Origin of the sequence: Janthinobacterium sp. 1_2014MBL_MicDiv (assembly GCF_001865675.1) — a bacterium.
Classification (GTDB): Bacteria; Pseudomonadota; Gammaproteobacteria; order Burkholderiales; family Burkholderiaceae_D; genus Janthinobacterium.
Genome location: NZ_CP011319.1, coordinates 2047600 through 2162942 on the forward strand (window position 1 = coordinate 2047600; position 115343 = coordinate 2162942).

The window sequence follows — 115343 nt, forward strand, 5'->3', positions numbered from 1 at the left end:
CGCTGCGATCCGGCTACCCTGGACGCGTCGCTGAGCCAGTTCATCGAACGCCGCCGCGACCTCGATTTCCCGTGGTTCCCCGCCCGCGTCGTCTGCCATGACATCCTGGGCCAGACGGCCCTGGTCGACCTGGCCGGCCTGCGCGACGCCATCGCGGCCCAGGGCGGCGATCCGGCCCTGGTCAACCCCGTGGTCCCCACGCAGCTGGTGGTCGACCATTCGCTGGCCGTGGAATGCGGCGGTTTCGACCCCGACGCCTTCGCCAAGAACCGCGCCATCGAAGACCGCCGCAATGAAGACCGTTTCGACTTCATCGACTGGACCAAGAAGGCGTTCAAGAACGTCGACGTGATTCCGCCAGGTAACGGCATCTTGCACCAGATCAATCTTGAGCGCATGTCGCCCGTGATCCAGGTACAGGATGGCGTCGCCTATCCCGATACCCTGGTGGGCACGGATTCGCACACGCCGATGGTCGACGCGCTGGGCGTGATCGCCATCGGCGTGGGCGGCCTGGAAGCGGAAAGCGTGATGCTGGGCCGCGCTTCGTGGATGCGCCTGCCCGACATCATCGGCGTCAAGCTGACGGGCAAGCCGCAGCCGGGCATCACGGCCACCGACACGGTGCTGGCGCTGACGGAATTCCTGCGCAAGCAGAAGGTGGTTTCGTCCTACCTGGAATTCTTCGGCGAAGGCGCTTCGCACCTGACCCTGGGCGACCGCGCCACGATTTCCAATATGGCGCCGGAATTTGGCGCCACGGCCGCCATGTTCTACATCGACGCGCAAACCATCAAGTACCTGAAACTGACGGGCCGCGACGACGAACTGGTGAAACTGGTGGAGTTGTACGCGAAAGAGACGGGCCTGTGGGCCGACAGCCTGGCCGACGCCCAGTACGAGCGCGTCCTGAGCTTCGACCTGTCGTCCGTCGTGCGCAATATCGCCGGTCCGTCGAACCCGCACAACCGCGTGCCGACGTCGGAACTGGCCGCGCGCGGGATTTCCGGCGTGGTGGAAAACGAGCCGGGCAAGATGCCGGACGGCGCCGTCATCATCGCGGCCATCACCAGCTGCACGAATACGAACAACCCGCGCAACATGATCGCCGCGGGCCTGATTGCGCGCAATGCGAACCGCCTGGGCCTCACGCGCAAGCCATGGGTGAAATCGTCGCTGGCGCCCGGCTCGAAAACCGTGGAACTGTATCTGCAGGAAGCGGGCCTGATGCCGGAGCTGGAACAACTGGGCTTTGGCGTCGTGGCGTTTGCCTGCACCTCGTGCAACGGCATGTCGGGCGCGCTCGACCCCGTCATCCAGGACGAGGTGGTGTCGCGCGACCTGTACGCCACGGCCGTCCTGTCGGGCAACCGCAACTTCGACGGCCGCATCCACCCGTACGCGAAACAGGCTTTCCTCGCCTCGCCGCCGCTGGTGGTGGCCTACGCGATCGCCGGCACCATCCGCTTCGATATCGAGAAGGACGTGCTGGGCATCGCCCCGGACGGCAAGCCTGTCCTGCTCAAGGATATCTGGCCGTCGGACGAGGAAATCGACGCCATCGTCGCTTCCAGCGTCAAGCCCGAGCAGTTCCGCAAGGTGTACATCCCGATGTTCGCCGCGCAGGTCGACGATGGACAGAAGGTCAGCCCCCTGTACGACTGGCGTCCGCAGACGACGTACATCCGCCGCCCGCCGTACTGGGAAGGCGCGCTGGCCGGCGCCCGCCCCTTGAAAGGCATGCGTCCGCTGGCCGTCCTGGGCGACAACATCACCACCGACCACCTGTCGCCATCGAACGCCATCATGCTCGATAGCGCGGCCGGAGAATACCTGGCGAAAATGGGCTTGCCCGAGGAAGACTTCAACTCCTACGCCACGCACCGGGGCGACCATTTGACGGCGCAGCGCGCCACGTTCGCCAACCCGACCCTGAAGAACGAGATGGTCATCGAGGATGGCAAGGTGAAAGCCGGTTCGCTCACACGCATCGAGCCGGAAGGCACGATTTCGCGCATGTGGGAAGCCATCGAGGTGTACATGGAACGCAAGCAGCCATTGATCATCATCGCCGGCGCCGACTATGGCCAGGGGTCCTCGCGCGACTGGGCCGCCAAGGGCGTGCGCCTGGCCGGCGTGGAAGCCATCGTGGCCGAAGGCTTCGAGCGCATCCACCGCACCAACCTGGTGGGCATGGGCGTCCTGCCGCTGGAGTTCCTGCCTGGCGTGAATCGCAAGACCCTGGGCCTGGACGGCAGCGAAACCTATGACGTCGTGGGCGAGCGCACGCCGCGTTCCACCCTGACCCTGCTGATCCACCGCAAGAACGGCGACACGGTCGAAGTGCCCGTAACCTGCCGCCTCGATACGGCGGAAGAGGTGTCGATCTACGAGGCCGGTGGCGTGCTGCAGCGCTTCGCGCAGGATTTCCTGGAGTCGTCGAAAGCCGCATAAATCGGGTAGGTCGGATTAGCGTGGCGTAATCCGACAATATTTGTGAAAAACCCGCCAGCAATGTGTCGGATTACGCGTGGCGATGCCCCGCTAATCCGACCTACCTCTTTCCAGAAAATGACATGAGCCATACTCCCCAAATCAAAATTCCCGCCACCTATATGCGTGGCGGCACCAGCAAGGGCGTGTTTTTCCGCCTGCAGGACTTGCCGGCCAGCGCCCAAGTGCCGGGCGCGGCGCGCGATGCGCTGCTGCTGCGCGTGATCGGCAGCCCTGACCCGTACGGCAAGCAGATCGACGGCATGGGCGGCGCCACCTCGAGCACCAGCAAGACCGTGATCCTGGCGACAAGCACGAAACCGGAGCATGACGTCGATTACCTGTTCGGCCAGGTCTCCATCGACAAGCCGTTCGTCGACTGGAGCGGCAACTGCGGCAACCTGTCGGCCGCCGTCGGTTCGTTCGCCATCGCCAGCGGCCTGGTGGACGCCGCGCGTGTGCCGCAAGACGGCATCGCCACGGTACGCATCTGGCAAGCCAATATCGGCAAGACCATCATCGCCCACGTGCCCATGACCAATGGCGAAGTACAGGAAACGGGCGACTTCGAACTCGATGGCGTGACCTTCCCGGCCGCCGAAGTGAAACTGGAATTCCTCGATCCGGCGGCGGAAGAGGAGGGTGGCGGTGGTGCGATGTTCCCCACTGGCAAGCTGGTCGACGACCTCGAGGTGCCCGGCATCGGGACCCTGAAAGTCACGATGATCAACGCCGGCATCCCGACCATCTTTGTCGATGCGGACGCCATCGGCTACACGGGCACGGAACTGCAGGACGCCATCAATGGCGATGCGGCCGCGCTGGCCCGCTTCGAGACCATCCGCGCGCATGGCGCGCTGCGTATGGGTTTGATTTCCCACCTGGATGAAGCGGCCAAGCGCCAGCACACGCCGAAGGTGGCGTTTGTCGCCAGGCCGGCCGGCTATGTGTCGTCCAGCGGCAAGCGGGTGGAGGCGGGCGAAATCGACCTGCTGGTGCGCGCCATGTCCATGGGCAAGCTGCACCACGCCATGATGGGCACGGCGGCTGTCGCCATCGGCACGGCCGCGGCCATCCCCGGCACCCTGGTGAACCTGGCGGCGGGCGGCGGCGAAAAAAGCAGCGTGCGCTTCGGCCACCCGTCCGGCACCCTGATGGTGGGCGCGGAAGCGGCGCTGGTCGATGGCGCATGGAGCGTCACCAAGGCCATCATGAGCCGCAGCGCGCGCGTGCTGATGGAAGGCAGCGTGCGCATTCCCGGCGACGCCTTCGGCGCATAAGCACCCTGGCCGGGCCGCGTTGGCCCGGCTGGCCATTTATCTCGAGAATAATTGATTTTTTCGCTATTCAAAACCTGAACGGCAAGGAAAATGGAAGGGCGCGCAAGGGGTGCGGTTTTGCCGCGTGAGGCCGCGCTGCGCGCACGTCCATCCTGACTGGTGAAATCCATGCTATTCAATTCCTGGGTCTTCCTGCTTGCCTATCTGCCCGTCACGGTGGCCGGATTCTTCATCCTGGGACGGCGCAGCGAATCATGGGGCGCCGCCTGGCTCGCATGCGCCTCGCTGTTTTTCTATGGCTGGTGGGACTACCGCTACCTGCCGCTGCTGACTGGATCCGTCGTCTTCAATTATGGCTGCGCCGCGCTGCTCGGGCCAGGGCGCGCAAGCCACCGCAAAGCCTTGCTGGCGGCGGCCATCGCCGCCAATCTGGGCCTGCTCGCCTACTATAAATACGCGGGTTTTTTTGTCGCCGGCGTGGCGGAACTGCTGGCGCAGCCGATGCCCGTCCTGCATGTGGTGCTGCCGGTCGGGATCTCGTTTTTCACCTTCACGCAGATCGCCTTCCTCGTCGATACCTACAAGGGCAAGGCGCAGGAAAGCCGCTTCGTCCACTACCTGCTGTTCGTCACGTACTTTCCCCATCTGATCGCAGGCCCCGTGTTGCACCACAAGGAAATGATGCCGCAGTTCGCCGCGCGGCGCACGTTCCGCCTCTCCGAACGCAATATCGCCATCGGCAGCACGATCTTTTTCATCGGCCTGGCGAAGAAGGTGCTGGTCGCCGACAATATCGGCGCTTATGCGGCGCCCCTGTTCAACGATCCCGTCGCGCCATCGCTGCTGATCGCCTGGAGCGGTGTGCTGGCTTATGCCTTCCAGCTGTATTTCGATTTTTCCGGCTACTCCGACATGGCCATCGGCCTGTCGCGCCTGTTCGGCGTGCGCCTGCCGCTGAACTTCGATTCGCCATACAAATCGCGCAATATCGCGCAATTCTGGCGCCGCTGGCACATGACCCTGTCGCGCTTCCTGCGCGATTACCTGTACATCCCGCTGGGCGGCAAGCGCTGCGGCCCCGTGCGGCGCTACCTGAACCTTATGGTGACCATGGTGCTGGGCGGCCTGTGGCATGGCGCCGGCTGGAATTTCATCGTCTGGGGTTTCCTGCACGGCGCGTACCTGGCCATCCACAAGGGCTGGAGCGCGCTGGCGCGCACACTGCGCCTGCCGGTCGGCACGCGCGCCGGCAACGTGGCGGCCACCATCCTCACCTTCATCGCCGTCTGCGTTGCCTGGGTCTTTTTCCGCGCGCCCGACATGGCCAGCGCCCTAACCATCGTGCAGGGCATGGCGGGCGGCTTCGGCCTGGCCTTGCCCGATGCGCTGGCGCGCCAGCTGCAACCGCTGCAGCCCTTGCTGGCGTCGCTGGGCGTGTCGTTCTACCTGGGCGGCGGCACGGCCTTCATCGAAAGCTGGACGTGGATCGCCATCGCCGCGCTGCTCGTCTTTGCCATGCCGAATACGCAGCAGATCATGCGCCGCTTCGAGCCGGCCCTCGATTTTCAGCATGCTGCCGCGGCGCGCGGGCATGGCGTGGCGCGGCTGCTCACCTGGCGCGCCTCGCCCGCATGGGCCGCCGCCATCGCCTTGCTGGCGCTGGCCAGCATGCTGGCCTTGAGCCGTCCCGCCGAATTCCTGTATTTCCAATTCTAGGGCGGATATATGACGAGATCCCCCTTCAAGTCTTATCTGGTCGCGCTGGCGCTGCTGCTGTGGACGGGCGCCGTTGCCGTCTGCGCCTTCGTGGTCATCGTCGACCCGTACGGGCTGTACGGCGTGGTCCGGCGCGACAATTTCAATGCCGTCAAGCCGGGCCTGACCCGCTACCAGAGCCAGATCAAGCACGAGCATGCGCTGCGCCTGCGGCCGCAATTCATCATCCTCGGCAACTCCCGCGCCGAGATCGGTTTCGACCCGCGCGCCGGCGCCTTTTCAGGGCATGGCGGCGCCGGCTACAACCTGGCCATTCCCGGCACCGGGCTGGCCACGTCCGCCCGCCAGTTCGCGCAACTGGTGCAGGCGGGCGTCAAGCCGCGCACGGTCATCGTCGGCATGGAATTCATCGATTTTCTCAATCCGGCGGCCGCGCAGCCTGCGCGCCCCGTGACGGCGGCCGCGCCGCCCGCGCATGGCGGCGCATACTGGCGCTTCGATGCGCTGTTCTCGCTGGCGACCCTGCGCGATGCCGCGCATACCTTGCGCATCCAGCATGACGGGGAAGCGGCCACCATCTCGGCCGATGGCTACAATCCCTTGCTGGAATATGGCGCGCATGTGCGCCAGGATGGCTACCACAAGCTGTTTACCCAGCGGGCGCAGGAAAACGCGGCCAGTTTCCGGAAGAAATCCACGCGCGGCCTTGCCAACGAAGACTTCCAGGCGCTGCGCGCCTTCCTGCTGGCGATGGCGGCCACGCAGGCCGATATCCGGCTGGTGATTTATCCGTATCACGCGCAATTGCTTGCCATGGTCGAGGCGGCGGGCCTGTGGCCCCTGTTCGAGCAGTGGAAGACCCGGCTGGTGCGCGAAGTCGGCATGGTAAAGGAGCAGTACCCGGCCGCGCGGCTCACGCTGGCCGATTTCAGCGGCTTTGGCGTTTACAACTGCGAGCGCATACCGGCGGCCGCTGAGCGCGGCGCGGCCACGCGCTGGTACTGGGAAGCCGGGCATTTCAAGAAGGCGCTGGGCGATATCGTGCTGCAGCGCGTGATGCGGCAAAACACGCTGGCAGATGGCCGGTTCGGCATGGCGCTCGATGGCGCCACCCTGGCCGCCAACCGCGACAGGATCGCGGCCGAGCGCGTCGCCTGCGCGGCGGCGCAGCCGGGGCTGTTCCTGTCGTCAAGGCAGCTGTTTGCCGCGCGGCGCAGCCGCTTTAAGGAATCAGGAGTACAAGGGGAGTGATGGTGGAGGAGGCACTGGGTCGCAGATAGCAGAAATACGCATACGCAGGAAAATAGACCAAATCAATTATATGCATACCGGAGGAGACATGGATTTCGCGGCATTTTATCAACGCTCGATCGACACGCCTGACGCTTTCTGGCGCGAGGAAGCGGACAGGATCGACTGGCATACCCCGTTTTCGCAAGTACTCGATTACTCGCGTCCGCCATTTGCCAGATGGTTCGTGGACGGCACCACCAATTTGTGCCACAACGCCGTTGACCGCTGGGTCGATAGCCAGGGCGACGCGGCGGCGCTGATCGCCATTTCCACCGAGACCAATACCGAGCGCACCTACAGCTACCGCGAGCTGCAGCGCGAAGTGGAGCGCTGCGCCGCCATCCTGCAATCGCTGGGTGTCGCCAGGGGCGACCGGGTGCTGATCTACATGCCGATGATCGCCGAGGCGGCGTTCGCCATGCTGGCCTGCGCCCGCATCGGCGCCGTCCATTCCGTCGTCTTCGGCGGCTTTGCCGCCAACAGCCTGGCCAGCCGCATCGACGACGCGCAGCCCAAGCTGGTGTTTTCCGCCGATGCCGGCTCGCGCAATGGCAAGGCGATCGCCTACAAGCCGCTGCTCGACGAAGCGATCCGCCTGGCCGCGCACCAGCCGCGGCACGTGCTGCTGGTCGACCGCCATCTCGTGCCGATGGAACTGGTGCCGGGCCGCGACGCCGATTACGCCGCGCTGCGCCAGCAGCACCTCGATGCGCGCGTGCCCGTCACCTGGCTCGAATCGAACGAACCCTCGTACGTGCTGTACACCTCGGGCACGACGGGCAAGCCGAAGGGCGTGCAGCGCGACGTGGGCGGCTATGCGGTGGCGCTGGCGTCGTCGATGCAGTACACGTTTTGCGGCAAGCCGGGCGAAACCTTCTTCGCCACCTCGGATATCGGCTGGGTGGTGGGCCACTCCTACATCGTGTACGGGCCGCTGATCGCCGGCATGGCCACCATCCTGTACGAAGGCTTGCCGATTTGCCCCGATGCGGGCATCTGGTGGAGCATCGTTGAAAAATACAGGGTCACGCGCATGTTTTCGGCGCCGACGGCCATCCGCGTATTGCGCAAGCATCCGGTGGAACTGATGCGCAAGCACGACCTGTCGTCGCTGAAGGCGCTGTACCTGGCGGGCGAGCCGCTGGACGAAACCACCTCGCAATGGATCGCCGACGAGCTGAAAGTGGACATCATCGACAACTACTGGCAGACGGAGACGGGCTGGCCCATCCTGTCGGTGGCGAAAGGCGTGGCGGACACGCCGACGCGCCTGGGCAGCCCCGGCCTGGCCATGTACGGCTACCGGGTCAAGCTGCTCAACGAGGCGACGGGCGGGGAGTGCGGCGCCAACGAGAAGGGCGTGCTGGTGCTGGAAGGCCCGCTGCCGCCCGGCTGCATGCAGACCGTGTACGGCGACGACGAGCGCTTCGTCGACACCTACTGGTCCACCTTCAGCGAGCGGCAAGTGTATTCCACGTTCGACTGGGGCCTGCGCGACGCGGACGGCTACTACTTCATCCTGGGGCGCACGGACGACGTGATCAACGTGGCCGGCCACCGCCTGGGCACGCGCGAAATCGAGGAAAGCATCTCCAGCCATCCGAACGTGTCGGAAGTGGCCGTGGTGGGCATGGAGGACAAGCTCAAGGGCCAGGTGGCGATGGCTTTCGTCATCCTGAAAAACCCGCAGGGCGTCGACAGCATCGAAGCGAAGGCGCTGCTGGAACGCGAAGTGATGGCCGTCGTCGACCGCCAGCTGGGCGCCGTGGCGCGGCCCGCGCGCGTGCTGTTCGTGTCACAGCTGCCGAAGACGCGTTCGGGCAAGCTGCTGCGCCGCTCGATCCAGGCCATCTGCGAAGGGCGCAGCCCGGGCGACCTGACGTCGATCGAAGACCCGTCCTCGCTGCAGCAGATCGCCGCCGCACTCGCTTGACGGCGCACGACGATACCGGAATTTATCAATCGGTAAATTTCGGTATCAAATCCGGTCGCTTTCCTTGCGCACGACGCGCCCGACGATCAGGCATTCGTTGCCGCGGCACAGCTTGCGGTGGTATTTGCGCTGGTCCGGGTTGTCCGACGTCAGCCACCATTCGCCGATATCGCGCGCCATGCGCTTGACCACCGGCTCGCCTTCGTAGTTGATGGCAAACACCACGCCGTCGGCTGGCCGGCTGTCGGCCGTGTTGATGATCACCACGTCGTCCTCGTACAGGGCCGGCTCCATGCTCTCGCCCTTGACCTTGATGGCCACCAGTTTTTCAGGGTGGTAGCCGTTGCGCTCGACCCAGCTGCGCGGCACGCTGATGGTGCTGCCGTCGTGCGTTTCCGGCTCGATGGCAAAGCCCGTGATGCCGGCCGACAGGCGCAGCTTGACCTTGCGGATCGGGTAGAAGCGTTCATCTTCGCCATCTTCCACCACCACGGGCTGTGCGCCGGCCAGCGCGCGCGCCGCCATGGCCGCCTGGTCGGGCGCCGCGCCCTGGTCGAAGTACATGGCTTCCAGTTGCAGGTCGGCTTCCAGCTTGCGCGCGATCTTTTCGCTGAAGGCGCGGCCTTCGCGGTAGGTGGGCGAAAGGATTTGCGAGATGCGCGCCTCGCTCCAGCCGCTGGCATCGGAAATTTTCTTGCGCGTATTGTCGTAGCGCTCGCGTATCAGGGCCAGCAGGCGATCGCGTCTGTATTGATACATATTCATCTCCACATTAAACCTGAAATTTACCGTTTGATAAATTACCAAATGCTTGACTTTAACATTAGCGATTGATAAAGTCTACCTGTTGCCTGTCGCAAATTCGCACAAGAGCGTCTGCCGGCTGGCGACACCACGGGAGGTCAGGCAGATGTTGAACAGCAGTCAGATAGTTGAAAGCAGGGCGGCGCCGCGGCAGGGGCGCCAGTTACAGGGACGCAGCAAGAAGTCGCAGCTGCATATCGCCCGCATCGCACAGTACATCCGCGAGCAGGGCCAGGCCAGCGCGGCGCAATTGTCCGCCTTGCTGGGACTCGATGCGGGCACCATGAGCCGCTATTTGCGCCACATGTGCGGCATGGGGCAGATCCACCTGGCGCAGCGCCACTGCACGGAACCGGGGCGCCAGCGGCCCGCCCTGTATGCGCCGGGCGAGCAGGACGACGAAGTCGACGGCTGGGCCGAATTGCCGCCGCAGGTGCGCCGCACGGCCAGCTGGCCACGCGGCACGGCCAGCCGTGATCCGCTGGTGGCGGCGCTGTTCGGCCCGGCGAGTAACTAATACAAGCATCAACGAGGAGAAATCATGGGGTTTGCAGAAAAATTCATCGCATCGCTGTCATCGCAGAATTTGCGCGACGATGCCGTCCACCACGACCTGGATGTCATCGCGGCGGCGGCGCTGGCCGGCGACATGGGCGCCTTGCTGTGCCGCGTCAAGTATGCGGATGGCACCGTCAGCCGCCTGTTCGAGGGCAATGCCGGCAACCTGGCGCAGCTGCTGCGCGCATGGACGGCGGCCGTCACGGCAAAAGGCCGCGCGCGGCGCTGGGTCAAGGCGCATACGGCCTGGGATGCGCAGGCGGCCAATACGTTGTACCGCCGCGTGGCCGAGGCCTCGCTCGCGCACTGGCTCGACAGCAAATGCAAGGTATGCCATGGCACGGGAATCGTCGCCGCCGTGCCGGTGGGCATGCCTGTCGTCTGCAAGGCCTGCCATGGCGGCGGCGAGGCGGCCATCAGCTGCTCCGGCGGCTTCGAGCTGGAACGCATCAAGGACATGGTCAGCGAACTGGAAGGTATCTTCCAGTCGCACGGCGCACGTGCCATGCGCCGGCTGGGACACTGAAAAAAATTCTGCAATATGCCTGGCGATGAAAAAAACACCCCTACAATAGAGTCTCGTTCAGGCAGTAACAGCAGCAACACATGTCGTACCGCAGCACCGCAAGACCACATGCTTCTCCACTCGTAATAGACGCACCTCTGGTGCGACACCGATAGGGGAAATCAGCGCAGCGAACCGCCTTCATGGCCCACTTCGCCCATCTTTCGTCCGGCACGGCCCCGTGCCGTCCGGACGCCAGCCCGCCGCCTCACCGCGAGCGGGCTTTTCATTTGTCTTCCTGATTATTGGCAGTTCCCTCCCAAGACCGCATCTGCGGTCTTTTTTTTCATCCCACGAAAGGTATTACTTATGGCATCGACAGCAAACGGCATCGACAGCTTGATCGTTATCAGCAAACAAACCGCGGAAGGCAGCAAGGCCGCAGCCGGCGGCGGCCAGATCTATCCCCGCGTCACGGCCACCTTCGACACGGAAGCGGACAAGTACGCGAGCGCCGAAATCGACGCCAGCCAGCAGCAGGGCGATACCCGCCTGGGTAACTTCCGCACCTCGGGCGCCATCAAGGCGGAAGCGGCGTGCGGTACGTATGCGCCGCTGATGGCCGCGCTGCTGCGCCGCGACTTCACGGCCGGCGGCGTCGCTGCCGCGCAGACCACCATCGCCGCCGTCGCCACGGGCCTGATCCGCAGCGCCGGCTCCTGGCTGGCCGACGGTTTCCGCGCCGGCAGCGTGGTGCGCATCACCGGCATGACGGCGCCAGCGGCCGCCAACAACGCGAAGAACTTCTTCGTGACCTCCGTCACGGCCACCAACCTGAATGGCCAGTTCATGGATGGTTCGGCGATGATCGTCAAGGCGGCCGGCGACTCGGTCGGCGTGGCGGCAGCGGGCAAGCGCAGCTTCACTCCACTGAGCGGCCACACCACCGACTGGTTCACGGCCGAAGTGCAGGACCCGAACATCGGCGTGCACCGCAGCTTCGTCGATCAACTGGTCAGCAAGATGGATATCGCCGTGCAGCCGAACGGCATCACCAGCCTGGACTTCACCCTGATGGGCAAGGCGGAAGGCCCGACCACGGCCGTGCCGCATTTTGCCGCGCCCCTGGCCGCGCCGGGCACCGGCAAATTCTCGGGCGCCACGGCGATGCTGTCGGTGAACGGCATTCCGTCGCAGATCTGCACCGGCATGTCGGTCTCGCTCGATGGCCAGGTCAAGGTCGATCCCGTGATCGGCTCCAAGTACGCCACGGCAGCCTCGCGCGGCAAGGTGATGGGCTCGGGCCAGTTCACGGTGCTGCTGCAGGACGCCACCTACCTCGACTACTTCAAGGCCGAGACGGAAATTCCGCTGGCCTACGCCATGGCGTCGGGCACGGCGCCGACCGCCGACGTGCTGGCGCTGGCCATGGGCCGCATCAAGATCACTTCGGCCAAGATCGACGATGGCGAGAAAAACAAGATCGTCACCTGCGCCTTCGACGTCCTGCGCTACAAGGGCGCCGATGCGCAGCATGAAGCGACCACGCTGACCATCCAGGACAGCGCGCTGTAAGCGGCCAACGCCTGCTTTGGGGCCGCCATCAGGCGGCCCTTTTACCTTTTATCCCATTGAATTCATTCAGAAAGCGGCACACATGAACAACGCACAAAAAATCCAGGCAGGTTTCGACATTGGCAACATCAACGCGGTGGCCGCTCCCGTCACGTTCGACGTGCCCGTCATCTTCGACGCGGACGGCGAAGCGGTGGCCGGCCTGACCATCGTCGGCAAGAACAGCGAGCAATACCGCGTGGCCAACAATGCCGTGCGCGCCGAAGGCTACAAGAAATCGGCGCGCCGCAAGACGGCCATCGACGCTTCCACCGACGAAGGCGCCGAACTGCTGGTGCAAGCCATCGACGGCAACCAGAAGCGCCTGGCGCTGGCCGTGGTCACGGGCTGGTACGGCTTCACCAGCAATGGAGCGCCCGTGCCGCTCGACGCCGCGCTGCTGGAAGCGGCCTTCGAGAAGTACCCGACCTGGCAGGAAAAAGTCACGACGGCGCTGGAAAACGAGTCGAATTTTTTGAAACTCTGACGGCCAGCCTGCTGCGCTACGCCGGCCACCAGTTCGAGCGCGGCGCGCGCGCGGCCGATGGCCACGCCAAGGGCGAGCATATCGACGCCGCCCGGCGCCATCCGCTGTACCGCGCGCCACCGGAACCGGAGGCGCCGAGCATGCCGTTCGAGCTGGCCCACGTGTGGGAGTGGTTTGCGCAATTGAACCGCAAGCGGCAGAACGGCATGGCCGTCAATCCCATCGCCAGCACGGAAATCCTCGCCTGGCAGGCGCGGCACGCCATCGCCATCGAGCCGTTCGAGCACCAGTTGCTGGACCAGCTCGACGCGCTGTTTTTGTCGCACCAGCATGAGAAGGCGTAGCAGTGCGCCACCGCGCACCACGCCGCCGGCAAGCCTGCTGGCATTTTCCAACCAGGCCGCCATGCGCGGCCTTTTTTATGGGCCAACCATGCCAGAGATAACTGAGTTAAAGATTGCCGTGAACACGGCGGAAGTAAAGGCGGGGACGCAGGCGGTGAGCGACCTGGCCGCCGCCAATTTGAGCCTGGAGGAGCGTACCCGCTCGGTCAATAGCGAAATCAGCCTGAGTACCTTGGCGCTGCGCGCGCAGTTGGCAATGACGCGCGAGCAGGCGCTTGCGGCCAAAGCGCTCGGCACATGGTATGAGAATCAGCGCGATGCAGCGACAGCGGCTCAAAAGCGTGTCGATAGTCTGGGGAGTGGGTATCTGCCCGCGGCTGCGGCCGCAACGGGTGCGAAAAAAACGGGAGCGGCACAGCAAGCAGTCAGCTACCAGACCTATATCGATGATGTCGCACGTCCATTGCGATTGCAGTCCGATGCCGCGCCGGATGTCAAAAAGGATGTGCCCAAAGCCAAGGCCGATCCGGCGCGCCGGTTCAGCGATGCTGAATGGAAGGAAGCCGCTGCGACAGCGACTTTATTTGGCAGCAAGCTGGAAAAAGCGTTTGGTAATGTGGGCAAGGCGATAGGCGGCATGACGTCTGCGCTGGTGACTTATCGAAAGGCCCAGGATGAAATCCAGTTCGAGCTGGCCGCGTCGGTAAAGACAGCCAATGCTTCTACTGGTACCGATAGCGAGAAAGCGGCAAAGATTGCCACTGCTACCGAAAAGGCGGAAACCGCCCAGGCCCGGGCGAAAGTTACTGGTCTGAAGGAGATGAGTTCCGCCGCCAAGGGGTATTTCAAAGAAAATTCTACAGGTTACAAGGTTATGGAAATGGCCGAAAAGACCTTCCGCGCGGTCGAACTGGCGATGGCAGTCGAAGCCATGGCCAAAAAGATCTTTTTCAAGGAAGGTGAAGTCGCGGCCAACCTGTCGTTGAATACGGCAAAGGCCGCTGGCGAGGCGGGAGCATCCACGCTGTCGGTGGGGTTGGCCGCGGAAGAGGCGAGTGCGTGGGGCGTTACCGCCGTCGTCAAGGCGATCGCCTCCTTGCCTTTTCCCTTGAATATCGCTGCTGGAGCGGCGACGCTCGCAGCCGTGCTGGCGATTGGCGCCAAGGTCATGGGTGGTATCGGAGGTGGTGGAGGGGTGGATACGACGGCCAAAGACCGCCAGGCAGCTGCGGGAACTGGCACCGTGCTGGGTGACAGCAGCGCCAAATCCAACTCCATTGCCAAGTCGATCGAACTGGCGAATCAAAATTCGGCAATCGAATTGTCGCATACGGCGGGCATGTTGCGTGCGCTGCTGTCGATCCGCGACAATATCGGCGGCATGGCGGACATGGTAGCGCGGACCAGTGGCTTGCGTGCCACTGCCATTGACGAGAAGGCGTACGGCGTTGGCTCGTCCTCCGGCGTGCTAGGCATCGGCGCTAAAAGTACGACGATCAAGGATAGCGGGATCAATGTCATTGCTGGCCAGACTGTCGGTTCTGCATCGGATGGCCAGTTCCAGGCGAAAGGGTATGCCGATGTCGAGAAGAAGAGTAGTGGTTTCTTTGGTATTGGCAGCAGTTCGCGTACCAAGCGCAATGATGTTGTTCTCGAAGGCACGTTGCTCAAGCAATTCAGCCTGACGATAGGTTCCTTGCGAGCCGGCGCCATGGAAGCCATCGATTTACTGGGCTTGAGTGGCAGCGGCGCGGTGGCGAAATTGAATGCGATGGCGCTCGATATCGGCCTGATCAGCTTCAAGGGGTTGAGCAGCAGCGAAATCAAAGATGAACTTGAGGCGGTTTTCAGCAAGCTAGGTGATCAGATGGCTACCGTGGTAGCACCTGAAATCAGCAGTTTTCAGAAAGCGGGCGAAGGCTATCTTCAGACGCTGACCCGCATCGCCACCAACTACGCCAATCTCGATTCCATCCTCGCCTCCATCGGCGCGACGTTTGGCGCCACCGGTATGTCGAGTATCAAGGCGCGCGAACGCCTGCTCGAACTGACGGGCGGCATTGATGGTCTGGCCGACAAGACCAATGCCTTTGCCGAGAATTATCTGACCGAAGCCGAGCGCCTGGCGCCGGTGCAAAAGCATGTGACGGAGCAAATGGCCGCCCTGGGTTATGCCAGCGTGACCACGCGTGCGCAGTTCAAGGACACGGTGCTGCAGCTGGCCAGTTCCGGCGCATTGGCCACCAAGACGGGCGCCGAGCAGTATGCGGGCCTGATGGCGTTGGCCGATGCGTTTGCGAAGACGCATGCGGCGACGGAAGACCTGAGCAAATCGGAGCAGGGCATTGCCGACGAACGCAAGGGAATTCAGGCGAAGCTCGACGAAATGACGATGACCTCGGCGCAATTGCGTGCCAGGGAGCGTACAGCGGTCGATGCGACGAATCTGGCCTTGTATGACCAGCTCCAGGCGCGACAGGACATCGCCAGCGCCTATGAAACGGAGTCGTCGGCCCTCAAATCCACCATCGACCGCCTGAAGACGTTCTCCGACAGCATACGCTCCTTCAAGGATTCGCTGCTGCTGGGCAGCCTGTCGACCCTGACGCCGATGCAGAAAATGGCCGAGGCGCAGCGCCAGTATGAGGAAACGCTGGCCAAGGCGAAGACGGGCGACGCGGCGGCGCAGTCGGCGCTCACGGCGGCGGCCACCGCCTACCTGACGGCGAACCAGGTGGTGAAATCGTCGAGCGATTCCTATGCCGCCGATGCGGCGCGGGTGCAGGCCGACCTGGCGGCGCTGGCGGCGATTGCCGGCACGCAGATGAGCGATGCGCAGAAGCAGTTGACGGCGCTCGACACGCAGGTGGGCCAGTTGATCAATCTCAACAAGACGGCGGTGGGCATCCAGGAAGCGGTCGATGCGCTGGGCGCCGCATTGCGGGCCGGCGGCAAGGCCGACATCACGCAGGGCATGCAGTTTGGTGCCGGCTTCGGCATGCCGCTCGCCGCCGCTTTTGACGAAGTGGTGGTCGATGCGCCGGCGGCGCAAGCCATGCAGCGCTACTTCAGTGCCGGCGACGGCGCCAACGAAGCGCTGGTGGCCGAGATCAAGGGCTTGCGCGAGGAAGTGCGCCAGCTGCGCGCCGACCAGGACCAGCAGACGGGCGCCATCATCAGCAGCAATTACGACGCCAATGAACGCGCCGCCGACAAGGTGTCGGCCGGCGCCTCGGAAGCGGCCCGGGCCTCGGTCTGGGCCAGTCAATCGAAAGCGAGCATAGTATGAGCGAAACCTTGAATGAGGCCATGAGCGACGCGCAGTTCACCGCGTGGCTGCGCAGCACCTCGGCGCGCCGCCTGGTGCTGATCGAGGTGGCCGTGCGCAGCGGCGCCACGGAAGTGACGCGCTTTCTGAGCACGGGCGCGTATGTCACGGCGCCCGACGATACGCCGCCCAACCTGGCGTACCAATCCATCGTCTCGACGGGCATGCAGTTCACCGAGCAGCTGTCGCTGGGCGGTGAGGCCAGCCTGTCGGCGGGCGATATCGAGATCCACAACCCGTCCGGCATCCGCGACGGCTGGCTCGATGACGTGTGGATGAACCGGCCGATCCGCGCCTGGATCGGCGACCCGCGCTGGCGCCGCGGCGACTTCCGCATGATCTTCAATGGCGTGGTGGCCGACATCGCGCCAAAAGGGCGCGACAAGCTGGCCCTGAAGCTGCGCGACAAGCTGCAGCGCCTGAACACGCCCGTCAGCGAGGCCAAGCTGGGTGGCGCGACGCCGAACAAGGACGCCGTGCTGCCGCTGACTTTTGGCGAGGTGCACAACATCACGCCGCTGCTGGCCGATCCGGCCCTGCTGCAGTACCAGGTGCACGGCGGCGCCATCGACGCCGTCATCGAGGTGCGCGACAACGGCCTGCCGGTGCGCATCACGGCGGACAACGCCAGCGGCAAGTTCACGCTGGCGGCGGCGCCCGCCGGGACGGTCACTGTTTCAGTGCAGGGCGACCGTCCGGCCGCCTACGCCAATACGGTGGCCGCGCTGGTGCGGCGCCTGGCGACTGCCTACGGCAAGGCGGGCGACCGCTTTGCCGACAGTGACCTCGACGTGGGCAATCTCGCGGCTTTCGATGCCGCGCATCCGCAAGCCGTCGGCCTGTTCCTGGCCGGTCGCACGAATGTGCTCAACGCTTGCCAGATGCTCGCGTCTAGCCTGGGCGCACAGCTGGTGATGTCGCGCCTGGGGCAGCTGCGGCTGCTGCAAATCAGCCTGCCGCCCGTCGGCTCGCCAGCGCAGGTGGGGCCGCAGCACATGGTGGCGGGCACCCTGACGCCTGTCAGCCGCAGCGCGCCGACGGCATCCGTCAAGCTGGGTTTCTGCAAGAACTGGACGCTGCAAACGGGTCTGCTGACGGGTATTCCGGTCCAGCACAAGGATCTGTTTGAAACGGAATGGCTGACGGCCACCCGCTCGGACGCCGGCGTGCAGGCCGATTACCGGCTCGACGCGGAACCGGTACAGCAGGACACCATGCTGCTGCGCCGCGTCGATGCCGAGGCCGAGGCGCAGCGCCGCCTGGCGATTGGCCGGGTGCCGCGCACGGTCTATGAATTCGACGGCACGGCGGAAATGCTGGCGCTGGAACTGGGGCAGGCCGTGACGGTGACGCATCCGCGCTTCGGCATGGACAAGGGTATGCCGGCCCAGGTCGTCTCGCTGGCGCCTGACTGGCTGACGGGACACGTGAAAGTGGGGTTTATCGTATGAGCACCATCCTCAATGACCGCGACGCGCTGCTGCAGGTGGCGTCGCCACGCCTGACGGCGCCGGAAGCGGGCGCCTTGCTGGTGTTGTCCGCGGACAGTCTGGTGTTTCACGTCGATACGGAAGGAGCCGGGGGCGCCGGGCGTGATCACCCTGACTGATAGGAAACGCTGTTTTTACCGGCAAACGCCAGCCCTTCGGTTATGTTTCAGACGCCTTTGCGCCTATTTCTGGTTCCGCCGACCCGTACTACATCTACCACATTAACCCGCTACATCCGCCGATGGCGTTTATCCAGCTTCTTTCGCCACAACGGTTTGCCATCTGCTCCATTTTGAATGTCGGAGCGAATACCTGGGAAATCGTTGTCAGTGGTGCCGTGTGGACTGTCATACCGACAGTCCAGTGTTTCTTGCGGCTGGTCGGGCAGGGAGCCTCGGGGCTCGTGGGTGTGCGCATCCGGGACAGCGCGGCAAGCCGGACCTGGGACAGTACGGAAAAAATGCTCGTCATCCGGCGCAAGCTCGACTGGCCTCGTTTCGCGACACCTCCAAAGGCGGCGCGGTGCAAAGCCAGGCACTGACGGGCATCGGCTCTCCGTATCTGATGTCCTCTGCCGCGCCCTGCCGCTCCGGGGGAAATGGCGCCAGGCTGAGCAGCGATGCGCGGTTTCGTATTACCGCCTACAGCCCAGGCTGGACTTTGTCCAACGGTGAGATTTCCAGGCTTTCCAGGGGACCACATCGTTCGTGTATCGGGATGACAATAATTCCGGCTGGAATGCCTTGCCCCAGAGGAGCGGTGCTACATCATTAACGGTGACGACTACTGAATGACTTCCATGAAAAATCTTCGCATTATTTACGACAACGCGGCAGACCGGGCAACGCTTGCCACCTCGACGGCGGCCGGCGACCTGGCGGCCGGCAATCTGCAAAGCGATATCAAGACCGACATCTATCGCTCGACGGGGACGCGGGCGACTTTTGTCCTGTCCTGGCCCGTGGCCGAACGCATCGGCTGCGTCGCCTTTCCATTTACCAATCTGACTTCAGGCGGTGCCATGCGCGTGCGCCTGTATGCCATGCCGGGCGATGGCGCGCCCGTGCTGGACACCGGCTGGGTGCGCGCGTGTGCACCGGCGCCGTTCGCGCCGCGCGACTTCGGCATTCTGCCGCTTGCCTTCAATGCCTATCGCTGGGGGGGCGTGGGCACCTGGGGCGGTGGCGGCGGCGCCGCGGCAGTGGCGTGGTTCGACCCGGCGCGGGGCCGGCACATGGTCATCGACCTGGACGATGGGCAGAACCCGCAAGGCTACCTCGAGGCTGGCCGCCTGGTGGCGGGCGACTATTGGTCGCCGCAATGCAATGCCGATTATGGCGCCGGCCTGCAGAACCAGGATAGCAGCGCGCATTTTCGTAACGAGGCGGGCGACTTGCTGACGCAAAAGGGAAACACGAGCAACAAGCTGACCCTGCAGCTCAGCCACCTGCAGGCAGATGACCGCATGCGCCTGGCGCGCATCCTGCGCGACAACGCCAAGCATACGCCCATGCTGGTCAGCCTGTTTCCAGAAAACCCCGATCCCGTGCTGGAGCAGGAATACACCGTGTACGGCAAGGCCAGCAATCTGGGCGCCGTGACGACACCGTATTTCGGCACTTATGCCTTTCCACTTGAAATCGAAGGAATTTGAATGTCCAAGAAATTTTATCCAGGCCAGCTCGATGTCGTCGAGAAACTCAACCAGATGGATGACGCGTTTGCGGCGGGGCCGTACAACGCCTTGCCCTTGACTGGTGGCACGATGACTGGCCCTATCACGACGCCCAGCTTTATCACCATGGCGGTACGGGGCCCGGGCCAGCAGCAAAATGTTGGTCTGAGCAATGGCTGGTGGCGTGTTGCCAAGTTCAATGTGGCCGCCTTGGGTGGCGAAGCCACTATCCGGATTTCCGGCGCGACTTCTTATTCCTCATATGAAACTAGCTCCAATGGCATCGAAACGGTGATCTTGCTGCGCTGCGATAACGACGGCAAGATTCGTGGCTCCTGGTACAGCACCGGCGATGGCAAGCATGCCGATATCCAGGGGGTCAGGATAGGCAGCGATGGCGTCATCTATGTGGGCGCGGTGCAGTTTTCCACGCTGTCCTGCTATATCGACTCAAATATGTGGTTTCAGCAAAAGCTGGAATTCCTGGGCACCGAGCCGCCCAAGGATTCGTGGGATGCCATCGCGGTGTATGCACTGAGCGTTGCTGGTGCACCAGCCATGACAGTGCGGCCGGGAGCCGTCGAGTTGCAGACTAATTCGACGTTGAATGGTCCTAAAACCATCCATGCAGGCTTACGCGGCGGACAGCAAAGCAGCCTGTCGGTGCCGAACGGCGGCAATCCATTGTTGGCAAACACATATTACGAAGTGGGCGCGCTGGGTGTCGGCGGCATAGCCGGCGCTGCGTTTCCCGGCCGCTTCCTCTGGTCCACCTCCGCAGGCACCGGCAGCCTTTATTCTCAAGGCTACAAGATGAATCTGCGGGCCTGGGACGAAAGCAGCGCTAATTTTTCCGCACCGTTGCTGGGTATCACCGGCACAGGCCAGGTGGCGTGGCCGGGCAATATGCGCTGCGGTCCCGCCTCCACGAGCGCGGCGGCGCGCGACCTCCATACGATTTACAAGGATACGACACCGGCGGGAGAGATACTGTACGTGGGCCGCACCGGCGAACCGGCGACGGCCACCCTGGCGGTGCTGGCTGGTGCCGGCACGGCATCATGGGCGGGGAGCACCGCCGTGCTGTATGTGGGCATCCAGACTACCGGCCGCAGCATCAATGCCGCCGGCACGATCAATGCCAGTGGCGCCGATTATGCCGAATACATGTTCAAGGCCCCTGCATGCGGCAGCGTCGCGGCAGGACAGGTGATCGGCGTCGGCGCGGATGGCAAGCTTACCGATCGCTGGGCTGACGCCATTTCGTTTGCCGTGAAATCCACCGATCCCTGCATGGTGGGCGGCGACAAATGGTCGCAACAGCTTGGCCAGCGTCCTGCCTCCGTGACGCGTGTCCTCGATGGCGTCGAATCGCAGCTGGTCAGCGAGGCGCAAGCTGCCGTTGATGCCATCTATGACGGTCTGACGCTGGTCTCGCCGGCTATTCCGGCCAGGCCCGCTGCGTACCGCGAAGTCGCCTTGCCTGGCGAAACGGACGAAGAGTGGGCGGCGCGTCAGGCACCGGGCCTGGCCTTTGACCAGGCACTCGAAGCGTTGCGCCAGACGGTCGACCGTATCGCATTTGCCGGCCAGGTGCCCTGCAATGTCCAGGGTGCCGTTCCCGGCCAGTTCATCGTGCCGGTACAGGATGGCGAAGGCATTGCCGGCATCGCCGTCAGCGAGGAGGATATGTCGCTCCAGCAATATATGCGCGCCATCGGCAAGGTCATCGCCATCGAAGACGACGGCCGTGCGCGCATCGTCGTCAAGGTCGCCTGAGTACGGCAATCCAATGTGGCCCGCTTCGGCGGGTTTTTTTTCGCCTGTGGCGTCCGGTTTTCCAGGCGACCTCCAACCCAGGTGCCAGCCAATAACAATGAAGTCGAGGAATTGAAATGGGTGATTTTTTTTACTATGGACAGAAGGATACGATCCAGCGCCTGAACGAGCTGGCCGGGCGCGGCGCCGTGGTGGCGTCGTATGCGCCGAAGGCAGGGATGTCGCCGCTGGGAGGACCGAACGGGTTTATGGATCCGGGCTGGATTGATCCCAATACTTCGATTGTGACCGCAAGCCCTATCAGTGTGGGCGTAACAAATAAATCGGGTTACTCCTACATCGGGCAGAACTTCCCAACTGGACTTTGGTATCGTATTGCCACATTTTCTGCTGATACAGATAGCAATGCACAACACCTGCGAATCGACGGCGTCTTGAACGACAACTGGGCAGCCGCTTTGAGCACTCCTTTTGTGATCTTGCTGGGCGTCAGGGGAGGATTTTATTACGACGCCACGTTTAACGGCATTGTCCCGACTAATATGAGGATACAAGTTTATCTTCAGGCGAACGGCACATATGAGGTATACCTGAACGCGAGAGCGTCAACGTATGGCACCGCCTCCTTCAATATGTTGGGTTTTACGACAACAACATACGCGAATCCTGCCTCTGTAGCAGCAACGCCAGCCGGAACGCTTGTCTATGATTCCGGCAATTCAGCAGCCTATCCGCCGCGCCAGCGAGGTATATCAAAAAACGGAACCAACGCGGCTCCGGCAATCGCGACACAGCTTAATGCAGGACTGTTTATTGGCGACTGGACGGCCGGCGGAGCCTACCTTCTTCCATGCCCTGCGGGTACGCCTGCTGGGCAAGTCAATAGTATCGCTGCCCTTGGCATCGGGGGACTGGCCAACTCTTATTCTGCGGGAAATTTTGGCTGGTTTGTTTCCGGACGGCATGGTGTTGAATCGTCTGACAAAGACGGATTTCGCCTGACATTGAGGGCCTACGCCAAAGATTCCAACACGACTTCCGCGGACATTGCGCGATTTCAGGGCAATGGCCAGGTGTATGTGCCCTTGTTAAAAGCGGGCAGCTCCAACATTGGGCCGCAACACAATATCAGCCGCAACGTTGCCGAGGGAGATCCGGTTTTGTACGTTGGCACCGATGCCGGCGCCTATCCATCCGTATGGATCGTTGCGTCAAATGGCCAGGCCGGATGGTCGTTTTCACCCGCAGTATTGTCTGTTGGTAAAAATAGTACAACAAACCGCAGTATTAATGTCCCCGGCACGGTGAATACTAATGGCAACGATTATGCCGAGTATATTTTCAAAAGCCACACCTGCGGAATCGTCGCTCCTGGCCAGATTGTCGGCATCACCGCTGACAATGAAGTCACTGACAGGTGGAACGGTGCAGTGATGTTTTCGATCAAGTCTACGGCCCCCTCGTTCGTCGGTGGCGATTCGTGGGGCACCGACATCGGGTCGCGCCCGTTGGCACAGGCTGGAGCCGAGCCGACCCAGCCTGTGCGTCGTGAGGACGTGCGCATGCAGCAGCCAGTTCCCGATTCCAATCCACCGGCATATGAAGATGTGCTCACCGAGCCCGGCGACACCGAAGACGAGTGGATCGAAAAGCAGGCTGTCTTCGCAGCTGCGCTGCTTGCCCACCATGCCGCTGTAAAGCAGGACGCCGAAGCCATGGCCGCCTTTGACGCAGCCCTGGAAGCCCGGCGTCAAAAGGTCGACCGCATCGCCATCGCCGGTCGCGTGCCGGTGAACGTGCTGGGCGCGCAGCCTGGCGACTACATCGTTGCGGTGCAGGATGGTGTCGGCATCAAGGGCCTCGCCGTGCACGAGGACGACCTGAGCGACAGGCAGTACCGCATGGCGGTCGGGCGCGTGATCTCGATCGAGCCCGATGGCAGGGCCTACGTGATGGTCAAGGTCGTGTGACATCGTGGCCATCTCTCCCCAACCCGCTCCGGCGGGTTTTTTCATTTCCACCACCTGAAAGGCAACCATGGCCATCGAAACCACCGCCGCCGGCGGCGCACTGATCAAACTGTTTGGCGTGCCCGTGCTGGCCGGCGCCGCCGCCACCTCGCTGGGCTTCATGTTCATGTGGCCCCAGTCGACGAAGGAGGCGTTCATCCGCTTTTGCTCCAGCATCATCATTTCCACCTTTCTCGGTCCGTTGCTCGTGGCGGCCGTGCTGTCCTGGTGGCCCAGCCTGTTCGATAGCGCGAAGACCGTGGCAGGCCTGTATGGCGGCGATCCTGCCACGGGCTTTCTCTTCATCGCCGCACCGCTGATGGTGGCGGCCGGCTTGCCCGCCTGGTGGGTGCTGGGCGCCTGCGTGCGCTGGTTCGACAAGCGCCGCGGCAAGGATATCGGCGAACTGGCGGCCGATGCGGCCGCTGTCGTCAAGGATGTGCGAGGCGTGCTGTGACAGGCGCCCAATTGATACAGATCATGCCGCTGGCCGGCCATCGCGCTAACCTGTTCCTGGCGTACTTGAATGCGGCGATGGCGGAATTCGGCATTAATACGCCGCTGCGCCAGGCGGCGTTCCTGGCGCAGGTGGGCCACGAGTCTGGCCAGTTGCGCTATGTGCGCGAACTGGCCAGCGGAGCGGCGTACGAGGGACGTGCCAATCTCGGTAATGTCGTCGCCGGCGACGGTGTGCGTTTCAAGGGCCGCGGCTTGCTGCAGGTGACGGGACGCGCCAATTATGCGGCGTGCGGCGTGGCGCTGGGGCTCGACTTGCTGGCCAGGCCGGATTTGCTCGAGCAGACGGCCTATGCCTGCCGCTCGGCGGGCTGGTTCTGGCAATCGCGTGGCTTGAACGGACTGGCCGATGCGGGCGACCAGGAAAAGGTGACGCGCCGCATCAATGGCGGCGTCAATGGCCTGGCCGAGCGCCTGGCCCTGTACCAGGCGGCGCGCAAGGTGCTCGCATGAAGCCGCCATTGGTCGTGCTGGCCATGCTGCTGTTGCTTGGGGCGGCCGTGTTTTCCGCCCAGCGCTGGGGCCGCGAGGCGGGCCGTGCCGCCTGCACCGTGCAAGTAGAGGCGATGCAAGCGGCGTCGCGGCGCCAGAATGATGCCTTGAAGGTGATGCGCGAGGAGGGCGCGCGCCGCTCTGCGCGGGTCCAGCAGGCGCTGGCCGGTGCGCAGGCCGGGCAGGCGGACGCGCAGGCGGCTGCGGCCCGCATCCTCGCGCTGCAGCCCGATGGCGACGCCTGCCGCGCGGCCGAGGCATTGATCGCCAGCGAGTTGCCATGAAGCCGTCGATGAGGCCATCGTCCAGGAGGGCACCAGACGTATCCGGCGTATCAGGCTCGCCGCGCGATGGCCTTCTGTTTGCCTGCCTGTTGTTTGTTGTCTTGCTCAGCGGCTGCGCGGCAGGGCCAGCGGCGCCGGAAATGTGGCCGGTAGCTCAGCCGTGCATCACGTCGCGCCCAGTGGCGCCGGCCTTGCCGCCGGTGCCGGCCCGCGGCATCTTTGTGCAAGTGCAAGCGCTGCTGGCGCGTGAACACTTGCATGCCGCCTATGCACGGCAACTGGAGGCGCTGCTGGATGCTTGCGCCAGCAACTGAGCAACTGAGCCGCTGGACTTCCATTTTCTGGATTTTTGCTTTCAGTTGTCTTCTGGCGCATGACGCCTGACAAAATCGTAGCGAGCAGAAGCAAGGCTTGGCCCCTCCGCTGGATCAAGAAGCACGACTGTACGAAGGTCGGGGGACGCCGCGTCAGTGAGCATCGCAGATCGTCAATTCCACATGCGGCAGGTTTTCATAGCGCATAGCGGTTCTTGGCCCACCTCCTGCCACCGGCTGGTGCGAAGGGCGCGCTGGCATGCCAGAAAACAGTGCGTCCGGTGCCTGACGTTGCGATGGTGACGGGTTTTCGCACAATGGCTGTATACAATTGGCCTGGCACGAAGCGTGCATGGCTTTCCTTGCCTGTCCCATCTCAAGGAGCTTCGCATGTCTCATCCGCCGCTGTCGTATTCCTGTCGTCCAGCATTCCTTTCCGCATCTATCCCCGACCATCGCGGTTGTTGCATGACAGGAATGGGAGCGTAAATGGCCTCGCCCCGCTTGAAGTCCATCCACCGCCGCAGTGCCGGCGCCACCGTGCCAGCCATATCGCCTGTCGATGAAATACTGCCTGCCGGCAAGCTATTTACCCTGGGGCTGCAGCATGTGCTGGTCATGTATGCGGGCGCCATTGCCGTGCCCTTGATCGTGGGACGTGCTCTTAAACTGTCGCCGGAGCAGGTGGCGGCGCTGATCAGCGCCGATCTGTTCTGTTGCGGCCTGGTGACCCTGATCCAGTCGCTGGGACTCGGCAAATACTTCGGTATCCGCCTGCCCGTGATGATGGGCGTGACCTTTGCCGCCGTCAGCCCCATGCTGGTCATGGCCGGCGATCCCGCCCTGGGCATCACCGGCATCTTTGGCGCCGTGATCGGCGCCGGCGTCGTCTCCATGCTGATCGCCCCCTTCATCAGCCGATTGCTGGCGTTGTTTCCGCCCGTCGTGACGGGCAGCATCATCGCCGTGATCGGCGTGTCGCTGATGCGCGTGGGCGTCAACTGGGCCATGGGCGGCCCGCCGACCATGGCGCAAATTGCCGACCCCGCTTTCGTCAAGATGGCCGCTGCTGCCACGGCGGCCGGCTTGCCTGCGCCAGCCGGGCCCGCGCCCATGATCGCCAATCCCGGCTATGGCGCGCTGGACAACATGGGTATCGCCTTCTTTGTGCTGGCCGTCATCTTGTTGGTGGCCAAGTATGGACGCGGTTTCCTGTCGAATATCGCCGTATTGATCGGCATCATCGCGGGCATGGCCCTGTCATTCGCGCTGGGCAAGGCCGATTTCGCCAAGGTAGCCAGCGCCCAGCTGTTTGCCATTGTCACGCCGTTCCAGTTCGGCATGCCCACGTTTGACCTGGTCGCCATCGTCACCATGAGCCTGGTGATGATCGTCGTCATGATCGAATCGCTGGGCATGTTTCTGGCGCTGGGCGACATGACGGACAGGCGCATCACGCAAGCCGACATCAGCCGCGGTCTGCGGGTCGATGGCCTGGGCACGTTGATCGGCGGCATCTTCAACACCTTCCCTTACACCTCGTTTTCGCAAAACGTGGGCCTGGTGGGCGTGACGGGCGTGCGCAGCCGCTGGGTCTGCGTCGCGGCCGGCATCATTTTGCTGGTGATGGGCGTGATCCCGAAGATCGCGCAGGCGGCCGAAGCCGTGCCCGCGTTCGTGCTGGGCGGGGCAGGGCTGGTCATGTTCGGCATGGTTGCCGCCACAGGCATCCGTATCCTGGCCGGCGTCGATTACAAGAGCAATCGCAACAACCTGCTCATCGTGGCCCTGTCGATCGGCTTCGGCATGCTGCCCCTGGTGGCCGAGCAATACGCGCAGCACATGCCGAAAGCCCTGTCGCCGCTGTTGCATAGCGGCATCTTGCTGTCGGCCATCGTTGCCGTGCTGCTGAACCTGTTCTTCAACGGGTTGGTGTCAAAGGAGGAAGCGCAGGACAAGGCCAGGTAGAGCAGCCACGGCAGCGAGTGACGACGATATGCCAATTGCCGGGCAAGATGGTGTAATCGGTATCACTTGTGCTAGAATCTTGCCGCGCTGCCCGGATGGTGAAACTGGTAGACACTGGAGACTTAAAATCTCCCGCCTGTAAGGGCGTGCCGGTTCGATTCCGGCTCCGGGCACCACGAACAAAAAACGCATAACGTCAAAAAATCTGCTTTCCTCTCTTTTCATCGGGGAAAGCAGGTTTTTTTTCGTCTGTCAGAAATGCAAAATGGCACGTAATACCGCCAAATGCTGCTACCATTTGCCCAAATTTACCAATGAATTTACCAAAATGGCAGCTCCAGTCAATATCCTGGAACAGGACCTCCGCGCCATCAAGCGAGTGACCAGGCCGATGTTCACCTTTACGTCGCCCCGTTGCACTGGCAATGTGCTCGCAGGCCTTGAACTCATGCACATGATCCACAAGAAGCCGTTTGCAATCGATAGCGCCGATGATATCTTGGTCGCCAACCAATTTTATGCACTCGCTGCGCAGGATCGGCTGATTTGAGGCATGGCAATATCTGCTTAAAAAATCTCCCTCAGATCAGCGACGGGATAAAACTGTTTACTTCGATCCACCAGATAAATCGAAATTGACTTGCGGCCCGCAGCAGCAACGAAGAAATCAGTCGAAGGAATGAATGCAGTCAATAGAAATATTTATGCAACATTTGCCTTGACATGTGTGGTGTGGTCGGAAATATAATGCCACATTAAGATATTTTCACTCTTTTATGGCGCCACTTCGAGAACTCATATTGAACATTGAACATTGAACATTGAACATTGAAGATTGATTCGATCAATAAACATGATGCCGTGCTGCTCTAGTTCTGCATGTTTTATCTCCTAATTATTTCAGGAAATTAAAAATAATTAAATGCACATCAAAATTTGTTGATTGTTGATTGTTGATTGTTGATTGTTGATTGTTGATTGTTGATTGTTGATTGGTAAAACTATGGAAGGCGCATTTTAAAATCTTGGAAATGTTTTATTCTGAAGAGAAAATGCGGATTCCACACTGGGAAATGTTGTGTAACGATAAAGGTGATCGATATAAGAGATGTTTTCGGTCATGGCGCGATGCCATCTGATTCGCCACGAAATTTGATAAATTAAAAATAGGATTAATAATGAAGCGTCTTTTTGTTTTTTTACTTGCTGCAATGTTGCCCATTTCTTCCTTTGCAGCCTACCAGTGTGACGTTAAAGTAATCAAGGTGCTAATTTATTCTAATGGAAATGTAAATGTTCTGCATTCAGGCCGCAATGACTATACCGTAGTTTGCAACTTAAATTCGACTTTCGGCGAAGTCTCCCCAACTACTTGTGCGATGTGGGCTGCAATGCTGCAGTCCATAAAGAAAAAGGATGGAAATGCAAATTTCTATTTTAACGGCGATGGTACATGCGCTACGATGAATACCTACGACAGCGCTCCAGTTCCAGCGTATATCGGGGATATCTGAACGTATTTTCCTGTTTGACGATCACCAAAATTGCCCGTCCCGCAGCATGACCGGCATATTTAGTAAGTGAAATGTCACCATAGAAGGCGTGATATGGTAATACGCGAAGGCGACGCTAATTTCGAAGGTGCTGTCGCGTTGTAGATCCGGGAACGAAATTTCCCCGGAATGGCGCTGCCGCCTTCAAACTGGACGGATCTGTCCTGCCAGCGAATAGAATTGGTCGGCGAATGGCATCACAACTGTGCGACCCATTGCGAACTGGCCCTGGCGGATCATGTGCATGAGCTCGATGCCTGCAATCACGGAGCCGGCGCAGTGGAATGATTTGAAGTTGAACATCGGTTTGGTGGCTCGCTTGATAGCACGGTGGTCCTGTTCCACGATGTCGTTGGGAGATTTGACCAGGCGCACGAGAATCGGCACGCTCCGGCTGGCATTGACCGCGTTGATGGCTTACTTGTTGGTTCCGCTCTTGTCTGTTAGTGGGATTAAATGGCATTAAATTGCCAATCGACGTTGCAAGTTGTTGATATGTCGTGATATTTGATTCCGGCTCCGGGCGCCACGGTTTGCAGACATGGCAAGATACGCATAAACCCGCACTTCTCCCACGAGAGTGCGGGTTTTTTGTTGCATTTGAGCTTGCGTGCGACGCCCGAATGGCCGAATAGCCGAATGCCGTCCGGCTCGCACCGAACGGCATTCTGTCTGCCTAATTTCTCTTGACGCGAGTCAAGTCAACCCAACCCTCAAAACGACGCCTTGAACTGCACCCCATATGTGCGCGGCTCGTTGACGATGCCGGTCAGGTTGTCGAAATCGATCGCGCCCAGCGACTGGATCTGGTTGGTGATGTTGCGGCCGTAGGCAGCGATTTCGTATTTGTCCCATTTGTAGCCGACCCGCAAGCCGCCTTCCAGCAATTCCTTGGCCTTGTATTCCTTCGCTTCATACAGGAAGAAGTTGTAGCTGGTGCGGTAGGACCAGTCCGTGTAGGCGAAGAATTCGCCGTTGGCGACGGGGATGCTGTATTTCAGGGTGAAGTTGGCTTGCCACTCCGGCGCGCGCGGCAGCGGATTGCCGTCGATGTAGGCCGTGCCTTTGAACGGACCCAGCGGGTCGGTGACGGTACAGCCGCTGGCCGGGTTGTTTTGCGCATTGCCGCAGCTTTGCACGAACAGCTTCTTGTCCTGGATTTCCGTGTGGTTGTAGCTGCCGCCCAGGGTCATGCTGAGCGAGTCGCTGAGGTTGGCCTGGAAGTCCAGTTCCACGCCCTGGCCCGTGGCCTTGTCCGCGTTGATCAGCTGGTTCATGTTGACGGCGCCGCTGCCGGCCGTCAATTGCTTGTCCTTCACGCGGTACTGGAACACGGCCAGGCTGAGGCGGGCGCGCTTGTCGAACAGGTCTTGCTTGATGCCGGCCTCGACGGACAGCGCTTTTTCGGCGCCGGCAAACGAAGGGCGGTCGGCCAGGCCGTTCAGCCGGCCCTGCATCGACGGCGCGCGGTAGCCGGTGGCGATGCGCGCGTAGGCGTTCGTTTCCGGCGTCAGCACATAAGTGCCGCTCAAGTCCCAGCTGACGTTGTGCGAGGTGTCGTTCAGGTTGAACGGACCGGCCGTGGTCGCTTCCACTCGCTTGGCCGAGAAATCCTTCTTGTCCGTCGTGTAGCGCAGGCCGGCGCGCAGTTTCAGCGCGTCGGACACCGTATAGTTGAGCGAGCCGAAGGCCGCGTAAGACTTCGAGCTCTGGTTTTGCGTGGCGTAGGCGCTGTTTTGCGGATTGCCCGGTGCCAGGCTGTTGAAGCTGATGCTGTCGATCTGGATGTCTTCCTTGAAATAGAACAGGCCGGCGATCCATTGCAGCGGTCCCTTGGCGCTGGACTCGGCGCGGAATTCCTGCGAAATCTGCTTGTGGTCCGGAATCACGTCGGCCGTTTCCACGACGAAGGGGATGAAACCCGGGCCCATCGGGGGCGCGTACACGGCGCCGTAGCCGCCGTCGACGTCGGCGCGGCTGTAGAAATCGAGTTTTTCATAACCGGTGATCGAGTGCAGGGTCACGCCGTCGAGGTCCCATTTCAGGCGCATGCTGCCGCCCTTGGTTTTCAGGTGCTGGCGGTTAATGCCGTCCGTGGGATAGGAGCCGTAGTCGAAATTGTCGACCAGGTCGTTGGTACCCTGTTTCAGGATGTTGGCGCGGAACAGCGTCGCCGTGCCATCGAGGTTGCGCGCGTGCACGTTGAACAGGGCGCTGAAGTCGCGCGTGGGCTTGACCAGCACCTGCAGGCGGGCGGCGCTGTCTTCATAGCCTTCGAAGTCGCGCGTGCCGGTGGGGCGCGGGTTGTGCACGCGGTCGTCGCGGCGCTGTGTCTGGCCGGAAAAGCGCAAGGCCACGGTGTCGCTGACGGGCACGTTGAACGCGCCTTCCAGGTTTTTCATGCCATCCTTGCCGAAGCCGCCGCTCAGGTAGCCTTCCGTCTTGAAGACGGGCTTGGCGGAATCGAACTTGATCACGCCGGCCGGCGAGTTGCGGCCGAACAAGGTGCCTTGCGGGCCGCGCAGCACTTCGACCTGGTCCACGTCAAACACGGGGAAACCCTTCAGCATGGCGTTTTCCTGCACCACGTCGTCCATCACCAGGCCCACCGGCTGCGAGGCGTTCAAGTCGAAGTCGGTATTGCCCAGGCCGCGGATGTAGAAGCGGGGGAAGGTGCGGCCGTAGTCGGACTCGACGGAAACGCTGGGCGAGCGGCTGTTGAGGAAGCGGATGTCGGCGCCGCCGGCCGTCAGCGTGTCGAGCTTGTCGCCCTTCAGGGTGGCGATCGACATGGGCACGTCCTTGATGTTTTCCGCGCGCCGCTGCGCCGTGACGATCACCGTTTCCAGCTGCCCCGGTCCCGCCTGCGCGACGGCAGCGGCGGGCGTGCCGGCGGTCGCCGCCGGAATGCTGTCCTGCGTCTGTCCCTGCGCCATCGTCTGCAAGGGGAAGGCGGCAGTGATGGCCAGGGCGATCAGGGTGTGGCGGACTGTGCTGGCATGCGGTGTCATCATGAAACGGCTCCTATCGGTCGAGGTTGTTCGAAAGGTCCAGGCAGGCGTTGCTTGGCTGGACGAAAAGTCATGCTAGCACGGAAAGTTTTGGTATTCATGCCATTTTCCAGGCGCAACAATTCATATGAAATTCGACTGAATAGGCGAATAAAATCGTATTTGTCGTCAATATCAGGCGGGTGCATAGTGGAGAGCCGGCAGGCGTGTCCGGCCCTGCATTGTGCTGTGCCTGGCGCCACTGTTCCCTGTGGCGGCGCAAGACCAGGGCGATCTGGCCGTGCCGATCACGTCGTCACGCTGGCAATACAACACGGATGCGGCGATTTTTTTTCGCTACGGGCTTGTTGTTGCCGTGCGACAGGCCAGACTCCCGATTGCGCTGCCAGTGCGCGCTGGCATGCCGGCAGCGCGTACTCATGGAGAGGGATGGGGCGCTCAGCCGGGAATCGGCGTGCCCTGATGAAAAGCCATTTGCCAGCGGCCATCGCGCCACTTCCAGAGCGAACTGCGCCAGCTGGCGCCGGCCGGCAGGGCGGCGCTGGCGTGCCGCAGGCAATGGTAGGTGACGAAGGCCGCGTCATCGGCCAGCCAGCGGACCTGGAACTGGCTGATGCTGCGCTGGCAGAATTGCTCCTCGGGCAGGTCGGCGAGGGTCGCCGCGCGCGTCCAGCGATTGCCCGAACTGCCGAACTCGACGAACTCGTCGGCCAGCAGCGCGGCCAGCCTGGCGCTATCGGCGCGCACGGCCTGGCTTTGCAGTGCCGTCTCCAGTGCCAGCAACTGCGCGGCCAGGTCCGCGCCGCCACGTCCTGCCGGTGGCGTCATCAGATGGGGAAGGCGCCCGCGCCCGAGACATTCAGGCAGGCAACCTTGTCGCTGGAAAAGTATTTGATCTGCCCCAGGCCGATCGCGTAGCAGCCATCGCTCAGCGGCGAGATGGGGCCCGTGAGTTTTTCGCCGTTGACGAGGGTGACCACCCACGGCGTGGTGGCCGGTTTGCCCGCGTGGGCCAGTGCGTGTTGTACGACATCGTTCATGGTGTCTCCCTTTTTTGTTGATCTACATGGCGGCCTGCTGGCCGTGCCGGATTTTCCCGCAATTCTACCGTTTCCTGGCGCCGTCCCGCATGTGCGCGCGGACGGCCGCCGCTTGATGCCGACGTTCCCGCTTTCCCGCTTGCCGGTCAGGGTTACCTGCGCCCGCTTTTTTTACACATTGACACTACAAAGGAAAACTATCGTGCCTACGCCTGATATCCGTCCAACTACGCGCATGGAGGCTGCATGAGCCATCTGCGCATCATCCACGACAATGCCGCCGACCGGGCCACGCTGGCGGCATCCAGCCAGAGCGGCGCGCTGGGCCCGGCAAACCTGCTGACGGAAGACCGCGCCCAGGTGCTGCGCTCGCTCGGCACCGCGCTGAGCATCAGGGCCATCTGGCCGACGCCGGAACTCGGCGGCTGTGTTGCGTTGCCGTTTTGCAACTTGACGCCCCTGGCCAGGATACGGGTGCGCGGCTATGCGCAGCCCGGCGACAGCGTCCCGCTGTTCGATACGGGCGCGGTGGCGGCGTGCGACTACGCACCGCTGGGCTTGTGGGACTGGGGCGCCTTGCCGCTGGGCGTGAATGCCTTCTCATATGGCGGCGGCACCTATGCGCGCGTCTGGTTTCCCATCACCAGTTTCCGGGTCCTGCTGATCGACTTGAGCGACCCGGAGAATCCGGCCGGCTTCCTGGAGGCGGCGCGCCTGGTGGTCGGCAGCTATTGGAGCCCGCAGAACAACGCCGCGTACGGCGCCGGATTGGCCCTTGTCGACACCAGCACGCAGTACCGCACGGCCGCCGGCCAGCAAAACGTGGAACTGGGCGCGCAGTACCGCAAGCTGACCCTGCCGCTGTCGAACATGACGGCGATGGATCGCGCCGGTCTGTGGCGCATCGTGCGCGGCAGCGGCCTGTCGCGGCCTCTTTTTGCCAGCCTGTTTCCCGACGACGAGGACCCTGAACTGGAACAGGCGCACCAGGTCTACGGGCGGCTGGCCAACCTGGCCGCCATCGCCACGCCGTCCTTTCAAACCTATGCCACCACCATCGACATCGAGGAAATCTGATGACTGATTTTTTACCAAGGAGAGACGGCCCTGAGCTGGCAGCTGACCCGCCTGGCTGGCCGCGCTGCCGTCGCCGGACCGCATGCGCCGGCAGCGTGCCGGTCAATGTGGCAGGAGTCCGGCCGGGCGACTACATCGTGCCGCTGCAGGACGGCACGGGCATGGGCGGCACCGCGGCGGATGCTGCCGGTATGTCGCTGGCGCAGCACCAGGCCGCCGTAGGCCGCGCGATCGCCATCGAAGCTGACGGTCACGCCTGCATTGTGGTCCAGGCCGTTTAACTGCCATGGAGGCCGGCCGCGCTTCGTGCATGTGGCGTGGCAGGCACCGATTATGAATACATTGAAAGAAAATATGATTACGACGCAAATGCAGTTTTCACTGGCGGGAGAGCAATAATGGCCGCACCGATCAATGACCGCGACCTCTTGTTGCAAGCCACGTCGCCCCGCTATGCACCCTCGCACGATGCGGGCGTGCTGCTGTCGGCCAGTTCCAGCCTGTTTGAGGTGACGCAAGGCGGCAGCGCCGCACCGGCCGAAATCGTGTTGACAGCGACCATCCTGGGCGCTTCGGGAAGCGTGCTTTTTTCTACCGCACCGGAAACGCCGCTGCGCGTGAGCGGCAATTCGGCCACCCTGCGCTATGCCGACATGGTGGCCAGCACGGTGACGGTCAGTGCCACGGCCGTGATTGACGGCCGCAGCCATGTTGGACGGCAAACCATTGCCATGTCGCGTCCTCTGGACCTGACACCGCCGCCGGCGCCATCCGGTTTGTTTACCACGGGTAAGGCTGCCACCATCGAATTGGGCTGGGCGCCGCCGCCCGCAAATTATCATCAGCTTGCCTATACCGAGGTGTGGCGTGCACCCGTGAATAATTTTGCCCAGGCGACGCTGCTGGCCCGTGCCGACGGCCGCAGCCATGTCGATCCGGTGGGCCCCGGCGCCACGCGCTACTACTGGATACGCTATGTCTCGTGGGCGAACGTGCCCGGTCCCTACAATGCCTCCTCCGGTACTGTCGGCGCCTCCGACATCGAGGTCGAGCATCTGCTGGGCGTACTGACCGCGCAATTGACGGAAAGCCAGCTGAGCAATCATCTGGGCGACCGCATTGCGCTGGTCGACGGACCGGCCACGCTGGCCGGCAGCGTGACCCAGCGCCTTGCTGCCGAGTCCCAGGCGCGTACAGCCGCCATCCAGATCGAGGCGACGACGCGCGCCACGCAGACGGGCCAGCTGTCGGCGCAGTACACGATCAAGCAGGATGTCAACGGCTATATCAGCGGCTACGGCCTGGCGACGACGGCCAATAACGCCACGCCGACCAGCCTTTTTGCCGTGCGCGCCGATACCTTCATGATCGCCAATCCCAGCGGCCCCGGCATCCCCGCCAGCATGCCCTTCATCGTGCGCGCGACGGAAACCGTCGTCAATGGCGTGACCGTCCCGATCGGGGTCTATATTGCGGACGCCTATATTCAGAATGCTTCGGTCACGAATGCCAAGATCGGCGGCGATATCTGGAGCAGCAATTACGTGGCCGGGCAGGCGGGCTGGTATTTGCAGCGGGGCGGCGACCTGTATGCGAACAATGTGCGTTTGCGCGGCAGCATCGCTGGCGGCACCTTTACTTCCTCTGCCTGGCCTGCTGCGGGAAGCGGCTTCTATCTGGGGCCGGAAGGCCTACGCCTGGGGAATAAAAATACGGGCGGTTATTTCCGCCTGGATAGCGATGGCGATATTTCCTCGCCACAGTTCCAGGTCGCTGCCGGCAATGCCACGTTTTCCGGTGCGCTGAAGGCCGCCTCGGGCAGCCTGGGCACGATCACTTCCGGCCGCCTGCAGAATGCGACGAATACGGCCTATGTGAACCTGGATGCCAGCGGCGACCAGATGTTCATCTCCATCGGCGACCAGATCGGCTTGCGGGCCAACGGTTCGGGCTACTTCTCGCGCGACATCGTGTCCGCGCCCAAGGTCGTCAAAAATGGCACGCTGGCGATCGATGTCGGCTGGGTCGGAAATATATCGGGCAATCTTGTGCCATTTACCGTGTATATCGATACAGGTCACGATTTTGCCGTCGGGTGGCATACCACCGCTGGTGATACCTTTCTGGCCAATGCCACCATTTCCTTCGGCGGCAGCAGTTCGGGGGGCGGCTGCAACGGGTTTGGCGAGTCGACGGTGGTCGTGGGCGATGGCCTGGCAACTGCCACAGGCTTGTATCCGATCGATAACCGTATTTATATACGATATACCTGGACGCCAGTCCAGGGCAGCGGCAGGATATACCCCGCAACTCTGGATTGGAAGCTGGTTAAAGTATGAGGGAAAGCGGCGGCTGGCAGGCTTGGCATGCCGCCGCATGCCTCACGCGTCGGCCAGCAGATTCTTCGGCAGGGCGACCGACACCAGCTTCCAGCGCCACAGGCCGTCGCGCGCCAGGGTCAGTTCGCCGATGTGGCTCTTGCTGTGGGAGCGCTGCACGACGACGCTGTCCCAGGACGTGTAGTGCAGCTTGTATTCGGGCTTGTTCTTGCGCTTGCGGCCGCTGATGTCGCTGACCTTGGCGATGGGATGTTCGTAGCGGTCGTTAAGCTTCATCAAGGCGACTATGCCTTCGGGCATCAGCATGGTGTCGAGCAGCGGGTCGATGACGTCCGGGTCGATGTCGTCGGCCACTTCCGGCGCGGAAAACAGGGTGTGCAGTTGGCTGCCCAGGCTGCCGCGCAACTGGTCCAGGTCGATATGCGCGGCCAGCGCCTGCGTATCCTCGTCCATGGTGGCTTCACGGATCTGGTTCATGGTGAAGTACGGGCTGCCATAGAAGACGCCGGCCAGCGCGACCAGTGCCACTAGGGCGAGAAGCAACATTCTTTTCATCGTGCAATCTCTCGGATGCCTGGCGACCCGGTGCGCCTGAAGTGTTGGCATTCTACATAATATTTCTCAAAATCAATATAGCGGTTTAGGTAATTGTTGTTCTAGATCAATATTTCTTTACATGAGCTCTGGCGGCAGGGTGATATCCGCCAGCCGCCAGTCCCAGATGCCATGGCGCCGCAGCAGGAACTGGCTGGCGGCGGGGCCGGCGCCGGAGCGCCGCAGCACCACTTCGTTCCACGAGCGGTAAGCCATGCCGAAGTCGTGGCGCTTGCCATCGGCGCCGTGCTTGCCGTGCAGGATCAGGACCGTGATGCCGGGCGGCGAGACGATGGTGTCGAGCATCTCTTTCAAGTCTTCCTCGCTGGCCGTTTCGCCGGCCGCACGCAGCTGGCGTGCCACGCTGGCGCGCACGGCGGGCAGGTCGGCGTGCTGCGCCAGGGTGTCCAGGCGCACGGATTTGGCGGCGATGCTGATGCGGTACATGGCGATGTAGGGGCTGACCCAGGTGAAGCCGATGGCGGCAACGGCAAAAATGATCGCGGTGGCGTACTTTCTTTTCATGGTCTGTGTCTTCGGATGAGCTGTGCCGCCGTGATTTTACCCGGCCAGGGCCGGCGGATGGTGTAGCATTCGTGCCGGCGCGGACCATCGCGCCGCCAGCTGTATTATTGAGGACAACCATGAATATCACTATCAATCAGGTGCTGCAGTCGTATATCGACCCGCTCACCGCCAGCGAATACGCGGCGCTCGAGCGCAGCCTGCTGGCAGAAGGCTGCCGCGACGCGCTGGTGCTGTGGAACGACGTGCTGATCGACGGGCATAACCGCTACGCCATCTGCCGCCAGCACGGCATCGAATTCAAGACCATCCAGAACACCAGTTTTACCTCGCTCGACGACGTCATGCTGTGGATGATCGACAATCACCTGGCGCGCCGCAGCGTGTCGGACTTCCAGCGCGGCGTGCTGGCCTTGCGCAAGAAGGAGATCGTCGCCGCGCGCAGCCCGGCGCCCGTCAGCGCGGCCGACGCGCCCGATGGCGAAAACGCGCCCAAGCCGGCCATGAGCACGCGCGAAGAGGTGGCCAAGGCGGCGCGCCTGAGCAGCAACCAGATCAGCCAGATCGAGAAGATCCAGAAGGCGGCCTCGCCGGAGCTGGTGGAAGCTGTCCGTTCGGGCACGATTTCCATCAATGCGGCGGCCACCGTGGCGTCCTTGCCGCCGGAAGAGCAGGTGGCGGCCGTCGCCGGCGGCAAGAAGCTGTTGCGCCAGGCGGCCAAGGAAATCCGCGAACAGCGCGCCGCCACGCGCACGCCGCGCGAACCGAAAGTCCACGTGCCGCAGGACACGCCGGAAACGGGCAACGAACCGTGGGCCGAGAACGCGGCGCAGGCGCCGTCCGAAACGGAGCGCCTGCGCGCCGAGATCGCCAGCCTGAAACAGCGGGTGGCGCAACTGCAGGCGGACAACGTGGAGCTGAACCAGCGCATAGCCGCCCTGATCGACGCATCGTAGGGCACCCGCTCACACCGCGCGCGTCGCGCCGTGCGGCGTGCCATGCTCACCGGCCCGGCGCCGCCGTATCCAGTACGGTGGCGCTTCCTGGCCACAAGGGGGCATCGGGCCGCACTGCGGCCCGCGACGGTTTTGTCAGGTGCCGTGACTGTATTTCTGGAGCCGTACATGCTACATCGCAGTGATTTTTTCGCCGCCATCGCCTGCGGCATCGTCGCCAGCGCCCCCGCGCTGGCCGCACCCGCTGCCTCCGCTGCCGTTCCTGCCGCCGAGATGGTCCGCTGGCAGGCGCAGGCTGCCAACGTCAGCATCGCGCGCGACACGTGGGGCATTCCCCATGTGACGGGCAAGAGCGATGCGGACGCCGTCTTCGGCCTGATGTATGCGCAGGCCGAGGACGATTTCCCGCGCGTGGAACTCAATTACATCAACGCCATGGGACGCCTGGCGGAAGTCGAGGGCGAGCAGGAACTGTACCGCGACCTGCGCATGAAGCTTTTCATCGATCCGCAGGAGCTGCAGGCGCAGTACCGCGCCAGCCCGCCGTGGCTGCAAAAGCTGATGCAGGCGTTCGCCGATGGCCTGAATTTTTACCTGGCCACGCATCCGCACGTGAAACCAAAGTTGATCACGCATTTCGAGCCGTGGATGGCCTTGAGTTTTAGCGAAGGCAGCATCGGCGGCGATATCGAATCCGTCAGCCTGGCGCAGCTCGAAGCATTCTATGGCCAGCAGGCCAGGCCCGCCGCCCTGGCGCTGGCCAGCCTGGAAACCGGGGCGGAATCCGGCATGGACCCCGAGCCGAGCGGCTCGAACGGCTTTGCCATCGCGCCCGCCATCACGCGCAATGGCCATGCGCTCCTGATGATCAACCCGCACACCTCGTTCTACTTCCGCCCCGAAGTGCAAATGACCAGCGGCGAAGGCTTGAACGCGTATGGCGCCGTCACCTGGGGCCAGTTCTTCGTCTACCAGGGCTTCAATGAACGCGTGGGCTGGATGCACACGTCCGGCGGCGGCGACGTCATCGACGAATACCTGGAAAGCATCGTCGACAAGGATGGCGCGTGGCACTACCGCTACGACGGCGCGCTGCGTCCCTTGAAGGCCGTGCCCATCACCTTGCCCTATAAACTGGCCGGCGGCGGCATGGGCAGCAAGACCATGACGGTCTACTACAGCCACCACGGCCCCATCGTGCGCGCGCAGGACGGTAAATGGGTGGCCGTGCGCCTGATGAACGAACCGTTGAAGGCGCTCACGCAGTCGTACACGCGCACCAAGGCGCGCGACTACGCGGCGTTCTACAAGACGATGGAATTGCGCACGAATTCGTCGAACAACACCGTGTATGCGGATGCGGACGGCAATATCGCTTATTTCCACGGCAATTTCATTCCCGTGCGCGACCCGCGCTTCAACTGGAAGCAGCCCGTCGACGGCAGCGACCCGGCCACCGAGTGGCAGGGCTTGCACACGGTGGCGCAAACCATCACCCTGTTCAACCCGAAGAATGGCTGGATACAGAACACGAATAACTGGCCGTATTCGGCGGCCGGGGCCAGCAGCCCGCGCCAGCAGGACTACCCCGCCTACATGTCCGTGTACGGCGAAAATGCGCGCGGCCTGCATGCGGTGAAGGTCTTCCGGAACCGCACGGGATTCACGCTCGACAGCCTGATCGCCGCTTCCTACGACAGCGAGCTGACGGCGTTCGAAGCGCTGCTGCCGCCGCTGTTCGCCGCCTGGGATGCGCTGCCGGAGCATGCCCCGCAAAAGCTGGCGCTGGCGCCAAAGATCGCGCTGCTGCGGGCCTGGGACTGGCGCTATGCGCTGGACTCCACGCCCACCTCATTGGCCGTGTTCTGGGGCCAGGAACTGGCGGAGCTGACGGGGAAACAGGCGAGGGAGCAGGGCGTGCCCGTGGTCGACTTCATGGCGACGGACAAGGTCACGGCGGCGCAGCGCCTGGCCGCGCTGGCGACGGCGGCCGACAAACTGCAGCGCGAGTTCGGCAATTGGCAAGCGCCGTGGGGCGAGATCAACCGCTTCCAGCGCCTGACGGGCGACGTGGTGCAGCCGTTCGACGATGCGAAGCCCAGCTTGCCCGTGCCCTACGCCTCGGGCAACTGGGGCGCGCTGGCCGCGTATGGCCAGAGCAGCAAGAGCACGACGCGCAGGATTTACGGCGAACGCGGCAACAGCTTCGTGGCGGCCGTGGAATTCGGTCCGCGCATCAGGGCGAAAAGCATACTCGCCGGCGGCCAGAGCGGCGACCCGGCATCGTCGCACTTCAGCGACCAGGCGGCCATGTACGCGCGCGGCGAATTCAAGGACGTGCTGTTTTATCCCGAGGACGTGGCCCGGCACCTGGAGCGCAGGTACCGGCCGGGGGAGTGAACGGTGCTGTTCATGGCAACAATGTGTCGGATTACGCTTCGCTAATCCGACCTACGGTATCGCCTGGCATGTAGGTCGGATTAGCGGCGGCACGCCGCGTAATCCGACACTGCTCACTTAAATCGCGTCGAGCGCCGTGCGCAGGTCGTGGCGCAGGTCCTCGATGTCCTCGATGCCCACCGAGAGGCGGATCAAGCCGTCGCCGATGCCCAGCCGGGCCCGCTGCTCGGGCGGAATGCTGGCATGCGTCATCAGGGCGGGGTGCTCGATCAGGCTTTCCACGCCGCCCAGGCTTTCGGCCAGGGCAAACACTTCGCAGCGCTCGAGGAAGCGGCGCGCGCCCGCCAGGTCCGTATCGAGGTCGATCGAGATGATGCCGCCGAAACCATCCATCTGGCGCCGCGCCAGCGCGTGCTGCGGGTGCGACTCCAGCCCCGGATAAAACACGGTGCGCACTTCCTTCTGCTGTTCCAGCCACTGCGCCAGCGCCAGGGCGCTCTGGCAATGGCGCTGCATGCGGATGGCCAGGGTTTTCACGCCGCGCAGGGCGAGGAAGCTGTCGAACGGCCCCGCGATCGCGCCCACGGAATTTTGCAAGAAGCCCAGCTGCTCGCGCCATTCCGCCTGGCGTTCTTCCCCGCCGACGATGGCGATGCCGCCGATGATGTCCGAGTGGCCGTTCAAATACTTGGTAGTCGAGTGCACGACGATGTCGAAGCCGTGTTCCAGCGGGCGCTGCACGAGCGGGCTGGCAAACGTATTGTCGGCCACGGCGATGATGCCCCGTTCGCGGCAGATGTCGGCGATCGCGCGCAGGTCGGCCAGTTTCAGCATCGGGTTGGTCGGCGTTTCGACCCACACCATCTTCGTTTCGGGACGCAGCGCGGCCAGCAGGTTTTCCGGCTTCGTCAAGTCCACGTAGCTAAAGTCATGGCCGGCCGAGCGGCGGCGCACGCGCTCGAACAATCGATAGGTGCCGCCGTACATGTCGTCGCCGGCGACGATATGGCTGCCCGCGTCCAGCAATTCCAGCACGGACGAGATGGCGGCCAGGCCCGAGGCGAATGCGAAGGCGGCGCTGCCGCCTTCGAGGTCGGCGACGCAGCGCTCGAGCGCCCAGCGCGTGGGATTGTGCGAGCGGCCGTAATCGAGGCCCTTGTGCACGCCGGGGCTGTCCTGCACGAAGGTGGAGGTGGCGTAAATGGGCGGCATGATGGCGCCCGTCGACGGGTCGGGCGACTGGCCTGCGTGGATGACGCGCGTGGCGAGATGGCTCTTGCGGGGTGTTTGCTGGCTCAAGATAGTGTCCTGCGTAAGTGGTTGAGAAGGTCGAAGCGGGTGATCAGGCCATAGAACGCGGCATCGTCGGCGACGACGGCCGTCAGGCCCCGGTCCAGGGTGGCGCGCAGGGCGGGCAGACCGCTAGACGGCGCCAGGGTTTCGATCTGCGTCGTCATGGTGGCGCCCACGAGGCCCGCGAAATGCGCGGCGTCGCCGGAGACGTGCAGCAGCAGGTCCGATTCGTCGATGATGCCCACCAGCTGGCCTGCCTCGATGACGGGGAGCTGCGCCAGGTCGCTCGAGCGCATGCGGTTGAAAGCCGTCAGCAGGGTGTCGCCTGGCGCCACGCTGACGACGTCGCCTTCGTCGTAGCGGCGTCCGATCAGGTCGCGCAAGTCGCCCGAGCGCGCCCGCTGCAGCAGGCCCTGGTCGCGCATCCAGCCGTCGTTGTAGACTTTCGACAGGTAGCGCGTGCCCGTGTCGCAGACAAAGGTGACGACGCGCTTCGGGCTCGTCTGTTCGCGGCAGTACTTGAGGGCAGCGGCCAGCAGGGTGCCGGTGGACGAGCCGCCTAAAATGCCTTCGGCGCGCAGGAGGGCGCGCGCGCTGTCGAAGCTTTCCTGGTCCGTGATCGTATAGGCCTTCGTCACGCTGCCCATGTCGGCGATCGACGGAATGAAGTCTTCGCCGATGCCTTCCACGGCCCACGAGCCGCTCGTGTCGCTGACCTTGCCCGTGTCGATGTATTCGGTGAGGATGGAGCCTTGCGGGTCGGCCAGCACGAATTCCAGCTTCGGCTGCGCCTTGCGGAAGTAGCGCGTCAGGCCCGTCAGGGTGCCGGACGAGCCGACGCCGACGACGATGGCGTCCACGTCATGCCCGCTCTGTTCCCAGATTTCCGGGCCCGTCGTCGTTTCGTGCGCCAGCGGATTGGCCGGATTGTTGAACTGGTCGGCGAAGAAGGCGCCCGGCAGTTCGCGCGCCAGGCGCGCCGCGTAATCCTGGTAGTACTCGGGATGGCCCTTGCCCACGTCCGAGCGCGTGGTATGCACTTCGGCGCCCAGCGCCTTCAGATGCAGCACTTTTTCCGTCGACATCTTGTCGGGCACGACTAAAATCACGCGGTAGCCCTTGATGCGTCCCACGAGGGCCAGGCCGATGCCCGTATTGCCGGCCGTCGCTTCGACGATGATGCCGCCCGGCTGCAGGCGGCCGTCGGCTTCGGCCGCCTCGATGATGGACAGGCCGATGCGGTCCTTGATGGAACCGCCGGGATTTTGCGATTCCAGTTTCAGGAACAGCTGGCACAGGCCCGTGTCGAGCCTGGTCACTTCGACCAGCGGGGTATTGCCGATCAGCTTGTATAACGCTGGCGGCTGGGGTGGGGATGGCATTCGATCATTCATGGTGGCTCCTGTCAGCGAAACAGCCGCTCCGGATTGTGTCCCGAGCCGCCTTCCGTGCAAAAGGGCGGAGTGTAGGCGCGGGACGGGGTGCTGCGAACGAATGTTTATCTGCTTGCATATGCGGCTTTCGCATATGGGCAGCGGCTTTCACCATGCGAGTATGCGCCGTTTTTTTGTGCCATGCAGCGCTGACGGCGCATGTATTAAGCTGCCGCAAGCTTGCCATTGCGATTTATAATCACGCCTCGAAAAGATACTAAATAGTATTGAAATTACTCAGACAGGGCAGGCGGCAGTGGCAAAACTTTATTTCCGGTATTCCGCGATGAACGCGGGCAAGTCGACGGCCTTGTTGCAAGTCGCACACAACTATGAAGAGCAGGGCCAGCAGGTGCGCCTGTACACGGCCGCCATCGACAGCCGCTACGGCGTGGGCCGCGTCACGTCGCGCCTGGGACCGCAGCGCCAGGTCGATATCTTCCATGCCGACACGAATTTCCTCGACGATATCCCGCAAGTGGCTTGCCTGCTGGTTGACGAAGCGCAATTCCTCAGCACGGCGCAAGTGCAACAACTGCACCAGCTGGCGCAAGTGAAGGGCGTGCCCGTCATCTGCTATGGCTTGCGCACGGATTTCAAGGGCGCACCGTTCCCCGGCTCGGCCTATCTGCTGGCGCTGGCGGACGATATCGAGGAGCTCAAGAATATTTGTACCTGCGGCAAGAAAGCCACGATGAATATCCGCGTGGACGAGCAGGGCCGCCGCATCAAGGAAGGCGAGCAGATCAGTATTGGCGGCAACGAAGCGTACCGCCAGGCGTGCGGGCGCTGTTTCTACGCGTAAGTTTCTACTCGCACACTTACTCGGCCACGGGCAGTCCCACGTCGGCGTCGTCCGACAGGGCCAGGTCGCCGCGCTCGAAGGCGGCCAGGATGTCGTTGGCGCGCGCCAGGTCTTTTTCGCGCACCAGCACGCGCGCGCCGCCGATGGCGGGCGCCAGCAGCAGGTTGGCCTGCATGTGCTGGTCGTCGGTGAGGATGACGTCGATGCCGGCCGCTTCCAGGCAGCCGCGGATGACGTGCGCATCCGTGGGGATCATCAGCCGGGCAATCAAAACATAGTCGTTGTGCATCGCGTCTCCTGGTGCATGGATAACTGCATCTTAGCACCAGGCGGCTGCGGGCCGTCGCTTACAGCTTGAACACGCCCACCACCTGCGTCAGGTCCTGCGCCTGTTCCTGCAGCGCTTCGGCGGCCGCGGCCGCTTCTTCCACGAGGGCCGCGTTCTGCTGGGTCACCTGGTCCATCTGGGCGATGGCCTGGTTGACCTGTTCGATGCCGCTGCGCTGCTCTTCGCTCGCCTGCGCGATGTCGGCCATGATGGCGCTGACCTTGCGCACACTGGCCACCACGGTATCCATGGTGGCGCTGGCCTGATTTACTTGCGTGTGGCCCAGGTCCACCGTGCTGGCGGAGGCCTGGATCAGGTCCTTGATGTCCTTCGCCGCCGCCGCCGAGCGCTGCGCGAGCGTGCGCACTTCCGTGGCCACGACGGCAAAGCCGCGTCCCTGTTCGCCGGCCCTGGCCGCTTCCACGGCCGCGTTCAGGGCGAGGATATTCGTCTGGAAGGCGATGCCGTCGATGACGCCGATGATGTCGGCGATCTTGCCCGATGAACTGCGGATCGCTTGCATGGTGCTGCTCACCTGCGCCACGGCCGCGCCGCCTTCGGCAGCCAGGGTCGACGATTCGCGCGCCAGGCTGCTCGCCTGTTGCGCGTGCTCCACGTTCTGCTTGACGGTCGAGCTCAGCTCTTCCATCGAGGCGGCCGTTTCTTCCAGCGAACTGGCTTGCTGTTCCGTGCGGCTCGACAGGTCAAGGTTGCCGCTGGCAATCTCGCCCGAGGCCGTGGCGATCTGCCCGGCGCTGCCGCGCACCTTGCCCACCACTTGCGACAGCTTGTCGCTGATACGGTTCATGGCGCGCAGCAGGCGGCCGATCTCGTCTTCGCTGCGCGTGTGCAGCTGGACCGTCAGGTCGCCGTCGGCGATCTGCGCGGCGGCCGCTTCGGCCTGCGCCAGCGGACGCGAGACGAGCACGCGCACCAGCCAGTACAGCAGCAGGGCGAAGACGAGCAGGGCGATGAAGCCGGAAATGGCCAGCTGGTTGCGCAACTGGCGCGCCTCGAGCGTGATTTCGTCCGTGAAGGTGCCGCCGGCGATGATCCACTGCCAATCCTTGAACTGGCGGTAATACAGCTGCTTTTCGCGCGCGCTGGCGCCCGTTTCGCCCGGCGCCGTCCACGTGTAGCGCATGGCGCCATTCTTTTGCGCCAGCATGTCCTGGATGAACAGGCGGCCGTCGCTGGCCTTGAAGTCGAGCGCGCTCTTGCCCTCGCTGTTCGGGTGCAGCACCATGTGGCCGTAATTGGCGCCCGGCGCCGTGTCGACGATATAGATGTAGCCGGTCTGGCCGATCTTGACCTGGCGAATCTTGTCTTTCAGCATGGCTAAGTTCTTGCTGATGTCGAGGCCGATGAACAGCACGCCCACCACCTTGCCGCCCGCATCGCGCACGGGATCGTACTGGGTGATGTATTGCTTGCCAAACAGGGTAGCCATGCCGATGAAGCGCTGGCCCGCGCGCAGCGGCGCATAGCTGGGGTGGTTATGGTCGAGCTGGGTGCCGATGGCGCGCGTGCCATCCTGTTTCTTCAGCGATGTGCTGATGCGCACGAACTCGTCGCCGTCGGCGGCGAAGATGGTGGCGATGGCGCCGGTCTGCGCCGTATAGCGGTCGACCAGGGCCGTGTCGAGGTTCAGGACCTTGGCGCCATTGCTGAGCGCGGGCGTGGCCTTGCCGGCCACGGCCACCAGGGCGCCCGTGTCGACGGCAAACGGGCCGGGAAACTCGGCCGCGAACAGGCGCGCGAAGCTGGCCGCTTCGTTGACCATGGCTGTATGGAACACTTCGGTGGTGGTCATCACGCTATCGAGTTCGCTGGTGACGGCCGCTTCGGCCCGCTGTTCCAGCACCGTGGACGTGCTGATGCTGATCAATGCCGTCAGGCTGGCCAGGATCAGGCTGACGAGGCAGAACGTGAAGACGGTGATCTTGCCGCCGACGCTCCAATGGCGCGGATGAAGGGAAAATGTTTGCATAAGGATGGTCGTATCAAGTCTTGGGTGGGCTAAGCAGCGCGCACACGCCATGCGCATCGCCGCGGGCAAGCAGGCAATGGGGGAAGGGCAATCTGCGGAAGCTGGTACGGCTGGAAAGGGGCAAGGCTGGGCTGTGGCGATGTCAACAGCCGGTCAAGCAGGGGGCGATGATAGCATGGCGCTTGCGTTTTGTTACTAAGTGTTTCCCGTAAGAATGATTAAATGCGCAAAAAACGTCACCTGGATCAAGAAAGGCAAAGATGGTGTATTGACTTTTTTGGCGATCTGCGGGGTATTTTCCGGTGGCGGCTTGCGCGCCGCTTGCAGGCGGCGGCCTCATCACGGATGTTTCACTTTGTAATTAATGGAACGGGGCCTTTAATCCGCGCTTAAGCTTCCGGGAAGAAACTGATATTCCATGGGAGACTGGTTGTTGGTATCCTGTAGAATAACTCCAGACCAGTCGTGTATTCCCCTTACTGTCTTGCTGGCTGGCGCATGCATATCAGCGCCGCCTGGAATTGATTTAAACTAATTTTCGGAGAAGCCGATGAAGAAGCAAATGATGCTGGTCACCCTGGCGCTTGCCCTGTCAGCCCACGCTGGCGCAGCCCAGACGGACAAGAGCGCCGCTCCTCCGCCCCCCTTGAAGCCGCTGGCACAGCAAACCCAGGCCGCCCTGTGGGCATCGCGCGTCTTGACGCGCGTCCACTACAAGGCCATGCCGCTCGACGACGCCATGTCGGAAAAGATCTTCGACCGCTACTTCAAGTCGCTCGACGCGGAAAAGCTGTTCTTCGTGCAGGCCGACATCGACCGTTTCGCGCCGCTGCGCACCAAGCTCGACGACGCCATCATCAACGAGGACTTGACGGCGCCGTTCGCCATCTACAATCTGTACCAGCAGCGTTTCGATGAGCGCATGGCGTATGCGCGTGAACTGCTGAAAACTAAATTCGACTTCACGGCCGATGAAAGCTACCAGTACGACCGTGAAAAAGCGGCCTGGCCGAAGAACGACGAGGAAGTGCGCGACCTGTGGCGCAAGCGCGTCAAGAACGACTGGCTGCGCCTGAAGCTGGCGGGCAAGGAAGACAAGGCCATCCGCGACACGCTGGACAAGCGCTACGAGAGCTACACCAGCCGCTCGCGCAAGCTCAATAGTGAAGACGTGTTCCAGATCTTCATGAACGCGTATGCGATGTCGATCGAGCCGCATACCAATTACCTGGGCCCGCGCGCCTCGGAAAACTTCGACATCGCCATGCGCTTGTCGCTGGAAGGCATCGGCGCCGTGCTGCAGACGCGCGACGAATACACGGTGGTGCGCGAAGTCGTGCCGGGCAGCCCGGCCGGCCTGTCGGGCAAGCTGAAAGTGGGCGACCGCATCGTCGGCGTAGGGCAGGGCGAAAGCGGCCCCATCACCGAAGTGCTGGGCATGCGCATCGACGACGTCGTGCAGCTGATCCGTGGCGCCAAGGATTCCGTCGTGCGCCTCGACATCCTGCCGGCCGATGCCGGCCCCGATGCCAAGCACGTGGTCTTGCCGCTGGTGCGCAAGAAAATCAGCATGGAAGAGCAGGCGGCGAAGAAATCGATCATCGAAGTGCGCGACAACGGCGTCAAGCGCCGCATCGGCGTCATTGCCCTGCCGACCTTCTACCAGGACTTCGAGGCGCGCCGCCGTGGCGACAAGGACTTCAAGAGCGCCACGCGCGACGTCAACCGCCTGCTGGGCGAGTTGAAAAAGGATAAGGTCGACAACGTCCTGATCGACTTGCGCAACAACGGCGGCGGTTCGCTGAACGAGGCCGTAGAACTGACGGGCCTGTTCATCGACAAGGGCCCCGTCGTGATGCAGCGCAATACCGAAGGCAAGGTCGACGTGGAAAGCGACACCAACGCCGGCCTGGCATGGGATGGCCCGATGGGCGTGCTGATCAACCGTGGTTCCGCCTCCGCTTCCGAGATTTTCGCCGCCGCCATCCAGGACTACGGCCGTGGTCTCGTCATCGGCGAAGGCAGCTTCGGCAAGGGCACCGTGCAGACCCTGTTCAACCTCGACCGTTTCGGCGGCAGCGAGAAGGCCCGTTTCGGCGAGCTGAAAATGACCATCGCGCAATTTTTCCGCATCAATGGCGGCACCACGCAGTTGCGCGGCGTCACGCCGGACATCAAGCTGCCCGCCATGTCGGACACGGAAAACTTCGGCGAATCGAGCTACGACAATGCCTTGCCGTGGGTGGCCATCAAGCCGGCGCAATACATGCCGACGGGCGACCTGAAGGATATCGTGCCGCTGCTGGACAAGAAGCATGAAGCGCGCGTGGCCAAGGACAAGGATTTCCAGTACTTGCAGGATGACATCGCCCTGGTCCTCAAGCAGCGCAAGGAAAACCAGATCTCGCTGAACGAAGCCGTGCGCCGCAAGGAGCGCGATACCCAGGAAGCGCGCGCCAAGGCCCGCGAAAAACGCCTGATCGCGCAGATTTCGAATCCTGCCGACGACCTGGTGGTGATTCCCGATCCGAAGGACGTGCTGAAGGGCGCGAAAGCGGCCAGCAAGACGGCCAAGCAGATCGCCGCCGTGAAGGGCGCCTTGCGCACGGACGATGGCTTGCAGGGCGACGAGCGCGCCCTCAGCGCCGAACTCGACGCCGAGACGGCCGCGAAGAGCGCCAAGGACGTGCTGCTGAACGAGTCGGCGCGCATCCTGGCCGATGAAGTGGCGCTGATCAAGGCCGATACGCGCCTGGCTGCGAAAGTCTTGCCATACGGCGCAGGAGCCGATGCCAAGTCGGCGCCGGTGGCGGCCGCCAACGCCAAGTAAGACGGCGCACGCCGCGAAAAGCCGGTTCCTTGCGGAGCCGGCTTTTTTTTCGTCGAAAATGAGCAGTTATATTCCTGGCGTATTTCTATTATTCCAACAATCAATTGGCATGATATGCCGCGATGCAGCATAATTCACTCGTCTCCTCTATTCTCCTCCAAGAAAATAGATTCAGCCCGCTCCCGTAGCGGGCTTTTTTTTTGTTCTTTTCGTTGCGACCTGTGCTTTGTTGATGAACCGGTTAATTTCCGCCGTGTGGCGGCCGATCAATGGCCGGCAGGGGGGGCATCCCGGTACACGAATACATCGGCTGCCAGCGGGCAGAAACGCGTCCCTAGATTCATATCAAAACAGCCTGCATTTCAGCCTTCAAGATTGCAGGGATTGGACTACAGTCAAGCGACAAGGTGACGGCGCCTATCCATTGAGTGAGTACAAGGTTGCCCAAGAAGCAGCACACATGCGACCGACGGTAGTCGCTCGGTAGGGAGGCGCAATGGCCGAAGAGAGCGCGGAAAGTAAGCAAGGCGCTGCGGTGCGCGATTGGCTGTCGCTGTGGACTGAGCGCGCTGGTTTTTTGCTTCCCATGCTGACGGCCTTGTCCGGCGTCTTCCTTTCCGAGCGCCAGGCCAAGGTTTTCGCCTATTGCGCTGCGGCTGTTCTGGCTGTTGCCTATGCTCTTTTTCTTTACTGGCGAAGCCGCCGTCGGCCGCCACCACTCCCGCCAACGCCTCCGGAAGCGCTGGATACCTCCATCTTGCGCTCCTTTCTGCCGTTCGAACAAGGCGACACGCTGATCGGCCGTCGTACTGATTGCATGGATGCAATGGTGATTTTGCAAGGCGCGGAATTTCGCTTTGGCGTGATCTGGGGCGAATCGGGTTGTGGCAAGACATCATTCTTGCGTGCTGGCCTGGTCGCGGAGTTGCGCCGGCGTGGTCATGCTTGCATCTACCTGGGACGGCCGTCCGACGATCCCGGCATGGCGATCGAACTCGCGTTCAGCCATCACGGCGGTACCGGGCGCCTGTTCGTCATCATAGACCAATTTGAGGAATACTTTCTCACGCACCCCAGCCATCATGCGTGTAGCGCGCTGGGAAACCGCATGCGAAAACTACTGGATGATCACCAGCACTGTTCGCTCGTGATCGCCATACGGCGTGACTTTTTTGCGCGATTGCAAAACTTCGCTCCCGATATTCCGGATCCAACGTCACCGCGGACGACGTTCGAGTTAATTAATTTGAGAACACATTCCGCGCGTCAAGTTCTTGCGCACGCGGCTGCCGACGAGGCTGTCCAGTTCGAAGCCGCGCTTGTGGACGCCATCATCGAAGACTTGGAGAGCAACGGCGAGGTATGGCCCGTCGAGCTCCAGTTGATCGGCACTCGTCTCAAGCGCGCGCATGTCCGGGAGAAGGCGGTGTATGTCGCACTGGGCCGCAAGGCTGGCGTGATTGGCACCTTTATTCGTGATGAGATTACGCGCCTTCCCAAGCCTGTCTTGGGTGAAATCGTTTTGCGCAAACTTTGTGCTCCTGGAGGCATCGCAAAATCACCTGTCGATATTACTTTTGACGCCATCGTCGAGGATGTCCGCGCGCGCGATGCGACCCTGTTGGCCGGCGGCGAGCTTGCAACGTGCTTGATAAAGTTGCAGGAAGCGCGCGTCGTTATCCGAACCGGGCCCGATACATATAATTTGACCCATGATGCGCTGGCGCCCCTGATTCAGCGAGGAACCACCGGCCTGCAAGGAGCGGCCGAGGCTGCAGACCGTTCCATTTCATTCTACCTTGGCGCATTTCGCAACGATAGCATGGTGCGCATTCCTATCCGGACTCTTCTACAAATCCGCCGCCATGCGACACCCCAAATCCTCGCCGATCGCCTTGTAAGGGAACTGATGGCGAAAAGTTGGCTCAGCGCTGCTTTCGCACTGAGCTGGCCAGCCGCCATGGCAGTCCTGGTACTGGTGGTGGGCGGCTATGTTTTCGCTTTCCGTAGCTGGTCGATAGGTACGGGGTCCGTGGCATTTGCTTCGGTTCCGCCGTCAGTGGTAATACGCTTCAGCACTCCTTTCACGCGTATCCTTCCTGGTACGGACAAGGTTGCTGTGGAAACATCGTTTGATATTGATCAGCTCGATCCAACGAATATAACGGCGATTACTCAGGTGCCGCGCGGGGATATCTGGGGTATTGGCGGCACGCAGGACGCCGTGGCGCATATCGCCGACGTCCTGGATCCACTCGAGAAAATTCGTTTCCTGCGCATTGCTGGAAAACCGAAAGAGGCAGCGGCCGCGTTCGCCGCCTTCAGTCGCGGAAAACAAGGTGCTTTTCGCTTGAGGGAAGCTTCCGATGCGATCGGACTAGCCGGCAGGGCGAATGACGAAAAGGACACGGACGAGGTTGCGGAAGTGCTTATCCGAATCCTGGGCGTCACGCCATCGCCACCTGACCTGCAAAGCCAGCTGGCTGCAGCTGCCGGCTTGTTGCGCATAGCGGAGACCCGGGCTGGCGTTGCTGACCGGATGACGCTGAATTTGCAGCAATCTTTGGCGATTTTCAGGCAGCAAAGCATCTACAAGAAGTCCACTAGGCTGGGGCCCCTTTTTGATGCGGAGACTTATCTGATCGAAGCGGCGATTGAGCAACTGCTGCTGAACGGCATCTCGCAACCGACGGAAGGCGATCTCAAAACACTTGAAATGATCATCGATGACTCAGAAAGCGCCCCGTTAGCGCGGGTCGGAGCATTCGGCCTACTGGAAAGTTATGCCGCTCGCAATGAAAGTCTTGCCTTGCCAGTATTAAGGTACTTGTTAAAGATCACGATACGGCAAACCGTTGAATTCGAGTGGTGGACGTATAGAGTCGTGGACATCCTCCAGATAATTCTTCGTAGCCACCCTCACGCGGCGGAGCACGCGTCAATAACGGAACTGCTGACGTCTGCGCAGGCCGCCTCTGCAAAAAACAATAACCTTGAGTCATCCTTGATTGCGCTCAGCTTGTTCGGGAGCGAAAACAGGCCTGCCTTCTCTGCAAGATTGATGGAAACGCTGAGGGAGCGACTTGGTAATCCAGAAACACGTATTCCCAATCGTGAAGTCGCGTTGATCGCATTGTCTCACTTGGTGGCGGCTAACCCTGGTCTTCAAAATTCGCAAACGACACGTCTGGTGGCCGATCTGCTGCATGAGGCCGATGTAACCGGAAGTCATCAGAATCAAGTTGGACGGCAGCCTCTCATATATGCTGCTGCAAAGCTCGCGGCGTCGGGGCAACTTGATACGGAATGTGCGCAGCTTGCATTGAACTTATTGGCGCACGTCCTCAATGATAACGATGCTAAGTTTCAAGACACTCCTGTGTATCCTCTCGACGTGGAGCTGAAGCATCTGTTAAGCGCCGGCGCTCGGTTGACCCCGCAGATGATGGACGCCGTCGTTAGAGTAATCGGATCCTCGTCCTTGCGAAGAAAGCAATTTGTAGCGGCGGAGATATTGATCGCTGTTGCCAGAACGCATCCTCAGGAAGTGCTGAGGCGCCAATCCACAGTTGACAAGGCGGTACTTGACCGGGAGTTTGATCGCACGAGTCGTCTGCTGGTTCTCGCTGCCTTCGGCCAGGCAGATGCCGTCACCGGTAGCGATGCAGAGCGGTTGGCGCGATGCAAGAACCTGCTCGCAGCGAGAGACAGGGTGGATGGCTGGCGAAGAGGCGCCTTTTGCGCGTTCTTTTTTGCGCTCGATCACCCCACGGCGCAAACGCCATTGCAGATTTATCTCAAGGACATGTCCGAAGGGGGTACCGGTGAACGCATGGCGGCGCGGATGACGCTGGAGATGCTGGTTACTGCGCAGCGCGTCGTAGAGGCAAGGAATAATTCCTCCCTGTTGCCGATGACGAGGGCAAGACTGCGGTATGACCTGGGCGATCAGGAGCGGCATGTGGCAATCGCGGCGCGGGCAGGCTTGATTGCGCTGGATAACGGTTTCTAGGCATCCCTCTATCATTTGTGATGTGCAAGATCAGTGCATAGGGGCGATGCCATCGATTCTCATGGTAGATATCAAGCTGTTCTTTTATGGCCGGCTTGCCGGCCGCACATCCGCGTTTTGTGCCAGCAAATCAGTGAGCCAGCCGGCAAACGCCTGCAGCTTGGGCGTGGCCAGGCGGCCTTGCGGCGTCAGCAGCGACATCGGCATCGGCGTTGGCGGACAATCGGGCAGCACGGCCACCAGCGCGCCGCTGTCGAGGTGCGGGCGCACCTGGTACAGGGCCGCCTGCGCCAGTCCCAGCCCCTGCAAGGCGCAATCGACGCTGGCGTCGGCATCGTTGACGGCGATGGGGCCGGCCATCTGCACGCGCACCTCTTCGCCGCCCTGCAGGAAATCCCAGTCGAAGGCGCGCCCCGTGCGGCCCGAGTAATGCATGATGCCCTGGTGCACGGCCAGGTCGGCCAGGGTCTGCGGCGTGCCGTGCTGCGCCAGGTAGGCGGGCGAGGCGCACGTGATGAAGCGCATCAGGCCGACCTGCCTGCCGATGAAGGCGGAATCCTGCAAGGTGCCCACGCGCAAGGCGCAATCGATGCCTTCCTGGGTCAGGTCGACCAGGCGGTCCGTCAGGCTCAGCTGCAATTGCACGTCCGGCCAGGCGGCGTGGAAGTGCGCGAGATGCGGCACGACCAGCCTGCGGCCCACCGTATTGGGCAGGTTGATGCGCAGCAAGCCGCGCGGCTTTTTCGCGTCGGGACCGCGAAACGCCAGTTCCGCCGTGTCGACGGCCTTCAGGATGTCGATGCAGTGGCGAAAGTACTCGGCGCCTTCCGGCGTCAGGGACAAACGGCGTGTGCTTCGCTGCAGCAATTGCGTGCCCAGGTAGGCTTCCAGCTTTTGCAGGGTGGCCGTCAGCGCGGCGCGTGGCAAATTTAATGTTTCGGCCGCCTTGGAAAAGCTGTTGGCCTCGACGATGCGCACAAACGTTTGCATGGCCTTGATCTTGTCCATCGTGATTGTTCATTTAATGTGAAAAGTGTAGGGCGATTATGCCCTAATTATCTTTGCCCCGGCTTTGCCTAGAATAGCGACATCCCTAACGAACCGAGGAAATAATATGCACAAGGCCTCTTCCCACGCTGGCGCAGCCGATATTTCACCAGGCATGGTGCTGCTGCTGGCCATCGCTTCCGGCCTCATCGTCGCCAACCTGTATTACGCGCAAACCCTCGTCGGGCCCATCAGCGCATCGACGGGCCTGTCGGCCAAGGCGGCGGGGCTGATCGTTACCCTGACGCAAGTGGGTTACACGCTGGGCCTGCTGTTTGTCGTGCCGCTGGGCGACTTGCTGGAAAACCGCCGCCTGATCGTCACGGCCTTGCTGGTGACGGCCGTGGCGCTGGTCGTGGCGGCCCTCTCCACGGGCGCCGTCGTGTTCCTGGCCGCCGCGCTGGCCATCGGCCTCGGTTCCGTGGCGGCGCAGGTGATCGTGCCGTTTGCCGCCCACTTGTCGCAGGAAGCGACGCGGGGGCAAACCGTGGGCAAGGTGGTCAGCGGCTTGTTGCTGGGCATCATGCTGGCCCGCCCCGTGGCGTCGCTGGTGGCGGCCCATGCCAGCTGGCACGTGGTGTTTGGCGGCGCCGCCGTGCTCATGCTGGTGCTGGCTGCCGTGCTGCGCCGCGCCTTGCCCGTGCGCCAGCCCGTGTCCAGCATGCGCTATCCGGCCCTCATGGCCTCGCTGTGGCATTTGCTGCTGGGCACGCCCGTGCTGCGCCGCCGCGCCGCCTACCATGCGGGCCTGTTTGGCGCCTTCAGCCTGTTCTGGACCGTCACGCCGCTGGTGCTGGCTAGCCCCGCGTTCGGCCTGTCGCAAACGGGCATCGCCATCTTCGCCCTGGTCGGCATGGCGGGCGCCATCGCCTCTCCGATCGCAGGCCGTCTGGCCGATGCCGGCCATACCTTGCCGGCCACGGCCGCCGCGTTGGCGCTGGGCATCGTCGCGTTTGCCTTGCCGATGTTCGCGCCAGAGTCGAAGCACGTGGCGCTGGGCTTGCTGGTCGTCGCTTCCATCGTGCTCGACATGGGCGTGGCGGCGAATCTCGTGCTGGGCCAGCGCGCCATCTTCAGCCTGGGCGCGGAAGTGCGGGGCCGCCTGAACGGCCTGTATTTCGCGCTGTTCTTCGCCGGCGGCGCGGCAGGCTCGGCCATCGGTGCCTGGGTATATGCCAGCTATGGCTGGCCGGCGACCTTGCTGGCTGGCATGGCGTTTCCGGGACTGGCCCTGCTGGTGTGGCTGGGTGAATTTCTGGTGCCGGCCGCACGCCGCACGGCCTGAAGAGCCTGATGGCGCCTCATTATCACTGGGGCGAATTTCCATCATCATGAATATAAAGTGGCGTGATATGCCGCGATGCCGCATCATGCACCTGTCTCCTCTATCTCCTCCAAGGAAATAGATTCAGCCCGCTTCCGTAGCGGGCTTTTTTTTTGCTTGCCTGAATCAGATCACCACCAGGTCGAGCGCGCGCATGAAATTGGCCGCCTGCGCATGCGTGATGACGGCGCCTTTCAGCAGGGACGCTTCGCTCAATTTGAAGCCATCGATATCGGCGCCGCGCAAGTCGGCGCCCTGGAACTTGGCCAGCTTGATCGTGGCGTTGCGCAGGCTGCCGCCTTCGAAGACGGCGTCGCGGAAATCGCAGCCGGCCAGGTAGGCATCGGAAAAATCGAGCTGTTTCAATATCGCCTTGCGGAATGAGAAGCCGCGCAAGTCGGCGCCCACCAGCAGGCTGTCCTCGAACGTCAGGCCCAGGTGGGCCACTTCCTCGAACGAGGCGCCCGTCAGCTTGCAGCCGCGGTAGGTGGCCGAGGCCAGCTTGGCGCGCCGCCATTTGCTGTTGTTCAAGTCGCAGCCTTCGAAGCCGGCGTCGACGGCGTCGACGGATTCGAAATCGGCGCTGCCGGCGCGGCAGCGGCGCCACGTGCTGCGCGCCAGCTTGCTGGCGAACAAGGTTGTCTCTGCAAACGTGCAGCGTTCGAAGGTGCAGCCCTGCAGATCGAGGCGCGACAGGTCTTCGCCATCGAACGCGCAATCGATGAAATGACGCACTGATTGGGCCAGTTGCTGTTCCATGCCGGCGCGGTCCAGGGTCATGCCAGTTGCTGCCGTGTCGTGTGTTGCCATCCGTTTTTATTCCTAATCAAAGCAGGGGAGGGATGGCGCGGCGGGAAAGATGCACGAACCAGACCATCTCCCCGGCTGGTGTAACAGCCAAGGGTCAGCGCCGTGGGTCCGCGTGGGCGGGAGCATGCCGGACGGTGCCGGGCACTTACCGGGTTACCAACCGGTGCGCTCATTTTCGATCAGCGCGTATTGTAGCGCGTCCGAATCGCGCTTGCCAGTGTGCGCAAGCCCGGGTTAGTATCGTTGCAGGCGCAGCCACTGCGCCAACGTCGCTCGGACGGATCCGGGCGCTTACGTACAGAGATAACCATGACCGACAGCCAAGCTCCGCGCAGCTTTTCGCGCATCAACCGCCTTCCCCCCTACGTTTTCAACATCACCGCCGAACTCAAGATGGCCGCGCGCCGCCGTGGCGAGGACATCATCGATATGTCGATGGGCAATCCCGATGGCGCCACCCCGGCCCACATCGTGGATAAGCTGATCGACACGGTGAAACGCCCCGACACGCACGGCTATTCCGCCTCGAAAGGCATCCCCCGTTTGCGCCGCGCCATTGCGCACTGGTACAAGAAGCGCTACGACGTCGAGATCGACCCGGACAGTGAAGCCATCGTCACCATCGGCTCGAAAGAGGGGCTGGCCCATTTGATGCTGGCAACACTCGACCGTGGCGACACGGTGCTGGTGCCCAACCCCAGCTACCCGATCCATATCTGGGGCGCCGTCATCGCGGGCGCCGATATCCGCTCCGTGCGCATGGGGCCGGGCGTGGATTTCTTTGCCGAACTGGAACGGGCGATACGCGAAAGCTACCCGAAGCCGAAGATGATGGTGCTGGGCTTCCCGTCGAACCCGACGGCGCAATGCGTGGAGCTGGAATTCTTTGAACGTGTCGTGGCGCTGGCGAAACAGCACGATATCCTGGTGGTGCATGACCTCGCGTATGCCGACATCACCTTCGATGGCTGGAAGGCGCCGTCCATCATGCAGGTGCCGGGCGCGCGCGACGTGGCCGTGGAATTTTTCACCATGTCGAAAAGCTACAACATGGCGGGCTGGCGCATCGGCTTCATGGTCGGCAACGCGGAGCTGGTGGCGGCGCTGGCGCGCATCAAGAGTTACCACGATTACGGCAGTTTTACCCCGGTGCAAGTGGCGGCGATTGCCGCGCTGGAAGGCGACCAAAGCTGCGTGACGGAGATCTGCGCCCAGTACCAGCGTCGCCGCGACGTGCTGGTGAAAGGCTTGCATGAAGCGGGCTGGATGGTGGAAAAGCCGAAGGCGTCGATGTATATCTGGGCGCATATCCCCGAGGCTTACCGCCACCTGGGTTCGCTGGAGTTTGCCAAGCTGTTGTTGCAAAAAGCCAGGGTGAGCGTGTCGCCCGGCATCGGCTTCGGCGAATATGGCGATGAATACGTGCGCTTCGCCCTGATCGAAAACGAGGCCCGCGTGCGGCAAGCGCTGCGCGGCATCAAGAATATGTTGCGTTCTGGCGACGAAAAAACCGGGGCGGCAGCATAAAAGTTTCCGCGTGGAATGATCTGTTGCCCCTAATATCACTGCTGCGTATTTCTGACATCACGAATATAAAGTGGTTTTATATGCTGCAACGCGGCATCATTCAACTGTCTCCTCTATCTCCTCCAAGGAAATAGATTCAGCCCGCTCCCGCAGCGGGCTTTTTTTTGCCTATTTTTCCGTGCCGTCCTGGTCCTCTTTGTCTTCCGTGCCGTCGTTGAGACCGTAGAACTTGACGCCCAGGTGGATGCGCTCGCGGCCCATGGCGACGCGGTGCTCGTTGCTGTCGCGCAGGGAATAGATGCAGCCGCAATACTCTTGCTGGTAGAAGTTCTCGCGCTTGCTGATCTCGATCATGCGGGCCGAGCCGCCACCCTTGCGCCAGTTGTATTCCCAGTACAGCAGATCCGGATAATGGGCGGCCGCGCGCACGCCGCTGCCGTTGATCTGTTTCATGTCTTTCCAGCGAGAAATGCCCAGTGAGCTGGTGATGACGGGGAAGCCGTGTTCGTGCGCATACAGGGCCGTGCGCTCGAAGCGCATGTCGAAGCACATGGTGCAGCGGATGCCCCGCTCCGGCTCGTTTTCCATGCCCTTGGCGCGCGCGAACCAGTTGTCGCGGTCGTAATCGGCATCGATGAAGGGGATGCCGAATTTTTCCGCGAAACGGATGTTCTCGTCCTTGCGCAGCTCGTATTCCTTCAGCGGATGGATGTTCGGGTTGTAAAAGAAGATCGTGAAGTCGATGCCGGACGCCAGCATCGCTTCCATCACCTCGCCCGAGCAGGGCGCGCAGCACGAGTGCAGCAGTACCTTGTTCTTGCCTTCCGGCCAGGCCAGCCTGGCGCGTTTGAAATCATCGTGCAAGGTGGCCAGGTCGGCCGGTGCCAAGGTGGTGTCGCTCAGGTCAGTCATGTCGGGTGTGCCCATGGATGCGTTCACATGAGTATTAATAATGGATGGATGAAATTTTACCATTATTTTTCATGGATGGAAGCTTCTATGATGTCTCCATACTTCACCAGGAGGAACTGCCACCATGACCGTCACGACACACAATCTGGGCTACCCGCGCATCGGCGCCAAACGCGAACTGAAATTCGCCCTGGAAGATTGCTGGAAGGGCAACAGCACGCTGGATGCGCTGGAAGGCCATGGCGCAGAGTTGCGCCAGCGCCACTGGCAAGACCAGAACGCGCTGGACCTGGCGCCCGTCGGCGATTTTTCCTTCTATGACCAGGTGCTGGACCTGAGTTTTACCCTGGGCAACCTGCCGCAGCGCGTGCGCGGTCTTGGCGGCGCAGCCCTCGATAACTATTTCCGCGTGGCCCGTGGCCGCTCGGCCAGCGACAGCGATTGCAGCTGCGTGCACGCCGGCGAAATGACGAAATGGTTCGACACCAATTATCACTACATCGTGCCGGAATTCGCGGCCGACACGCAGTTCAAGCTCGACAGCAGTCGCCTGTTGCAGCAACTGGCGCAAGCGCGCCAGCTGGGCGTGAAAGCCAAGCCCGTGCTGATCGGCCCCGTCACCTACTTGTGGCTGGGCAAGGCGAAGGATGATTCCGACAAGCTGGCGCTGCTGCAAGGCTTGCTGCCCGTCTACGTGCAACTGTTGCAGGAACTGGCGGCCCAGGGCGTCGAGTGGGTGCAGATCGACGAGCCCATCCTCGTCACGGAGCTCGACACTGCCTGGCAGCAGGCGCTCGTCACGGCCTACGGTGCCTTGAGCAAGGTCAACAATGTCAAATTGCTGCTGGCCACGTATTTCGGCAAGCTGCAAGACAACCTGGCGCTGGCGTGCGCGCTGCCCGTGCAAGGCCTGCACCTGGATGCCATCAACGCCCGTGATGAAGTGGGGCAGCTCATCGCGCAATTGCCTAGCACCAGCGTCTTGTCGCTGGGCGTGGTGAATGGCCGCAATATCTGGAAGACGGACTTGACGGCCGTGCTGGACTGGCTGGAACCCGTGCACGGCAGCCTGCAGTCGCGCCTGTGGATCGCGCCGTCGTGCTCCTTGCTGCATGTGCCGGTTGACCTGGACAGTGAGCAAACGCTCGACGCCGATATCCGCTCCTGGCTGGCTTTTGCCCGCCAAAAACTGGACGAAGTGCACACCATCGCTGGCGCCCTGAATCACGGCCGCGCTTCCGTGCAAGCGGCGCTCGACGCCAACCAGGCGGCAGTGCAGGCGCGCCGCCAGTCGCCGCGCGTGCACAATCCGGACGTGAAAACGGCCGTGGCCCGCATCGACGCCAGCCTGGGCCAGCGCGCCAGCGGCTATGCGGAACGGGCCGCCAAGCAGGCTGCGCTGCTGAAGCTGCCGCTGTATCCGACGACGACCATCGGCTCTTTCCCGCAAACGGCGGAAATCCGCCAGGCGCGCAGCCAGTTCCGCAGCGGCCAGCTGGACGAGGCCAGCTATAAAAAGCTGATGCGGGCGGAAATCGCCCATTGCGTGCAGGAACAGGAAACCCTGGGCCTGGACGTCTTCGTGCACGGCGAAGCAGAACGCAACGACATGGTCGAATATTTCGGCGAACAGCTCGATGGCTACACCTTCAGCCAGTTCGGCTGGGTGCAATCGTACGGCTCGCGCTGCGTGAAGCCGCCCATCCTGTTCGGCGACATCAGCCGCCCGCGCGCCATGACGGTCGAGTGGAGCACCTATGCCCAGTCGCTGACGGACAGGCCGATGAAAGGCATGCTGACGGGCCCCGTCACCATCCTGAACTGGTCCTTCGTGCGCGACGACCAGCCCCGCTCCGTGTCGTGCCACCAGCTGGCGCTGGCCATGCGCGCCGAAGTGCAGGACCTGGAGCAGGCCGGCATCCGCGTGATCCAGATCGACGAGGCGGCGCTGCGCGAAGGCTTGCCATTGCGCAAGTCGCAATGGGCCGAGTACCTGCGCTGGGCCGTGGAATCGTTCCGCATCACGGCCAATGGCGTGGCTGACGAGACGCAGATCCACACGCATATGTGTTATTCGGAATTCAACGACATCATCGCGCAGATCGCCGACATGGATGCCGACGTGATCACGATCGAAACCTCGCGTTCCGACATGGAATTGCTGGACGCCTTCGATGACTTCAAGTATCCGAATGAGATCGGCCCTGGCGTCTACGACATCCATTCGCCCAACATCCCGAGCCAGGAACAGATGGTCAAGCTGATGCGCAAGGCGGCCGAGCGCATTCCCGCGCAGCGCCTGTGGGTCAACCCCGATTGCGGGCTGAAGACGCGGGGATGGAAAGAGGTCATCCCTGCGTTGGCGAATATGGTGGCGGCAGCGAAAACCCTGCGCGGCGACAGCGTCGCATAGGCTTGTCAAGGGGCAGGGGAGGTCGGCATGGCTGAGATATAGAACAGGCGTATTTCTGTCATCACAACATACCATTGGATAATGATGCTGCGATGCGGCATCATTCTCTTGTCTCCTCTATCTCCTCCAAGGATGTAGATTCAGCCCGCTCCCGTAGCGGGCTTTTTTTTGCCTGTCTGCATAGACTACAGCACATTCGCCGCCACGGCCGAGCTGTAATTGCGCGCTAGCGCCGTGATGATGGCCGCGATCGCCTGCGGGTTGTCGGCGCCGCCGAAGTGTGCGGCATACAGCTTCTTTGCCGCCTCGATCTGCGCATTCGTCAGTTTCACGGCGTAAGCCATGCGCACGGTTTCAGGATTGTTCAGCGTCATTTTTTTACCTTGAGGACAGGGGTTTCGTTGGTGTCGTATGCCTTGCTCGCGCAAATAATTGCAATTACAATCATTGCATTTGCAATCGTATAGGCAATGTCTGCCATGCGCAAGCGATACCGACACAGGAGCCGCCATGCATATGCCCTCTTCATTTCCCCTTCCGCCACTGCCAGGCGGCGAGACGCGCCACGCCGCCCAAGCCTGCCTGGCCGCGCTCGCGCCGGCGCCAGGCTTGCCGCCAGCACACGCTTCGCCACGCCGCGCGCTGGGCGCCATGGCGGGCCGCCTGAAGCAGGGCGGCGCCATGGTCGCGCGCATGTGCCTGGGAGAGTCGCCATCAGCGGACGGCGACGCCTGGGCACTGGGCGCGTCCGCAGGCGCATGGTCCTTGCGCTACCGCCATGGAGCGATGCAGGGGGAAAAGCCGTTGCTGTACCTGTGCAGTCCCGCCTCGCTCCCGGCATTGCGCGGCGTGCTGGCCGAGTCGGGTGAGCGTGGCATCGTCTGCAACGATGCGGAAACGCAAGCCTCGCGCTGGCACAAGGGCGTGCAGCCTGCGCTGCCCGCCTGGCTGGTTGCGCAGCATAATTGCACGCCGTTCGACCCGGCTAACGGCGAGGAAGTGCGCGCGATCCTGCGCGCGGCCCTGGAAACCCTGTATGTGGCACGGCAGCCCGGCTATTTCTACCTGGCCACGCATGATGAGGATGCGGGCGATTCGACGGTGGCGGCGCCCTTGTCGGCCGCCGATGCGGCAGCGGCCGGCCTGGGCATGTACCGCGTGTCGCCGCCGGGGGCGGCGCCATGCCGGGTGCGCCTGTGCGGGGCGGGACGGATGCTGGCCGTCGTTGCCGATGCCGCCCGCCTGCTGGAGGAAGACTGGGGCATTGTCGCGCAAGTGTGGAGTTGCCCCAGCTATACGCGCCTGGCGCGCGATGCGCAGGCGGCGGAGCAATGGAACTGCCGCCATCCGCGCGCCGTCCCCAGGCTGGCCCATGTGCAGCGCTGCCTCGACGGCAGCGCCGCGCCCGTCATCGCCGTCACCGCTTATGGGCAGCATATCGCGGGCCAGATCGGCGCTTACGTGCGCGGGCGTTTCCTCGCCATCGGCGCCGACACCCGGATGGAAACGAGCGCGCCCTGGCTGGCCGTCACGGCGCTCAAGGCCCTGGCCGACGACGGCGCGTTGCCCGTGCAGCTCGTCGACGACGCGCTGCGGCGTTACGCCTTGCTCTGAGCGGCGCTGCGGGCCGCCTCGGCGGCGCGGGCCAGGGCGGCGCTGAAATCCTGCTGCTCGCCGCTGTCAAATTGCGCCAGGAACAGGTCCGCCACCGTGGCCTGGTAGACGGCCCACATCTTCTTGCGCAAGACCTTGCCATCTTCCGTGATGGAGACGAAGGCGGCGCGCCCGTCGTCCATCGAGCGCGTACGCGTCACCAGCCGGTCCGTTTCCAGCTTGTCCACCAGGCGCGTCAGGTTATAGCGCTCGATGGCCAGCGCATCGGCCAGCTCATGCATGCGGCGCGAGCCGTCCTGGCCGCTTTCCAGGCCCCACAGCACGTCATACCACGCATACACGGGCAAGTCGGCCGCGGCGAGGCGGCGCTCGATTTCGCGGATCATCAATCGGTGCGTGCGCACGAACGAGAACCACAGGTCGGGCGCCTGCGCCGATGTAGTGGCAGGCGCGGTTGCGGACTCAGTTGCAGACATAAATATTCCTCTCATTCGATCACAGTTGCAAATGCAATTATAGCGCTATACAATGGCCGGCATAACGATTGCAAATGCAATGATTGCATCGGCAATTATTCGTGTAGCTGAAATGCCCTTACCCAGGAGACCGCCATGCCCACATCCCTTGCTGTGCCCGATATCGATCCGCAGGAAACCCAAGAATGGCTGGAGGCGATGCAGGCCGTCGTCGCCGTGGAAGGGCGCCTGCGCGCCCATTATTTGCTCGACCAGCTCGTCGATTCCGATGCCGCGCAGCACGGCGGCCTGCATGGCCGCGTCACCACGGCCTATACCAACAGCATCGCCGCCGAACGCCAGGCCGCCTATCCGGGCGACCTGGCCATCGAGCGCCGCCTGAATGCCTACATCCGCTGGAACGCCATGGTGATGGTCTTGCGCGCGGCGAAACACTCGAACGTGGGCGGCCACATCGCCACCTACCAGTCGGCGGCCGTGCTGTACGACGTGGGCTTCGACCACTTCTTCCGTGGCCGCACGGACCAGTTCGCCGGCGACCTGGTCTACATCCAGGGCCATTCCGCGCCCGGCATCTATGGCCGCGCCTACCTGGAAGGGCGCATCACGGAAGCGCAACTGGACAATTACCGCCGCGAAGCGGGCCGCGAGGGCCTGTCCTCGTACCCGCATCCGCGCCTGATGCCCGACTTCTGGCAATTTCCCACCGTCTCCATGGGCCTGGGCCCGCTGACGGCCGCCTACCAGGCCCGCTTCATGCGCTACCTCGAGTACCGTGGCTTGAAGCAGCACCAGGGCCGCAAGGTGTGGGCCTTTCTCGGCGATGGCGAGATGGACCAGCCCGAATCCCTGGCCGCCATTTCGCTGGGCGGACGCGAGCGCCTGGATAACCTGATCTTCGTGGTGAACTGCAACCTGCAGCGCCTCGACGGTCCCGTGCGCGGCAACAGCAAGGTCATCCAGGAGCTGGAAGGCACGTTCCGCGCGGCCGGCTGGCATGTCATCAAGGTCATCTGGGGCAGCGGCTGGGATGCCTTGCTGGCGCGTGATACGAGCGGCTTGTTGCGCCAGCGCATGATGGAATGCGTGGATGGCGATTACCAGACCTTCAAGTCGCAGAATGGCGCGTATGTGCGCGAACATTTCTTCGGCAAGTATCCGGCACTGCTGGCGCTGGTGGCGCACCTGTCGGACGATGATATCTGGCAGCTGACGCGGGGCGGACACGATCCCGAGAAAGTCCACGCCGCATATGCCGAGGCCATGCGCACGCCTGGCCGTCCCACCGTGATCCTGGCGAAGACCGTCAAGGGTTTCGGCATGGGCGAGGCGGGCGAGGGGCAGAATATCAACCACCAGCTGAAAAAGATGAGCGCCGACGCCGTGCGCGCGTTTCGCGACCGCTTCGCGCTGCCCGTCAGCGATGCCCAGCTGGAAGAAATGCCGTATCTGAAACCGGCGCCGGACAGCGCGGAAGCGCGCTACTTTGCCGCCCGCCGGGCGCAGTTGGGCGGCTATATCCCGGCCCGCATCGGCAAGGCTGAGCCCTTGGCCGTGCCGCCGCTGTCCACGTTCGCCACCCAGCTCAAGGATAGTGGCGAGCGGGGTGCGTCGACCACCATGGCCTTCGTGCGCATCCTCGGCACCCTGCTGAAAGACCCCGCCTTGAGCAAGATCATCGTGCCCATCGTGCCCGACGAATCGCGCACGTTCGGCATGGAAGGCCTGTTCCGCCAGATCGGCATCCATTCCTACCTGGGCCAGCTGTACACGCCGCAGGACGCCGGGCAGCTCAGCTATTACAAGGAAGCCAAGGATGGGCAGATCTTGCAGGAGGGGATCAACGAATCGGGGGCCATTTCCTCCTGGATCGCCGCCGGCACCTCGTACAGCAACCATGGCCTGGCCACCATTCCGTTCTACATTTTTTATTCGATGTTCGGCTTGCAGCGCGTGGGCGACCTGGCGTGGGCGGCGGCCGATGCCCGCACGCGTGGCTTCCTGCTGGGCGCCACGTCGGGACGCACGACGTTGATGGGCGAAGGCCTCCAGCATGACGATGGCCACAGCCATGTGCTGTCGTCCGTCATTCCCAACTGCATCTCCTACGATCCCACCTATGCCTACGAGCTGGCCGTGATCATCCACGATGGCATGCGCCGCATGTTTGCCGAGCAGGAAGACATTTTTTACTACATCACCTTGCTCAACGAAAACTATCCGCATCCGGCCATGCCGGCCGGGGCCGAGGCGGGCATCCTGCGGGGCCTGTACCTGCTGGAGGAAAGCCAGGACGCGGCGGCGGCGCGCGTGCAGCTGATGGGCAGCGGCTCCATCCTGCGCGAAGTGCTGGCCGCCGCCGCGCTGCTGCAGCAGGATTTCGGCGTGGCGGCCGATGTGTGGAGCGCCACCAGCCTGACGCAAGTGCGGCGCGACGGCCTGGCCGTGCAGCGCTGGAACATGCTGCACCCGGACAGTGCGCCGCGCGTGCCGTATGTCGCGCAATGCCTGGCCGGCCGGCAAGGCCCCGTCGTGGTGGCCACCGACTACATGAAGATCGTCGGCGACCAGGTGCGCCCGTTTGTCACCGACCGGCATTTCGTCACGCTGGGCACGGACGGCTTCGGCCGCTCCGATACGCGCGAATCGCTGCGCACCTTCTTTGAAGTGGACCGCCATTTCATCGTGCTGGCCGCGCTGACGGCGCTGGCCGATGAGGGGAGGGTGGCGCGCAGCCTGGTGGGCGACGCCATCCGCAAGTACGGCATCGACGTGGAAAAGCTCGATCCCGCATCCGTGTAACCTTTTCAGGAGACTGATCATGAAGCTGTATTACGCAACGGGCACGTGCTCGCTGTCGCCGCACATCGTCGCCATCGAGGCGGGCATCGCGCTGGAACTGGCGCGCGTCGACATCAAGGCCATTCCCCGCATCACGGAAACGGGCGCCGATTATGCGCGCACCAACCCGAACCTGTACGTGCCGGCGCTGGCGCTTGACGATGGCACTATCTTGCTGGAGGGAACGGCCATCGTGCAATACCTGGCCGACCTGGCGCCGGCCAGCGGCCTGGCGCCGCCGCCGGGCACGCTGGCGCGCGTGCAGCTGCAGTCGTGGCTGGGCTTTATCGCCACCGAGCTGCACAAGGCCTACAGCCCCTGGCTGTTTCACCCGGAATACGGCACGCAGGCGCAGGACGTGGCCCGCTCGCGCATCGCCGCGCGGCTAGACTACGTGGAGCGCCAACTGGCGGCCGGCGGGCCGTATCTGCTGGGCGAGCGCTATTCGATCGCGGATGCCTATCTGTACACCATCCTCGGCTGGTCGGCATATGCCAGGGTGGATCTGTCGGCCTTTCCGCGGGTCAAACACCTGATCGCGCGCGTGGGCGAGCGTCCCGCCGTACGGGAAGCGCAGCGCGTGGAGGCCGGACGGCAAGCGGCGTGAGCCGGGGAGCCGCGAGGGCAGGGGCGCAGATATTGATAAATCATATTTCTATCATCACAACATACAATTGGATCAATATGCTGCAATGCGGCATCATGCTCCTGTCTCCTCTACTTCCTCACAGGAATTAGATTCAGCCCGCTCCCGCAGCGGGCTTTTTTTTGCCCGTTTTTTGCCACCCCATGCGGCGCACGCTTGCTTGTCATACGGGCATCGTATTGCTTTTGTGCATGCTAAACTGGGCATTCCCCAGAATAAGGCTGCCCCATGCTCGAACTCTTCCGCCATACCCTGGAATCGTCGCCGATCCTGGCCCTGTTTCTCGTCATCGGCGCCGGTTATGCGCTGGGGCGCGTCAGCGTGTTCGGCTTTTCGCTGGGCGTGGGCGGCGTGCTGTTTGCCGGCCTGGCGCTGGGCGCCTTCGCTCCCGGCTCCGTGCCGCCGCCGCTGGTCGGTTCCATCGGCTTGCTGCTCTTCCTGTATGGCATCGGCGTGCAGTACGGCACGCAGTTCTTCGCCGGCTTGCGCGGCGCGGGCCAGAAACATAACCTGATCGCTTTCGTTGCCGTCATGGGCGGCCTGGCCGTGTCCGTCTGGGGCGGGCAGTGGATCGACATTTCGCTGCGCATGGCCAGCGGCGTGTTTGCCGGCGCCATGACCAGCACGGCGGCCCTGCAGGCGGCGCTGGAAGCATCGCATGGCAATGGCGACGCGGCCGTCGGTTATGCCGTCGCCTATCCGTTCGGCGTCGTCGGTCCCATGCTGGGCCTGTACCTGGCCGGGCGCATATTAAAACCCGTGTTGACGCCGCCGCCCGCGCCCATCATCGTGTCGGAAATCACCATCGACGAAGCGCGCTTGGCGGGCGCCGCCCTGTCCGAACTGGCCGATGGCCCGCTGGCGGGCGTGCAGGTGATCGGCGTGCGCCAGGGGCACCAGAACCGCTTGCCCGATCCGTCCATGGTGATCGGCGTGGGCGATGCGCTGATGGTGTCGGGCACGGTCGAGGGCGTGGAAGCGGCGCGCACGGCGCTGGGCCACCTGGACCCGGGCCGTTTGATGAAGGACCGCAGCGATTTCGATGGCAATGAAGTGTTCGTCTCGGACGCGGAAATCGTCGGCGTGCCGCTGGGGGAATTGAACCTGGGCAAGGATTTCCCGTTGCAGATCGCCTTCATACGCCGTGGCGACGCCATGATACTGCCCCATCCCTTCCTGACCTTGGAATTCGGCGACAGGGTGATGGCCATTGCACCGGCGAAACATGCGGCCGACGTGCGCAAGCTGTTCGGCAATTCCATCACGGCCACGGCCGAGTTCAGCTATGTCTCGCTGGGCATGGGCATGGTGCTGGGCGTGCTGCTGGGGCTGGTACCGATACCGTTGCCGTGGATAGGCTCGTTCAGCCTGGGGCTGGCCGGCGGACCGCTGGTGATGGCGCTCATCCTGGGCCGCCTGGGGCGCGTCGGCAAGGTCAGCTGGCGCTTGCCGCTGTCGGCCAACCTGGTCATGCGCAACTATGGCTTGACGATTTTCCTCGCTTCCGTCGGCATGGCCTCCGGCTTGCCGTTCGTGCAGCAGGTGGGCGCCGATGGCTTGCCCATGCTGGCGCTGGGAGCCGTGACGGTGCTGGTGGTGGTGGCCCTCGTCGTGATTTTGGGCAAGGTCTTCCTGCGCCTGCCCTTTCCCGAGTTGCTGGGCATCGCGGCCGGCGCCACGGGCAACCCGGCCGTGCTGGTGTTCGCCAACCGCCTGGCCCGGTCGGACCGCCCGAACCTCGGCTACGCCATGATTTTCCCCAGCATGACCATCGTCAAGATCGTCGCCGTACAAGTGCTGCTGCATTTGTATGGCTGATGGCGGCCAGGAGCGGATATTTGAATAGCAATCTGGAGTATTGCATGAGTAAAATGGGGATTGGCCGCGTCGCTGCCTTTCATCCCCGGATGTGGAACGATGCAGTGAAAATGCAGGCCGCTGAATTCGAGTGGCTGCCTGCCGCGCTGGAAAACTGTAGCGATGGAGAATGGGAAAGTAAGGCTTACGTGAGCTATGCCTCTCGCACGCGACTGAACGAGCAAGGCTCCTTGTGCCAGTACAGGAAAGAGAAGGTCGCCTTGCCAAGCTGGCTTCGGATGAAGTTGAGGGCATCTATTGTCTCAACAATTAGTCACGAACATGATTCGTATGGGCCAAGAGCCGACGGTAGCTGGTACGGCGCAAATTTCTATGGATGGAAAAAGAGTGTTGATACTTCAAGAAGGCCAAGAAGTCGTTAAGACTGGCACATTTCTATATGACGGCCAAATCACGTGTGACGTCGTGATTGTGCGAGGGCCTATTTGCTATGGTTCCGGCGATTATGAAGATCTTCCAGAATTCGTGGATGACCATGAGCGGGAAACGTTCTACATTCATTACGGCAGTACAACTGAGCGCGACCGCTACACTGCTGGTGGGGGCGCTCATCCAACACTGTTGGCGGCGACGGCCATGGTAGAAGCGGCACCAGGATTTGGCCCCACCGTAAAATGGATGGACTGAATCCATGGTCTGGATACGGCGGCGGAAGCAGCCAGGGACTGTAACCGGCCAGAAGAGGACGCTGCATGATGGACGGAATTCCAAGCTAAACCGGATGCATGATATGAATCGCGAGAAAGCGTGCGCAGCCGTGCAGATGCCGGCCAGCCTGTCGGCCGAGCTGGCCGGATACGAGTGGGGGCGTGACACGGTAGGCGCATCGGGCGGAGCCGTGTACCGGCTCCACGGCAAGGCGCATCGTCCCGAACTGTTTTTGAAACACGGCAAAGATGCCATTGCCGATGACATCGCCGATGAAATGGTCAGGCTGCGCTGGCTGGGGGGATATGTCCCCGTGCCCGCCGTCGTGCATTTCACCCGCGCGGATGACGAGGCATGGTTGCTCATGACGCCGGTACCCGGGAAAACTGCTTACCAGATACTGGAAGCCTATCCCGAACGCAGAACCGCTGTCGTGGACGCTATCGCGGCTTTCCTGCGACAGATACATGCAATCCCCATTAGCGACTGCCCTTTTACGAGCGAGCATGGCTACCGCCTGGTTCGTGCGCGTACGCGCATCGATGCGGGTCTGGTGGACGAAGACGACTTCGACGACGAGCGTGAAGGCTGGACGGCGGAGCAGGTATGGGACGCCATGCAAGCCCTGTTGCCACTCGCGCCCGATCCGGTGGTCACCCACGGCGACTTTTCGCTCGATAATATGCTCATCGACGGGGAGGCGTTTGCCTGCATCGATGTGGGTCGAGCTGGCATTGCCGATCGCTACCAGGACCTCGCCATCGCCTGGAATTGCCTTGCAGAGTTCGGTGCACCGCTTCAGCAGAGATTCCTGGAGCAATATGGCGTCCCCAAGCCTGATCGGGACAAGCTGCACTTCCACTTGATGCTCGACGAGTTATTTTAAGGTCGCCCCATTGGTATCCGCTTTGGGGCGAAAGCCGCCAATGACGGCAGCCGGCCACTGCCGGCCACTTCCAGATGATTTCAGCCGATTCCCCTTGCCGCGCCCCGTGTAAAAGCACTGGCGCTGCGCCGATTCTGTTGTACAATCCTTGAGAACGGTCGTGCTTTTTTGTGCGCTGAGCTTCCTTGCGTGCAGTCATCACGGCATATCATAAGAACAAGGAGACAGACATGGACTTGCATTACACGGCCGGGGAGACGGCGTTCCGCGACACGGTGCGCGCCTTCCTCGACAGCCATCTGCCGGCGGACTTGCAGCGCAAGGTGCGCCAGCACCTGCGCCTGACCAAGGACGATTATGTGCGCTGGCACAAGATTGTTGCGCAGCAAGGCTGGGCCGCGCCGGCCTGGCCCGTCGAATACGGCGGCACGGGTTGGACCGCCGTGCAGCGCCATATCTGGGAAGACGAGTGCGCGCGCGCCGCCACGCCGCCCATTCTGCCGTTCGGCGTCAACATGGTGGCGCCCGTCATCATGGCCTTCGCCAACGCCGAGCAAAAAGCCTATTACCTGCCGCGCATCCTCAACTGCGACGACTGGTGGTGCCAGGGGTATTCGGAACCGGGCGCCGGCTCCGACCTGGCCTCGCTGAAAACCACGGCCGAGCGCGATGGCGACCACTACATCGTCAATGGCCAGAAAACCTGGACCACCTTGGGCCAGCATGCGGACATGATCTTTTGCCTGGTGCGCACGGACAGCACGGTGCGCAAGCAGGAAGGCATCAGTTTCTTGCTGATCGACATGAAAACGCCGGGCATCACCGTGCGCCCCATCATCATGCTCGATGAAGAGCATGAAGTGAACGAAGTCTTCTTCGACAATGTGCGCGTGCCCGTCAGCAACCTGGTGGGCCAGGAAAACAAGGGCTGGACCTACGCCAAGTACCTGCTGGGCCACGAGCGCACGGGCATCGCCGCCGTCGGACGTTCGCAGCGCGAATTGACCTTCCTCAAGCAGCTGGCCATGCGGCAGAACAAGCGCGGCGCGCCCTTGCTGCACGACCCCGCGTTCGCCGCCAAGGTGGCCCACCTGGAAATCGAATTGATGGCGCTGGAAATGACGGTCTTGCGCGTCATCAGCGAAGAGGGCAAGGGGCCGGGACCGCAGGCGTCGATGCTGAAGGTGCGCGGCTCGGAATTGCAGCAGCAGCTGACGGAACTGATGGTCGAAGCCATCGGCCCGCAAGCCTTGCCCTTCGACCCCGATTTTCTTGACGGCAGCGCGCCGCACAGCAGCGCAGGCGACGACCTGGCTGCGCCGCTGGCCGCGTATTACTTTAATTACCGCAAGACATCGATCTATGGCGGCTCGAATGAAATCCAGAAAAACATCATCACGCAGATGATCCTGGGCCTGTGAGGCGAGAGGGAGACGACATGGACTTCAATTTTAATCAGGAACAGCAGCAATTCGCCGATGCGCTCAGGCGCTGGGTCGACAAGGATTACCGCTTCGAGACGCGCCAGGCGATCATCCATTCGGCAACGGGCACGTCGGATGCGGCCTGGGCCACCCTGGCCGAGCTGGGCATGACGGCCTTGCCGCTGCCGGCCGGCGCGGGCGGTTTCGACGGCACGGCCGTCGACATGCTGCTGGTGATGCAGGAACTGGGACGCGGCCTCGTGGTCGAGCCCTACCTGGCTACCGTGCTGGGGGCGCGTTTCCTCACGTTGGCCGGCGGCCACGATGGCGTGCTCGAGCAGGTTGCCGGCGGCAGCCTGAAACTGGCGTGCGCGCTCGGAGAACAGCAATCGCGCCACGACTTGCACGATATCGCCACCACGGCCACGGCCAGCGGCGACGGCTTCGTGCTGGACGGCGTGAAAACCGTCGTCCTCCACGGTGCGCAGGCGGGCGCCTTGATCGTCTCGGCGCGCAGCGGCGGCCGCCAGGACGGCACGGACGGCATTTCCTTATTCCTCGTGCCGGCCGACGCGCCCGGCGTGACCGTGCGCGACTACCGCACCATCGACGGCCAGCGGGCCGCCACCGTGACCCTCGTGCAAGTGGTGCTCGGGCATGAGGCGCTGATCGGCCAGGCGGGGCAGGGCTGGCCCGTGCTGGACGCGGCGCTCGACTATGGCGCCACCCTGCTGTGCGCGGAAGCCGTGGGCGCCATGGACGCCATCTTTGCCGCCACCCTGGAATACCTGAAGACGCGCCAGCAGTTCGGCGCGCCCATCGGCAAGTTCCAGGCCTTGCAGCACCGCATGGCCGACATGTTCATCCACCTGGAGCAAGCGCGCTCGATGGCCATGCTGGCCGCCGCCAAGGCCGACAGCAACGATGTGGCGGAGCGGCGCCGTACCGTGTCCGCCGCCAAGGCGCGGGTGGGGCTGGCCGCCACCTTTGTCGGCCAGCAAGCCGTGCAATTGCATGGCGGCATGGGCGTCACCGATGAATTGCCCGCCGCCCACCATTTCAAGCGTTTGAGCATGATCGCCCTGACCCTGGGCGACGTGGAGCACCATATCGAGCGCTTTATCGCCCAACCGGGCTTTTTGCCGACGGAGACCGCATGACCGTATTGACCGAGATCCAACCCAAACATTGGTATTTTGAAGACTTTACGCAGGGCATGGAAATCGACCTGGGCCAGCGCCATGTGACGGAGAAGGAAATCATCGCCTTCGCCACGGATTTCGACCCGCAACCATTCCACGTCGACCATGCAGCCGCGGAAAAGACGATATTCAAGGGCGTCATCGCCAGCGGCTGGCACACCTGCGGCATGATGATGCGCCTGGTGGTGGACAACCTGCTCAAGCACTCGTCCAGCATGGGCTCGCCCGGCCTGGACAGCATCCGCTGGCTCAAACCCGTGCGCGCCGGCGATACCCTGCAGCTGACCTATCAGGTCAAGGAAGTGCGTCCGTCAAGCAGCAAGCCGGACCGCGGCATCGTCGTTTCCGTGTGGAGCGTGCGCAACCAGCATGGCGACGTCGTCACCACCGTCGAGGGCATGGGCATGTTCGGCCGCCGCCCGGCAGGAGTGGAGCATGCGTGATATCGCCGGCATCGCCGGCTTCCAGGCCTTGTCGGGACAGCACGTGGCCGTTTCCGACTGGCTCACCATCACCCAGCAGCGCATCGACACCTTTGCCGACGCCACCGACGACCATCAGTGGATCCACGTCGATGCGGAACGCTGCGCGCGCGAGTCGCCATATGGCGGCACGGTGGCGCACGGTTTCCTGACCCTGTCGCTGCTGCCGGCCATGCTGGCGGGGGCCATGCGCATGGCGGGCATCCGCATGGCCATCAACTATGGCCTCAATAAAGTGCGTTTTCCCGCCCCCGTGCCGGTCGGCAGCCGGCTGCGCGCGCGGCTCGACATTCTTTCCGTCGATGACTTGCCGGAAGGAGCGCAGGTGAACTGGGCCGTCACGATGGAGCGCGAGGGCGACAGCAAGCCCGTGTGCGTGGCGGAGTTCCTGATGCGCTGCTATCCGTAGCCGAGGCGGCTGGCCGGCAGCGTCGAACACGGGGCATGGCGCAGCGCTTGCCCGCAGGGGCTGCCGGCAGCCAGCAGGCAGCGGGGACTGAGCGGCGCCTGCGGCTGCTGCGAACAGACGGCGGCGCAAAACGCGGCATCGCCGCGCGGCAAGTCGCGGCAGTAATAGGGCGCGGAGGAGGGCATGCCTTCATGCCGCACCTGCCACAGCCCGGTATCCACGGGCGCAAAACTGACGAGGCGGAAATCCACGCTCAGTCCCGTGCCGAGCGCCTTCAGATACGCTTCCTTGCGCGTCCACAAGGGATAAAACAGTTGCCTGCGCTGGTCCGGCGCCAGGGCCGCCATGGCCGCGCGTTCGTCCGCGTGGCACAGCAGTTCGAGCAGGGGTTCGATATCGAACGGTGCCCCCGCGCACTGTTCCAGGTCGACGCCGACGGCATGGCGGGCAATGGCGAGCAGCATCGTGTTGCCGCTATGCGACAAGTTGAACTGCAGCGCTTGCCCGGCCAGTGCCGGTTTGCCGAAAGCGCCATGCCGGAAGGCGACGGCGGCGGGCGGCACGTCCAGGTAGTCAGACAGTATCTGGCGCAAGGCGCCCTGCGAGCGGCGGTAGCGCGTTTGCAGCGCAAGGCTGCGGAAACGCTGCGCCTTGTCGTTCTCCAGCGGATTCAGGCTGGCGGCAAAGGCATCGAGGTGGCTGTCATCGAGGTCGACTTGCCATAGCGCGATGTCCTGCCCTTCGAGCATCTGCATCGCTTATGCCGGCACCAGGCTGGCGCGGATGGTCGCCAGCACGGCCTCGGCATGCGTGTCGATGAAAAAGTGTCCGCCGTCATGCCAGGCGCTGTGGCTCATGCCAGCGGTTTCCAGCGCCCACGCCGCCACGCCGTCGGCGCTGACGCGCGCATCGGCGTGCCCCGCCAGTACCGTCAGCGGCATCGTCAGGCGCGGACCCGGGTGATAGTGGTAGGTTTCCACCATGCAGAAATCGGCGCGCAGGGTCGGTAGCAGCAACGCCATCAATTCGTGCTCGTCCAGCAGTGCCCGCGGCGTGCCATCGTAGCTGCGCAGTTCTTCCAGCAGGGCCTCGTCCGGCAAGCGGTGCAGCATGCGCGGGGGCGGGCGGCGCTGCGGTGCATTCGCGCCCGACACCAGCAGCCGCAGCGGCGGCGGCATCTCCAGGCGCGCCAGGCCGCGCGCCACTTCAAATGCCAGCAGGGCGCCCATGCTGTGGCCGAACAGGGCGTAGGGCTGGGGCATGGCGCGCAGTTCGCGGGCCAGCGCCCGCGTCAGTTCGGCTGCCAGCGGCAGCAGCTGGTCCGGCGGCGCTTCCCCCATGCGCCGGCCATGGCCGGGCAGCTCGATGGCGCACACTTCGATGGACGGCTCCAGCTTCGCTTGCCAAGTGCGGAAGGCGGCGGCGCTGGCACCCGCATGGGCGAAGCAATACAGGCGCAGTGCGCGGGCGGCATGCGGCCTGCCGCGCACCAGCCAGTTGCCATCCAGGCCAGCGCTCACTGCGCCCCGGCTTCCCGCGCGCCGCCATCCATGGCCTGGCGCAGGCTGAGCGGACGCATGTCGGTCCAGACCTGTTCGATATGCGCCAGGCATTCTTCCTTGCTGCCGCGCTTGCCGGCTTCGCGCCAGCCGGCCGGGATGGCCTTGTAATCGGGCCAGATCGAGTACTGCTCTTCCTCGTTGACGACAACGTAAAAACGGGTATCAGGTTGATCCCAACTCATGCTGACTCCTTTGAAAGGTAGGGGCGCCCGTGCGCGGTGAAATCATTCTAAATCTAAATGATTATGATTCCTATTTATATTTTATTGTTTTACTGATAAACTTTGAAAAAATCAGTTCAGCTTGAGTTAGTTCGAACATTGTTGGAAAGAATACGCAATATCGGTTTCTTACAGACACTCACAATCCCCGATCGCGACGATTGCAGGCGGATTCCAGGCGCACTCTACAAGAGACATCTCACCAAGGCCTTGCGGACTTGACCGCTCGCCAGGACGTTACGCAATCTCAGACGAAGGAGTTGGCATGCACTCGGCAACAAGCACTGTATTCGATGGTCAGCTGGAGGTGTCTCCGTTATTACCGGGAAGCAGTCTTCCCATGCTCGTCACGCCCGGACAGGGCGCGCGGTGGCCAGCAGCCATGCCGGCCATGCTGGCCGCCGCGCAAGCGCACCTCGACGTGGCGGGCGGCCTGCTGTTCCGCGGTTTCGGGCTGCATGGCGAGCAGCCTTTCCAGCAATTTGTGCGCGCGTTCGGGCATGAGCTGCTGACCTATGAATTCGGCTCCACGCCCCGCTCCGCGCTGGGCAAGGGCGTATATACGTCGACCGAATACCCGGCGCACCAGGTGATTCCCCTGCACTGCGAACAGTCCTACACGCGCCAGTGGCCGATGAAGATCTGGTTCCACTGCATCGTGGCCAGCGCGCAGGATGGCGAGACGCCGATCGCCGACAGCCGGCAGATCTTTGCGCGCCTCGACCCGGCCCTGCGCCGGCGCTTCGAGCAGAAACGCCTGATGTATGTGCGCAATTATGGCAATGGCCTGGATTTGCCATGGCAGGATGCATTCAACACGGATGACAGGGCCGAGGCGGAGCGCTATTGCCGCTCGCAGGACATCGCCTTCGAGTGGAAGGACGATGGCGAACTGCGCACGCGGCAAGTGTGCCAGGCGGTGGCGCGGCATCCGCGCACGGGACAGGACGTGTGGTTCAACCAGGCGCATTTGTTCCATGTGTCGAACCTGGCGCCGCCCGTGCGCGAATCGCTGCTGATGCTGGTCGACAGCGACCTCGATTTGCCGCGCAATGTGTATTACGGCGACGGCTCGCCGATCGAGGAATCGGCGCTGCAGGAAATTCGCGGCGTCCTCGATGCCTGCACGGTGATGTTTCCGTGGGTCGAGGGCGATGTGCTGATGCTCGACAATATGCTGGCCGCGCATGGCCGTTCCACCTTCAAGGGCGCCCGCAAGATCGTCGTGGCGATGGCGGAGGCCGCGCATGAATGATCTCGCCGCCGGCTGGCCCGCCGGATTCCCCGCTGCCGGACAGGCGCTGAGCCACGGCCAGCGCGCCCTCTGGACGTTCTACAAGATGGCGCCCGACAGCCCTGCCTACAACATGGCGTTTGCCGCCGAACTGGCCGGCCCCGTCGATGCAGCCCTGCTGCGCCAGGCCTTCCTGCATGCGCAGCAAAGCTATGAGGTGCTCGGCTGCGTGTATGCGGAAGGCGAGGATGGGCCGCGCATGCTGCGGCGCGCTGTGCCGGGCGAGGACTTTGCCGTCGAAACCACGCATGGCCTGGGCGAGGCGGGCGCGCGGGCATTCCTGGCCCGCCAGGCCGACCTGCCATTCGTGCTAGAGCACGATGCGCCCGTGCGCGCGCGGCTGCTGGTCGACCACGATGGCGGCCAGCAGACGTTTTACCTGATGGCGTCCATGCACCATATCGCGGCCGATTTCTCGAGCAGCTTCGTGTTCCTGGAAACGCTGTTCGAGGCCTATGAAACCCTGCGCGCGGGCCAGGCGCCGGTGCTGCGCCCCGATGCGCTGTACCGTGCATGGCTCGATGAACACAGCGCCATGCTGGCGGGGCCGCGCGGCCAGCGGCTGGAACAGTTCTGGCGCGAGCGCCTGACGGGGGAGCCGGGGCCGCTGCAGCTGGCCACGGATTTCCCCCGTGCCGCATCGCCCGCCTTCGACGGCGCCGAAGTCGAATTCGCGATTGGCGCGGAAGAAGCGCAGCAGCTGCGCCAGCTGGCCGCGGACCGGGGCGTGTCGCTGTATGGCTTGCTGATGGCGGCTTTCCTGGCCTTCATGCACCGCTACACGGGGCAGCCCGAATTCCTCATCGGCACGCCGGTGGCGGGCCACAGCGGGGCGCGTTACCGGAATTTGCTGGGCTTTACGCTCAATGCGATACCGCTGCGCGCCGATTGCCGCGCCGATCCGGCCTTCCCCGATTTCCTCGCCGCCTGCTGGCTGCAATTGCGCGGTTCCCTGAAACACCAGCAATATCCGCTGGCGCTGATGACCGAGCATTGCGCGCCGCTGCAGGACGGCGCGCGCACGCCGCTGTTCCGCCACATGATGACCCTGGTGCCGCTGGGCGAGCGGCCTGCGCTGGGGCGTCACGTGGCGCGCGAACTGTTCGCCACCCAGCGCGGCGCGGCCAACGACATGAACTTGCGCTGGCAGGATTCCGGCGCCGGCCTGCTGGGGCAGTGGCGCTATGATACGGGCCTGTTCCGCGCCGCCAGCATCGAGCGCATGGTGATGCATTTCCGCGCGCTGCTGCGCGATATCGTGGCGCATCCGCAGGCGCGCCTGAGCCAGTTGCGGCTCGATCCGCGCCACTTGTCGCAGGCGCAGGGGCAGCCCCTGCCTGCCGGCGCCGCGCCCACCGCGCTGCAGATGTTCCTGCAGCAGGTGCGGGAGCATCCGCAGCACACGGCGCTCGATGCGCCTGGCGGGCGCCTGAGCTATGCGCAGCTGGACCAGGCTGCGCTGCGCCTGGCCATGCGCCTGCAGGCCGCCGGCGTTGGCGCCGGCGACAGGGTAGCCCTGCTGCTGGCGCGCGATACGCCGCTGATCGTCGCCATGCTGGCCGTCTGGCGCGCGGGCGCCGCCTACCTGTGCCTCGATAGCGGCTTGCCGGCGCTGCGCCTGCGCCAGATGCTCGATGACGCCGGCATCGTGCTGACCGTCGGCAGCGGCGCGGCGCCCACGCTGCTCGAAGGGCGGCGCTGGCTCGACGCCGGTGCAGCCGATGCCGAAGCGGGTGCCGGCGCGGCGTGGCGCGCGCCGCCGTGCCACGCCGAACTGCCGGCCTACATCATCTACACTTCCGGTTCGACGGGCGCGCCCAAGGGCGTGTTGCTCAGCCAGGGCAACCTGGCCGCCTACGTGGCAGGAGTGATGCCGCGCCTGGCATTGCCGCCGCAGGCCAGCATGAGCGCCCTGTCGTCGCTGACGGCCGACCTGGGCTATACGGCGTGGTTCGGCGCGCTGCTCAGCGGGCGCACCCTGCGCCTGATCGATGACGCGCACAGCGCCGATCCGGAAGTGCTGGCCGCACTGCTGGAAGCGCAGCCGCTCGATTGCCTGAAGATCGTGCCTTCGCACCTGAAGGCGCTGCTGTCGGCCAGCCGCCCGCAGCGGCTGCTGCCGCTGCATTGCCTGGCGCTGGGCGGCGAGGGGCTGGACCCGGCGCTGGTGCGGCGCGTGGGCGAGCTGCGTCCCGGCTGCCGCGTGGTCAACCACTACGGGCCCACCGAAACGACGGTCGGTTGCCTGGCGCAGGATGCGGCCACGGCGCCAACGGGCCTGTCCGCCTACGTGCCGGTCGGCGCGCCGCTGGCCGGGCGCGCCGCCTATGTGCTCGACGCGCGCGGCGAGCTGCTGCCGCTGGGCGCCATCGGCGAACTGTATCTGGGCGGCGCCGGCGTGGCGCATGGCTACCTGCGGCGCGCCGGCCTGAGCGCCGAACGCTTCATTCCCGACCCGTTCGGCCCGGCGTCCGGCGCGCGCCTGTACCGCAGCGGCGACCGCGTGCGCATGCTCGACGGGGGCGTGCTGGAGTTCTTCGGCCGCGGCGACGACCAGGTCAAGATCCGCGGCTTCCGCGTCGAACTCGGTGAAGTCGAGGCGTGGCTAAAGGCCCGCGCGGAACTGGCCGATGCGGCGGTGGTGGCGCGGTCGCTGCCGGGCGGCGACGGCTTGCGCCTGCTGGCCAGCGTGGTGGCGCGCGATGGTACCGCCGCGCAGGCGGGCCTCATCGACACGCTGCGCACGGCGATGGCGCAAGCCTTGCCGGAAGCGATGGTGCCGGCCCTGTGGCAGGTGCTGGCGCGCCTGCCGCTGCTGGCGAACGGCAAGGTCGACCGCAAAGGCTTGCCGGAACCTGCCCTGGCCGCACTGGCGCCGGCAAGCGCGCCTGCTGCGCCGCGCAGCGCCCACGAGAACGTGCTGGCCGAAGTGTGGGCCGAAGTCCTCGGCGGCACGGCCGACGGTGTGTCGCTGCACGATAATTTCTTCGCCTGCGGCGGCGATTCCATCCTCGGCCTGCAAATGATCGCCAGGGCGCGCAAGCGGGGCCTGAAGCTGACGCCGAAGAACCTGTTCGACCATCCCAGCATCGCGCAGCTGGTCACCTGCATCGCCGCGCCGGCGCCTGCGCCGTCCGCAACGGTTGCCGTGCAGGCGGTGCAGGCCGCGCCGTTTGCGCTGGCGGGCCTCGATGGGGCGCAGCTGGCGGCCCTGCAGGCGGCGCGTCCGGGCTTGCAGGATGCCTATCCGCTGTCGCTGCTGCAAACGGGCCTGCTGTTCCACAGCCGCCTCGATGCGGAGGAGGGTGGCAGCGGCGTGTATTGCAACCAGCTGGTGCTGGAAGTGAACGGCCCGTTCGCGCCGGACGCCATGCGCGCGGCATGGCAGCAGGCGATCGACGCGCATGCCATCCTGCGCACGGGTTTTGCGTGGCAGGGGCTGGAGCAGCCGCTGCAGTGCGTACAGGCTGGCGCCGCGCTCGACCTGCTGCAGCTGGACTGGCAGGCGCTCGACGCCGAGGGGCAGGAGCAGGCGTTGCAGGCATTCTGCAGCGCCGACCGCAAGCGCGGCCACGTGCTGGAGCAGGCGCCACTGATGCGCGTGGCGCTGGTCCGCCTGGCCGCGCAGCGCTGGCTGCTGGTCTGGAGCCGCCATCATCTGATCGTCGATGGCTGGTGCTCGGTGATGCTGCTCGAGGAAGTGCTGGAACGCTACCGCGCCAGCCAGGCTGGCGCCATCCCCGTGCTGCCGCAACGGCCGGCCTACCGCGACTATATCGAATGGCTGGGACGGCGCGGCGGCGAGGCGGCGGGCAGCGCTTTCTGGCGCGCCCGCATGGCCGGCGTGGAGGGCGCCACGCCCTTGCCGGTGCTGCTGCCGGCGTCCAGGGCCAATGGCGTGCACCAGACCCTCGCGCTGCGCTTCGACGCCGCGCAGGCGGAACAGCTGCGGCAGCTGGCGCGCAGCTGCCAGGTGACCCTGAACACCGTGATGCAGGCCGCGTGGGCCATGCTGCTGGCGCGCTACAGCGGACAGCAGGACGTGATTTTCGGCGTCACCTCGGCCGGCCGCCCGGCGGACCTGCCGGGTGCGCAGGACATGCTCGGCGTCTTCATCAACACCTTGCCGCTGCGCCTGCATCCGCGCGGCGCGCTGGGGCTCGGCGAATTCCTGCGCGCCGTGCAGCAGGAGAACGTCGAGATCCGCGAATACGAACAAAGCCCGCTGGTCGAGATCCAGAAGCAGGCGGGCCATGGCGGCGCGCTGTTCGATACCCTGATGGTCTTCCAGAACCTGCCGATGGCGCAGGGGCGGCGCTGGAGCTGCGCCACGCCGCAAGGCCCGCTGCAGCTGCACCAGCGCGACAACCATGAGCAAAGCAGCTATGGCCTGACCATCGAGGTGATGCCGGACCAGCATATCGACGTGCTGTTCAGCGCCGATGCGGGGCGCCTGCCCGAAGCGCGGCTCAAGGCGCTGATGCAGCACTACCGGCAGCTGGTGGCCGCGCTGGCGCAGGCGGCGGGCAACGAGGTGCTGGCCGCGCTGCCCATGCTGTCCGCCGCGCAGGCGCACGACGTGCTGCGCCAGGGCCGCAACGAGGGCGGGCCGTGGCGCGACGAAGCCGTGCACGCGCAGTTCGAGCTGCAGGCCGTGCTGCATCCGGATGCGCTGGCGCTGCTGCACGAGGACGAGGCGCTCAGCTACCGCGCCCTGAATCTGCGCGCCAACCGCCTCGCGCATGCGCTGCTGGCGCAGGGCGCGGGGCCGGAAGTACGCGTCGGCATCGCCGTCGAACGCTCGGTCGACATGCTGGCCGGCCTGCTGGCCATCCTCAAGACGGGCGCCGCCTACGTGCCGCTCGACCCCGGCTATCCGGCCGAACGCCTGGCCTACATGATCGCCGACAGCGGCATGGCGCTGCTGCTGACGCAGGCGTCGGTGCTGCCGCGCCTGACCTTGCCGGCGAACCTGCCGGTGCAGCTGGTGGAGCGGCCGTCCGCGCTGGAGCACGACCCCGGCCAGGCGCCGCTGCCGCAGCAGCTGGCCTACGTGATCTACACCTCCGGCTCGACGGGCAAGCCGAAGGGCGTGGGCATCGCGCACCAGGCCCTGAGCCGGCATGCGCAGGTGTCCGTCGGCTTCTTCGGCCTGACGGCGCGGGACCGCGTGCTGCAATTCTCGACCCTGAACTTCGACGGCTTCGTCGAACAGGCCTGGCCGACCCTGTGCATCGGTGCGGCGCTGGTCTTGCGCGGCCCGGAATTATGGGACAGCGAGACGTTTTACCAGGCGCTGCATCGCTACCGCATCAGCGTGGCCGACCTGACGACGGCGTACTGGTCGCTGCTGGCGCAGGATTTTGCGCTGCAAGGCCCGCGGGACTACGGCGCGCTGCGCCAGGTGCACGCGGGCGGCGAGGCGATGCCGCCGGAAGCGCTGCAGGCGTGGCGCCAGGCGGGCATGCGGCATATCCGCCTGCTCAATACCTATGGGCCGACGGAAGCGGCGGTGACGGCGGCCACGCTCGATTGCGCGCCCTACCTCGATGGCGCGGCGCCGGCGCAGATGCCGATCGGCCTGCCGCTGGCGGGACGCGCGCTGCAGGTGCTCGACGCGGATATGTCTCTGGTGCCGCCGGGTGCTGCCGGTGAGCTGTGCATCGGCGGCGCCCTGCTGGCGCGCGGCTACCTGGGCCGCGCGGCGCTGACGGCCGAACGCTTCGTGCCGGACCCGCATGGCGCGCCCGGCGCGCGCCTGTACCGCACGGGCGACCTGGTGCGCTGGCGTGGCGGACAGCTCGATTACCTGGGACGCATCGACCACCAGATCAAGATCAGGGGCTTTCGCGTGGAGCTGGGCGAGATCGAGGCGCAGCTGCTGGCGCAGCCGGGCGTGCGTGAAGCGGTGGTGGTGGCGCAGGATGGTCCCGCTGGCGCGCGCCTGGTGGCGTATGTGAGTCCGCAACAGATATCGGTGGAAGCCTTGCGCGCGGCCCTGGCGGCGGCGCTGCCCGACTACATGCTGCCGGCGGCCATTGTGGCGCTGGCGCGCCTGCCATTGAGCCCGGCGGGCAAGGTGGAGCGCAGTGCGCTGCCGGCGCCGCAGCTGGAAAGCGAAGCGTACGCGGCGCCGCAGGGCGAGCTGGAACAGGCGCTGGCGGCCATCTGGAGCGCCTTGCTGGGCGTGCCGCGCGTGGGGCGCGACGACAACTTCTTTGCGCTGGGCGGGCATTCACTGCTGGCCACGCGGCTCGTGTCGCGCCTGCGCGGCGCGCTGCAATGCGAGCTGCCGCTGCGCGCCGTGTTTGCCGCGCCCACGCTGGCGGCGCTGGCGGCGGCCATCGCCAGCCACCGCGGGGAGGCGCGGCAGGCGGAGGCCCTGCCTGCGCTGCTGCCTGTGCCGCGCAGCGGCGCGCCGATGGCGCTGTCGCTGGCGCAGCAGCGTTTGTGGCTGGTCGAGCGCCTGGCCGCGACGGTGTCGGCCACCTACAACATGGGCGCCACGGTGCGCCTGGCCGGGCCGCTGCAGGTGCCGGCCTTGCAGGCGGCGCTGAACTGGCTGGTGGCGCGCCATGAAAACCTGCGCAGCCGCTACCCGGAGCAGGACGGCGATCCGTATGTGGAGATTGCCGCGCAGCTTACGCTGGACTTGCCCGTCACCGATCTGCGCCACTTGCCGCCGACGGAGCGCGAGCAGGCGGCCGCCGAAGCGATCCGCGCCGACAGGCGCCAGCCTTTCGACCTGGTGCACGGACCCGTGCTGCGCGCCAGCCTGCTGCGCATGGACGACGAGCTGTCCCTGCTGCTGTTCGCCATGCATCACATGGTGGCCGATGGCTGGTCGGTCGGTATCCTGGCCGACGAACTGGCACGCGGCTATGCCGCGCATTGCCTGGGCGAGGCGGTACGGCTGCCCGCGCTGCCGCTGCAGTACGCCGATTACGCGGCCTGGCAGCGCGCCGTGCTCGCTGGCCCGGCGGGCCGCAGGCAGGCGGCGTTCTGGCGCGATGCGCTGGCCGGCGCGCCGGTGCTGCTGCCCTTGCCGCTGGACTTCCCGCGCGCGCCGGTGGCCACGCACGCGGGCGCCGAGCTGCGCTTCGTCCTGCCCGCCGCGCTGGTGGCCAGGGTCGAGGCGCTGGCCCGGCAGCGGCAAGCCACCTCCTTCATGGTCTTGCTGGCCAGCTTCCAGTGGCTGCTGCACCGCCTGACCCTGGCCGACGACATCGTCATCGGCACGGACGTGGCGGGACGGCGCCACAGCGACCTGGAAGGCTTGATCGGCTTCTTCGTCAACGTGCTGCCGCTGCGCTCGCGCATCGCGGCCGGCGACGATTTCAATGCGCTGCTGGCGCAAGCCCGGCGCACCACGCTCGATGCCTTCGAACACCAGGATCTGCCATTCGACCGCATCGTCGAGGCGGCAGGCACGCCGCGCGACCGGCGCTGGAATCCGCTGGTGCAGCTGCTGTTCGTGCTGCAGAACACGCCGGCGGGGCAGCTGGCCATGCCCGGCATCGAGGCGACCATCCTGCCCCCGCTTGAGCGCGCGTCGAAGTTCGACATGGCGCTGTTCCTGGAGCCGCGCGCCGACGGCGCGCTGGCCGCGGAATGGGTGTATGCCAGCGCGCTGTTCCGGCCGGACAGCGTGGCGCGCCTGGCCGACGCCTGGCTGGACCTGCTCGACCGGGCGCTCGCCGCGCCCGCCACCCCTTTGATCCACTTCAGCGTACCCGTACACAAGGACATCATGGATAGCACACCCGTAACGCCATTCGCGGCCGGCAAGCTCGACGGCCTGAAAAAGAAGCTGCCGCTGGCCGGCGCCAGGCCGGCGCCGCGCGCCGCCATCCGCCAGGGGCCGCTGCAGGCCGGCCGCGATTTTCCGCAGCTGATCGAACCGGCCAGCGACGACCTCGACCCCGTCGCCTGGGCGCGCGGCCAGCGCGATTTCATCGACGCCACCTTGCGCCAGCACGGCGGCATCGTCTTCCGTGGCTTCGGCTTGCGCACTGCGCAGGAATTCGAGTCGTTCGCCGAAGCCATCGACGCCCAGCTGTACGGCGAATATGCGGACTTGCCGAAAAAGGAGGGCGGCAAGAAGACCTACCGCTCGACGCCGTATCCGGAACAGCAGATGATCCTGTTCCACAACGAGAGCGCCCACCTCGACCGCTGGCCGCGCAAGCAGTGGTTCTTCTGCGAGCTGCCGTCGCCCGTGGGCGGCGCCACGCCCATCGTCGATTGCCGCGAAATGCTGCGCCGCCTGCCGGCCGAGGTGGCCGAGACGTTCGAGCGCAAGCAGCTGATGTACGTGCGCACGTTTACCGACAAGTTCGACGTGTCGTGGCGCGATTTCTACCGCACCGACGACCGCGCCGAAGTCGAGGCGCGCTGCGCCGCCGCCGGCATCGAATGCCGCTGGCTGGAAAACGACACGCTGCAGACGCGTACCATCTGCCCGGCCGTGATCAGCCACCCGATGACGGGCGAACGCAGTTTCTTCAACCAGGTGCAGCTGCACCATATCTATTTCCTCGAACCCGAAGTGCGCGAGGACTTGCTGGCGATGGTCGGCATCGAGCGCATGCCGCGGCACGTGTATTACGGCGATGGCACGCCGATCGAGGACGACGTGATGCGCCTGGTCGGCGAATTGTACGAGGCGTGCGCCGTGCGCTTCGCGTGGCAGCAGGGCGACGTCGTCATGCTCGACAATATGCTGGCGGCGCACGCGCGCGATCCGTTCCAGGGCCCGCGCAAGATCGTCGTGGCGATGAGCGAACTGCTGGGCCGCGCGCAGTTGGCGCAAGGCGGTGCGGCATGAGCGCGCCGGACGCCTTCGCGCTGAGCGCCGAGCAGCGCGCCGTGCCGCCCGATGCGGGCATGCTGCAGCTGACGGTGAATATCGCAGGCCAGCCCGACATGGCGCGCCTGCGCGTGGCGGTGGACATGCTGGCGGCGCGCCACACGCAGCTGCGCGCCCGCTTTGGCGCCGTCGACGGCTACCGCGGCCTGCGTCAGTGGATCGCGCCGCCGGCGGAGGCTGGCGAGACGCTGTCGATCCACGAGGCGCCGCAAGGCTGCCAGCTGGTGCTGCGCCTGCCGGCCCTGGTGGCGGACCGGCGCAGCATGGAAATCCTGTACCGCGACCTGGTGCGCCTGTATGACGGCGCGGCGCTGGACGAGCCGTTGCAGTACGCCGAATTCGTGGAATGGCGGCGCGACATCGAGCAAAATGAGGAGGCCCAGGCCGGGCGCGCCTACTGGGCCGGTGCGGGCCGGCAGCCGGCGCTGCGGCTCGCCTACCGCGACGGCGCGGCGGCGGGAGCGGGGCGCGCCGCGCAATCGCGCGAGCTGTCCGCGCCGGTGGCGGCCAGCCTGGGCCGGCTGGCCGAAGCCTTCGGCGTGCCGCTGGTGGCGCTGCTGCAGGCGGCGTGGTGGGCGCTGCTGGCGCGCATCCAGGGACACGGGACGTTCAGCGCCGGCTGGCAGCATGACTGCCGCCGCGACTATGCGGTGATGGACGACGCCGTCGGCGTCTTTGAAAAGATCCTGCCGCTCGATATCGGCCTGTCGCTCGACGAGCCGTTCGGCGACTGGCTGTCGCGCTGCGCCGCCATGCTGGAGCAGCACGTGGAGGCGCAGGAATTCGCGCCCGTGGCGGCACCGCATGGCGATGCGCATTTCAGCGCGGGCTTCGCCTTGGGCGAACTGCCGGCCGGCGCGCAGGCCGGCGGCGCCTCATTTGCCTGCGGCCCGCTGCCGGCCAGCGCGGACATCTTCGAACTGGCGCTGATGGTCGAGCTGGACCAGGCCGGGGCGGCGCGGCGCCTGAGCGTGCGCCACGCACCGTGCTACGGCGCGGCGGCGGCCAGCCGGCTGCTGGAACAGCTGGCCACCTTGCTGGCGGGACTGGAGGTATGCGCCGCGCAAGCCATTTCCGCCTTGCCGCTGGTGGGCGTTGACGAACGGGAAGCGCTGCTGGCCCTGAACGGCCCGGCTGTGCGCTATGGCGCGCGCACCTTGCCCGAACGGATCGGCGATTGGGCGCGCCTGACGCCCGGCGCGCCGGCGCTGCAGGCGCGCGACATGCAGCTCGACTATGCGCAGCTGGACGAACGCGTCAACCGCCTGGCGCACTGGCTGCGCGCGCAGGGCGTGGGCAGCGAAAGCATCGTGGCGCTGGCCCTGCCGCGCAGCGGCGAACTGGTCGTGGCGCTGCTGGCCGTGATGCGCGCCGGCGGCGCCTACCTGCCGCTGGAGCCGGAGTGGCCTGCCGCGCGCACGGAGGCGATCCTCGGCGACGCCAGGCCGGTGCTGCTGCTGACGCCGGGGGAGGAGGGCCGGCGCGGCGGCGTGCGCTGCGTGTCCCTGGCCGCCATCGCGCCGCAGCTGCAAGCCTGGCCGGCGACGGCGCCGGAGCAGCAGCCCGACGCGACGCAGGCGGCGTACGTGCTGTACACCTCCGGCTCGACCGGTGCGCCGAAGGGGGTGGTGGTGGAGCACCGGCACCTGCTCAATTACGCGCTGGCGGCCAGCGAGCAGCTGGGCCTGGACGGCGCGCGGCGCTTTGCCCTCAGTTCCGCGCTGGCGGCGGACCTGGGCAACACGGCGCTGTTCGGCGCGCTGCTGCATGGCGCTTGCCTGGTGGTGGCCGATGCGCAGGACATGCAGGCGCCGGCCGCGTTTGCGCGCTTCATCCGCGACGGCCGCATCGATTGCCTGAAGATCGTGCCATCGCACCTGGACGCGCTGCTCGACGAACACGATGCGGCGCTGCCGGCCACCATCGTGCTGGGCGGCGAGGCCGCGCCGCGCCGCCTGCTGCAGCGCATCCATGCACTGGCGCCGGCCAGCCGCGTCTTCAACCACTACGGCCCCACCGAGACCACCGTCGGCGTCATGACGCACGCGCCGGACCTCGCCGCGCCGTTGCCGGCCGTGCTGCCGCTGACGCGGGTGCTGGCCAATTGCCGCGTGCTGGTGCTCGACAGCCATGGCGCGCTGGCCGCCACCGGCTCGCTGGGGGAGCTGCATGTGGGTGGCGCGCAGCTGTGCCGCAGCTACCTGAACCGGCCCGGCGCGCTGTTCGTGGCCGATCCCCTGCTGGCGGGCGAAAAACTCTACCGTACCGGCGACCTGGCGCGCTACCTGCCCGATGGCGGCCTGGAACTGGCGGGGCGCGCCGACCATCAGGTCAAGCTGCGCGGCTTTCGCGTCGAGCCGGGCGAAGTCGAGGCGGCGCTGCTGGCCCTGCCCGGCGTGCGCCAGGCCGTGGTCGCCCCGCGTGGCGAGGACGGCGGGCGCCATCTGGTGGCATGGGTGGTGGCGCACGAGGGACAGCAGGGGCAGGAAGAGGCCTGGCATGCGGCCCTGCGCGCCTGCCTGCCCGAGGTGATGCTGCCGGCGGCCATCGTGGTGCTGCCGCAGTTGCCGCGCCTGGGCAATGGCAAGGTCGACCTGCGCGCGCTGCCCGCGCCGCGCCCGCGGCAGGCGCCGCAGTTGCCGCGCACCGGGCCCGTTTCCGCCCTCGAGTGGCTGCTGGCGTACCTGATGGGCGAGGTGCTGGAGCAGGATGCGCCGGGCGCGGATGAGGATTTCTTTGCGCTGGGCGGACATTCGCTGCTGGTGATCAAGCTGGTGGGCCGCATCCGCAAGGCGCTGCAGCTGGAGTTCGCCCCTGGCCTGGTGTTCGACCACGCCACGCCGGCGGCGCTGGCGCGCGCCTTGTCGGCGCTCGAGGGCGAGGCGGGCCGCCTGGAGCAGGTGGCGGGGCTGCGGCGCCAGCTGGCCGGCATGACGCCGGAGGCGCGCGCGGCGCTGCGCCAGGGCGCGCCGGCCTAGCGGAGATTGCGCTGCGCCGCCTGGCGCTGCCTGCAGTCGAGCGGACAGTCGGCGCAGAAATCGAGCCGCAGCCGGTAGCGCAGGCAGCACAGCTGGCGCTGGCGCACGTTGGCCACCAGGCGCGTGGGCTGGTGCATGGGGTTGGCAAGCCGGTCCGGCCACTGCGCGCTGGCGCACAGGAAGGCCAGGTCGGCGGCGATGCGCGGCTGCGATCCCATCAGCATCTGGCATTGCAGCAGCGTTTCCTCGGCGATCACGGCGGCATTGTTCCACAGCAGGCGCGGCGCCAAACGGCATTGCCTGGCCAGCGCGTCCACCACCGGCGCCAAGTGACCGCGCACCAGCGGCTGCAGGCGCGCGGCGCTGTCCAGATCGGGCGATGCCGCGCCGGCGTCTTCCAGCAGGAAACGCAGCGGCGCGCCATCGGCAGCGGCCAGGAAACGCACGCGCCCGGGGGCGAGTGGGAAGCGCCAGCCGCAGGCGGCCGATGCCGCCAGCACGGGCACGAGCAGGGCGTTGAAATACAGCTTGGACCAGGTCGACGCCAGCGCCTTCGGATGGGCGCCGGGAAAGCGCAGGGCAAACCGGGCCAGCGCCGCCGGCAGCTGCGGGCCGTCGAGGAAGGCCGCGAGCACGGTGCCAGCGGGAGCGGTGGAGTCGGCCACGGCCAGCGCCGCCCCATACGCGGCCAGCTCGCCGTGGAACAGCTGGGGCAGGGGGCCGATCAGGCAATGGTGCGGGTTCGGGGCGTGCAGGGGCAGGGACATGGTCATCGATTCTTCGTGGCTCGACACGTATAAATAAATACATGCTTTGGTTGCGGTAATAACAATTCTCATCTATTATCATTCAAATGTAAATGTGAAGCATTCTCATTTGCATTCTTATTCTCATTAACATCAAATGTAACTGATTCGGCACTACTTCTCTCACCGATGTCCTTCTGATTTGAGGCTGTTTGCATGAACGTTTTCCTGTCCCTGATCCGGCGCTTCCGCGTCTTGCTGCTGCTTACTTCCGTGGCCAGCGTGTGCAGCGCGCTGGCTGGCATCGGCCTGATCAGTGCGATCAACCAGCGCATCGCCGCACCGGCAACGCCGGGTGCGCACTGGGCCCTCGTCTTTGGCGCCTTGCTGCTGGTGCTGTTCGTCTGCGGTTTCGCCTCCCAGGCCCTGCTGACGGCGCTCGGCCACCGGGTGGTGTACGAAATGCGCCTGGTCATGCTCAAGCGCGTGCTCGATACGGGCATCGAGCGCCTCGAGCAGATAGGCGCGGCGGCCCTGTATGCGGCGCTGACCAAGGACGTGGCGGCCATCGGCATGGCCTTCAACCGCCTGCCCTTCGTGCTGTACAACGGTGTGCTGGTGCTGGGCGGCTTTGTTTATCTGGCCTGGCTGTCGTGGCAGCTATTCCTGTTGACCATTGTCGCCGTGGGCGGCGGCGCCCTGTTTGCGCAAGTCATGATGCTGCGCATGCGCGCATTGATGAAGCAGGTGCGCGAAACGGATGACGCGATCTTTGCCGGCTACGAGGGCGCCATCGAAGGGCGCTGCGAGCTGGCCTTGAACGCCACGCGCAAGCAGCTGTTCTTCGAGCAGGACTTCACGCCGGCCGCCGAACGGGCGCGCCGGCTGGAAGTGCGCGCCGACCGTTACTGGATCTTCAGCCTGAACTGGGGCGCCGTACTGATCCTCGGCCTGGCCGGCTTGATGTTCGTCGCCGGCGATTATTTCGCCGTGCCGGCGCAGGCCGTGGTGGCCTTCGTGCTGGTGCTGATGTTCCTGCGCATGCCATTGAACGACCTGGTCGAAGGCTTGCCGATGCTGTTGTCGGGCAGCGTGGCGCTGGAAAAGATCGACAGCCTGGCGCTCGAGGCGCATCGCGCCGGCTTCGACGTGCAGCCTGCCGCCGCGCCGGTGGCGCCGGGCCTGCCGCTGCTGCTGCTGCAGGACGTGCAGTACCAGTATCCGCATGCCAGCGATGAATACGGCTTCCGTTTGGGACCGGTCAACCTGCAGCTGACGTCAGGCGAAATCCTCTTCATCGTCGGCGGCAATGGCAGCGGCAAATCGACGCTGGCGCGCATCCTGACGGGGCTGTACCAGCCGTCGGCAGGGCGCATCGAGCTGCTGGGCAAGGAGGCCGGCGCCGGCAACAGCGCCTGGTACCGCAGCCATTTTTCCACCGTGTTCTCGAATTTCCACCTGTTCCAGGGACTGGTCGGGCCGCTCGGCACGTTCGACCCGGCGCTGGCGCAGGCCTTTTTGCAGCGCCTGCGCCTGGAGCGCAAGGTCGCGCTGCACGACGGCCGCCTGTCCACCGTGCGCCTGTCGCAGGGACAGCGCAAGCGCCTGGCGCTGCTGATGGCGCATGTGGAACAGCGCCCCATCCTGCTGCTCGACGAGTGGGCGGCCGACCAGGACCCGCCATTCCGCGACTTCTTTTACCGCGAGCTGCTGCCGGAACTGCGCCGCGGCGGCAAGACCGTGATCGCCATCAGTCATGACGACCGCTATTTTGGCGTGGCCGACCGCGTGCTGCGCTGCGACGGTGGCGTGCTGCAGCCGCTGGCCGTGGCGCGCGGCGTGCGCGACAGCGCGGCGGACCTGAGCGCGGCCTGACGCGGCCCTGCCGCTTGCCTGTCACCTGTTACCTGCAACCCATCAGTGATTCAGAACGAGGATATCAACATGGCCGAGAACGTACAGCATCACCCGAGGGAATTTGTCACGCAGCGCGCCGGGGCGGCGGCCCTGTACACCGCCGTCGATGGCGCGCAATTGATCGTCACGCTGGACGGCGCGGCCGTGCAGCGCTGGCAGATGGCCGGCGCCGCGTCCGGACTGCAGCTCACCTTGCAGTCCGGCGGCGAGGGCGCGCTGGCGCGCGACGCGGCATTGGCCGCCTGTGAAACGGCGTTCGCGCTGTATCCGGGCGAAGCCGGCGTGCAGCTGGCGGGCGCGCCGGCGGCGCTGGCCGCGCCATTGCTGCAGGGCGCGGCGCTGGACGCGGGCGCCGGCATGCTGCAGCTGCCGGCCCAGCGCTTCTGGCAAGAGTCCGGCCTCTGGCTGACGCGGCCAGGCAGCGGCGCCTATCCCTTGCAATATGTCATGAGCAATGGCCAGCGCCACCCGCTGCGCGCGCCCAAGCCGTCCGGCCAGGTGTATGCGCGCCACATACCCTGGCTGAACCAGGTGCTGTCGCTGCGCACTGTCGACATCGACGGCGACCTGGCCACCTTCCACCGCTGGATGAACGACCCGCGCGTGGCGCATTTCTGGCAGGAGGAAGGCGACCTGGCCAAGCACCGCGCCTACCTCGAGCAATTGCAGGCGGACCCGCACATGCTGCCGCTGATCGGCTGCGCCGACGGCAGGCCGTTCGGCTATTTCGAAGTCTACTGGGCCAGGGAAAACCGCATCGGCCCGTATTGCGAGGCGGCGGACTTCGACCGTGGCTGGCATGTGCTGATCGGCGAGGAAGACGTGCGCGGCCGCCCCTGGGTGACGGCCTGGCTGCCGTCGCTGATGCACTACATCTTCCTCGACGACGTGCGCACCCAGCGCATCGTCGGCGAACCGCGCGCCGACCACCACCAGCAGATCAATAACCTGGACCGCAACGGCTTTGCCAAGATCAAGGAATTCGATTTCCCGCACAAGCGCGCCATGCTGGTGACCCTGCTGCGCGAGCGCTTCTTCGGCGAACGGCGCCTGGTGCCGCCCGGCGTGGCGGAACACGAGCTGTCCTATTTCAACCACCTTGCCACGCGAAGCGAGTGACCATGCAAGCCAATTACCTCGTGCATGACCTGATCGGCATCGGCTTCGGCCCGTCCAACCTGGCATTGGCCATCGCCTTGCGCGAGGCGGCCCCCGCCGACGGCGCGCTCGACGCCTGTTTCATCGAGCAGAAGCCCGACTTCGTCTGGCATGGCGACATGCTGCTCGACGACAGCCGCATGCAGATCTCGTTCCTGAAGGACCTGGTCACCCTGCGCAATCCGGCCAGCCCCTACACCTTCATCAATTACCTGCAGCAGCACGGGCGCCTGCAGGACTTCATCAACCTGAAGACGTTTTATCCGAGTCGCCACGAATTCAACGACTACCTGCGCTGGGCGGCGGGGCGTTTCGCGGCCGATTGCCATTATGGCGAAGAAGTGGTGGCGGTCGAACCGGTGCTGCGCGATGGCGTGCTCGATCATCTGTGCGTGCGCTCGCGCCAGCATGGCGGCGCCGAGCGCCTGCGCTATGCGCGCAACGTGGTGCTCAGCGTGGGCGGCGCGCCGCACATCCCGCCGGTGTTCGCCGCCTGGCGCGACGACGCGCGCGTGTTTCATTCCTCGCGCTACCTGGCGGGGCTGGCCGCCTTGCCCGCGCCGCGCCGCGTGGCCGTGGTCGGCGCGGGACAGAGCGCGGCCGAGATCTTTCTCGACCTGATCGCGCGCGGCCCCGGCATGCAGGTCGACCTGATCGCGCGCAACGCCGTGCTGCGCCCGGCCGACGACAGCGCCTTCGTCAACCAGATCTTCAATCCCGAATATACGGACTATGTGTACCAGCGCAGTTCCGACGCGCGGCGCAGCCTGATCGATGACCTCAGCAACACCAATTACGCGGTGGTCGACACGGGCCTCATCGAGCGCATCTACGACTTGCTGTACCAGCAGAAGGTGCGCGGCAGCGAACGCCACCGCGTGCTGTTCGAGCATGAAGTGGCCAACCTGCGCGGCGGCGACGACGGCGCCCTGCTGGCGGAGCTGCGCCATGGCGATGGCGGCCCGTCCGGTACCTGCCGCTACGACGCCGTGGTGCTGGCCACCGGCTATCAGCGCCAGACGCACCGGCGTTTGCTGGCGCCGCTGGCCCAGTGGTTCGACGCCGGCGACGTGGCGCGCGACTACCGGCTGCGCGGACCGCAGGACTGCGCGGCGGGCATCTTCCTGCAAGGCTGCTGCGAAGACACGCACGGCCTGAGCGACACCCTGCTGTCGGTGCTGGCGATCCGCTCGCAGGAGATCGCCGACGCCATGCTGGAGCAGCGCCGCCAGTGGGGCCATCCCGGCGCCGGCTCCCGCTCCCGCAGGGAAAGCGCGCACGCCTGTTGAAATCCGATTTTTCCATGCACGATTCGAGGAGATGTTGATGTCCGCAGTACAGAAAAGAGGCGCCCGGCGCATGGCGCTGTTGTCCGCATTCTCGGCCTTCTCGGCCGCTGGCGCCGCCTGGGCGCAGCAGGACGAGGTGACCCTGAAGGAGGTGGTGGTCAGCGGCAGCGCGGACGAATCAAGCGGCAATCCGCGCGTGCGCGTCGGCTCCAAGCTGCCGCTGGCGATGCGCGAAATTGCGCAATCGGTCAGCGTGGTCACGCGCGACCAGATCGAGCAGCAGAACCTGCTCACCCTGTCCGACGCGCTGCGCCATGCGCCAGGCGTGACGGTGGAAAACAAGGACGCCAACCGCGCCATCTTTTATGCGCGCGGCTATGAAATCAATTCGGTGCAGCTCGACGGCGTGCCCACCACCTACGATTTCCGCGTCAGCGCCTCATCCGACCTGGCCCTGTTCGAGCGCGTCGAAGTGCTCAAGGGGCCGGCCGCGCTGTATGCGGGCACCAGCGGCACCGGCGGCAGCATCAACCTGGTGCGCAAGCGCCCGACCAGCGAACTGCGCGCCACGGCCGAACTGAGCCTCGGTTCGTGGAACAAGCGCCGCGCCGAATTCGACGTGGGTGCGGCGCTGAACGCCGAGGGCACCTTGCGCGGCCGCGTGGTCGGCGTACTGCAGGACAAGGACTTTTTCTATGACTATGCGCATGAGCGCAGCCACACGCTGTATGGCGTGGCCGACTATGCGTTCAGCCCGGCCACGCGCCTGACCGTGGGCGCCAGCACGCAATACGTGCGCGCCGCCGAACAGCCGTGGAATTATCCCGCCATGCTCGACCTGTCGAGCGGCAAGCCGGTGCTGTCGCTGCCCGATATACCGCGCAAGACGAATATCGGCGCCAATTTCAACCTGGACCAGTACCGCACCACCAACGCCTTCGCTGAACTCGAGCACAAAATGGCCAATGACTGGAGCGGGCGCCTGTCCGCCAACTGGCAGGAAAGCGGCCTCGATCGCATCCAGGCCTATCCGTGGAACCCGGTCGACCCGGCGGATAAGCTGGTGCAGCTGTATGTGGGCGGCGGCAAGGACCGCCAGCGCCAGTACGGCGTCGACCTGAACGCCGGCGGACCGTTCGCGCTGTTCGGCCGCCGTCACCAGCTGCTGGTGGGCGCCAACTACAACAGCATGCGTTTCGCCTCGCCGTACTACCGTGGCGAATTCGACGAGAAGGTCGATATCTTCCAGCCGCGCCATGACTTTCCCCGTCCGGATTTCCTGCCGCTGGGGGAAGGGCAGAACCTGCGCTCGGAGCAGTACGGCGTCTACACGAATGCGCGTTTCAGTCTCACCGATCCGCTGACCCTGGTGCTGGGCGCGCGCGCGTCGTGGTGGAAGGGCCGCACGCAGGACTACACGCCGGACAGTTCGGTGGAAAGCCGCAACGAGGCGACAGGCAAGATCTCGCCGCAGCTGGGCCTGATCTATGACCTGAGCCGCGACTACTCGCTGTATGCCAGCTATGTCGACGTGTTCCAGCCGCAGGCCTTCGCCGGGCGCGATGGCAGGCCGCTCAATCCCCTGAAGGGCAAGCAGTACGAGCTGGGCGTCAAGGGCGAGAGCGCCGACCGCGCGCTGAGCGGCTCGCTGGCGCTGTTCCGCGTCAGCGAAAGCGGCCGCGCCCAGTCCGTGCTGGTGCCCGGCGGCGTCGATTACTACATCGCCCGCGGCAAGACGCGCAACCAGGGGTTGGAAGCCCAGGTCAACGGACGCCTGCAGCCGGGATGGGATGTGTATGGCGGCTATACCTATATCAATTCGCATGAGCTGGAAAGCCTGGACGGCCTCGATTCCAGCGCCTTTTCAGCCATCGCGCCGCGCCACATGCTGCGCTTTGGCAGCAATTACGCGTTTGCCGGCGACTGGCGCCGCTTCAGCGTCGGCGGCGGCGTGACGGCCGTCAGCCGCTTCTACAACAGCTTCGCGGTGCTGGGCGGCGCCCAGCTGGCGCAGGGCGGCTATGCCACCGTCGACGCGCATGCCGCCTGGGCCATCAACGCGCGCGCCACCCTGGCGCTCAATGTCAGCAACCTGTTCGACCGCCATTACTACCAGCGCATCAATACGCCGCAAAACGGCAACGTGATCGGCGAGCCGCGCGCCCTGGCGGTGACCTTGCGCCTGAAGCTGTAAGCCCAGACGGCCGCCGCCCGGTCCAGGCCGGGCGGCTTATCCCCTCGTACACCGACGCCTCCATGACCACCAACCAAGACCAATTGCTTGCCCTGCTGCTCGACGATGAAACCGATGGCGTCGATGCGATCCTGCCGCGCGCCGTCGACGGCGATGGCGCCGCACCGCTGTCGTTCCAGCAACAGCGCCTGTGGTTTTTGCAGCGCTACGAATCGCGCTCGACCGCATACAACCTGTGCCGCGCGTTTCGCCTGGAAGGCCCGTGCGACGGCGCGGCCCTGCAGGCGGCGCTGCGCGCGCTGGTGCAGCGCCATGCCGTGCTGCGCACGCGTTTCGAGGAGCGCGACGGCTTGCCGCTGCAGATCGTCGAGGAGCATGTCAGCCTGGCGCTGGTGCGCGAGACGGCGCCCGCGACGGATGCCGCTGCCGTCGAATGGCTTGCGGCGCGCCTGCGGCGCGAAGCCGATACGCCGTTCGACCTGGGCGCCGCGCCGCTGCTGCGCGCGACCCTGATCGATTGCGGCCGCGAACACGCCGTACTGATGCTGAGCATGCACCACATCGTCTCGGACGCCTGGTCCAACCCGGTGCTGATCCGCGACCTGGCGCAGGCCTACCGCGCCGCGCAGGCGGGCATGCCGGGTCTGCCGGCGCTGCCGCTGCAGTATGCCGACTATGCGGCCTGGCAGCGCGCCATGCTGCAGGGTGCGCACCTGGATGAGGAGCTGGCCTACTGGACGGCCTACCTGGGGCAGGACGTGCCTGCGCTGAATTTGCCGGTGCTGGCCGACGGCCCCGCGCCCGTGCAGGCGTCCGGCAGCCACGCGTTTGCGCTGCCGCCGGCGCTGGCCGGCGCGGCGTTGGCGTTTTGCCGCGCCGAACAGTGCACGCCGTTCGTGATCCTGATGGCGGCCTGGCAGCTCGTGCTGGCAGGCCTGAGCGGCCAGCGCGACTTCGCCGTCGGCGTGCCGAACGCGGGCCGCAATCGCCACGAAGTGCATGAGCTGATCGGCTTTTTCGTCAACACCCAGGTCTACCGCGCGCGCCTGGCGCCCGGCCTGACGCCGCGCACCCTGTGCCGCCGCGTGCGCGGCGAGGCGCTGGCCGCGCTGAACCACGCCGAGCTGCCATTCGAGCTGCTGCTCGATGCGATGCGCATCGAACGCGACCTGTCGCGCAATCCGCTGTTCCAGGTCCTGTTCAACCTGCGCCACGAAGGTGCAGCCGCTTCCGCCGTGCCCGTGCTCGACGGCTTGTGCGTCAGCCTGCTGTCGGAAGCGCAGGTCGAGGCCAAGTTCGACCTGTCGCTCGATGTCGCCATCGGCGCCGATGGCGTGACGGCCAGCCTGGAGTACCGCACAGCCCTGTTTGACGGCGCCGGCATCGCGGCGCTGGCCAGCTATTTCGTCAACGTGCTGGCCGCGATGCTGGAGCGGCCGGACGCCGTACTCGATGGCAGGGGCCTGCTGTCCGCCGCGCAGGGCACGGCCCTGCTGCGCCAGGGCCGCAACGAAGGCGGGCCGTGGAACGACCTGCCCGTGCACGCGCAGTTCGAGCTGCAGGCCGTGCTGCATCCGGATGCGCTGGCGCTGCTGCACGAGGACGAGGCGCTCAGCTACCGCGCCCTGAATCTGCGCGCCAACCGCCTCGCGCATGCGCTGCTGGCGCAGGGCGCGGGGCCGGAAGTACGCATCGGCATCGCCGTCGAGCGCTCGGTCGACATGCTGGCCGGCCTGCTGGCCATCCTCAAGACGGGCGCCGCCTACGTGCCGCTCGATCCCGGCTATCCGGCCGAACGCCTGGCCTACATGATCGCCGACAGCGGCATGGCGCTGCTGCTGACGCAGGCGTCGGTGCTGCCGCGCCTGATACTGCCGGCGAACCTGCCGGTGCAGCTGGTGGAGCGGCCGTCGGCGCTGGAGCACGACCCCGGCCATGCGCCGCTGCCGCAGCAGCTGGCCTACGTGATTTATACCTCCGGCTCGACGGGCAAGCCGAAGGGCGTGGGCATCGCGCACCAGGCCCTGAGCCGGCATGCGCAGGTGTCCGTCGGCTTCTTCGGCCTGACGGCGCAGGACCGCGTGCTGCAATTCTCGACCCTGAACTTCGACGGCTTCGTCGAACAGGCCTGGCCCACCCTGTGCATCGGCGCGGCGCTGGTGCTGCGCGGCCCGGAATTATGGGACAGCGAGACGTTTTACCAGGCGCTGCACCGCTACCGCATCAGCGTGGCCGACCTGACGACGGCGTACTGGTCGCTGCTGGCGCAGGATTTTGCGCTGCAGGGCCCGCGCGACTACGGCGCGCTGCGCCAGGTGCACGCGGGCGGCGAGGCGATGCCGCCGGAAGCGCTGCAGGCGTGGCGCCAGGCGGGCATGCGGCATATCCGCCTGCTCAACACCTACGGTCCGACGGAGGCGACGGTGACGGCGGCCACGCTCGATTGCGCGCCCTACCTCGATGGCGCGGCGCCGGCGCAGATGCCGATCGGCCTGCCGCTGGCGGGACGCGCGCTGCAGGTGCTCGACGCGGATATGTCTCTGGTGCCGCCGGGTGCTGCCGGTGAGCTGTGCATCGGCGGCGCCCTGCTGGCGCGCGGCTACCTGGGCCGCGCGGCGCTGACGGCCGAGCGTTTCGTGCCGGACCCGCATGGCGCGCCCGGCGCGCGCCTGTACCGCACGGGCGACCTGGTGCGCTGGCGTGGCGGACAGCTCGATTACCTGGGACGCATCGACCACCAGATCAAGATCCGCGGCTTCCGCGTGGAGCTGGGCGAGATCGAGGCGCAGCTGCTGGCGCAGCCGGGCGTGCGCGAAGCGGTGGTGGTGGCGCAGGAGGGCGCGGCTGGCGCGCGCCTGGTGGCGTATGTGAGTCCGCAACAGATATCGGTGGAAGCCTTGCGCGCGGCCTTGGCGGCGGCGCTGCCCGACTACATGCTGCCGGCGGCCATCGTGGCGCTGGCGCGCCTGCCATTGAGCCCGGCGGGCAAGGTGGAGCGCAGCGCGCTGCCGGCGCCGCAGCTGGAAAGCGAAGCGTACGCGGCGCCGCAGGGCGAGCTGGAACAGGCGCTGGCGGCCATCTGGAGCGCGCTGCTGGGCGTGCCGCGCGTGGGGCGTGACGACAACTTTTTTGCGCTGGGCGGGCATTCGCTGCTGGCCGTGCAGCTGGTGTCGCGCCTGAACCTGGCGCTGGCCGTGTCGCTGCCGCTGCGCGCCGTGTTTGAAACCAAATCCTTGTCCCTGTTGGCCGCCGAAGTCGCCACCTTGCAGCAACAAGCTTCACAACAATCGAAGATGGATGATCTCGCGTCATTCCTCGATATCTTGGAGTCGACCTGATCATGCAAACCGATATCGCACTGCAGTTGGCCGAACGTTTCAGCGCCCTGACGCCGGAACAGCGGCGCGCCTTCCACAAGAAAATGAGCGAGCAGGGCATCACGCAGGCGCAGCTGCCCATCCCGCCGCGCCGCCAGGCGCTCACGCGCGCGCCCCTGTCTTTCGCCCAGCAGCGCCAGTGGTTCCTGTGGCAGCTCGATCCGGCCAGCAGCGCCTACCATATCGCGGGCGGCCTGCGCCTGCGCGGGCGCCTGCAGGCAGCCGCCGTGCAGAGCGCTTTCGACGCGCTGATCGCGCGCCATGAATCGCTGCGCACGTATTTCGTGGCCGACGCGGATGGCCTGGCCGAGCAGTGCATCGCGCCGCCGATGGCGCTGCGGCTGGCGCACGCGGACTTGCGCGGCGTCGACGATGGCGAGGCGCGGCTGGCGCGCATCGCCGACGATTTCAACCAGGCCCCATTCGATCTGGCCAGCGCGCCACTGCTGCGCGCGATGCTGGTGCGGCTGGCCGACGAGGAGCACGTGCTGCTGGTGGTCATGCACCACATCGTCTCGGATGGCTGGTCGATCCAGCTGGTGATCGAGGAATTCGGCGCGCTGTACCAGGCGGCGCAGGATGGCGGCGCCGCGGCGCTGGCGCCGTTGCCGATCCAGTATGCCGACCATGCCGCGTGGCAGCGCCACTGGCTCGATGCGGGCGAGCGCGATGTGCAGCTGGCCTACTGGACGGCGCGCCTGGGCGACGAGCACCCGGTGCTGCAGCCGCCGGCCGACCATCCCCGCCAGGCGCAGCCCGACTACCATGCCGCGCGCTTCGATTTCGCGCTGCCGCCCGAGCTGGGCGCGCAGCTGCATCGCAGTGCGCAGCGCCACGGCGCCACCGTGTTCATGCTGCTGCTGGCTGCCTTCAAGGCGCTGCTGTACCGGCACACGGGCCAGCAGGCGCTGCGCATCGGCGTGCCGATGGCCAACCGCAACCGGGTCGAGACCGAGGGCGTGATCGGCTTTTTCGTCAATACCCTGATCATCGATACGCGTCTCGATGGACGCACGACCCTGGAGCAATTGCTGCTGCAGGTGCGCGACGCCGCGCTGGGCGCGCAGGCGCACCAGGACTTGCCGTTCGACGTGCTGGTCGATGCCTTGCAGCCGGAACGCAGCCTGAGCCACCCGCCCTTGTTCCAGTTGCTGTTCAATCACCAGCACCTGCAGCCGCGCGGCGAGGTCCGGCTGGCGGGGCTGTCGGCGGTGCCGTACGAATTGGGACGCCAGGCGGCCAAGTTCGAGCTCACGCTCGACACCCAGGAACGGGCCGATGGTAACTTGTCGGCCAGTTTTGCCTACGCCGTGGAACTGTTCGAGCAGGCCAGCATCGCGCGCCTGTCGCGCCACTACCTGGCGCTGCTGCGGGCGCTGGTCGACACGCCGCAGTGCGCGCTCGGCGATGTGCCGCTGCAGGAGACGGCCGAACGGGCGGCGCTGCTGGCCTGGAGCCGCTGCGACCAGCCGTACGCGCCGCCCGAGGCGGTGCACCTGCTGATCGAGCGCCAGGCGGCGGCCACGCCGCAGGCGGACGCGCTGCTGTTTGGCGACGAGGTACTCAGCTATGCAGCCTTGAACGGGCGCGCCAACGCCCTCGCGCATCGTCTGATCGCCCTCGGCGTGGGGCCGGAAGTGCGCGTCGGCCTGGCGCTGCTGCGCTCCGTCGAGATGGTGGTGGGCTTGCTGGCCGTGATGAAGGCGGGCGGCGCCTATGTGCCGATCGACCCGGAGTACCCGGCCGAACGCATTGCCTACATGCTCGACGATAGCGCGGTCAGCCTGCTGCTGACGCATGCGCCGGTGCTGGACGCCTTGCCGGTGCACCTGCCGCCCTTGCTGATGCTGGACCAGCAGGCGGCGTACGCGGACGGCGGGCAGGGTAATCCGCGCGTGGCGCTGCATGGGGAAAACCTCGCCTATGTGATCTACACGTCGGGCTCCACCGGCCGCCCGAAGGGTGCGGCCAACCGCCATGACGCGCTGTACAACCGCCTGGTCTGGATGCAGCAGGCGTATGCGCTGGGCGCGGGCGACACGGTGCTGCAGAAAACGCCGTTCAGCTTTGACGTCTCGGTATGGGAATTTTTCTGGCCGCTGATGTACGGCGCGCGGCTGGCCGTGGCCGGGCCGGGCGAGCACCGCGACCCCGCGCTGCTGGCGGCGCAGATCGAACGGCATGGCGTCACCACCATGCATTTCGTGCCGTCGATGCTGCAGGCGTTTGTCGCCGACCTGGCGCCGGGCGCCTGCGCCAGCCTGCGCACGGTCATCTGCAGCGGCGAGGCGCTGCCGGCCGATTTGCAGGACCGCACCCTGGCCGTCTTGCCGCAGGCGCAGCTGCATAACCTGTACGGTCCCACCGAGGCAGCCATCGACGTCACGTGGTGGCATTGCCGCGCGGGCGACGCCGTGGTGCCCATCGGGCGTCCGATCGCCAACCTGCGCAGCTATGTGCTGGACGACAGCCTGAACCTGGCGCCGGCCGGCGTGGCGGGCGAATTGTACCTGGGCGGCGTGGGCCTGGCGCGCGGCTACCTGCACCGTCCGGGCCTGAGCGCCGAGCGTTTCGTGCCCGACCCGTTCGACGGGGGCGGCGCGCGCCTGTACCGGACCGGCGACCTGGTGCGCTGGCGCGCCGACGGCGCGCTGGAATACCTGGGCCGCATCGATCACCAGATCAAGATACGCGGCTTGCGCGTGGAGCTGGGCGAGATCGAGGCGCAATTGCTGCAGCAGCCCGGCGTGGCCGAGGCGGTGGTGGTGGCGCAGGCGTCCGGCCAGGGCCTGCGCCTGGTGGCCTATGTCACGCCCGCAACACTGGACACGGCGGCGCTGCGCGCGGCGCTGGCCGTGCGCGTGCCCGACTACATGGTACCGTCGGCGCTCGTCGCGCTGCCGCGCCTGCCCCTGAATGGCAACGGCAAGCTCGATCGGAAGGCGCTGCCGGCCGCGCAGTTTGGCGCCGACGCGGAGCATGCGCCGGCCGAGGGCGAGGTGGAAAACATGCTGGCCCGCCTGTGGTGCGAAGTGCTGGGCCTGGAACGGGTGGGGCGCGAGGATAACTTCTTTGAACTGGGCGGCGACTCCATCCTCAGCCTGCAGATCGTCGCGCGCGCGCGTCAGGCGGGCTGGAAGCTGACGCCGAAGCAGCTGTTCGAACGCCAGAGCATCGCGGCCCTGGCGCTGGTGGCGCAGCCGCTGCAGGCCGCGCCGGCGGCGCCTGAAGACGCACAGGGCGAAGTGCCGCTGCTGCCGATCCAGCTCGATTTCTTTGCCGCCGCCATCCCGCAGCGCCACCATTGGAACCAGTCGCTGCTCATGCGGGCGAATGGCGCGCTCGATGCGGGCGCGCTGGAACGGGCGCTGCAGGCGCTCGTCGCGCATCACCAGTCGCTGAGCCTGCGCTTCCGGCAGGCGGAAGCGGGCGCCTGGCGCCAGAGCTACGGCCCCGTGCCGGCACAGCTGCTGTGGCAATGCGCAGCGCAGGATGGCGCCGCCATCGAGGCGGCCTGCCGCGAGGCGCAGCGCAGCCTGGACCTGGAGCAGGGCCGGCTGCTGCGCGCGCAGCTGATCGCGGTGGCCGATGGCAGCACGCGGCTGTTCCTCGCCGTGCACCATCTGGCGGTCGACGGCGTCTCGTGGCGCGTGCTGCTGGAAGACCTGGAAACGGCGTACCGCGCCGCGCTGGCCGGCACCACCGCGACGCTGCCGCCGCGCGGCAGCAGCCTGCAGGCGTGGTCGCTGCGCCTGCGCCAGCATGCGCACACGCCGGCCGTGCGCGCCGAACTGCCCTACTGGCTGTCTCTGGGGGATACGCCGGTGGCCTTGCCCTGCGCCCGTCCGGACGGCGCCAACACCACGCGCCATGCGCGCGACCTGGGCCTGGCGCTGGACCGCGAAACCACGCGCCGTTTGCTGAAAGAGGCGCCGGCCGCCTACCGCACCCAGGTCAACGACCTGCTGCTGACGGCGCTGGGCCGCGCCCTGTGCCGCTACACGGGACAGGCGCAGGTAGTGATCGAGCTGGAAGGCCATGGCCGCGAAGACCTGTTCGATGACCTCGACGCCAGCCGCACGGTGGGCTGGTACACCAGCGTGTATCCGGTGCGCCTGGCGCCGCTGGGCGAGGCGGGAGCCGCCATCCGGCGCGTCAAGCAGGACTTGCGCGACGTGCCGGCCCGCGGCATCGGCTATGGCCTGCTGCGCCACCTGGGCGACGATGCGGCGCGCGCCGCGCTGGCCGCCTTGCCGCGGCCGCAGCTGATTTTCAATTACCTGGGGCAGTTCGACGGCAGTTTCGAGCCGCAGGGACTGTGGGCGCCGGCCGCCGAATCGGGCGGCGAGACGCAGGATAGCGATGCGCCGCTGGGACATGAACTGGCGCTCAACGGGCAAGTGCTGGACGGCGTGCTGAAACTGACGCTCAGCTTCAGCGCGGCGCGCCATGACGCCGATGCGCTGGCGGCGCTGATGGACGATTATCGCCAGGAACTGGTGGCGCTGGTCGCGCATTGCTGCTCCGGCGCGCACGGCGTGACGCCGTCCGATTTCCCCCTGGCCCGGCTGGACCAGGCCGGCCTCGACGCGCTGGCCTTGCCCGTGGCGCGCCTGGCCGACCTGTATCCGCTGTCGCCGATGCAGGCCGGCATGCTGTTCCACAGCGTGTATGCGCCGCAGGACGGCGCCTACCTGAACCAGCTGCGCGTCGATATCGATGGCCTGGATGCGGCGCGTTTCGCGGCCGCATGGCAGGCCGTCATCGCGCGCCACGACATCCTGCGCACGGCTTTCCTGCCGCAGGCCGCGCCGCCGCTGCAATGGGTCAGCCGCGACGCCGGTCCCGCGCTGCAGGAACTGGACTGGCGCGGCCACGACGACATCCAGGCCGACCTCGATGCGCTGGCGCAGCGCGACCTGGCGCAAGGCTTCGTGCTGGAGCAGGCGCCGCTGCAGCGCCTGCACTTGGTGCGCACCTCGGCCTCGCGCCACCACTTCATCTGGACCAACCACCATCTGCTGCTCGATGGCTGGAGCAGTTCGCGCCTGATGGGCGAGCTGCTGCGCCATTACGCGGGCCAGCCGCTGGCCACGCACGGCGGACGCTATCGCGACTACATCGCCTGGCTGCAGCGGCAGGACGCGGCCGGCAGCGAAAGCTACTGGCGCGCGCTGGCCGCGCCGCTGGCTGCACCCACGCGTCTGGCCGGGCTGCTGCCTTGCGAGGCGGCGCAGGACGGGCATGCGGAAATCGGCACGGCACTGGAGCGCCAGGAAAGCGTGCAGCTGGCCGCCTTCGCGCGGCGCCACCATGTGACGGTCAACACCGTCGTGCAGGCGGCGTGGGCGATCCTGCTGCAGCGCCATACGGGCCAGCGCACGGTGGCCTTTGGCGCCACGGTGGCCGGGCGGCCCGGCGACCTGGCCGGCGCGCAGCAGTTGCTGGGACTCTTTATCAATACGCTGCCGGTGATCGCCACGCCGCGCCATGCGCAGACGGTGGCCGGCTGGCTGGCCGAGGTGCAGGCGCAAAGCCTGGCGTCGCGCGAACATGAGCACACGCCGCTGGTCGACATCCAGCGCTGGGCCGGGCAGGGCGCGGGCGGCCTGTTCGACACCCTGGTGGTGTTTGAAAACTATCCGGTCGACGAAGCCCTGACCGGGGCGGCCCCCGATGGCCTCGTGTTCAGCGCCATCGAGCGGCGCGAGCAGACCAGTTATCCGCTGACCCTGGCCGTCATGCAGAACGAGACGCTGGCCCTGCATTACGGTTACGACCAGGCGCATTTCGATGCGGCCGGCGTGGCCGCGATCGGCGCCAGCCTGTTGTCGCTGCTGCGCGCGATGATGCTCGGCGCGCAGCAAACGCTGGGCAGCCTGGCCTTGACCGATGCGCGCGGGCAGCAGCAGCTGCGCGTGCTGGCGCACAGCGACGCGCCGGCCGTGTCCTTTGTGCCGGTGCACCAGCGCATTGCGCGGCATGCGGCGCTGCGCCCCGATGCGCCGGCCGTCGTGATGGGCGGCCAGCAGATCAGCCATGCGCAGCTCGAGCGGCGCGCCCATGCACTGGCAAGGCGCTTGCGCGCACACGGCGTCGGCGCCGAAATGCGCGTCGGTGTGGCGCTGGAGCGTTCGATCGACATGATCGTTGCGCTGCTGGCCGTGCTGAAGGCCGGCGCCGCCTATGTGCCGCTGGACCCCGACTATCCGGCCGGCCGGCTGGCCTACATGATGGACGACAGCGGCATCTGCCTGCTGATCGCGCAGCAGCAGGTGCTGGACCGCGTGGCGGCGCCCGCGGGCGTGCCGCTGCTGCTGATGCCGACGGCCGATGCGCAGGACGCTGACGCCGCCGGTGCCGCATCCTGGCCGGCGCCGCACCGGCACAACCTGGCTTACCTGATTTATACCTCCGGCTCGACCGGCAAGCCGAAAGGCGTGGCGGTGACGCACGGCCCGCTCGACATGCATTGCGCCGTCACGGCCGACCTGTATGAAATGGGGCCGCACTCGCGGGAGCTGCATTTCCTGTCGTTCGCCTTCGATGGCGCGCACGAGCGCTGGCTGACCACCCTGTGCGCCGGCGGCGCGCTGGTGCTGCGCGACGCCAGCCTGTGGACGCCCGAGCAAACCTATGCGGCCCTGCGCGCCGAACGCATCACGAATGCGGGGTTTCCGCCGGCCTACCTAAAGCAGCTGGCCGAATGGGCTGAACACAGCGGCAATCCGCCGCCCGTGGAACTGTATTCGTTTGGCGGCGAGGCGATGCCGCAGGCGGCCTTCGAGCAGGTCTGCCGCGCCCTGAAACCGCGCTTCCTGATCAACGGCTATGGCCCCACCGAGGCGGTGGTCACGCCGATGGTGTGGAAGGTTGGCGTCGACGCGGGCTGCCGCAGCGCCTATGCGCCCATCGGCCGTCCGGTGGGCGCGCGCAGCGCGTGGGTGCTCGATGACGCCTTGAGCCTGGCGCCGCCGGGCGTACCCGGGGAGCTGTACCTGGGCGGCGAAGGCCTGGCGCGCGGCTACCTGGGGCGTCCGGGCATGACGGCCGACCGCTTCATTCCCGACCCCTTCGATGGCGCCGGCGGGCGTTTGTACCGCACCGGCGACCTGGTGCGCTGGCAGGCCGACGGCCAGCTGGAATACCTGGGGCGCATCGACCACCAGGTCAAGATCCGCGGCTTCCGCATCGAACTTGGCGAAGTCGAGGCGCAATTGCTGGCGCAGCCAGGCGTGCTGGCGGCGGTCGCCGTGGCCCAGCCTGGCGTCAACGGCAACCTGCGCCTGGTGGCCTACGTGGCGCCCGCCGGCCTGCAGCCGGCCGGGCTGAAACTGGCGCTGGCGCGCCAGCTGCCCGACTACATGGTGCCGTCCGTGATCGTGGCGCTCGACAGCCTGCCGTTGAATGCGAACGGCAAGGTCGACCGCAATGCGCTGCCGGCGCCGCAGGCGCTCCAGCAGGGCGGCAGCGCGGCGCCGCAGGGCCCCGCCGAGCAATTGCTGGCCCAGGTGTGGCGTGACGTGCTGGGCCTGGAGCAGCTGGGACGCGACGACAATTTCTTTGAAGTGGGCGGCGATTCGATCATGAGCCTGCAGATCGTGGCGCGCCTGCGCCAGGCCGGCTGGATCGTCACGCCGAAACAGCTGTTCGAGCGCCAGAGCGTCGCCGCGCTGGCGCCCCTGATGCAGGCCGTGGCGGTCCATGCCGGCGCCAGCGCCGAAGTGCCGGGGGATGACGTGCCGCTGTTGCCGATCCAGTCCGCCTTCTTTGCCGCGCGACTGGCGCGGCCCGCCCACTTCAACCAGTCGGTGCTGCTGCACGCGTCGGCGGCCGGCGCCGGCGACGTCGTCGCGGCGGCGCTGGACGTGCTGCTGCGGACGCATGCGGCGCTGCGCCTGCGCTTTGGCGACGGTCCGCAGGGCTGGTCGCAACAGTATGGCGAGGCGCCGGACGCGCCGCTGCTGTGGCGCCGCGAGGCGCGCGACGCGGCCGACGTGGAGCGCCATTGCCAGCTGGCCCAGCGCAGCCTGGACATACGCCAGGGGCAGCTGCTGCGCGCCGTGCTCATGTCCATGGCGGATGGCAGCGTGCGCCTGCTGCTGGTCGTGCATCACCTGGTGGTCGATGGCGTGTCGTGGCGCATCCTGCTGCAGGATCTCGATACCTTGTGCCGCCAGGGCGCCGCCGGCCAGCCGCTGCGCCTGGCGGCGGCCAGCGCGCCGCTGCAAGCGTGGTCGCGGCGCCTGCGGGCGCATGCGGCCAGCGACGCCGTGCGCGCGCAATTGCCTTACTGGCAGGCGCTGGCGGCCACCCCGGCATGCCTGCCGCTGGCGGACAGCCGCGGCGCCAGCAGCGGCCGCGAAGTCGCCGGCGCGGTGCTGCAACTGGACCGCGATACCACGCGGCGCCTGCTGAAAGAGGCGCCGGCCGCCTACCGCACCCAGGTCAACGACTTGCTGCTGACGGCGCTGGGACGCGCGCTGTGCCGCCATGCGGGCGAGGAAAGCTTCCTCGTCGAACTGGAAGGCCATGGCCGCGAAGACCTGTTCGAGGAGCTCGATATCAGCCGCACGGTGGGCTGGTTCACCAGCGCCTATCCCGTGCGCCTGGCGCCGCTGGGCGCGCTCGATGCGGCGTTAAAGCGGGTCAAGCAGGACTTGCGGGCGATTCCCGACAAGGGCATCGGCTACGGGCTGCTGAAATACATGGGTTGCGACGCGGACCGGCAGGCGCTGGCCGCGCTGGCGCCGGCGCAGGTGCTGTTCAATTACCTGGGCCAGTTCGACGGCAGTTTCGAGGCCGATGCGGCCTGGCGCCCGGCGGACGAACCGAGCGGCGACGCGCAGGACCCGGACGCTCCGCTCGGGCATGAACTGGTGATCAATGGCCAGGTCTTCGACGGCATGCTGAAAATGACGTTCAGCTACAGCTCGGCGCGCCATGACGGCGCGGCCATCAGGGCGCTGGTGGACGATTTCGGGCGCGAATTGCAGGCGCTGGTCGCGCATTGCTGCTCCGGCGCGCTGGGCGTGACGCCGTCGGATTTTCCGCTCGCGCGGCTGGACCAGGCCCGGCTCGATGCGCTGGACTTGCCCCTGCACGAGCTGGCCGACCTGTATCCGCTCTCGCCGATGCAGGCGGGCATGCTGTTCCACAGCCTGCAGGAGCCGCAGGGCAGCGCCTATGTCAACCAGCTGTGCGTGGACGTGGAGGGGCTCGACGCGCAACGCTTCGCGGATGCCTGGCGCGCGGTGGCGGCGCGCCACGACATCCTGCGCAGCCGTTTCGTGCACGACGGCGGCGAGCCGCTGCAATGGGTCAGCCGCGCCGGCGCGGGCGAAGTGGCTGTACTCGACTGGCGCGGCCAGGACGACAGCGCCGCCGCGCTCGACGCCTACGCCCTGGCGGACCTGGCGCGCGGCTTCGACCTGGCGCGCGAACCGCTGCAGCGGCTGTCGCTGATCCGCCGCGGTGGTACGCAACAGCGCCTGGTCTGGACCAGCCACCATCTGCTGCTCGACGGCTGGAGCACGTCGCAGCTGATGGGCGAAATCCTGCGCCATTACCACGGCGAGCCGCATGTGCCGGCGCCGGGCCGCTACCGCGACTACATCGCCTGGCTGCAGCGGCAGGATGGCGCCGCCGGGGAAGCGTTCTGGCGTGCGCAGCTGGCGCCGCTGGCAACGCCCACGCGTTTGTCGCTGGCGCTGCCGGCGGCAGCGGGCGGTACGGGCCAGGACAGCGTCAGCCTGCGCCTGGAGCCGGCGGCGATGGCCAGCCTGGCCGCCTTTGCGCGGCATGCGCGCATCACCGTCAACACCGTGGTGCAGGGCGCCTGGCTGCTGCTGTTGCAGCGCTATACGGGGCAGGCTTGCGTGGCCTTTGGCGCCACCGTGGCCGGCCGTCCGGCGAACCTGCCGGGCGCCGACCGCCTGCTCGGCATGTTCATCAATACCTTGCCGGTGATCGCCGCCCCGCACGCGGGCGCACCGGTGGGCGAGTGGCTGCGCCAGCTGCAGGCGCAAAACCTGGCGGGGCGCGAATTCGAGCATACGCCGCTGTACGAAGTGCAGCGCTTGGCGGGGCAGGGCGGCGTCGCCCTGTTCGACAGCATCATCGTGTTCGAGAATTATCCCGTCGATGCCGCCCTGCGCGCCGCCGAAGGGGGAGAACTGCGCTTCAGCATGGCCGGCAAGCGCGAAGAGACCAATTACCCGTGGACCCTGGCCGTGATGCAGGATGGCGGGTTGACCCTGCATGCCGATTATGCGCGCGCCAGCTTCGACGCGGCCAGCGCGCGCCTGATACTCGAGCAGCTGGGGGGGCTGATGCAGGCGATGGCGCGCGATGCCGATGCGCCGCTCGGCGCCTTGCCCCTGCTGTCGGCGCCGCACGGCACGGCCCTGCTGCGCCAGGGCCGCAACGAAGGCGGGCCGTGGAACGACCTGCCCGTGCACGCGCAGTTCGAGCTGCAGGCCGTGCTGCATCCGGATGCGCTGGCGCTGCTGCACGAGGACGAGGCGCTCAGCTACCGCGCCCTGAATCTGCGCGCCAACCGCCTCGCGCATGCGCTGCTGGCGCAGGGCGCGGGGCCGGAAGTGCGCGTCGGCATCGCCGTCGAACGCTCGGTCGACATGCTGGCCGGCCTGCTGGCCATCCTCAAGACGGGCGCCGCCTACGTGCCGCTCGACCCCGGCTATCCGGCCGAACGCCTGGCCTATATGATCGCCGACAGCGGCATGGCGCTGCTGCTGACGCAGGCGTCGGTGCTGCCGCGCCTGATACTGCCGGCGAACCTGCCGGTGCAGCTGGTGGAGCGGCCGTCCGCGCTGGAGCACGACCCCGGCCAGGCGCCGCTGCCGCAGCAGCTGGCCTACGTGATTTACACCTCCGGCTCGACGGGCAAGCCGAAGGGCGTGGGCATCGCGCACCAGGCCCTGAGCCGGCATGCGCAGGTGTCCGTCGGCTTCTTCGGCCTGACGGCGCAGGACCGCGTGCTGCAGTTTTCGACCCTGAACTTCGACGGCTTCGTCGAGCAGGCCTGGCCGACCCTGTGCATCGGTGCGGCGCTGGTGCTGCGCGGCCCGGAATTATGGGACAGCGAGACGTTTTACCAGGCGCTGCACCGCTACCGCATCAGCGTGGCGGACCTGACGACGGCCTATTGGTCGCTGCTGGCGCAGGATTTCGCGCTGCAAGGGCCACGCGACTACGGCGCGCTGCGCCAGGTGCACGCGGGCGGCGAGGCGATGCCGCCGGAAGCGCTGCAGGCGTGGCGCCAGGCGGGCATGCGGCACATCCGCCTGCTCAATACCTATGGGCCGACGGAGGCGGCGGTGACGGCGGCCACGCTCGATTGCGCGCCCTACCTCGATGGCGCGGCGCCGGCGCAGATGCCGATTGGCCTGCCGCTGGCGGGACGCGCGCTGCAGGTGCTCGACGCGGATATGGCGCTGGTGCCGCCGGGTGCTGCGGGCGAATTGTGCATCGGCGGCGCCCTGCTGGCGCGCGGCTACCTGGGCCGCGCGGCGCTGACGGCCGAGCGTTTCGTGCCGGACCCGCATGGCGCGCCCGGCGCGCGCCTGTACCGCACGGGCGACCTGGTGCGCTGGCGCGCAGGGCAGCTCGATTACCTGGGACGCATCGACCACCAGATCAAGATCAGGGGCTTCCGCGTGGAGCTGGGCGAGATCGAGGCGCAGCTGCTGGCGCAGCCGGGCGTGCGCGAAGCGGTGGTGGTGGCGCAGGAGGGCGCGGCTGGCGCGCGCCTGGTGGCGTATGTGAGTCCGGCCCAGGTGGACGTGGGCGTTTTGCGCGTGGCGCTGGCGGCGGCGCTGCCCGACTACATGCTGCCGGCGGCCATCGTGGCGCTGGCGCGCCTGCCATTGAGCCCGGCGGGCAAGGTGGAGCGCAGCGCGCTGCCGGCGCCGCAGCTGGAAAGCGAAGCGTACGCGGCGCCGCAGGGCGAGCTGGAACAGGCGCTGGCGGCCATCTGGAGCGCGCTGCTGGGCGTGCCGCGCGTGGGGCGCGACGACAACTTCTTTGCGCTGGGCGGGCATTCGCTGCTGGCCGTGCGCTGCGTAACGCAGGTCAACCAGATGCTGCGCAGCCTGTACACGCAGGACGCCCATGCGCTGTCGCTGGCCGACCTGTTCGGCAGCCCGACCCTGGCCGCCTTGGCCGCCCGCTTCGGCGCCAGCGCGGCCGGTGCGAAGGTGGGCGAGACCTGGCACAGCCTGCGCGCGGCGGGCGACTTCCCCCCGTTGTTCTGCTGTCCCGGCCTGCTGGTGAACGCCTTCGAATTCCAGGGACTGGCGCAGGCGCTGGGGCCGCGCCAGCCCGTGCACGGCTTCGTCAGCCATGCGCTGGGGCGCGAGCGCTGGGCCGACATCAGCGTGACGGAACTGGCTTGCCGCTATGCGGACATCATCGTGGCCAACAGTCCGGGCGGCGAGTGCTCGCTGGCCGGCTGGTCGCTGGGCGCGGTGCTGGCGCAGGAGACGGCGCGCCAGTTGCAGGGCCGCGTCGCCGTGCGCCTCGTTGGCATGATCGATCCCGTGCTGGGCCAGTTCGATGATGCCGGCGCCGTGGCGCCGGCGCTGGATCCGCTGCGGGAGCGGGCGCTGCGCGAGCAGTGGCTGTCCCGTTCCGGCATGCGCGAGCGCTGGGAGCAGCTGTTCGAGCGCATGAGCGCAGACGAGTGGGCGTGGTTCGTGCACCTGCAGGGGCGCGACATCGGGGCGCTGCCGCTCGATGGCGACGCCGTGCATTGCAAGGAGTACCTGGCCTGGAGCATCGCCAGCCATGCGCTGATGCTGCGCCGCCACCGGCCGCTGCCCACCGCAGCCAGCGCCCGCGTCTGGGTCGCGGAACAGACGCGCGCCGCCGGCGTGGCGCTGTTCGACAGCCGGGCGCACTTCGCGCAGGTGCTGGGCGAGGAAGACGTGGCGGGCGCGGGCCACCTCGACATCATCCACGCGCCGGCGCTGTGGCAGGGCTTGCGCGCCAGCTTGCCGAAAGGCCCGGCATGAGCCGGCATGCGGCGGCGCGCGTCGCGCTGGGCGTGGCGGGCGCGTATCTGTTCGCCTGGAGCGTTGCCGGCGCCGGCGCGGTGCTGTTGTTCAAGCTGGGCGTGGTGCGCAGCGAGGCCGTGCTGATCGCCTCGATGGCGGCCTTCCTCGTCTATCTGGGCGCCGCCCTGTGGGCGTTCGTGGCGCGCCGCCTGTGGCCGGTGGCGCTGTTGCTGATCGGTGCCTGGCTGCTGTACTGCGGCGCCGGCTATTTTTTCGAGTGGAGTTGAGCCGCATGGCCTTACGTGAATTGCGGCAGTCGATGCTGCTCGTGCATACCTGGACCGGGGTGGTGACGGCCAGCGTACTGATCGTCGTATTCTGGATGGGCAGCCTGTCCGTGTTCGACCGCGAAATCGACCGCTGGATGATGCCGGACACGCGCATCGCCGCCGCACCCGGTCCCGTCTCGGTGGAGCGGCAAATCTTGCCGGCCGTGGCGGCGCTGGCGCACGGCAAGGCGCTGGCCGAATGGTCGGTCTTCCTGCAGGGGCCGCGCAGCCCGGTGGCGCGGCTGCAGGTCGAGGCGCTCGATGGCGAGGAACTGTCGCGCCATGTCGATCCGCGCAGCGCCACCTTGCTGCCCGTGGCCGGCTCCTATGGCGCCACGTCCTTCTTCTTTCCCATGCATTACCGCCTGCACCTGTCGTTTGCCGGCATCGGCTACTGGGTCGTGGGCCTGGCCAGCATGGCGATGCTGGCGGCGCTGGTGTCGGGCGTGATCATCCACGCGCGCATTTTCAAGGATTTTTTCGTCTTTCGCCCGCGCAAGGCCTTGCAGCGCAGCGCGCTCGACCTGCATAACGTCAGCGGCGTGCTGGCCTTGCCCTTTCATTTCATGATCGTGCTGTCGGGCCTGGTGATCCTGTTTTCGATTTACTTTCCGGCGGGCATGCACGCGCTGTATCCGGGCGACCGGCAGGGTTTCCTCAACGAAGCCTTGTCGCTATACGAACGCGAGCGCTCGCCCGAGCCCGGCGCCGTGGCGATGGCGCCCATCGACGCCATGCTCGACACGGCGCGCCGGGCCTGGGGCGAGGGCGAGCCCAGCTATGTGCGCGTGCGCCATCCGGGCAACCGCAACAGCTATGTGGAAGTGAGCCGGGCCACCGCCGACCGGGTCAGCCTGGACGAACAAACCATGTATTTCGACGGCGCCAGCGGGCGAGTGCTGAAATACGTGCCGCTCAAGCCGGCCGCGGCGCTGCAGCGCTACCTGTCGGGCATGCACTTCGCCCTGTTCGAGCACTGGCCCCTGCGCTGGCTGTATTGCGCGGCCGGACTGGCCGGCTGCGTCATGCTGGCCTCCGGATTGATACTCTGGAGCGGCAAGCGCGCGGCCCGCCATGCCAAGGCGGGCCAGCGCGGCGCGCGGCTGGTGCTGGCCGTGGCCTGCTTCAGCACGACGGGACTGCTGGCCGCGACCCTGGTCATGCTGGTGGCCAACCGCCTGCTGCCGGCCGCCATGCCGGACAAGGCGCTGTGCGAGGTGCTGCTGTTCCTGCTGGCGTGGCTCGCCAGCGGCATCTGGGCCGGCATCGCCCTGTTCCGGCGCCGGCGGCCCGATGCGCCGTGGCTGCCGCAAGCGTGCTGCATCGCCGTGCTGGCCTTTGCCGCGCCGCCGCTCAACTGGCTGGGCACGGGCGACTTCCCCTGGCACGCCGTGTCGCGCGGCCAGCCTGCGGTGGCCGTGTTCGACCTGGCCCTGTGGCTGACGGCGGCGCTGGCGGCATGGGCGGCGCTGCGCTTGCGCCAGCATCAGCGGCATGCGCGCCGACGCGAGGTGTCGCATGCCTGAGTTGCTCGCCTGGATACTGTTGTTTGCCGGCAGCCATGCCTGTTTCGTCCTGCTGGCGCTGTCGCAGGAGCGGCATTGGCAGGCCGTCGGTGCGGCCGCCATGCCGGTCCATGCCGCCAGCCGTGGCCGCCTGTGCGGCTATGCGGGCCTGGCCCTGCTGTATGGCGTGGCCGTGGCGCGCGAGGGCGCCGGTTTCGGCAGCATCAGCTGGTGCATGCTGCTGTTTTTCGGCGCCATGACGGTGGCGCTGACCCTGAGCTGGGCGCCGCGGCGCCTGCGCTGGGCCGCGTGGCTGCTGCGCTAGCCACGCGCTGCCCGCTTACTCCGCGTCGGAGGCGCAGTAGCGGTCGCGACCCGTGTGCTTGGCGCGGTACAGCAGGGCGTCGGCGGCGCGGATCAGGGCGCTGGCGTCCATGCCATCCGTGGGCATGACGCTGGCCATGCCCAGGCTGACGGTGACGTGCGGGCCGACGCTGGACCTGGCGTGCGGGATTTGCAGCGCGCGCACTTCGTCGAGGATGCGCTGGGCCACCACTTCGGCGCCGCCGCGCGTTTCCTGCGGCAGCAGCACGATGAATTCCTCGCCGCCGTAGCGGGCCAGCAGGTCGGGCGGGCGCACGGCGCAGCGGCGCATGGCGGCGCTCACCTGCTGCAGGCACAGGTCGCCGGCCTGGTGGCCATAGGTATCGTTGTAATCCTTGAAGTGGTCGATGTCGGCCATGATCAGGGCCATGGCCATGCCGTCGCGGGCGCAGCGCCGCCATTCGCTTTCCATGGTGTCGTTGAAGCTGCGCCGGTTGGCCACGCCCGTCAGCGAATCCGTCAGCGACAGCTCGCGCATGGCGTCGGCCTGGCGCTTGATGGTCAGCTGGGTGCGCACGCGGGCGCGCACGACGGCCGCGTTGAACGGTTTCGTGATGAAATCGACGGCGCCCGCTTCCAGCGCCCGCGTCTCGTCCTCGGGCTGGTTCAGGGCGGTGACGAAGATGACGGGAATGGCGCTGAGGATGGCCGATTCGCGCAGCGCGTTGCACACAGCATAGCCATCCATGCCGGGCATGACGGCGTCGAGCAGGATCAGGTCGGGTAGTTGTTTATGCGCAATCTCCAGCGCTTTTTCGCCGCTCAGGGCGAACAGCACGTCGTGCTCCTCGCGCAGCAACTGGTGCAGGATTTGGATATTTTCCATGGCGTCATCGACGATGAGGATGCGCCCATTCATGGCAAGGTTGGTCCAGCTCACTTGTTTTCCTCTCGTTT

General features: G+C 65.3%; 77 protein-coding genes, 1 tRNA gene and 1 pseudogene (2 of these 79 only partly in view). 57 read left to right on the forward strand and 22 right to left on the reverse strand.

Going from position 1 to position 115343, the window contains the following annotated elements; translation table 11 throughout:
- The 5 genes from acnD to YQ44_RS09160 form a co-directional block, all read left to right on the forward strand.
- Positions 1 to 2454, forward strand: the 3' portion of a protein-coding gene (gene acnD, locus YQ44_RS09140; RefSeq protein WP_071323103.1) for a Fe/S-dependent 2-methylisocitrate dehydratase AcnD. The gene continues 141 nt to the left of window position 1, outside the view; only the last 2454 of its 2595 coding nucleotides appear in the window; its start codon lies beyond the left edge, outside the window; the stop codon is at positions 2452 to 2454.
- A gap of 122 nt (positions 2455 to 2576) precedes the next feature.
- Complete coding sequence (gene prpF / locus YQ44_RS09145) at positions 2577 to 3773, forward strand: 2-methylaconitate cis-trans isomerase PrpF (protein ID WP_071323104.1); 1197 nt, start codon at positions 2577 to 2579, stop codon at positions 3771 to 3773.
- 168 nt (positions 3774 to 3941) lie between these two features.
- Positions 3942 to 5489: an MBOAT family O-acyltransferase gene (locus YQ44_RS09150; RefSeq protein WP_071323105.1), complete on the forward strand. Its 1548-nt coding sequence runs from the start codon at positions 3942 to 3944 to the stop codon at positions 5487 to 5489.
- Positions 5490 to 5498: 9 nt separating this feature from the next.
- Positions 5499 to 6740, forward strand: a complete 1242-nt coding sequence (locus tag YQ44_RS09155) for a hypothetical protein (protein WP_071323106.1) — start codon at positions 5499 to 5501, stop codon at positions 6738 to 6740.
- Positions 6741 to 6828: 88 nt separating this feature from the next.
- On the forward strand, positions 6829 to 8715 hold the full coding sequence (locus YQ44_RS09160; RefSeq protein WP_071323107.1) for a propionate--CoA ligase: 1887 nt from the start codon (positions 6829 to 6831) through the stop codon (positions 8713 to 8715).
- 45 nt (positions 8716 to 8760) lie between these two features.
- Here the strand turns inward: YQ44_RS09160 and YQ44_RS09165 are convergent, their stop codons facing one another.
- Positions 8761 to 9474 (reverse strand): S24 family peptidase, encoded by a 714-nt coding sequence (locus YQ44_RS09165; RefSeq protein WP_071323108.1) that lies wholly within the window; start codon positions 9472 to 9474, stop codon positions 8761 to 8763.
- Between the two features lie 151 nt (positions 9475 to 9625).
- On the opposite strand from YQ44_RS09165, the gene YQ44_RS09170 reads away from it, so the two are divergent.
- The 19 genes from YQ44_RS09170 (at position 9626) to YQ44_RS28170 (ending at position 28396) form a co-directional block, all read left to right on the forward strand.
- The gene (locus YQ44_RS09170) at positions 9626 to 10036 is read left to right on the forward strand and encodes a FeoC-like transcriptional regulator (protein WP_071323109.1); all 411 of its coding nucleotides are present in this window, start codon (positions 9626 to 9628) and stop codon (positions 10034 to 10036) included.
- Positions 10037 to 10060: 24 nt separating this feature from the next.
- Positions 10061 to 10603 (forward strand): hypothetical protein, encoded by a 543-nt coding sequence (locus YQ44_RS09175; protein WP_071323110.1) that lies wholly within the window; start codon positions 10061 to 10063, stop codon positions 10601 to 10603.
- Between the two features lie 348 nt (positions 10604 to 10951).
- Positions 10952 to 12157, forward strand: coding sequence for a phage tail tube protein (locus YQ44_RS09180; RefSeq protein WP_071323111.1), 1206 nt, complete (start codon positions 10952 to 10954; stop codon positions 12155 to 12157).
- A gap of 82 nt (positions 12158 to 12239) precedes the next feature.
- On the forward strand, positions 12240 to 12683 hold the full coding sequence (locus YQ44_RS09185; protein ID WP_071323112.1) for a hypothetical protein: 444 nt from the start codon (positions 12240 to 12242) through the stop codon (positions 12681 to 12683).
- 140 nt (positions 12684 to 12823) lie between these two features.
- On the forward strand, positions 12824 to 13027 hold the full coding sequence (locus YQ44_RS09190) for a phage tail assembly chaperone (RefSeq protein WP_071323113.1): 204 nt from the start codon (positions 12824 to 12826) through the stop codon (positions 13025 to 13027).
- Positions 13014 to 16316 carry a hypothetical protein gene (locus tag YQ44_RS09195; RefSeq protein WP_156894745.1) on the forward strand — a complete coding sequence of 1101 codons (3303 nt, stop codon included), beginning with the start codon at positions 13014 to 13016 and terminating at the stop codon, positions 16314 to 16316. The genes YQ44_RS09190 and YQ44_RS09195 overlap by 14 nt, the downstream gene beginning before the upstream one ends.
- Complete coding sequence (locus tag YQ44_RS09200) at positions 16313 to 17806, forward strand: hypothetical protein (protein WP_232251203.1); 1494 nt, start codon at positions 16313 to 16315, stop codon at positions 17804 to 17806. Before YQ44_RS09195 ends, YQ44_RS09200 begins: the two co-directional genes overlap by 4 nt.
- Positions 17803 to 17964, forward strand: coding sequence for a hypothetical protein (locus tag YQ44_RS28755; protein WP_156894746.1), 162 nt, complete (start codon positions 17803 to 17805; stop codon positions 17962 to 17964). Before YQ44_RS09200 ends, YQ44_RS28755 begins: the two co-directional genes overlap by 4 nt.
- A gap of 680 nt (positions 17965 to 18644) precedes the next feature.
- Positions 18645 to 19499, forward strand: coding sequence for a hypothetical protein (locus YQ44_RS09205; protein ID WP_071323115.1), 855 nt, complete (start codon positions 18645 to 18647; stop codon positions 19497 to 19499).
- A complete protein-coding gene (locus tag YQ44_RS09210) occupies positions 19500 to 21299 on the forward strand; it encodes a hypothetical protein (protein ID WP_071323116.1) in 1800 nt (599 codons plus the stop codon).
- 116 nt (positions 21300 to 21415) lie between these two features.
- Positions 21416 to 23269, forward strand: coding sequence for a hypothetical protein (locus YQ44_RS28760; protein WP_156894747.1), 1854 nt, complete (start codon positions 21416 to 21418; stop codon positions 23267 to 23269).
- A gap of 67 nt (positions 23270 to 23336) precedes the next feature.
- On the forward strand, positions 23337 to 23765 hold the full coding sequence (locus YQ44_RS09220) for a hypothetical protein (protein WP_071323118.1): 429 nt from the start codon (positions 23337 to 23339) through the stop codon (positions 23763 to 23765).
- A gap of 11 nt (positions 23766 to 23776) precedes the next feature.
- Positions 23777 to 24277 (forward strand): glycoside hydrolase family 19 protein, encoded by a 501-nt coding sequence (locus YQ44_RS09225; protein WP_442905905.1) that lies wholly within the window; start codon positions 23777 to 23779, stop codon positions 24275 to 24277.
- The gene (locus YQ44_RS09230) at positions 24274 to 24600 is read left to right on the forward strand and encodes a hypothetical protein (RefSeq protein ID WP_156894748.1); all 327 of its coding nucleotides are present in this window, start codon (positions 24274 to 24276) and stop codon (positions 24598 to 24600) included. The genes YQ44_RS09225 and YQ44_RS09230 overlap by 4 nt, the downstream gene beginning before the upstream one ends.
- A gap of 140 nt (positions 24601 to 24740) precedes the next feature.
- The gene (locus YQ44_RS28765; protein ID WP_156894749.1) at positions 24741 to 24914 is read left to right on the forward strand and encodes a hypothetical protein; all 174 of its coding nucleotides are present in this window, start codon (positions 24741 to 24743) and stop codon (positions 24912 to 24914) included.
- Between the two features lie 489 nt (positions 24915 to 25403).
- Positions 25404 to 26882 (forward strand): nucleobase:cation symporter-2 family protein, encoded by a 1479-nt coding sequence (locus YQ44_RS09235; protein WP_071323121.1) that lies wholly within the window; start codon positions 25404 to 25406, stop codon positions 26880 to 26882.
- Between the two features lie 89 nt (positions 26883 to 26971).
- Positions 26972 to 27058, forward strand: a tRNA-Leu gene (locus YQ44_RS09240).
- A gap of 89 nt (positions 27059 to 27147) precedes the next feature.
- Positions 27148 to 27432: a hypothetical protein gene (locus YQ44_RS29750; RefSeq protein ID WP_156894750.1), complete on the forward strand. Its 285-nt coding sequence runs from the start codon at positions 27148 to 27150 to the stop codon at positions 27430 to 27432.
- 628 nt (positions 27433 to 28060) lie between these two features.
- Positions 28061 to 28396 carry a hypothetical protein gene (locus YQ44_RS28170; protein WP_156894751.1) on the forward strand — a complete coding sequence of 112 codons (336 nt, stop codon included), beginning with the start codon at positions 28061 to 28063 and terminating at the stop codon, positions 28394 to 28396.
- A 183-nt stretch (positions 28397 to 28579) separates the two neighbouring features.
- Here the strand turns inward: YQ44_RS28170 and YQ44_RS09250 are convergent.
- The 4 genes and pseudogenes from YQ44_RS09250 to YQ44_RS09265 form a co-directional block, all read right to left on the reverse strand.
- Positions 28580 to 28876 (reverse strand): annotated as a pseudogene (locus tag YQ44_RS09250) (DDE-type integrase/transposase/recombinase); the annotation flags it as partial.
- 272 nt (positions 28877 to 29148) lie between these two features.
- Complete coding sequence (locus YQ44_RS09255) at positions 29149 to 31446, reverse strand: TonB-dependent receptor (RefSeq protein WP_071326359.1); 2298 nt, start codon at positions 31444 to 31446, stop codon at positions 29149 to 29151.
- Positions 31447 to 31884: 438 nt separating this feature from the next.
- On the reverse strand, positions 31885 to 32274 hold the full coding sequence (locus tag YQ44_RS09260) for a nuclear transport factor 2 family protein (RefSeq protein ID WP_071323124.1): 390 nt from the start codon (positions 32272 to 32274) through the stop codon (positions 31885 to 31887).
- On the reverse strand, positions 32274 to 32486 hold the full coding sequence (locus YQ44_RS09265) for a hypothetical protein (RefSeq protein WP_071323125.1): 213 nt from the start codon (positions 32484 to 32486) through the stop codon (positions 32274 to 32276). The genes YQ44_RS09260 and YQ44_RS09265 overlap by 1 nt, the downstream gene beginning before the upstream one ends.
- A gap of 246 nt (positions 32487 to 32732) precedes the next feature.
- On the opposite strand from YQ44_RS09265, the gene YQ44_RS09270 reads away from it, so the two are divergent.
- The 3 genes from YQ44_RS09270 to YQ44_RS09280 all read left to right on the forward strand — a co-directional run bounded on the left by YQ44_RS09270 (position 32733) and on the right by YQ44_RS09280 (position 35902).
- Positions 32733 to 33563, forward strand: coding sequence for a hypothetical protein (locus YQ44_RS09270; protein ID WP_071323126.1), 831 nt, complete (start codon positions 32733 to 32735; stop codon positions 33561 to 33563).
- A complete protein-coding gene (locus tag YQ44_RS09275; RefSeq protein ID WP_156894753.1) occupies positions 33563 to 33844 on the forward strand; it encodes a hypothetical protein in 282 nt (93 codons plus the stop codon). Before YQ44_RS09270 ends, YQ44_RS09275 begins: the two co-directional genes overlap by 1 nt.
- 117 nt (positions 33845 to 33961) lie before the next feature.
- A complete protein-coding gene (locus tag YQ44_RS09280) occupies positions 33962 to 35902 on the forward strand; it encodes a phage tail tip fiber protein (RefSeq protein WP_071323128.1) in 1941 nt (646 codons plus the stop codon).
- Positions 35903 to 35944: 42 nt separating this feature from the next.
- On the opposite strand, the gene YQ44_RS09285 is transcribed toward YQ44_RS09280, so the two are convergent.
- Both YQ44_RS09285 and YQ44_RS09290 read right to left on the reverse strand, forming a co-directional pair.
- Positions 35945 to 36448 (reverse strand): DUF2939 domain-containing protein, encoded by a 504-nt coding sequence (locus tag YQ44_RS09285; RefSeq protein WP_198043897.1) that lies wholly within the window; start codon positions 36446 to 36448, stop codon positions 35945 to 35947.
- Positions 36449 to 36574: 126 nt separating this feature from the next.
- A complete protein-coding gene (locus YQ44_RS09290; RefSeq protein WP_071323130.1) occupies positions 36575 to 37021 on the reverse strand; it encodes a DUF2939 domain-containing protein in 447 nt (148 codons plus the stop codon).
- Positions 37022 to 37140: 119 nt separating this feature from the next.
- On the opposite strand from YQ44_RS09290, the gene YQ44_RS09295 reads away from it, so the two are divergent.
- Together YQ44_RS09295 and YQ44_RS09300 are read left to right on the forward strand one after the other, a co-directional pair.
- On the forward strand, positions 37141 to 37977 hold the full coding sequence (locus YQ44_RS09295; RefSeq protein WP_071323131.1) for a hypothetical protein: 837 nt from the start codon (positions 37141 to 37143) through the stop codon (positions 37975 to 37977).
- 168 nt (positions 37978 to 38145) lie between these two features.
- A complete protein-coding gene (locus tag YQ44_RS09300) occupies positions 38146 to 40377 on the forward strand; it encodes a penicillin acylase family protein (protein WP_071323132.1) in 2232 nt (743 codons plus the stop codon).
- Between the two features lie 117 nt (positions 40378 to 40494).
- On the opposite strand, the gene YQ44_RS09305 is transcribed toward YQ44_RS09300, so the two are convergent.
- Together YQ44_RS09305 and YQ44_RS09310 are read right to left on the reverse strand one after the other, a co-directional pair.
- Positions 40495 to 41676: a trans-sulfuration enzyme family protein gene (locus tag YQ44_RS09305; protein ID WP_071323133.1), complete on the reverse strand. Its 1182-nt coding sequence runs from the start codon at positions 41674 to 41676 to the stop codon at positions 40495 to 40497.
- The gene (locus tag YQ44_RS09310; RefSeq protein WP_442905907.1) at positions 41673 to 43064 is read right to left on the reverse strand and encodes a pyridoxal-phosphate dependent enzyme; all 1392 of its coding nucleotides are present in this window, start codon (positions 43062 to 43064) and stop codon (positions 41673 to 41675) included. Before YQ44_RS09310 ends, YQ44_RS09305 begins: the two co-directional genes overlap by 4 nt.
- A 325-nt stretch (positions 43065 to 43389) precedes the next feature.
- On the opposite strand from YQ44_RS09310, the gene YQ44_RS09315 reads away from it, so the two are divergent.
- Positions 43390 to 43908 (forward strand): thymidine kinase, encoded by a 519-nt coding sequence (locus tag YQ44_RS09315; protein WP_232251206.1) that lies wholly within the window; start codon positions 43390 to 43392, stop codon positions 43906 to 43908.
- 16 nt (positions 43909 to 43924) lie between these two features.
- Here the strand turns inward: YQ44_RS09315 and YQ44_RS09320 are convergent, their stop codons facing one another.
- Both YQ44_RS09320 and YQ44_RS09325 read right to left on the reverse strand, forming a co-directional pair.
- On the reverse strand, positions 43925 to 44197 hold the full coding sequence (locus YQ44_RS09320) for a putative signal transducing protein (RefSeq protein WP_071323136.1): 273 nt from the start codon (positions 44195 to 44197) through the stop codon (positions 43925 to 43927).
- 58 nt (positions 44198 to 44255) lie between these two features.
- A complete protein-coding gene (locus YQ44_RS09325; RefSeq protein WP_071323137.1) occupies positions 44256 to 46226 on the reverse strand; it encodes a methyl-accepting chemotaxis protein in 1971 nt (656 codons plus the stop codon).
- 550 nt (positions 46227 to 46776) lie between these two features.
- Here YQ44_RS09325 and YQ44_RS09330 point away from each other — a divergent pair.
- Both YQ44_RS09330 and YQ44_RS09335 read left to right on the forward strand, forming a co-directional pair.
- A complete protein-coding gene (locus YQ44_RS09330; RefSeq protein ID WP_071323138.1) occupies positions 46777 to 49056 on the forward strand; it encodes a carboxy terminal-processing peptidase in 2280 nt (759 codons plus the stop codon).
- Between the two features lie 496 nt (positions 49057 to 49552).
- The gene (locus YQ44_RS09335) at positions 49553 to 53068 is read left to right on the forward strand and encodes an nSTAND1 domain-containing NTPase (RefSeq protein ID WP_071323139.1); all 3516 of its coding nucleotides are present in this window, start codon (positions 49553 to 49555) and stop codon (positions 53066 to 53068) included.
- An 84-nt stretch (positions 53069 to 53152) separates the two neighbouring features.
- On the opposite strand, the gene YQ44_RS09340 is transcribed toward YQ44_RS09335, so the two are convergent.
- Positions 53153 to 54076: a LysR family transcriptional regulator gene (locus tag YQ44_RS09340; protein WP_071323140.1), complete on the reverse strand. Its 924-nt coding sequence runs from the start codon at positions 54074 to 54076 to the stop codon at positions 53153 to 53155.
- 106 nt (positions 54077 to 54182) lie between these two features.
- Between YQ44_RS09340 and YQ44_RS09345 the strand changes: the two genes are divergently transcribed.
- Positions 54183 to 55400, forward strand: coding sequence for an MFS transporter (locus YQ44_RS09345; RefSeq protein ID WP_071323141.1), 1218 nt, complete (start codon positions 54183 to 54185; stop codon positions 55398 to 55400).
- A 165-nt stretch (positions 55401 to 55565) separates the two neighbouring features.
- Here YQ44_RS09345 and YQ44_RS09350 read toward each other — a convergent pair whose 3' ends face one another.
- Positions 55566 to 56249, reverse strand: coding sequence for a pentapeptide repeat-containing protein (locus YQ44_RS09350; RefSeq protein WP_071323142.1), 684 nt, complete (start codon positions 56247 to 56249; stop codon positions 55566 to 55568).
- A 309-nt stretch (positions 56250 to 56558) separates the two neighbouring features.
- Here YQ44_RS09350 and alaC point away from each other — a divergent pair, with 309 nt between their 5' ends.
- Complete coding sequence (alaC, locus tag YQ44_RS09355) at positions 56559 to 57776, forward strand: alanine transaminase (RefSeq protein ID WP_071323143.1); 1218 nt, start codon at positions 56559 to 56561, stop codon at positions 57774 to 57776.
- Between the two features lie 168 nt (positions 57777 to 57944).
- On the opposite strand, the gene YQ44_RS09360 is transcribed toward alaC, so the two are convergent.
- Positions 57945 to 58688, reverse strand: coding sequence for an epoxyqueuosine reductase QueH (locus YQ44_RS09360; protein WP_083412118.1), 744 nt, complete (start codon positions 58686 to 58688; stop codon positions 57945 to 57947).
- Positions 58689 to 58812: 124 nt separating this feature from the next.
- On the opposite strand from YQ44_RS09360, the gene metE reads away from it, so the two are divergent.
- Positions 58813 to 61101, forward strand: coding sequence for a 5-methyltetrahydropteroyltriglutamate--homocysteine S-methyltransferase (metE, locus tag YQ44_RS09365; protein ID WP_071323144.1), 2289 nt, complete (start codon positions 58813 to 58815; stop codon positions 61099 to 61101).
- A 185-nt stretch (positions 61102 to 61286) separates the two neighbouring features.
- Here metE and YQ44_RS09370 read toward each other — a convergent pair whose 3' ends face one another.
- Positions 61287 to 61475: a hypothetical protein gene (locus tag YQ44_RS09370; protein WP_071323145.1), complete on the reverse strand. Its 189-nt coding sequence runs from the start codon at positions 61473 to 61475 to the stop codon at positions 61287 to 61289.
- 136 nt (positions 61476 to 61611) lie between these two features.
- Between YQ44_RS09370 and YQ44_RS09375 the strand changes: the two genes are divergently transcribed.
- Positions 61612 to 62715, forward strand: coding sequence for a transketolase-like TK C-terminal-containing protein (locus YQ44_RS09375; protein WP_198043898.1), 1104 nt, complete (start codon positions 61612 to 61614; stop codon positions 62713 to 62715).
- On the opposite strand, the gene YQ44_RS09380 is transcribed toward YQ44_RS09375, so the two are convergent.
- Entirely contained in the window at positions 62700 to 63191 is a 492-nt protein-coding gene (locus tag YQ44_RS09380; protein ID WP_071323146.1) for a MarR family winged helix-turn-helix transcriptional regulator, read from the reverse strand. The genes YQ44_RS09375 and YQ44_RS09380 overlap by 16 nt on opposite strands.
- A 135-nt stretch (positions 63192 to 63326) precedes the next feature.
- On the opposite strand from YQ44_RS09380, the gene aceE reads away from it, so the two are divergent.
- The 9 genes from aceE (at position 63327) to YQ44_RS09420 (ending at position 73607) form a co-directional block, all read left to right on the forward strand.
- On the forward strand, positions 63327 to 65993 hold the full coding sequence (gene aceE, locus YQ44_RS09385; RefSeq protein WP_071323147.1) for a pyruvate dehydrogenase (acetyl-transferring), homodimeric type: 2667 nt from the start codon (positions 63327 to 63329) through the stop codon (positions 65991 to 65993).
- Between the two features lie 19 nt (positions 65994 to 66012).
- Positions 66013 to 66639: a glutathione S-transferase family protein gene (locus YQ44_RS09390; protein ID WP_071323148.1), complete on the forward strand. Its 627-nt coding sequence runs from the start codon at positions 66013 to 66015 to the stop codon at positions 66637 to 66639.
- Between the two features lie 267 nt (positions 66640 to 66906).
- Positions 66907 to 68496, forward strand: coding sequence for an aspartate:alanine exchanger family transporter (locus YQ44_RS09395; RefSeq protein WP_071323149.1), 1590 nt, complete (start codon positions 66907 to 66909; stop codon positions 68494 to 68496).
- 297 nt (positions 68497 to 68793) lie between these two features.
- Positions 68794 to 69183: a hypothetical protein gene (locus YQ44_RS28770; RefSeq protein ID WP_156894754.1), complete on the forward strand. Its 390-nt coding sequence runs from the start codon at positions 68794 to 68796 to the stop codon at positions 69181 to 69183.
- A gap of 94 nt (positions 69184 to 69277) precedes the next feature.
- Positions 69278 to 70090, forward strand: a complete 813-nt coding sequence (locus tag YQ44_RS09400; protein WP_071323150.1) for an APH(3')-I family aminoglycoside O-phosphotransferase — start codon at positions 69278 to 69280, stop codon at positions 70088 to 70090.
- Positions 70091 to 70320: 230 nt separating this feature from the next.
- Positions 70321 to 71511 (forward strand): acyl-CoA dehydrogenase family protein, encoded by a 1191-nt coding sequence (locus tag YQ44_RS09405; protein ID WP_071323151.1) that lies wholly within the window; start codon positions 70321 to 70323, stop codon positions 71509 to 71511.
- 17 nt (positions 71512 to 71528) lie between these two features.
- Complete coding sequence (locus tag YQ44_RS09410) at positions 71529 to 72674, forward strand: acyl-CoA dehydrogenase family protein (RefSeq protein WP_071323152.1); 1146 nt, start codon at positions 71529 to 71531, stop codon at positions 72672 to 72674.
- A complete protein-coding gene (locus YQ44_RS09415) occupies positions 72671 to 73159 on the forward strand; it encodes a MaoC family dehydratase (protein ID WP_071323153.1) in 489 nt (162 codons plus the stop codon). Before YQ44_RS09410 ends, YQ44_RS09415 begins: the two co-directional genes overlap by 4 nt.
- Positions 73152 to 73607 carry a MaoC family dehydratase gene (locus YQ44_RS09420; protein ID WP_071323154.1) on the forward strand — a complete coding sequence of 152 codons (456 nt, stop codon included), beginning with the start codon at positions 73152 to 73154 and terminating at the stop codon, positions 73605 to 73607. The genes YQ44_RS09415 and YQ44_RS09420 overlap by 8 nt, the downstream gene beginning before the upstream one ends.
- On the opposite strand, the gene YQ44_RS09425 is transcribed toward YQ44_RS09420, so the two are convergent.
- Genes YQ44_RS09425 through YQ44_RS09435 form a run of 3 tightly spaced genes read right to left on the reverse strand, consistent with a single transcriptional unit; the run spans position 73598 to position 75351 of the window.
- Positions 73598 to 74362 (reverse strand): 4'-phosphopantetheinyl transferase family protein, encoded by a 765-nt coding sequence (locus tag YQ44_RS09425; RefSeq protein ID WP_071323155.1) that lies wholly within the window; start codon positions 74360 to 74362, stop codon positions 73598 to 73600. The genes YQ44_RS09420 and YQ44_RS09425 overlap by 10 nt on opposite strands.
- A gap of 3 nt (positions 74363 to 74365) precedes the next feature.
- On the reverse strand, positions 74366 to 75127 hold the full coding sequence (locus YQ44_RS09430) for a thioesterase II family protein (protein WP_198043899.1): 762 nt from the start codon (positions 75125 to 75127) through the stop codon (positions 74366 to 74368).
- Entirely contained in the window at positions 75124 to 75351 is a 228-nt protein-coding gene (locus YQ44_RS09435) for an MbtH family protein (RefSeq protein WP_071323156.1), read from the reverse strand. The genes YQ44_RS09430 and YQ44_RS09435 overlap by 4 nt, the downstream gene beginning before the upstream one ends.
- Positions 75352 to 75655: 304 nt before the next feature.
- Here YQ44_RS09435 and YQ44_RS09440 point away from each other — a divergent pair, with 304 nt between their 5' ends.
- From YQ44_RS09440 to YQ44_RS09450, 3 genes are read left to right on the forward strand one after another with little or no spacing between them, the layout of a single operon-like run.
- Entirely contained in the window at positions 75656 to 76645 is a 990-nt protein-coding gene (locus YQ44_RS09440; RefSeq protein ID WP_071323157.1) for a TauD/TfdA family dioxygenase, read from the forward strand.
- Positions 76638 to 85511 carry a non-ribosomal peptide synthetase gene (locus tag YQ44_RS09445; RefSeq protein WP_071323158.1) on the forward strand — a complete coding sequence of 2958 codons (8874 nt, stop codon included), beginning with the start codon at positions 76638 to 76640 and terminating at the stop codon, positions 85509 to 85511. Before YQ44_RS09440 ends, YQ44_RS09445 begins: the two co-directional genes overlap by 8 nt.
- Positions 85508 to 88531, forward strand: coding sequence for an amino acid adenylation domain-containing protein (locus YQ44_RS09450; RefSeq protein WP_071323159.1), 3024 nt, complete (start codon positions 85508 to 85510; stop codon positions 88529 to 88531). Before YQ44_RS09445 ends, YQ44_RS09450 begins: the two co-directional genes overlap by 4 nt.
- On the opposite strand, the gene fhuF is transcribed toward YQ44_RS09450, so the two are convergent.
- The gene (fhuF, locus tag YQ44_RS09455) at positions 88528 to 89304 is read right to left on the reverse strand and encodes a siderophore-iron reductase FhuF (RefSeq protein WP_071323160.1); all 777 of its coding nucleotides are present in this window, start codon (positions 89302 to 89304) and stop codon (positions 88528 to 88530) included. The genes YQ44_RS09450 and fhuF overlap by 4 nt on opposite strands.
- Before the next feature lie 189 nt (positions 89305 to 89493).
- Here fhuF and YQ44_RS09460 point away from each other — a divergent pair, with 189 nt between their 5' ends.
- The 9 genes from YQ44_RS09460 (at position 89494) to YQ44_RS09500 (ending at position 114387) form a co-directional block, all read left to right on the forward strand.
- Entirely contained in the window at positions 89494 to 91152 is a 1659-nt protein-coding gene (locus YQ44_RS09460) for a cyclic peptide export ABC transporter (protein ID WP_071323161.1), read from the forward strand.
- 69 nt (positions 91153 to 91221) lie between these two features.
- Positions 91222 to 92313: a GNAT family N-acetyltransferase gene (locus tag YQ44_RS09465; protein ID WP_083411728.1), complete on the forward strand. Its 1092-nt coding sequence runs from the start codon at positions 91222 to 91224 to the stop codon at positions 92311 to 92313.
- A gap of 2 nt (positions 92314 to 92315) precedes the next feature.
- Positions 92316 to 93641, forward strand: a complete 1326-nt coding sequence (locus tag YQ44_RS09470) for a lysine N(6)-hydroxylase/L-ornithine N(5)-oxygenase family protein (RefSeq protein ID WP_071323162.1) — start codon at positions 92316 to 92318, stop codon at positions 93639 to 93641.
- A 37-nt stretch (positions 93642 to 93678) separates the two neighbouring features.
- Positions 93679 to 95835: a TonB-dependent siderophore receptor gene (locus tag YQ44_RS09475; protein ID WP_198043900.1), complete on the forward strand. Its 2157-nt coding sequence runs from the start codon at positions 93679 to 93681 to the stop codon at positions 95833 to 95835.
- A 62-nt stretch (positions 95836 to 95897) separates the two neighbouring features.
- Positions 95898 to 99173 carry a non-ribosomal peptide synthetase gene (locus YQ44_RS09480; RefSeq protein ID WP_071323164.1) on the forward strand — a complete coding sequence of 1092 codons (3276 nt, stop codon included), beginning with the start codon at positions 95898 to 95900 and terminating at the stop codon, positions 99171 to 99173.
- Between the two features lie 2 nt (positions 99174 to 99175).
- Positions 99176 to 112246: a non-ribosomal peptide synthetase gene (locus YQ44_RS09485; protein ID WP_071323165.1), complete on the forward strand. Its 13071-nt coding sequence runs from the start codon at positions 99176 to 99178 to the stop codon at positions 112244 to 112246.
- Positions 112243 to 112515, forward strand: a complete 273-nt coding sequence (locus YQ44_RS09490; RefSeq protein WP_071323166.1) for a hypothetical protein — start codon at positions 112243 to 112245, stop codon at positions 112513 to 112515. The genes YQ44_RS09485 and YQ44_RS09490 overlap by 4 nt, the downstream gene beginning before the upstream one ends.
- Positions 112516 to 112520: 5 nt before the next feature.
- On the forward strand, positions 112521 to 114083 hold the full coding sequence (locus tag YQ44_RS09495; protein WP_083411730.1) for a PepSY-associated TM helix domain-containing protein: 1563 nt from the start codon (positions 112521 to 112523) through the stop codon (positions 114081 to 114083).
- A complete protein-coding gene (locus YQ44_RS09500; protein WP_071323167.1) occupies positions 114076 to 114387 on the forward strand; it encodes a DUF3325 domain-containing protein in 312 nt (103 codons plus the stop codon). The genes YQ44_RS09495 and YQ44_RS09500 overlap by 8 nt, the downstream gene beginning before the upstream one ends.
- A gap of 15 nt (positions 114388 to 114402) precedes the next feature.
- Here YQ44_RS09500 and YQ44_RS09505 read toward each other — a convergent pair whose 3' ends face one another.
- Positions 114403 to 115326, reverse strand: coding sequence for a diguanylate cyclase domain-containing protein (locus YQ44_RS09505; protein ID WP_071323168.1), 924 nt, complete (start codon positions 115324 to 115326; stop codon positions 114403 to 114405).
- Positions 115323 to 115343: the 3' end of a PAS domain-containing protein gene (locus tag YQ44_RS09510; RefSeq protein ID WP_232251214.1), read on the reverse strand. The gene runs 4518 nt beyond the window's last position; 21 of the gene's 4539 nt are visible here — the last part of the coding sequence; the start codon falls outside the window, past its right edge; the stop codon is at positions 115323 to 115325. Before YQ44_RS09510 ends, YQ44_RS09505 begins: the two co-directional genes overlap by 4 nt.

Excerpts from the sequence above, each read along its gene's own strand:
- prpF (WP_071323104.1), top strand. The coding sequence starts at position 2,577 with ATGAGCCATACTCCCCAAATCAAAATTCCCGCCACCTATATGCGTGGC.
- YQ44_RS09150 (WP_071323105.1), top strand. The coding sequence starts at position 3,942 with ATGCTATTCAATTCCTGGGTCTTCCTGCTTGCCTATCTGCCCGTCACG.
- YQ44_RS09155 (WP_071323106.1), top strand. The coding sequence starts at position 5,499 with ATGACGAGATCCCCCTTCAAGTCTTATCTGGTCGCGCTGGCGCTGCTG.
- YQ44_RS09160 (WP_071323107.1), top strand. The coding sequence starts at position 6,829 with ATGGATTTCGCGGCATTTTATCAACGCTCGATCGACACGCCTGACGCT.
- YQ44_RS09165 (WP_071323108.1), bottom strand. The coding sequence starts at position 9,474 with ATGTATCAATACAGACGCGATCGCCTGCTGGCCCTGATACGCGAGCGC.
- YQ44_RS09170 (WP_071323109.1), top strand. The coding sequence starts at position 9,626 with ATGTTGAACAGCAGTCAGATAGTTGAAAGCAGGGCGGCGCCGCGGCAG.
- YQ44_RS09175 (WP_071323110.1), top strand. The coding sequence starts at position 10,061 with ATGGGGTTTGCAGAAAAATTCATCGCATCGCTGTCATCGCAGAATTTG.
- YQ44_RS09180 (WP_071323111.1), top strand. The coding sequence starts at position 10,952 with ATGGCATCGACAGCAAACGGCATCGACAGCTTGATCGTTATCAGCAAA.
- YQ44_RS09185 (WP_071323112.1), top strand. The coding sequence starts at position 12,240 with ATGAACAACGCACAAAAAATCCAGGCAGGTTTCGACATTGGCAACATC.
- YQ44_RS09190 (WP_071323113.1), top strand. The coding sequence starts at position 12,824 with ATGCCGTTCGAGCTGGCCCACGTGTGGGAGTGGTTTGCGCAATTGAAC.
- YQ44_RS09195 (WP_156894745.1), top strand. The coding sequence starts at position 13,014 with ATGAGAAGGCGTAGCAGTGCGCCACCGCGCACCACGCCGCCGGCAAGC.
- YQ44_RS09200 (WP_232251203.1), top strand. The coding sequence starts at position 16,313 with ATGAGCGAAACCTTGAATGAGGCCATGAGCGACGCGCAGTTCACCGCG.
- YQ44_RS28755 (WP_156894746.1), top strand. The coding sequence starts at position 17,803 with ATGAGCACCATCCTCAATGACCGCGACGCGCTGCTGCAGGTGGCGTCG.
- YQ44_RS09205 (WP_071323115.1), top strand. The coding sequence starts at position 18,645 with ATGAAAAATCTTCGCATTATTTACGACAACGCGGCAGACCGGGCAACG.
- YQ44_RS09210 (WP_071323116.1), top strand. The coding sequence starts at position 19,500 with ATGTCCAAGAAATTTTATCCAGGCCAGCTCGATGTCGTCGAGAAACTC.
- YQ44_RS28760 (WP_156894747.1), top strand. The coding sequence starts at position 21,416 with ATGGGTGATTTTTTTTACTATGGACAGAAGGATACGATCCAGCGCCTG.
- YQ44_RS09220 (WP_071323118.1), top strand. The coding sequence starts at position 23,337 with ATGGCCATCGAAACCACCGCCGCCGGCGGCGCACTGATCAAACTGTTT.
- YQ44_RS09230 (WP_156894748.1), top strand. The coding sequence starts at position 24,274 with ATGAAGCCGCCATTGGTCGTGCTGGCCATGCTGCTGTTGCTTGGGGCG.
- YQ44_RS28765 (WP_156894749.1), top strand. The coding sequence starts at position 24,741 with ATGTGGCCGGTAGCTCAGCCGTGCATCACGTCGCGCCCAGTGGCGCCG.
- YQ44_RS09235 (WP_071323121.1), top strand. The coding sequence starts at position 25,404 with ATGGCCTCGCCCCGCTTGAAGTCCATCCACCGCCGCAGTGCCGGCGCC.
- YQ44_RS29750 (WP_156894750.1), top strand. The coding sequence starts at position 27,148 with ATGGCACGTAATACCGCCAAATGCTGCTACCATTTGCCCAAATTTACC.
- YQ44_RS28170 (WP_156894751.1), top strand. The coding sequence starts at position 28,061 with ATGAAGCGTCTTTTTGTTTTTTTACTTGCTGCAATGTTGCCCATTTCT.
- YQ44_RS09255 (WP_071326359.1), bottom strand. The coding sequence starts at position 31,446 with ATGACACCGCATGCCAGCACAGTCCGCCACACCCTGATCGCCCTGGCC.
- YQ44_RS09260 (WP_071323124.1), bottom strand. The coding sequence starts at position 32,274 with ATGACGCCACCGGCAGGACGTGGCGGCGCGGACCTGGCCGCGCAGTTG.
- YQ44_RS09265 (WP_071323125.1), bottom strand. The coding sequence starts at position 32,486 with ATGAACGATGTCGTACAACACGCACTGGCCCACGCGGGCAAACCGGCC.
- YQ44_RS09270 (WP_071323126.1), top strand. The coding sequence starts at position 32,733 with ATGAGCCATCTGCGCATCATCCACGACAATGCCGCCGACCGGGCCACG.
- YQ44_RS09275 (WP_156894753.1), top strand. The coding sequence starts at position 33,563 with ATGACTGATTTTTTACCAAGGAGAGACGGCCCTGAGCTGGCAGCTGAC.
- YQ44_RS09280 (WP_071323128.1), top strand. The coding sequence starts at position 33,962 with ATGGCCGCACCGATCAATGACCGCGACCTCTTGTTGCAAGCCACGTCG.
- YQ44_RS09285 (WP_198043897.1), bottom strand. The coding sequence starts at position 36,448 with ATGTTGCTTCTCGCCCTAGTGGCACTGGTCGCGCTGGCCGGCGTCTTC.
- YQ44_RS09290 (WP_071323130.1), bottom strand. The coding sequence starts at position 37,021 with ATGAAAAGAAAGTACGCCACCGCGATCATTTTTGCCGTTGCCGCCATC.
- YQ44_RS09295 (WP_071323131.1), top strand. The coding sequence starts at position 37,141 with ATGAATATCACTATCAATCAGGTGCTGCAGTCGTATATCGACCCGCTC.
- YQ44_RS09300 (WP_071323132.1), top strand. The coding sequence starts at position 38,146 with ATGCTACATCGCAGTGATTTTTTCGCCGCCATCGCCTGCGGCATCGTC.
- YQ44_RS09310 (WP_442905907.1), bottom strand. The coding sequence starts at position 43,064 with ATGAATGATCGAATGCCATCCCCACCCCAGCCGCCAGCGTTATACAAG.
- YQ44_RS09315 (WP_232251206.1), top strand. The coding sequence starts at position 43,390 with ATGAACGCGGGCAAGTCGACGGCCTTGTTGCAAGTCGCACACAACTAT.
- YQ44_RS09320 (WP_071323136.1), bottom strand. The coding sequence starts at position 44,197 with ATGCACAACGACTATGTTTTGATTGCCCGGCTGATGATCCCCACGGAT.
- YQ44_RS09325 (WP_071323137.1), bottom strand. The coding sequence starts at position 46,226 with ATGCAAACATTTTCCCTTCATCCGCGCCATTGGAGCGTCGGCGGCAAG.
- YQ44_RS09330 (WP_071323138.1), top strand. The coding sequence starts at position 46,777 with ATGAAGAAGCAAATGATGCTGGTCACCCTGGCGCTTGCCCTGTCAGCC.
- YQ44_RS09335 (WP_071323139.1), top strand. The coding sequence starts at position 49,553 with ATGGCCGAAGAGAGCGCGGAAAGTAAGCAAGGCGCTGCGGTGCGCGAT.
- YQ44_RS09340 (WP_071323140.1), bottom strand. The coding sequence starts at position 54,076 with ATGGACAAGATCAAGGCCATGCAAACGTTTGTGCGCATCGTCGAGGCC.
- YQ44_RS09345 (WP_071323141.1), top strand. The coding sequence starts at position 54,183 with ATGCACAAGGCCTCTTCCCACGCTGGCGCAGCCGATATTTCACCAGGC.
- YQ44_RS09350 (WP_071323142.1), bottom strand. The coding sequence starts at position 56,249 with ATGGCAACACACGACACGGCAGCAACTGGCATGACCCTGGACCGCGCC.
- alaC (WP_071323143.1), top strand. The coding sequence starts at position 56,559 with ATGACCGACAGCCAAGCTCCGCGCAGCTTTTCGCGCATCAACCGCCTT.
- YQ44_RS09360 (WP_083412118.1), bottom strand. The coding sequence starts at position 58,688 with ATGACTGACCTGAGCGACACCACCTTGGCACCGGCCGACCTGGCCACC.
- metE (WP_071323144.1), top strand. The coding sequence starts at position 58,813 with ATGACCGTCACGACACACAATCTGGGCTACCCGCGCATCGGCGCCAAA.
- YQ44_RS09370 (WP_071323145.1), bottom strand. The coding sequence starts at position 61,475 with ATGACGCTGAACAATCCTGAAACCGTGCGCATGGCTTACGCCGTGAAA.
- YQ44_RS09375 (WP_198043898.1), top strand. The coding sequence starts at position 61,612 with ATGCATATGCCCTCTTCATTTCCCCTTCCGCCACTGCCAGGCGGCGAG.
- YQ44_RS09380 (WP_071323146.1), bottom strand. The coding sequence starts at position 63,191 with ATGTCTGCAACTGAGTCCGCAACCGCGCCTGCCACTACATCGGCGCAG.
- aceE (WP_071323147.1), top strand. The coding sequence starts at position 63,327 with ATGCCCACATCCCTTGCTGTGCCCGATATCGATCCGCAGGAAACCCAA.
- YQ44_RS09390 (WP_071323148.1), top strand. The coding sequence starts at position 66,013 with ATGAAGCTGTATTACGCAACGGGCACGTGCTCGCTGTCGCCGCACATC.
- YQ44_RS09395 (WP_071323149.1), top strand. The coding sequence starts at position 66,907 with ATGCTCGAACTCTTCCGCCATACCCTGGAATCGTCGCCGATCCTGGCC.
- YQ44_RS09400 (WP_071323150.1), top strand. The coding sequence starts at position 69,278 with ATGCATGATATGAATCGCGAGAAAGCGTGCGCAGCCGTGCAGATGCCG.
- YQ44_RS09405 (WP_071323151.1), top strand. The coding sequence starts at position 70,321 with ATGGACTTGCATTACACGGCCGGGGAGACGGCGTTCCGCGACACGGTG.
- YQ44_RS09410 (WP_071323152.1), top strand. The coding sequence starts at position 71,529 with ATGGACTTCAATTTTAATCAGGAACAGCAGCAATTCGCCGATGCGCTC.
- YQ44_RS09415 (WP_071323153.1), top strand. The coding sequence starts at position 72,671 with ATGACCGTATTGACCGAGATCCAACCCAAACATTGGTATTTTGAAGAC.
- YQ44_RS09420 (WP_071323154.1), top strand. The coding sequence starts at position 73,152 with ATGCGTGATATCGCCGGCATCGCCGGCTTCCAGGCCTTGTCGGGACAG.
- YQ44_RS09425 (WP_071323155.1), bottom strand. The coding sequence starts at position 74,362 with ATGCAGATGCTCGAAGGGCAGGACATCGCGCTATGGCAAGTCGACCTC.
- YQ44_RS09435 (WP_071323156.1), bottom strand. The coding sequence starts at position 75,351 with ATGAGTTGGGATCAACCTGATACCCGTTTTTACGTTGTCGTCAACGAG.
- YQ44_RS09440 (WP_071323157.1), top strand. The coding sequence starts at position 75,656 with ATGCACTCGGCAACAAGCACTGTATTCGATGGTCAGCTGGAGGTGTCT.
- YQ44_RS09445 (WP_071323158.1), top strand. The coding sequence starts at position 76,638 with ATGAATGATCTCGCCGCCGGCTGGCCCGCCGGATTCCCCGCTGCCGGA.
- YQ44_RS09450 (WP_071323159.1), top strand. The coding sequence starts at position 85,508 with ATGAGCGCGCCGGACGCCTTCGCGCTGAGCGCCGAGCAGCGCGCCGTG.
- fhuF (WP_071323160.1), bottom strand. The coding sequence starts at position 89,304 with ATGACCATGTCCCTGCCCCTGCACGCCCCGAACCCGCACCATTGCCTG.
- YQ44_RS09460 (WP_071323161.1), top strand. The coding sequence starts at position 89,494 with ATGAACGTTTTCCTGTCCCTGATCCGGCGCTTCCGCGTCTTGCTGCTG.
- YQ44_RS09465 (WP_083411728.1), top strand. The coding sequence starts at position 91,222 with ATGGCCGAGAACGTACAGCATCACCCGAGGGAATTTGTCACGCAGCGC.
- YQ44_RS09470 (WP_071323162.1), top strand. The coding sequence starts at position 92,316 with ATGCAAGCCAATTACCTCGTGCATGACCTGATCGGCATCGGCTTCGGC.
- YQ44_RS09475 (WP_198043900.1), top strand. The coding sequence starts at position 93,679 with ATGTCCGCAGTACAGAAAAGAGGCGCCCGGCGCATGGCGCTGTTGTCC.
- YQ44_RS09480 (WP_071323164.1), top strand. The coding sequence starts at position 95,898 with ATGACCACCAACCAAGACCAATTGCTTGCCCTGCTGCTCGACGATGAA.
- YQ44_RS09485 (WP_071323165.1), top strand. The coding sequence starts at position 99,176 with ATGCAAACCGATATCGCACTGCAGTTGGCCGAACGTTTCAGCGCCCTG.
- YQ44_RS09490 (WP_071323166.1), top strand. The coding sequence starts at position 112,243 with ATGAGCCGGCATGCGGCGGCGCGCGTCGCGCTGGGCGTGGCGGGCGCG.
- YQ44_RS09495 (WP_083411730.1), top strand. The coding sequence starts at position 112,521 with ATGGCCTTACGTGAATTGCGGCAGTCGATGCTGCTCGTGCATACCTGG.
- YQ44_RS09500 (WP_071323167.1), top strand. The coding sequence starts at position 114,076 with ATGCCTGAGTTGCTCGCCTGGATACTGTTGTTTGCCGGCAGCCATGCC.